Annotated in this window: 111 protein-coding genes (2 of these 111 running past the window's edge); 49 read left to right on the top strand and 62 right to left on the bottom strand. The window is 72.5% G+C overall.

All coding sequences use genetic code 11. From position 1 onward, the window contains the following. Positions 1-1,544: the 5' end (the start) of a caspase family protein gene (locus ACMXN5_RS02105; protein ID WP_439673730.1), read on the bottom strand. The gene continues 3,073 nt to the left of window position 1, outside the view; the window shows 1,544 of its 4,617 coding nt (coding positions 1-1,544); its start codon is at positions 1,542-1,544; the stop codon falls past the left edge of the window. After that, complete coding sequence (locus tag ACMXN5_RS02100) at positions 1,541-2,491, bottom strand: antibiotic ABC transporter ATP-binding protein (RefSeq protein ID WP_439673729.1); 951 nt, start codon at positions 2,489-2,491, stop codon at positions 1,541-1,543. Before ACMXN5_RS02100 ends, ACMXN5_RS02105 begins: the two co-directional genes overlap by 4 nt. 82 nt (positions 2,492-2,573) lie before the next feature. On the opposite strand from ACMXN5_RS02100, the gene ACMXN5_RS02095 reads away from it, so the two are divergent. After that, positions 2,574-3,377, top strand: coding sequence for a hypothetical protein (locus tag ACMXN5_RS02095; RefSeq protein WP_439673728.1), 804 nt, complete (start codon positions 2,574-2,576; stop codon positions 3,375-3,377). A gap of 114 nt (positions 3,378-3,491) precedes the next feature. On the opposite strand, the gene ACMXN5_RS02090 is transcribed toward ACMXN5_RS02095, so the two are convergent. Continuing rightward, entirely contained in the window at positions 3,492-3,947 is a 456-nt protein-coding gene (locus tag ACMXN5_RS02090) for a hypothetical protein (RefSeq protein WP_439673727.1), read from the bottom strand. Between the two features lie 121 nt (positions 3,948-4,068). Between ACMXN5_RS02090 and ACMXN5_RS02085 the strand changes: the two genes are divergently transcribed. After that, positions 4,069-4,413: a S26 family signal peptidase gene (locus ACMXN5_RS02085; protein WP_439673726.1), complete on the top strand. Its 345-nt coding sequence runs from the start codon at positions 4,069-4,071 to the stop codon at positions 4,411-4,413. Positions 4,414-4,630: 217 nt separating this feature from the next. After that, positions 4,631-6,322, top strand: a complete 1,692-nt coding sequence (locus ACMXN5_RS02080; protein WP_439673725.1) for a dihydroxyacetone kinase family protein — start codon at positions 4,631-4,633, stop codon at positions 6,320-6,322. Between the two features lie 74 nt (positions 6,323-6,396). On the opposite strand, the gene ACMXN5_RS02075 is transcribed toward ACMXN5_RS02080, so the two are convergent. From ACMXN5_RS02075 to ACMXN5_RS02055, 5 genes are all read right to left on the bottom strand, one after another. After that, positions 6,397-7,407: a serine hydrolase domain-containing protein gene (locus ACMXN5_RS02075; protein ID WP_439673724.1), complete on the bottom strand. Its 1,011-nt coding sequence runs from the start codon at positions 7,405-7,407 to the stop codon at positions 6,397-6,399. Beyond that, the gene (locus ACMXN5_RS02070; protein ID WP_395786948.1) at positions 7,404-8,333 is read right to left on the bottom strand and encodes a DUF6895 family protein; all 930 of its coding nucleotides are present in this window, start codon (positions 8,331-8,333) and stop codon (positions 7,404-7,406) included. The genes ACMXN5_RS02075 and ACMXN5_RS02070 overlap by 4 nt, the downstream gene beginning before the upstream one ends. After that, a complete protein-coding gene (locus ACMXN5_RS02065) occupies positions 8,330-9,079 on the bottom strand; it encodes a hypothetical protein (RefSeq protein WP_395786949.1) in 750 nt (249 codons plus the stop codon). The genes ACMXN5_RS02070 and ACMXN5_RS02065 overlap by 4 nt, the downstream gene beginning before the upstream one ends. Before the next feature lie 42 nt (positions 9,080-9,121). Then, entirely contained in the window at positions 9,122-9,304 is a 183-nt protein-coding gene (locus tag ACMXN5_RS02060) for a hypothetical protein (RefSeq protein WP_439673723.1), read from the bottom strand. A gap of 236 nt (positions 9,305-9,540) precedes the next feature. Next, the gene (locus ACMXN5_RS02055; protein WP_439673721.1) at positions 9,541-10,434 is read right to left on the bottom strand and encodes a Vgb family protein; all 894 of its coding nucleotides are present in this window, start codon (positions 10,432-10,434) and stop codon (positions 9,541-9,543) included. A 134-nt stretch (positions 10,435-10,568) separates the two neighbouring features. Here ACMXN5_RS02055 and ACMXN5_RS02050 point away from each other — a divergent pair, with 134 nt between their 5' ends. After that, on the top strand, positions 10,569-11,201 hold the full coding sequence (locus ACMXN5_RS02050) for a TetR/AcrR family transcriptional regulator (RefSeq protein WP_439673719.1): 633 nt from the start codon (positions 10,569-10,571) through the stop codon (positions 11,199-11,201). Positions 11,202-11,280: 79 nt separating this feature from the next. Further along, positions 11,281-11,595: a DUF4240 domain-containing protein gene (locus ACMXN5_RS02045; RefSeq protein WP_439677931.1), complete on the top strand. Its 315-nt coding sequence runs from the start codon at positions 11,281-11,283 to the stop codon at positions 11,593-11,595. A 46-nt stretch (positions 11,596-11,641) separates the two neighbouring features. Here the strand turns inward: ACMXN5_RS02045 and ACMXN5_RS02040 are convergent, their stop codons facing one another. After that, positions 11,642-12,643, bottom strand: coding sequence for an acyltransferase domain-containing protein (locus ACMXN5_RS02040; RefSeq protein ID WP_439673718.1), 1,002 nt, complete (start codon positions 12,641-12,643; stop codon positions 11,642-11,644). Positions 12,644-12,729: 86 nt separating this feature from the next. Next, the gene (locus tag ACMXN5_RS02035; protein ID WP_439677930.1) at positions 12,730-13,245 is read right to left on the bottom strand and encodes a GNAT family N-acetyltransferase; all 516 of its coding nucleotides are present in this window, start codon (positions 13,243-13,245) and stop codon (positions 12,730-12,732) included. Positions 13,246-13,386: 141 nt separating this feature from the next. Between ACMXN5_RS02035 and ACMXN5_RS02030 the strand changes: the two genes are divergently transcribed. Further along, a complete protein-coding gene (locus tag ACMXN5_RS02030) occupies positions 13,387-14,130 on the top strand; it encodes an SDR family NAD(P)-dependent oxidoreductase (protein ID WP_439673717.1) in 744 nt (247 codons plus the stop codon). A 6-nt stretch (positions 14,131-14,136) separates the two neighbouring features. Here the strand turns inward: ACMXN5_RS02030 and ACMXN5_RS02025 are convergent, their stop codons facing one another. Continuing rightward, positions 14,137-14,655 (bottom strand): HD domain-containing protein, encoded by a 519-nt coding sequence (locus tag ACMXN5_RS02025; RefSeq protein ID WP_439673716.1) that lies wholly within the window; start codon positions 14,653-14,655, stop codon positions 14,137-14,139. A gap of 29 nt (positions 14,656-14,684) precedes the next feature. Beyond that, positions 14,685-15,425 carry a L,D-transpeptidase family protein gene (locus tag ACMXN5_RS02020; RefSeq protein ID WP_439673714.1) on the bottom strand — a complete coding sequence of 247 codons (741 nt, stop codon included), beginning with the start codon at positions 15,423-15,425 and terminating at the stop codon, positions 14,685-14,687. A gap of 200 nt (positions 15,426-15,625) precedes the next feature. On the opposite strand from ACMXN5_RS02020, the gene ACMXN5_RS02015 reads away from it, so the two are divergent. Next, positions 15,626-16,555 carry a Gfo/Idh/MocA family protein gene (locus ACMXN5_RS02015; protein ID WP_439673713.1) on the top strand — a complete coding sequence of 310 codons (930 nt, stop codon included), beginning with the start codon at positions 15,626-15,628 and terminating at the stop codon, positions 16,553-16,555. Positions 16,556-16,610: 55 nt separating this feature from the next. Here the strand turns inward: ACMXN5_RS02015 and map are convergent, their stop codons facing one another. Further along, positions 16,611-17,378, bottom strand: a complete 768-nt coding sequence (gene map, locus ACMXN5_RS02010; protein ID WP_395786958.1) for a type I methionyl aminopeptidase — start codon at positions 17,376-17,378, stop codon at positions 16,611-16,613. A gap of 47 nt (positions 17,379-17,425) precedes the next feature. Here map and ACMXN5_RS02005 point away from each other — a divergent pair, with 47 nt between their 5' ends. After that, positions 17,426-17,692: a helix-turn-helix domain-containing protein gene (locus tag ACMXN5_RS02005; protein WP_380000608.1), complete on the top strand. Its 267-nt coding sequence runs from the start codon at positions 17,426-17,428 to the stop codon at positions 17,690-17,692. Between the two features lie 18 nt (positions 17,693-17,710). Here the strand turns inward: ACMXN5_RS02005 and ACMXN5_RS02000 are convergent, their stop codons facing one another. Next, positions 17,711-18,661: a hypothetical protein gene (locus ACMXN5_RS02000; protein ID WP_439673712.1), complete on the bottom strand. Its 951-nt coding sequence runs from the start codon at positions 18,659-18,661 to the stop codon at positions 17,711-17,713. A gap of 177 nt (positions 18,662-18,838) precedes the next feature. On the opposite strand from ACMXN5_RS02000, the gene ACMXN5_RS01995 reads away from it, so the two are divergent. Next, complete coding sequence (locus ACMXN5_RS01995; RefSeq protein ID WP_439673711.1) at positions 18,839-19,714, top strand: phosphotransferase family protein; 876 nt, start codon at positions 18,839-18,841, stop codon at positions 19,712-19,714. 528 nt (positions 19,715-20,242) lie between these two features. On the opposite strand, the gene ACMXN5_RS01990 is transcribed toward ACMXN5_RS01995, so the two are convergent. Next, positions 20,243-21,850 (bottom strand): MFS transporter, encoded by a 1,608-nt coding sequence (locus tag ACMXN5_RS01990; RefSeq protein WP_439673710.1) that lies wholly within the window; start codon positions 21,848-21,850, stop codon positions 20,243-20,245. A 200-nt stretch (positions 21,851-22,050) separates the two neighbouring features. Between ACMXN5_RS01990 and ACMXN5_RS01985 the strand changes: the two genes are divergently transcribed. Then, complete coding sequence (locus ACMXN5_RS01985; protein ID WP_439673709.1) at positions 22,051-22,743, top strand: TetR/AcrR family transcriptional regulator; 693 nt, start codon at positions 22,051-22,053, stop codon at positions 22,741-22,743. A gap of 70 nt (positions 22,744-22,813) precedes the next feature. Here the strand turns inward: ACMXN5_RS01985 and ACMXN5_RS01980 are convergent, their stop codons facing one another. Both ACMXN5_RS01980 and ACMXN5_RS01975 read right to left on the bottom strand, forming a co-directional pair. Next, positions 22,814-23,476, bottom strand: coding sequence for an HAD family hydrolase (locus ACMXN5_RS01980; protein WP_439673708.1), 663 nt, complete (start codon positions 23,474-23,476; stop codon positions 22,814-22,816). Positions 23,477-23,561: 85 nt separating this feature from the next. Continuing rightward, positions 23,562-25,184 (bottom strand): acyl-CoA dehydrogenase family protein, encoded by a 1,623-nt coding sequence (locus tag ACMXN5_RS01975; protein WP_439673707.1) that lies wholly within the window; start codon positions 25,182-25,184, stop codon positions 23,562-23,564. Between the two features lie 87 nt (positions 25,185-25,271). Between ACMXN5_RS01975 and ACMXN5_RS01970 the strand changes: the two genes are divergently transcribed. Further along, complete coding sequence (locus ACMXN5_RS01970; protein ID WP_439673706.1) at positions 25,272-26,099, top strand: MOSC domain-containing protein; 828 nt, start codon at positions 25,272-25,274, stop codon at positions 26,097-26,099. Between the two features lie 46 nt (positions 26,100-26,145). On the opposite strand, the gene ACMXN5_RS01965 is transcribed toward ACMXN5_RS01970, so the two are convergent. The 7 genes from ACMXN5_RS01965 to ACMXN5_RS01935 all read right to left on the bottom strand — a co-directional run bounded on the left by ACMXN5_RS01965 (position 26,146) and on the right by ACMXN5_RS01935 (position 32,824). Beyond that, entirely contained in the window at positions 26,146-26,571 is a 426-nt protein-coding gene (locus tag ACMXN5_RS01965) for a YchJ family protein (protein ID WP_439673705.1), read from the bottom strand. 69 nt (positions 26,572-26,640) lie between these two features. After that, a complete protein-coding gene (locus ACMXN5_RS01960) occupies positions 26,641-27,132 on the bottom strand; it encodes a TetR/AcrR family transcriptional regulator (RefSeq protein WP_439673704.1) in 492 nt (163 codons plus the stop codon). Positions 27,133-27,206: 74 nt separating this feature from the next. Then, positions 27,207-28,466, bottom strand: coding sequence for an MFS transporter (locus ACMXN5_RS01955; RefSeq protein ID WP_439673703.1), 1,260 nt, complete (start codon positions 28,464-28,466; stop codon positions 27,207-27,209). A gap of 169 nt (positions 28,467-28,635) precedes the next feature. Then, positions 28,636-30,096: a M1 family metallopeptidase gene (locus tag ACMXN5_RS01950; RefSeq protein WP_439673702.1), complete on the bottom strand. Its 1,461-nt coding sequence runs from the start codon at positions 30,094-30,096 to the stop codon at positions 28,636-28,638. Between the two features lie 227 nt (positions 30,097-30,323). After that, the gene (locus tag ACMXN5_RS01945) at positions 30,324-31,169 is read right to left on the bottom strand and encodes a siderophore-interacting protein (protein WP_439673701.1); all 846 of its coding nucleotides are present in this window, start codon (positions 31,167-31,169) and stop codon (positions 30,324-30,326) included. A gap of 122 nt (positions 31,170-31,291) precedes the next feature. Next, on the bottom strand, positions 31,292-32,068 hold the full coding sequence (locus tag ACMXN5_RS01940) for an SGNH/GDSL hydrolase family protein (protein ID WP_439673700.1): 777 nt from the start codon (positions 32,066-32,068) through the stop codon (positions 31,292-31,294). A gap of 123 nt (positions 32,069-32,191) precedes the next feature. Beyond that, complete coding sequence (locus ACMXN5_RS01935) at positions 32,192-32,824, bottom strand: class I SAM-dependent methyltransferase (protein WP_439673699.1); 633 nt, start codon at positions 32,822-32,824, stop codon at positions 32,192-32,194. Between the two features lie 253 nt (positions 32,825-33,077). Here ACMXN5_RS01935 and ACMXN5_RS01930 point away from each other — a divergent pair, with 253 nt between their 5' ends. Then, positions 33,078-33,506, top strand: a complete 429-nt coding sequence (locus ACMXN5_RS01930; protein WP_439673698.1) for a response regulator — start codon at positions 33,078-33,080, stop codon at positions 33,504-33,506. Positions 33,507-33,540: 34 nt separating this feature from the next. On the opposite strand, the gene ACMXN5_RS01925 is transcribed toward ACMXN5_RS01930, so the two are convergent. Further along, complete coding sequence (locus tag ACMXN5_RS01925; RefSeq protein ID WP_439673697.1) at positions 33,541-34,482, bottom strand: TetR/AcrR family transcriptional regulator C-terminal domain-containing protein; 942 nt, start codon at positions 34,480-34,482, stop codon at positions 33,541-33,543. 244 nt (positions 34,483-34,726) lie between these two features. Between ACMXN5_RS01925 and ACMXN5_RS01920 the strand changes: the two genes are divergently transcribed. After that, positions 34,727-36,310, top strand: coding sequence for an MFS transporter (locus tag ACMXN5_RS01920; protein ID WP_439677929.1), 1,584 nt, complete (start codon positions 34,727-34,729; stop codon positions 36,308-36,310). A 21-nt stretch (positions 36,311-36,331) separates the two neighbouring features. On the opposite strand, the gene ACMXN5_RS01915 is transcribed toward ACMXN5_RS01920, so the two are convergent. Further along, the gene (locus ACMXN5_RS01915; protein ID WP_439673696.1) at positions 36,332-37,216 is read right to left on the bottom strand and encodes a class I SAM-dependent methyltransferase; all 885 of its coding nucleotides are present in this window, start codon (positions 37,214-37,216) and stop codon (positions 36,332-36,334) included. Between the two features lie 222 nt (positions 37,217-37,438). Between ACMXN5_RS01915 and ACMXN5_RS01910 the strand changes: the two genes are divergently transcribed. Further along, on the top strand, positions 37,439-37,816 hold the full coding sequence (locus ACMXN5_RS01910) for a DUF952 domain-containing protein (RefSeq protein WP_439673695.1): 378 nt from the start codon (positions 37,439-37,441) through the stop codon (positions 37,814-37,816). 52 nt (positions 37,817-37,868) lie between these two features. Here the strand turns inward: ACMXN5_RS01910 and ACMXN5_RS01905 are convergent, their stop codons facing one another. Beyond that, complete coding sequence (locus ACMXN5_RS01905) at positions 37,869-39,026, bottom strand: hypothetical protein (RefSeq protein WP_439673694.1); 1,158 nt, start codon at positions 39,024-39,026, stop codon at positions 37,869-37,871. A gap of 291 nt (positions 39,027-39,317) precedes the next feature. Continuing rightward, on the bottom strand, positions 39,318-40,115 hold the full coding sequence (locus ACMXN5_RS01900; RefSeq protein WP_439673693.1) for an arylamine N-acetyltransferase family protein: 798 nt from the start codon (positions 40,113-40,115) through the stop codon (positions 39,318-39,320). Between the two features lie 220 nt (positions 40,116-40,335). Here ACMXN5_RS01900 and ACMXN5_RS01895 point away from each other — a divergent pair, with 220 nt between their 5' ends. The 6 genes from ACMXN5_RS01895 (at position 40,336) to ACMXN5_RS01870 (ending at position 48,614) form a co-directional block, all read left to right on the top strand. Further along, a complete protein-coding gene (locus ACMXN5_RS01895) occupies positions 40,336-41,397 on the top strand; it encodes an ATP-binding protein (protein WP_439673692.1) in 1,062 nt (353 codons plus the stop codon). An 11-nt stretch (positions 41,398-41,408) separates the two neighbouring features. Next, positions 41,409-43,307: a vWA domain-containing protein gene (locus ACMXN5_RS01890; protein ID WP_439673691.1), complete on the top strand. Its 1,899-nt coding sequence runs from the start codon at positions 41,409-41,411 to the stop codon at positions 43,305-43,307. Between the two features lie 148 nt (positions 43,308-43,455). Further along, positions 43,456-45,669, top strand: a complete 2,214-nt coding sequence (locus ACMXN5_RS01885) for an MMPL family transporter (RefSeq protein ID WP_439673690.1) — start codon at positions 43,456-43,458, stop codon at positions 45,667-45,669. A gap of 109 nt (positions 45,670-45,778) precedes the next feature. After that, positions 45,779-47,008 (top strand): sensor histidine kinase, encoded by a 1,230-nt coding sequence (locus ACMXN5_RS01880; RefSeq protein ID WP_439673689.1) that lies wholly within the window; start codon positions 45,779-45,781, stop codon positions 47,006-47,008. After that, a complete protein-coding gene (locus ACMXN5_RS01875; RefSeq protein ID WP_439673688.1) occupies positions 47,005-47,685 on the top strand; it encodes a response regulator transcription factor in 681 nt (226 codons plus the stop codon). Before ACMXN5_RS01880 ends, ACMXN5_RS01875 begins: the two co-directional genes overlap by 4 nt. A 128-nt stretch (positions 47,686-47,813) precedes the next feature. After that, the gene (locus ACMXN5_RS01870) at positions 47,814-48,614 is read left to right on the top strand and encodes a glutamate racemase (RefSeq protein WP_439673687.1); all 801 of its coding nucleotides are present in this window, start codon (positions 47,814-47,816) and stop codon (positions 48,612-48,614) included. A gap of 12 nt (positions 48,615-48,626) precedes the next feature. On the opposite strand, the gene ACMXN5_RS01865 is transcribed toward ACMXN5_RS01870, so the two are convergent. The 3 genes from ACMXN5_RS01865 to ACMXN5_RS01855 form a co-directional block, all read right to left on the bottom strand. Then, positions 48,627-49,028, bottom strand: a complete 402-nt coding sequence (locus ACMXN5_RS01865) for a VOC family protein (protein ID WP_395786983.1) — start codon at positions 49,026-49,028, stop codon at positions 48,627-48,629. Continuing rightward, complete coding sequence (locus ACMXN5_RS01860) at positions 49,025-49,732, bottom strand: SDR family oxidoreductase (RefSeq protein WP_439673686.1); 708 nt, start codon at positions 49,730-49,732, stop codon at positions 49,025-49,027. Before ACMXN5_RS01860 ends, ACMXN5_RS01865 begins: the two co-directional genes overlap by 4 nt. 107 nt (positions 49,733-49,839) lie before the next feature. Beyond that, a complete protein-coding gene (locus ACMXN5_RS01855) occupies positions 49,840-50,334 on the bottom strand; it encodes an FBP domain-containing protein (protein ID WP_439673685.1) in 495 nt (164 codons plus the stop codon). A gap of 108 nt (positions 50,335-50,442) precedes the next feature. Here ACMXN5_RS01855 and ACMXN5_RS01850 point away from each other — a divergent pair, with 108 nt between their 5' ends. From ACMXN5_RS01850 to ACMXN5_RS01790, 13 genes are all read left to right on the top strand, one after another. Continuing rightward, entirely contained in the window at positions 50,443-51,009 is a 567-nt protein-coding gene (locus ACMXN5_RS01850; RefSeq protein ID WP_439673684.1) for a TetR/AcrR family transcriptional regulator, read from the top strand. 91 nt (positions 51,010-51,100) lie between these two features. Beyond that, a complete protein-coding gene (locus ACMXN5_RS01845; RefSeq protein ID WP_439673683.1) occupies positions 51,101-51,637 on the top strand; it encodes a DUF1697 domain-containing protein in 537 nt (178 codons plus the stop codon). Between the two features lie 109 nt (positions 51,638-51,746). Beyond that, the gene (locus tag ACMXN5_RS01840; protein WP_439673682.1) at positions 51,747-52,418 is read left to right on the top strand and encodes an ArsR/SmtB family transcription factor; all 672 of its coding nucleotides are present in this window, start codon (positions 51,747-51,749) and stop codon (positions 52,416-52,418) included. Beyond that, positions 52,415-53,167 (top strand): ABC transporter ATP-binding protein, encoded by a 753-nt coding sequence (locus ACMXN5_RS01835; protein WP_439673681.1) that lies wholly within the window; start codon positions 52,415-52,417, stop codon positions 53,165-53,167. The genes ACMXN5_RS01840 and ACMXN5_RS01835 overlap by 4 nt, the downstream gene beginning before the upstream one ends. After that, positions 53,167-55,704, top strand: a complete 2,538-nt coding sequence (locus ACMXN5_RS01830) for an ABC transporter permease (RefSeq protein ID WP_439677928.1) — start codon at positions 53,167-53,169, stop codon at positions 55,702-55,704. Before ACMXN5_RS01835 ends, ACMXN5_RS01830 begins: the two co-directional genes overlap by 1 nt. 274 nt (positions 55,705-55,978) lie before the next feature. After that, complete coding sequence (locus ACMXN5_RS01825; RefSeq protein ID WP_439673680.1) at positions 55,979-56,335, top strand: arsenate reductase family protein; 357 nt, start codon at positions 55,979-55,981, stop codon at positions 56,333-56,335. 89 nt (positions 56,336-56,424) lie between these two features. After that, positions 56,425-59,298, top strand: a complete 2,874-nt coding sequence (locus ACMXN5_RS01820; RefSeq protein ID WP_439673679.1) for a Na+/H+ antiporter subunit A — start codon at positions 56,425-56,427, stop codon at positions 59,296-59,298. Further along, positions 59,295-60,119: a Na(+)/H(+) antiporter subunit C gene (locus ACMXN5_RS01815; protein ID WP_395786992.1), complete on the top strand. Its 825-nt coding sequence runs from the start codon at positions 59,295-59,297 to the stop codon at positions 60,117-60,119. Before ACMXN5_RS01820 ends, ACMXN5_RS01815 begins: the two co-directional genes overlap by 4 nt. Further along, complete coding sequence (locus ACMXN5_RS01810; RefSeq protein ID WP_439673678.1) at positions 60,116-61,687, top strand: Na+/H+ antiporter subunit D; 1,572 nt, start codon at positions 60,116-60,118, stop codon at positions 61,685-61,687. Before ACMXN5_RS01815 ends, ACMXN5_RS01810 begins: the two co-directional genes overlap by 4 nt. Then, positions 61,684-62,271: a Na+/H+ antiporter subunit E gene (locus ACMXN5_RS01805; RefSeq protein ID WP_439673677.1), complete on the top strand. Its 588-nt coding sequence runs from the start codon at positions 61,684-61,686 to the stop codon at positions 62,269-62,271. The genes ACMXN5_RS01810 and ACMXN5_RS01805 overlap by 4 nt, the downstream gene beginning before the upstream one ends. After that, the gene (locus tag ACMXN5_RS01800) at positions 62,268-62,546 is read left to right on the top strand and encodes a monovalent cation/H+ antiporter complex subunit F (RefSeq protein WP_439673676.1); all 279 of its coding nucleotides are present in this window, start codon (positions 62,268-62,270) and stop codon (positions 62,544-62,546) included. Before ACMXN5_RS01805 ends, ACMXN5_RS01800 begins: the two co-directional genes overlap by 4 nt. Beyond that, complete coding sequence (locus tag ACMXN5_RS01795) at positions 62,533-62,883, top strand: cation:proton antiporter (RefSeq protein ID WP_395786995.1); 351 nt, start codon at positions 62,533-62,535, stop codon at positions 62,881-62,883. The genes ACMXN5_RS01800 and ACMXN5_RS01795 overlap by 14 nt, the downstream gene beginning before the upstream one ends. 212 nt (positions 62,884-63,095) lie before the next feature. Continuing rightward, positions 63,096-63,758, top strand: coding sequence for a sirohydrochlorin chelatase (locus ACMXN5_RS01790; protein ID WP_439673675.1), 663 nt, complete (start codon positions 63,096-63,098; stop codon positions 63,756-63,758). Positions 63,759-63,810: 52 nt separating this feature from the next. Here ACMXN5_RS01790 and ACMXN5_RS01785 read toward each other — a convergent pair whose 3' ends face one another. The 7 genes from ACMXN5_RS01785 to ACMXN5_RS01755 all read right to left on the bottom strand — a co-directional run bounded on the left by ACMXN5_RS01785 (position 63,811) and on the right by ACMXN5_RS01755 (position 73,966). Then, positions 63,811-64,305 carry an NUDIX domain-containing protein gene (locus ACMXN5_RS01785; RefSeq protein WP_395786997.1) on the bottom strand — a complete coding sequence of 165 codons (495 nt, stop codon included), beginning with the start codon at positions 64,303-64,305 and terminating at the stop codon, positions 63,811-63,813. Then, entirely contained in the window at positions 64,305-65,009 is a 705-nt protein-coding gene (locus ACMXN5_RS01780; protein ID WP_439673674.1) for an HAD family hydrolase, read from the bottom strand. Before ACMXN5_RS01780 ends, ACMXN5_RS01785 begins: the two co-directional genes overlap by 1 nt. Before the next feature lie 76 nt (positions 65,010-65,085). After that, positions 65,086-65,910 (bottom strand): SWIM zinc finger family protein, encoded by an 825-nt coding sequence (locus ACMXN5_RS01775; RefSeq protein ID WP_439673673.1) that lies wholly within the window; start codon positions 65,908-65,910, stop codon positions 65,086-65,088. Further along, a complete protein-coding gene (locus ACMXN5_RS01770; protein ID WP_439677927.1) occupies positions 65,907-68,678 on the bottom strand; it encodes a DEAD/DEAH box helicase in 2,772 nt (923 codons plus the stop codon). The genes ACMXN5_RS01775 and ACMXN5_RS01770 overlap by 4 nt, the downstream gene beginning before the upstream one ends. Before the next feature lie 5 nt (positions 68,679-68,683). Beyond that, on the bottom strand, positions 68,684-69,466 hold the full coding sequence (locus ACMXN5_RS01765) for a TetR/AcrR family transcriptional regulator (protein ID WP_439673672.1): 783 nt from the start codon (positions 69,464-69,466) through the stop codon (positions 68,684-68,686). Between the two features lie 158 nt (positions 69,467-69,624). Further along, positions 69,625-71,604, bottom strand: a complete 1,980-nt coding sequence (locus ACMXN5_RS01760) for a hypothetical protein (RefSeq protein ID WP_439673671.1) — start codon at positions 71,602-71,604, stop codon at positions 69,625-69,627. Between the two features lie 79 nt (positions 71,605-71,683). Continuing rightward, complete coding sequence (locus ACMXN5_RS01755; RefSeq protein ID WP_439673670.1) at positions 71,684-73,966, bottom strand: ATP-binding cassette domain-containing protein; 2,283 nt, start codon at positions 73,964-73,966, stop codon at positions 71,684-71,686. A gap of 135 nt (positions 73,967-74,101) precedes the next feature. On the opposite strand from ACMXN5_RS01755, the gene tsaD reads away from it, so the two are divergent. After that, entirely contained in the window at positions 74,102-75,178 is a 1,077-nt protein-coding gene (gene tsaD / locus ACMXN5_RS01750; RefSeq protein WP_439673669.1) for a tRNA (adenosine(37)-N6)-threonylcarbamoyltransferase complex transferase subunit TsaD, read from the top strand. A 26-nt stretch (positions 75,179-75,204) separates the two neighbouring features. On the opposite strand, the gene ACMXN5_RS01745 is transcribed toward tsaD, so the two are convergent. Then, a complete protein-coding gene (locus ACMXN5_RS01745) occupies positions 75,205-75,498 on the bottom strand; it encodes a hypothetical protein (protein WP_439673668.1) in 294 nt (97 codons plus the stop codon). A 77-nt stretch (positions 75,499-75,575) separates the two neighbouring features. On the opposite strand from ACMXN5_RS01745, the gene ACMXN5_RS01740 reads away from it, so the two are divergent. Further along, positions 75,576-76,262, top strand: a complete 687-nt coding sequence (locus tag ACMXN5_RS01740; RefSeq protein ID WP_439673667.1) for a helix-turn-helix domain-containing protein — start codon at positions 75,576-75,578, stop codon at positions 76,260-76,262. A gap of 19 nt (positions 76,263-76,281) precedes the next feature. Here ACMXN5_RS01740 and ACMXN5_RS01735 read toward each other — a convergent pair whose 3' ends face one another. Together ACMXN5_RS01735 and ACMXN5_RS01730 are read right to left on the bottom strand one after the other, a co-directional pair. Beyond that, complete coding sequence (locus ACMXN5_RS01735) at positions 76,282-76,692, bottom strand: VOC family protein (protein WP_439673666.1); 411 nt, start codon at positions 76,690-76,692, stop codon at positions 76,282-76,284. Between the two features lie 77 nt (positions 76,693-76,769). Then, a complete protein-coding gene (locus tag ACMXN5_RS01730) occupies positions 76,770-78,002 on the bottom strand; it encodes an MFS transporter (protein ID WP_439673665.1) in 1,233 nt (410 codons plus the stop codon). Between the two features lie 155 nt (positions 78,003-78,157). Between ACMXN5_RS01730 and ACMXN5_RS01725 the strand changes: the two genes are divergently transcribed. The 3 genes from ACMXN5_RS01725 (at position 78,158) to ACMXN5_RS01715 (ending at position 80,092) form a co-directional block, all read left to right on the top strand. After that, positions 78,158-79,051 carry a LysR substrate-binding domain-containing protein gene (locus ACMXN5_RS01725; RefSeq protein WP_439673664.1) on the top strand — a complete coding sequence of 298 codons (894 nt, stop codon included), beginning with the start codon at positions 78,158-78,160 and terminating at the stop codon, positions 79,049-79,051. Between the two features lie 88 nt (positions 79,052-79,139). Then, positions 79,140-79,772 (top strand): YigZ family protein, encoded by a 633-nt coding sequence (locus ACMXN5_RS01720; protein WP_395787010.1) that lies wholly within the window; start codon positions 79,140-79,142, stop codon positions 79,770-79,772. A gap of 107 nt (positions 79,773-79,879) precedes the next feature. Then, complete coding sequence (locus ACMXN5_RS01715; RefSeq protein ID WP_439673663.1) at positions 79,880-80,092, top strand: hypothetical protein; 213 nt, start codon at positions 79,880-79,882, stop codon at positions 80,090-80,092. Between the two features lie 79 nt (positions 80,093-80,171). Here the strand turns inward: ACMXN5_RS01715 and ACMXN5_RS01710 are convergent, their stop codons facing one another. The 9 genes from ACMXN5_RS01710 to ACMXN5_RS01670 all read right to left on the bottom strand — a co-directional run bounded on the left by ACMXN5_RS01710 (position 80,172) and on the right by ACMXN5_RS01670 (position 87,640). Continuing rightward, positions 80,172-80,765 carry a DUF1349 domain-containing protein gene (locus ACMXN5_RS01710; RefSeq protein WP_439673662.1) on the bottom strand — a complete coding sequence of 198 codons (594 nt, stop codon included), beginning with the start codon at positions 80,763-80,765 and terminating at the stop codon, positions 80,172-80,174. 9 nt (positions 80,766-80,774) lie between these two features. Continuing rightward, positions 80,775-81,560 (bottom strand): nucleotidyltransferase domain-containing protein, encoded by a 786-nt coding sequence (locus tag ACMXN5_RS01705; RefSeq protein ID WP_439673661.1) that lies wholly within the window; start codon positions 81,558-81,560, stop codon positions 80,775-80,777. A 93-nt stretch (positions 81,561-81,653) separates the two neighbouring features. Next, positions 81,654-82,271, bottom strand: a complete 618-nt coding sequence (locus ACMXN5_RS01700; protein WP_439673660.1) for an HD domain-containing protein — start codon at positions 82,269-82,271, stop codon at positions 81,654-81,656. 24 nt (positions 82,272-82,295) lie between these two features. Next, positions 82,296-83,690, bottom strand: coding sequence for a GMC family oxidoreductase (locus tag ACMXN5_RS01695; RefSeq protein WP_439673659.1), 1,395 nt, complete (start codon positions 83,688-83,690; stop codon positions 82,296-82,298). 248 nt (positions 83,691-83,938) lie between these two features. Next, on the bottom strand, positions 83,939-84,697 hold the full coding sequence (locus ACMXN5_RS01690) for a TetR family transcriptional regulator (protein ID WP_439673658.1): 759 nt from the start codon (positions 84,695-84,697) through the stop codon (positions 83,939-83,941). Between the two features lie 11 nt (positions 84,698-84,708). Continuing rightward, positions 84,709-85,224, bottom strand: coding sequence for a thiol-disulfide oxidoreductase DCC family protein (locus ACMXN5_RS01685; protein ID WP_439673657.1), 516 nt, complete (start codon positions 85,222-85,224; stop codon positions 84,709-84,711). Between the two features lie 5 nt (positions 85,225-85,229). Then, positions 85,230-85,688 (bottom strand): hypothetical protein, encoded by a 459-nt coding sequence (locus tag ACMXN5_RS01680; protein WP_439673656.1) that lies wholly within the window; start codon positions 85,686-85,688, stop codon positions 85,230-85,232. Between the two features lie 200 nt (positions 85,689-85,888). Further along, a complete protein-coding gene (locus tag ACMXN5_RS01675; RefSeq protein ID WP_439673655.1) occupies positions 85,889-87,112 on the bottom strand; it encodes an FAD-dependent monooxygenase in 1,224 nt (407 codons plus the stop codon). 72 nt (positions 87,113-87,184) lie between these two features. After that, the gene (locus ACMXN5_RS01670) at positions 87,185-87,640 is read right to left on the bottom strand and encodes a hypothetical protein (RefSeq protein WP_439673654.1); all 456 of its coding nucleotides are present in this window, start codon (positions 87,638-87,640) and stop codon (positions 87,185-87,187) included. 125 nt (positions 87,641-87,765) lie between these two features. Between ACMXN5_RS01670 and ACMXN5_RS01665 the strand changes: the two genes are divergently transcribed. The 6 genes from ACMXN5_RS01665 (at position 87,766) to ACMXN5_RS01640 (ending at position 93,460) form a co-directional block, all read left to right on the top strand. Next, positions 87,766-88,374 carry a PadR family transcriptional regulator gene (locus ACMXN5_RS01665; protein WP_439673653.1) on the top strand — a complete coding sequence of 203 codons (609 nt, stop codon included), beginning with the start codon at positions 87,766-87,768 and terminating at the stop codon, positions 88,372-88,374. Positions 88,375-88,559: 185 nt separating this feature from the next. Next, positions 88,560-88,877 carry a peptidylprolyl isomerase gene (locus ACMXN5_RS01660; protein WP_380031239.1) on the top strand — a complete coding sequence of 106 codons (318 nt, stop codon included), beginning with the start codon at positions 88,560-88,562 and terminating at the stop codon, positions 88,875-88,877. A gap of 159 nt (positions 88,878-89,036) precedes the next feature. Further along, entirely contained in the window at positions 89,037-89,828 is a 792-nt protein-coding gene (locus ACMXN5_RS01655; protein WP_439673652.1) for a S1 family peptidase, read from the top strand. A gap of 109 nt (positions 89,829-89,937) precedes the next feature. Beyond that, the gene (locus tag ACMXN5_RS01650; protein ID WP_380000465.1) at positions 89,938-90,462 is read left to right on the top strand and encodes a PadR family transcriptional regulator; all 525 of its coding nucleotides are present in this window, start codon (positions 89,938-89,940) and stop codon (positions 90,460-90,462) included. Further along, the gene (locus ACMXN5_RS01645; RefSeq protein WP_439673651.1) at positions 90,459-91,139 is read left to right on the top strand and encodes an ABC transporter ATP-binding protein; all 681 of its coding nucleotides are present in this window, start codon (positions 90,459-90,461) and stop codon (positions 91,137-91,139) included. The genes ACMXN5_RS01650 and ACMXN5_RS01645 overlap by 4 nt, the downstream gene beginning before the upstream one ends. Before the next feature lie 20 nt (positions 91,140-91,159). After that, positions 91,160-93,460, top strand: coding sequence for an FtsX-like permease family protein (locus ACMXN5_RS01640; RefSeq protein ID WP_439677926.1), 2,301 nt, complete (start codon positions 91,160-91,162; stop codon positions 93,458-93,460). Between the two features lie 104 nt (positions 93,461-93,564). Here ACMXN5_RS01640 and ACMXN5_RS01635 read toward each other — a convergent pair whose 3' ends face one another. After that, complete coding sequence (locus ACMXN5_RS01635) at positions 93,565-94,377, bottom strand: SAM-dependent methyltransferase (RefSeq protein WP_439673650.1); 813 nt, start codon at positions 94,375-94,377, stop codon at positions 93,565-93,567. A gap of 1,087 nt (positions 94,378-95,464) precedes the next feature. On the opposite strand from ACMXN5_RS01635, the gene ACMXN5_RS01630 reads away from it, so the two are divergent. The 4 genes from ACMXN5_RS01630 (at position 95,465) to ACMXN5_RS01615 (ending at position 99,999) form a co-directional block, all read left to right on the top strand. After that, a complete protein-coding gene (locus ACMXN5_RS01630; protein ID WP_439673649.1) occupies positions 95,465-96,265 on the top strand; it encodes a sigma-70 family RNA polymerase sigma factor in 801 nt (266 codons plus the stop codon). A gap of 111 nt (positions 96,266-96,376) precedes the next feature. Beyond that, entirely contained in the window at positions 96,377-96,742 is a 366-nt protein-coding gene (locus tag ACMXN5_RS01625; protein WP_439673648.1) for a hypothetical protein, read from the top strand. A gap of 440 nt (positions 96,743-97,182) precedes the next feature. Further along, positions 97,183-98,349 (top strand): helix-turn-helix domain-containing protein, encoded by a 1,167-nt coding sequence (locus ACMXN5_RS01620; protein ID WP_439673647.1) that lies wholly within the window; start codon positions 97,183-97,185, stop codon positions 98,347-98,349. 588 nt (positions 98,350-98,937) lie between these two features. Next, positions 98,938-99,999, top strand: coding sequence for an outer membrane protein assembly factor BamB family protein (locus ACMXN5_RS01615; protein ID WP_439673646.1), 1,062 nt, complete (start codon positions 98,938-98,940; stop codon positions 99,997-99,999). Between the two features lie 730 nt (positions 100,000-100,729). Here ACMXN5_RS01615 and ACMXN5_RS01610 read toward each other — a convergent pair. From ACMXN5_RS01610 to ACMXN5_RS01560, 11 genes are all read right to left on the bottom strand, one after another. Beyond that, positions 100,730-101,455, bottom strand: a complete 726-nt coding sequence (locus ACMXN5_RS01610) for a hypothetical protein (protein ID WP_439673645.1) — start codon at positions 101,453-101,455, stop codon at positions 100,730-100,732. 65 nt (positions 101,456-101,520) lie between these two features. Continuing rightward, positions 101,521-101,907: a hypothetical protein gene (locus ACMXN5_RS01605; protein WP_439673644.1), complete on the bottom strand. Its 387-nt coding sequence runs from the start codon at positions 101,905-101,907 to the stop codon at positions 101,521-101,523. Positions 101,908-101,960: 53 nt separating this feature from the next. Further along, complete coding sequence (locus tag ACMXN5_RS01600; RefSeq protein WP_439673643.1) at positions 101,961-103,685, bottom strand: hypothetical protein; 1,725 nt, start codon at positions 103,683-103,685, stop codon at positions 101,961-101,963. A 354-nt stretch (positions 103,686-104,039) separates the two neighbouring features. Further along, positions 104,040-104,306, bottom strand: a complete 267-nt coding sequence (locus ACMXN5_RS01595) for a metal-sensitive transcriptional regulator (RefSeq protein ID WP_369478443.1) — start codon at positions 104,304-104,306, stop codon at positions 104,040-104,042. 49 nt (positions 104,307-104,355) lie between these two features. After that, the gene (locus tag ACMXN5_RS01590) at positions 104,356-104,943 is read right to left on the bottom strand and encodes a rhodanese-like domain-containing protein (protein WP_439673642.1); all 588 of its coding nucleotides are present in this window, start codon (positions 104,941-104,943) and stop codon (positions 104,356-104,358) included. 98 nt (positions 104,944-105,041) lie between these two features. Beyond that, positions 105,042-105,788: a sulfite exporter TauE/SafE family protein gene (locus ACMXN5_RS01585; protein ID WP_439673641.1), complete on the bottom strand. Its 747-nt coding sequence runs from the start codon at positions 105,786-105,788 to the stop codon at positions 105,042-105,044. Beyond that, entirely contained in the window at positions 105,785-106,144 is a 360-nt protein-coding gene (locus tag ACMXN5_RS01580; protein WP_439673640.1) for a rhodanese-like domain-containing protein, read from the bottom strand. Before ACMXN5_RS01580 ends, ACMXN5_RS01585 begins: the two co-directional genes overlap by 4 nt. 41 nt (positions 106,145-106,185) lie before the next feature. Continuing rightward, positions 106,186-107,559 (bottom strand): MBL fold metallo-hydrolase, encoded by a 1,374-nt coding sequence (locus ACMXN5_RS01575; RefSeq protein ID WP_439673639.1) that lies wholly within the window; start codon positions 107,557-107,559, stop codon positions 106,186-106,188. Positions 107,560-108,195: 636 nt separating this feature from the next. Then, positions 108,196-109,599: a diacylglycerol/lipid kinase family protein gene (locus ACMXN5_RS01570; RefSeq protein ID WP_439673638.1), complete on the bottom strand. Its 1,404-nt coding sequence runs from the start codon at positions 109,597-109,599 to the stop codon at positions 108,196-108,198. A gap of 193 nt (positions 109,600-109,792) precedes the next feature. Next, positions 109,793-110,209 (bottom strand): DUF7144 family membrane protein, encoded by a 417-nt coding sequence (locus tag ACMXN5_RS01565; RefSeq protein WP_439673637.1) that lies wholly within the window; start codon positions 110,207-110,209, stop codon positions 109,793-109,795. A 186-nt stretch (positions 110,210-110,395) separates the two neighbouring features. Beyond that, positions 110,396-111,061: a GAP family protein gene (locus tag ACMXN5_RS01560; RefSeq protein WP_439673636.1), complete on the bottom strand. Its 666-nt coding sequence runs from the start codon at positions 111,059-111,061 to the stop codon at positions 110,396-110,398. Between the two features lie 160 nt (positions 111,062-111,221). Here ACMXN5_RS01560 and ACMXN5_RS01555 point away from each other — a divergent pair, with 160 nt between their 5' ends. Beyond that, on the top strand, positions 111,222-112,090 hold the 5' portion of the coding sequence (locus ACMXN5_RS01555) for an MFS transporter (RefSeq protein WP_439673635.1). The gene runs 748 nt beyond the window's last position; the window shows 869 of its 1,617 coding nt (coding positions 1-869); its start codon is at positions 111,222-111,224; its stop codon lies off the right edge, out of view.

Raw genomic sequence — 112,090 nt, 5'->3', positions numbered from 1 at the left:
TCGACGTCGGAGGGGAGTGCGTCGGCCCAGCCTGACGCCGCTACATTCACCGGCTCCTGCCGCAGCAGGGCGCTTGCCGTCATCCGGGCGACCAGGAAGCAGCGTCCCGCCCGTCGGGCCACCGCCCCCGCGATGACGCGCGCCGTGTCCGGGGCGTCCGTGTACGGCGACCGCACGTCGGTGAGGATGCGCTCGACGTAGTCGGCGACGCTCGTGTCGTCCGCGTAGGTGTCGGCGTCCAGGTCCACGATCGGGGCGTGCTTGCACCAGTCGCTCAGCAGTTCGCGCCGCGACCCCACCACCAACCGCACAGACGGCACGTCGCCCAGTGGCCGTAGCAGTTCCCACGCGATCCGGCGCGCCTCGACGATGTCGTGGCCCGGGCCCGCTTCGTCCAGCGAGTCCACCACCACGCGATACGGCGCCTGCCGGCCCGCCAGCGCGGCCAACAACGCGTCCACGCTCGACGCGCGCACGTCCGCCGCGCCGGCCAGGCGGCCGATCAGCGCGTCGATGGTCTGATGCCGGGCGTTGATCGACACGTCGATCGGAGATGCGCCGCCGGAGGTGTCGCCTTCGAGCACGATCCGGCCGAGCAGCGCCGATTTGCCCGAGCCGGGCGCGCCGGTGACGGCCAGCGGTCCGCGTCCGCCCGGGCCGGCCAGGCGGGTGCGGACCACGTCGAGGGCGTGTGCGCGGCCGGTGAAGTACGAGCCCGGGTCGTGCACGTGTTCCACGCCGCGTCCGCGCGGCTCGAAGTGCGCGGTCACGTCCCCGACTTCGCCCTCAGCCCGGCCGTCCGGACCGATCTCGGCCGCCGGGTCGAAGGCCGGGTTCGGGAAGAACGGGGGCTGGATCGACTGGTCGGTGACGGAGCATACGGCGCGTTGAGTGTGCCCGGCGGTGACGAAGGCCCGGTTGATCCGGTCGGCGAGCAGCGCGGGGGACAGCCGGCGCTGCGAGGCTCCGTCGCCCGCCGCGTGGGCGCGGGCGAGTTCGGTCACGAAGTGGCCCTCATCGCACGCGAGTTCCCGACGCCGGGCCGACGCCAGCACCCACGTCCCCGAACCGGGCTCCTCACCACGCGCCCGGGTCGCCGCGAACGCCGCCGTCACCGCGCCGAGTTCGTCCGCACCGAGACCGGCATGGCACGCGTCGACGATGAACAGCACGTCACGGACCGGCGATTCGGCCAGGATCGCCGCCAGGTTCTCCAAGGACAACCACGTGCGCGGTCGGGTCGCCACCGAGCCCGCGCAGGCCAGCCGATACGGGCCGGCGATCGGCGGGTCGCCGTGGCCGGCGTAGTACACGACCACGACATCACCCGCCGTCAACCCGCCACCCGCGCACCAGTCCGCCAGCGCATTCTCGAACTCGTCGGCGTCCGGGTCGCGTGACACCTCGGCCAGCACCCGCTCGTAGCCCATCGCCCCGAACAGGTCCACGATCCGCCCGACATCCCGGTGCGCGCCGCGCAGTTCGCCGAGTTCGCAATAGTGCCGCGTCCCGGCCGCAACCAGATATCGGCGCGGTTCGCTCACTCGCCCGACCCGGTGCCGCCCGCCGCCCACCGCAGCGCCTCGGCCCGTGCGTCGAACCGGTCCGACTCGTCCGCGCGCAACCCGGCCACGATCGCCGTCCCCGTCTCCACCGCCGTCAGGTAGCGCGTCGCGTCGTGCATGTGGCTGCCGTTGTCGACCACCACGTCCCGCACCCGCTCGCCGAAGGTGTGCCGCAACTCGCGCACCACGGCGACGACATCGCCCGAGTCGGCGATGTTGGTCCAGGCCCGCAGACCCTGCGGCCACCACCCCATGCCCTCGATCGGGGCCGGACGCAGCCGGTCGTGCACCAACGCGCGCATCCCCAGCGGCGAGCCCAGGGTGACCAGGGTGTCCACCCGGTGCGAGGTGTTGCACAACGTCTCGTAGGCCACCACCGACCCGAGCGAATGGGCCACCACCACCCGGGTCTTTGGGGTGATCCGCGCCGCGACCCGGGCCCGGGCCCGGGCCCGGATGTCCTCGTCGGTGAGATAGCGGACCATCTGCTTCAGGTCGCCGATCAGCGCCCGGTCCAGCACGCCGGTCAGGAAGCGCGCGCCGGTCAGCGCGTCCAGGGCCGCCCGCACCGCCTTCAGCCGTACCGCCCGCGAGCCGACCGCGCCGGCCGTGCCGCGCGTACCGCCGGAGTCCGGACCCGGCACACCCGGATCGACCCGCGCGGCCTCCGCCCACCACGCCATCAGCAGGTCGAACTCGTCGTCGTCCACCACGTCGGCCGCGTCGAAGGGCTCATCCCCCGCCGACCGGGTCCCCGCCGGCCGGAACAGGTCGCCGTAGAAGGCCACCCCGACCTCCTCGGCCGCCGGCACCGGCCCCTCGGCCAGGCGGGTCCCGCCCCGCAGTTCGGGCACCATGTCACGAGCGAGCGAGTCCTCGCTCAGGTACTGCTTACCGACGCCGTGTACAAAAACGACCTTGGTCACGGACCCCTCCCCCTGATGTCTGCGGCAAGCCTAGCCGGCGGCGCGCGGCCGGTGGCCCGAAAGCCGGGGCTACGCTGGGCGGATGATCCGCACCGACCCTCCCGAGGAAGGCTTCGTCTTCGTACGCGAGGCGCGCCCCGGGCCGATGGCCGGTGCGGCCGTCGGACGCCGGATCGCCAAGGCGGACTTCGAGCCGCCGTGCATCGTGGTCGACCGGGAATTGACGAGCGTGATCGTCGGCGGGTGGCCGGGCCGGCTGTACCGGGTCGCGGTGACCCCGCCCGGGACGGACGCCGAGCGCGCGGCGCTGACGCAGGCCAACGAGGCGCTGCGCCAACCCGCCAAGTACATCCGGGCGTTCACGGTGGACGTGCTCGCCGAACTGCCCGCGTCCGCGCTGTTCGGCCCGCACGGCGCGGCGGTGGTGGACGTGCTCGACGCGGCCCGCGCGCTCACCCCGCAGGCCGCCGCCCGGCTCGCCGCGGCCTCGATCCCGGGCGCCGCCGCCCACTACGGCGCGGCCTGGATTCGCTGGCTCGCCGGTGAGCCGAACGCCGCGCTTTACCTCGACCGCGACCACTCCGCCACTCTGGCCATCCCCGGCGCGGGCCCGGCCGATTCCCCGATCGGCAGGGGGTTCCTGGCGGTGTCCGCCACCGTGCGGGCCGCGGCGCGCGAACGCGGTGGTCCGACGGCGTTCGAGACGGTGTACGACGAGGAGGACGGGGAGAGCGAGGAGGTGATGGCCGAGCCGTGGTCGGACGCCCTGGCCCCCCTGCTGCACGCCGCGATGGCGCTCGGCGCGCCCCACCTGATGTCCGCCGCGGACCGGGACGCACTGACCGCCCCCTGGCGCGCGACCACCGCCGACCGCCCGGCCCGCTGACCCGCGCGAGGGCGAACCCGGGCGGCCAAGCCAACCGCCCTACGCCGACCGCCCCGATGCCAAAGACCGCCCCAACGCCCACCGCCCTACCCCACCCGCGCCAAGCCCACCGCCCTACCCCACCCGCGCCGCGACCGCCGCCACGAAGGCGTCCGCCTCCGCGACCGGGCCCGGCCCGAGATTGAGATGGGTGTCCGCGTTCCAGGCGCCGAGCACCGTGACCCGCGCACGGGTGAACATGTCGAGACTCTCCTCCAGGACGAAGTAGCGCGGCTCGCCCACCACATCCGGCCCCAGGAGCAGCGCGTAGTGCGCCTCCGGCGGATGCAGCGCGGGCGGGAAGCGCACCAGCAGGGCGGTCCCTGTGCCCAGCGGCACGTGCGACAGGGCCAGTCCGTCGGCGGGCAGCCGCTGCTCCTCGGGCAGTTCGCCGCCGACGCCGACCCATAGGTCCGCGGTGCGCGCGTTCAGTTCGTCGAGCGGTGCGGCCAGCAGCCCGGCGGCGTTGCGCAGCGCGATCGAGCGGAAGACCACGTGGGCGAATCGGTAGTGGTGCGGTCGGGAGCTCATCCGTGGCCTTTCGGGTGGATCGTCGAGGGTTGGTTCGTCGGGCCGGCCGGCGGGCGAAAAAACCCGTGGCCGGTTCGGCGTTCATCCGTCATCCTGTTCCGCGATGGGAATGATGGACAGCATGGCCGCCAAGGTGGCGCGCGGCGCCACCGTCGAGTTTCGCCCGCGCGGGACCTCCATGGCCCCGCTTATCCGCAGTCGCCAACTCGTGACCGTCGCGCCGGTGGACCCGGCCCGTCTCGCTCTCGGGGACATCGTCTTGGCCAGGGTCGCGGGAAAGATGTACCTGCACCTGGTCTCCGCACTGGATGTCACCCGTTCGCGCGTCCAGATCAGCAACAATCGTGGCCGGACCAACGGCTGGACCTCGTACGCCCGCGTCTACGGGATCTGTGTGTCCGTGGACGGCGTACCCCGTCCGGGCGCCGGCCGCAAGATCCGCGAATCGGTGCCCGCGGACCAGTGAGTGCCGCCGCACCGACCGGAGTCCGGCTCGTGGCGGAAGTCCTGGGGAGGAACCACTCCCGCCACGGGCCGGGCGGCACGACCGCCGGACGGCGATCCACCGCGCCCCGGGACCTTCGGTCCCGATGATCGACACGCGTACGCCGTCCGTCCGGTTGCCCGTGATTCGGGACGACCCGGTGGATTCGTCCGCGGCGCTGCCAGGTAGAGATGCAGCCATGAAGAAGCTGATCAATTCCGCCCGCGACGTCGTCCCCGAGATGTTGGAGGGGCTGGCGCTGGCCAACCCCGGCATCGCCCTGCTCGACGGCGCGAACGTCGCGTTGCGCGCGGACGCGCGGGCGTACGCGCAGAGCGGCCGGGTCGCGGTGATCTCCGGCGGCGGCGCCGGCCACGAGCCCGCGCACGCGGGATATGTCGGGCCCGGGATGTTGACCGCCGCCGTGTCGGGGGACGTGTTCACCTCCCCGGCCACCGACACGATCCTGGCCGCGATCCGCACCGTCGCCGGCCCCGCCGGGGTGCTGCTCGTGGTCAAGTCGTACACCGGCGACCGGCTCAACTTCGGCCTCGCCGCCGAGTTGGCCCGCGCCGAGGGGATCGCGGTCGAGGTGGTGGTGGTCGCCGACGACGTGGCGCTGGCCGCGGGGGAGGGCACCGCCGGCCGGCGAGGGATCGCGGGCACCGTGTTCGTGCACAAGGTCGCGGGAGCGGCGGCGGAGGCGGGCGCGACGCTGGCCGAGGTCCGGGCGGAGGCGGAGGCGGCGGTCCGCGCGATCGGCACGATGGGCGTCGCGCTCAGCCCGTGCACGGTGCCGGCCGCCGGGCAGCCGGGCTTCGAACTCGGCGAGGACGAGGTCGAGTTGGGCCTGGGCATTCACGGCGAGGCGGGGGTACGCCGGGACAAGATCGCGCCCGCCGACACGTTCGTGGCCGAACTCCTGGACCGGATCGTGACGGAGACCGGCCTCGAAGCCGGCGACCGGGTCGCGCTGCTGGTCAACAACCTCGGCGGCACCCCGACCATGGAACTGGACATCGTGCTGCGCGGCGCCGTGCGTGACCTGGCCGGCCGGGGTCTGGTCCTGGAGCGGGCCTGGCGCGGATCGTTTCTGACCGCCCTGGAAATGGCCGGCGTCTCGCTGTCCCTGCTCCGGGTCGACGACGCCCGGCTCACCCGCCTCGACGCGGCGACCTCCGCGCCGGCGTGGCCGACGCCGGTGGTGGGCCGGGTGGGCGAGGTCACCGTGCTGCCGGCGGCCCCCGCTCCCGGCACCGCCGACGCCGGCACCGCGCTGACCGAGCCGACTCCGCTCACCCGCGCCGTCGAGGCGGCGTGCGCGGCGCTGACCGAGGCCGAGCCGCACCTGACCGAGCTGGACCGGATCGTCGGCGACGGCGACCTGGGCATCAGCCTGGCCCGCGGCGCCGAGGCCGTCCGGCGGGAGCTGCCCGGCTATGGCGGCGGCGACCCGGCCGCCGTGCTGCGCGGGCTCGCCGACACCGTACGACGCGCCCTCGGCGGCACCTCCGGGCCGCTGTACTCGGTGCTCCTGCTGCGCGCGGCGAGCGCGGTGGAGGCCGACCCGTCACCGCACGGGTGGCGCGAGGCGCTGGCCGCGGGCGCCCGGGCGGTCGGCGAACTCGGCGGGGCCCGGGTCGGCGACCGCACCATGCTGGACGCCCTCGTGCCCGCCGGCGAGGCCCTGGTCGGCGGCGCGAGCCTGGCCGAGGCGATCGACGCGGCCGCCGCCGGCACCGAGGAGACGGCGACCCACAGCGCCCGCCGGGGCCGCAGCAGCTACCTCGGCGACCGGGCGATCGGCACGGTCGACCCGGGCGCGGAGGCCGTGGTGATCTGGCTGCGCGCGGTCGCCGACGCCCTGGACGCGGAGGACGAGGGGGCATAGCGCACGACCGCCGCGGCCCGGATCCGGGCCGCGGCGGTCGAGGTATCGGCTCGCCCCGATGTGCGGGGGAGGACTCAGCCCGGCCCGGCGTCGTCCGCGAGCGCCCGCAACGTGTCGTACGCGACCTGGATGAAGGGTCCCCGATCCCCCGTCGCCCGGTTCACCAGTGCGGCGAGCCCGACCCCCCTCTGCGGGCTGAAGCCCACGAACGTGGTGAACCCGCGCGTCGCGCCGCCATGGAAGATCAGATCGTGCCCCCGACGCACCCGCAGATTCCACACCAGACACAGTCGATCACCGCTGTCGGGGCAGATCAGCCGAGGCCGCCGCACCTCGATCAACGCGCGGGCGAGCGAGGCGGGTCGCACCCCGGACGGATCCAGGTGCGCGGCCAGATACCGGGTCAGGTCCGTGCCGCTGCTGCGCAGCGCGCCCGCCGCGGGCAACCCCGGCATGTCCCACGGCGGCCGGGGTCGACCGCGCAGATACCCCGTCACCTGCGGCCCGTTCGGGTCGCACGTGGTCATCGTCAGCCCCAGTGGCACTCCGAGCCGGGCCACCACCAGGTCCGGATAGGGCATGCCTGCGGCACGGGCGAGCGCGTGTCCGAGCAGCGCCACGGCCAGGTTGGAGTACAACACCCGGGTGCCCGGACGCGCGTGCGGCCGGGTCCGGCCGAGCAACGCGAACAGGCGCTGCTCGGTATAGCCCGCGTACGGGTTCGAGTACCAGGCGGGCAACGCCGTGCGCAGCGTGCCCGGCGGCAGCCGGGGCAATCCGGAGGTGTGCGTGGCCAGATGCAGCAGGGTCACGTCCGAGGACCAGCGCGGCCGGGCGCCGAGCGGCAGGTAGGTGATCAGCGGATCGTCGAGGCGGGCCTCACCGCGCGCCACCGCGTCGGCCAACAGCAGCGCGGTGAACGTTTTGGTCACCGAGCCCAGTTCGAACCGGGCGTCGGCGTCCACCGCGGGCCCTCGGCACACCACCGACGACTCGCCCGCCCGGACCGTGCCCACGACCAGCGCGCCGGCCGAGGGCACGGTCCGCAACAGCGGTGCCAACAACCGTGCGGACGACTCGCTCACGCGGGAACGGGGGCCGTTGCGGTACCCAGGGAGCGCGCCAGCGTGATGGTGCCGGCGACGATCGCGACCACGGCGGTGTGCTCGTGGTCCTTGAACGCCTGCTTCGGGTCCTCGTCGATCGGATCCGCGTCACGCGGCAGCAGCCCGTCCTCGTGCTGTGCCGCCGCGAGCCGCTCCCAGCCCTGCGCGTCGCAGACCGGCTCGGTCAGACACGCGTCGACCGCCAACAACTCGCCGACCAGGTCGAACTGCGACACCTCGGCCCAGATGTCCACCCACACCGGCAACCAGAGCCGCAGATAGTCCTGGATCTCGGCGGGCAACAGTTCCGGATGCGCCCCCCAGTCGGTGACGTGGAACACCGTGTGGGTCATGCAGTACGCGGTCATCCAGTCGATCAGCCACGGCTCGGGAGTCAGCCCCAACCAGGTGTCGGCGGCGAGCGCCGCCCAGTCGAATCGGCGGTTCGATCCGGCGACCCGGCTCGCGTTGGCCACCGCGAGCCGCCGGTTGGGCATCAGTTCGATCCCCTGCACCGAGCGCAACTCGGCCAGGTGCTCCTGCAGGCGATCCATCGGCTCGTGCCGCAGGCCCGCCCGGGCGAAGTGCGCGTACGTCTCCAGCGGATCGGTGATCAGCGGGTGCCGGAGCTGGCGCTCGTAGAGGAAGTTGCCGCACTGGAACTGCTCCCAGGCGAAGCCGATCAGGTTGCGCGCGGTGGCCAGGTCGCCCGGCCCGGCGACCCCCTCGCGCAACATCAGGGAGGTGGCCAGCGCGGTCTCGCCGAGCGGCTTGTACGCGCCGTCGCGGTCGTTGAAGTCGACGATGGTGTGCGTGGGCAGGGTGCCGAACCCGGCGTTGTCGTGCAGCCAGCGCAACGCCCGCGAGCCGATGGTGTGCGCGGTCTTGAGCACCTCGGCGTTCATGAGCCCTCCAGCCCGGTCACGTGTTGGGCGATACGGGTGTCGAGCACGGTACGGGTGCTGCCGCCGCCGAACAGCCGGACGTGGCGCAGCAGCGGCGCGAGGTCCAGCGGCGGGGCGACGCCGTCGGCGGCCACCCACGCGAGCCAGCGGGCGATCCGGGCGGCCGTGCGGTAGTCGCGGCGCAACATCGCCCGTACCAGCCCCCGGGACAGGGCCTCGGCGCCCTCGCGGGCGGCGGTGTGGATGGGGCCGTCCAAGCCGGGCAGGGCCAGGGAGGACAGTTGGGCCATGCGCACCGACCAGGTCTGCCAGGACGACGCGTCCGCGACCTGGGCGCCGTCCCCGGGGACGGGCACGTCCACGGTCAGGCCGAAGCGGGTCAGGGTGCGGGCGGTCGCCCAGTCGCGCCAGGTGACGATCCACGCGGTGTCGGGCGAGGCGCCCACCGCGTCGGGCGGGAAGACGGCGAACGCCCTGGCGGCGGCCTCGGCTCGATCGGTCGGTACGGGCGTGCCGCGCAGGACGTGGGGGGCGAGCGCGTCCGAGCCCAGGACCCGCAGGCCGGGCAAGTCGGCGTCGGGGTCGCGGGTTTGTGCTGTGTGCAGGTCGTCGGCGGCGAATCCGGCGGGCACGACCGCGCCCCCGGCGTCCATGAGGACGCCGAGGGCCTGGCCTGCCACTCGCTCGACCGCCGCCGTGTAGTCCTCGTGTGGCGAGGTGCCGGCGAAGGGCATGGTGGTGTTCAACTTTCCGTCGGAACCGGTGGTGTCACGGACGATTCGTCCGGGTCACCGCTCCTTCGGGGGCTTCGGGGACAGGAGCAGGCCGGCCAGCAGCAGGCCGACGCCGCCGCCGAAGTCTTCCGGCACGCACAGCGGAGCGTCGCTGATGGTCGTCTCCTGCTCGATCATGAGCGTCGCGACGGTACCGGCGTGGACCGGTGTGGACTGACGAACGTGCTGAGTAAGCATCGTGTGCTCCCTCGTGGTAACCACATCGCCGGGCTCGGCGACGCCCCGTGTCTTCGACCATAGGCACTTTTTGTCATGCTTTGCACCATTTCGTGATTGGTGTCGCCTGCGGTTCGTTTCGCGTGCGCGGGCGCGTACAGGGGCGCACGGGGGGCGTGTTCGGCGTCGGGCCGGATCCGGGAAGGGGCGGCGGACCGGGGCGGTGAATCGGCGTTCACCAGCGGTTTTCGGGTGATTCAGGGCTCGACGCGGGCCAGGCTGCCGGCCTCCAGGGCGACCCAGATCGCGCCGTCGGGGCCCTGGGTGAGGCCGTGCGGTTCGGCGGCGACGCCGGGCAAGTCGTACTCCGTCAGAGTGCCCTCCCGGGTGAGTCGGCCGACCCGGTTCGCGGCCCATTCGGTGAACCAGCAGTGGCCGGCCGCGTCCAGCGCCACCGCGTGCGGGCGAGACTCCCGGTCCGGCAGCGGGAATTCGGTGAACTCGCCGGCCGCCGTGCGGCGACCGATCGCGCCCGCGCCGATCTCGGTGAACCACACCGAGCCGTCGGGGTCGGCCGCGATCCCGACCGGGGCCGCGCCCGGGGTGGGCAGCGGGTACACGGTCACCGCGCCGGTCGTGGTGATCCGGCCGAGCGCGTTGGCGGCGTTGAGGGTGAACCACAGCGCACCGTCGGCGCCGGTGGTGATCGCCGACGGGAACGCGGCCGGGATCGGCAGGTCGAACGTGGTGACCGCGCCGGTCGTGGTGATCCGGCCGATGCGGTTCGCGGTGGTCTCGGTGAACCACAGCGCGCCGTCGGGGCCGCGGGTGATCCCGTACGGCCCGGAATCGGCGGTGGGCAGGTCGAAGTGGGTCACCGTGCCGGTCGGGGCGATCCGGCCGATGCGGTGGGCCTCGTACTCGGTGAACCACAGCGCGTCGTCGGGGCCCGCGACCAGCACGGTCGGGCCGCAGGTCGGGTCGCCGAGATCGTGGATCGTGGTCTGCCCGTCGGCGGGGTCCAGTCGGCCGACGCGACCGGCGTGCACCAGGGTAAACCACAGGGCGCCGTCCGGGCCGACGGCGATCGAGTACGGGCCGGACTCGCGGTCGGCGACCGGGAGTCCGGTGATCGCGGCGGGGGTGGTCATCCGAGCCTTCTCTCGTGCGGTGCGACGCGGGCGGGTGCTTACGGGCGAGCGGATCTAATGCAACCTAGTTGCGTTAGAATGAGTATGACGGATGGAGCTTTGCTAATGCAACCGGGTTGCTTTTGGGGTGTCGGGTGAGTGGTGTGGGTGAGGCGCGGCCCGGGGGGCGCACCGCGCGGACCCGGGACGCGGTGCGGCGGGCGACGCTGGCCGAATTGGCGGACAAGGGCTTCGACGGGTTGACCGTGGAGGCGGTCGCCGTGCGCTCGGGGGTGCACAAGACGACGGTGTACCGGCGCTGGCGCAACGCGGCCGGGCTGGCCGCCGACGCGCTCGACCTCGCGGCGGAGGAGCCGTGGCCGCTGCCCGACACCGGTGTGCTTCGCGACGATCTGCGGGCGATCACCGCGATGGTGGTGTCGGGTTTCGAGGACCCCGGGCACGGGCCGATCGCACGGGCCCTCGTGGGAGCGGCGGTGCGGGATCCGACCACGGGCGCGGCACTGCACGGCTTTCTGGTCGGTCGACTCGCCCAGGCCGAGGTGGTGGTGCAACGAGCGGTCGAGCGCGGGGAGTTGCCGGCGGGCACCGACGCGGGCGAGGTGGTGCGCACGGCCGTCGGCGCGCTGTACTACCGCCTGTTCATCACCCGCGAACCGGTCGACACCGACCAGGCCCGCCGCGCAGCCGACGCAGCCGAGGCAGCGGCCCGCGCCGGCGTCTTCGTCCGAGCCACCCCAGCCGCCGAACCCACCGACCGGCCGTGATGTCGGCGCCGACGGCCATGATCGGTTTCACGAGGCGTGTGACGCGCTCTACCGATGGGATCCGTGGGCCGCGGCCTACCTGATCGGGGGCGGCTGCTCCGACGACGCCTTCATGGACTTCCGTGCGGGGCTGATCGCCCAGGGGCGGGAGGCGTACGAGGCCGCGCTGCTCGATCCGGATGGCCTGGCCGGGTTGCCCGTAGTGCTCGCCGAGGCGCGTGCCGGGGGCGACGAGGAGGCGTTCTGGCGGGCGAGTGCGCTGCGGGCCTCGACCTGCCCCGACGATGTCGGGACGGCTCTGGTGGGGGAGGGCTTCGACGTCGACGACGATGCGGAAATGTACCGGCGCCTGCCGTGCCTGGCGGCGCTGTTCCTGGGTGCTTCCGAGGGCTGAGCCGGCGTGGCGGGGGCTGCCTGGATGGTCCTGGGTCGGGGTGGGGTTACAGCTCGAACCAGCCGGTGCGGACGTGCCAGTGGTGGCCGGTGTGTAGGTGGGTGGTGATGGCGCGTTGTAGGGATGTGTCTTGGGGGAGGGATGTGGTGGGTAGGTCGGGGTTGCCGAAGATGAAGCCGATGGGGGCGGTGTCGTCCGGTTTCGGTCCGGTCGGGTCTGTGTACAGGTGGAAGCGGCTTTGGAAGCGGATGATGTTGGACTCGGCCGGCAGGTACTCGCGTAGCTGCGGGTCGAGCAGCCATGAACCGCACACCGCGACCCTGTAGCGCTCGCCCGGGTAGTGGCGCGGGAAGAACTCGCGGGCGAGGTTCAACGACTCGTCGCACGCCGCCGGGGACATCGGGCCGAGGAAATCCGGGATGTGCAGCTCCAGCGCGGGGTCCTCGGGGCCGTGGTCGAGCCCGAACGCCGTGGCGCTCGCCGCTGCCGTCTCGCGCATCGTCGAACGTTGGAACTGGAGCCGGCCGAGCTGGTACAGCTCGCCGCGGAAGTGGTAGCCGGGCCAGTGCCGCGCGCTCAGTCCGCCCGAGCCGTGCCTGCGCCGATGCAGTGCCATGTGCCGGCCCAGGTCGGCGAGGGTGCGGCGGGACACCTCGGGTGGGATGCCGAGCCCGTGGTGGTGGGCCAGTACGTGCGGGAGCGCGGCGACGTACACGTACACGTGGAACCACCGGGCCCCCGCGCCCGCCGCGGCCGGCAGCGGCGGGAAGGGGCGGCGCCGCGTGGGCGTGCCCATGTCGGCCACCAGCACCCGGACGGCCCGTTCGAACAGCTCGCGCAGCACCGGGTCGGCGAGCAGCGCGGACCGGGCGGAGAGCAGTTCGTTGACGTCCTCGTGCGGGACGGACAGGTCCAGGAGCACCGCGGCGAGCCGGTCGCCGGCGGGCAGCTCGACCTCGATCCGGCTGTCGACCTCGGCCTCGGTCAATGCCGCGGCCCAGGCCGCCGCCGGCGCGTCCGCGCGCAGCAGCGCCGCGGTGCCCGGCACGGTCGGGGGCGTGGCCGGTGGTGGTTGCGGATGCGGGCGACCCGGCTCCGCGCCGGCCTCGGCCCGGCGGCCCCGGCGGCGGCCGATCACGCGACGGAGGCGCGCAGGTCGATCGAGTAGAAGTACTTGTCGTAGCGGCGCGCGCCGACCGCGACGAAGTCGTGCAGCCGCCCGTACTCGACGAAGCCGAGTGAGCGGTACAGCCGCAGTGCGCCGACGTTGTCGCCCCGGGCGTCGAGGGTGAGGATCTCGACCGCCGCGGCCCGCGCGTCGTCGAGCAACGCCTCGGTGAGCCGCCGGCCGATGCCGCGACCGTGCGCGGGCAGCGCCACCGCGAGCTTCTCCAGGTCGGCGTTGGGCCGATGGGTCGGCCGGGTGTAGCGCCGCCAGTAGCCGAACCCGAGCAGCTCCTCGCCCGCGTACGCGAACCGCAGCGCGGCGTCGCCCGACCGCTGTGCCTCGGCGAGGCCGGTGAGCAGGTCGCCCACCTCGGCGAGGTCCGGCGGATCCACCCAGCCGAGTGCGGCGCCGTCGTGGATCAGCTCGGCCAGGATCGCCCGCAGCGGTTCGGCCGCGGACGCGGCGGCCTCGGCTCCGCGCAGTACGACGGGTCGGGGGTCCGGGGCCGGGTCGGTGCGCGCGGCCTGGTTCGGATTCGGGTTCGGCGTCACGCGGACAAGGCTATTGAGTCGGCGCCGAGTACGGGGAGCGGGCCCGGGCCGGGAATCCGGCAGACTGTGCCCGTGAGTGGAACCGTTTTGGTCCTCGGAGGCCGCAGTGAGATCGGGATGGCGGTCGCGGAGCGGCTGATCGCCCGCGGTGCGCGCACCGTCGTGCTGGCGGCGCGGCGCAGTCACGACCTCGACGACGAGGAGGCGCGGCTGCTCGAAGCCGGCGCCCGGCGGGTGGATCGGGTCGAGTTCGACGCGGACGATCTGGCCACGCATCGGCCGATGCTGGACGACGTGATCGCCAGGCACGGGGCGCTGGACGTCGTGGTCACCGCGTTCGGCATCCTGGGCGATCAGCGCCGGGCCGAGGTCGACGCGGCGCACGCGGTCGCGGTGGTGCACACCGATTACACCGCGCATGTGAGCGTGCTGACCCATCTCGCCGCCGTGTTGCGCGCGCAGGGGCACGGCCGGCTGGTGGTCTTCTCGTCGGTGGCCGGGGTCCGGGTACGGCGGGCGAACTACGTGTACGGCTCGGCCAAGGCCGGTCTGGACGGCTTCGCGAGTGGTCTGGCCGACGCGCTCGCGGGCAGCGGGGTACGGCTGTTGCTGGTCCGGCCCGGGTTCGTGGTGGGACGGATGACCCGAGGCATGTCGCCGGCGCCGTTGTCCAGCACGCCGGAGCAGGTGGCGGACGCGACCGTGCGGGCGCTGGTGCGGGGCCGGGGCGAGGTGTGGGTGCCGGGCACGCTGCGGCCGGTGTTCGCCGGGATGCGGGTGCTGCCGCGGGGGCTGTGGCGGCGGTTGCCGCGCTGAGTGGGGTCAGAACAGGAGCGAGTCGGTTTCGATCGTGGTCACGAAGTCGTCGAGGGCTTGGAAGATTTCCCACTCCGGGCGGCCCGAGGCGGTCGCGAGGAGCGTGATCAGGTCCTGTTCCAGGGCGGCCACCCGCTTCCCCTTCCAGACCTTGTCGGACAGGCTGACCAGGAGTTCGTCCGGGTCGGTCGGGTTCCAGGCCGCATGGGTGCGGGCGAAGCGGGCTCGGGACGGGGACACCCCCTGGGCGGTGAGCAGGTCGTAGCCGGCCTGCTCGTGACACGAACCCGGCCCGGACAACTCCTCCGGGTGCAGGGTCTTCCCGATGTCGTGGGTGGCGGCGCCGAACAGCACCGCGTCGCGGTCGAAGGCCAGTTCCGGGAAGGTCGCCGCGACCCAGTCGCACAGCCGGCACGCGACGTCGTGCACGATGCGCAGATGTTCGACCAGGCGGGGGCAGGGGGTGAGTTGATCCAGCAGGGTGATCACTTCGGCGGGCAGCGGACGGAGCTTGGCGGAGGTCACCCGGACAGGGTAAGAGCCCTGCCGCGAGGTCAGGAAGCGGGGCCGTCCTGGGCCAGCGCCGGGCCGTCGCCGAGCACCACGACCGGGTGCGCGGCCGGGTCCAGGACGCGCAGCAGCGACACCAGCGCCTCGGGCGGCAGGGTGACGCAGCCGTGGGTGGCGCCGCCGTGGTCGATGTGCAGCCAGATGTCGCCGCCGAACTCGTCGCCGCGCGGGCGGACCGGGTCCAGCGGCGAGGTCCCGGGTACCCGGTTGTAGTCGATCGCGATCACGTGGTCGAAGGTGCCGGCCAGGGGTTCGCCGGCGAAGCCGGTGCCGTCGATCGCGAAATCGTCGGAGCGGTCGTAGGACAGCCGGGCGCCGGGATCGGGGCGCAGGCCGCCGGCGTCGGTCAGGGTGTACACGCCGATCGGCGTGCGCAGGTCGTTCTCGTGGTGGTCGAACGTCCAGCCTTCCCGGCCGTTGTGCGCGGGCCACGCGTCGCGGGGCCGCCAGCCGTCGGACTCGCGGGTCCAGAACGAGGCGGTGCCGGAGTCCGCGTCCCGGTCGTCGCCGACGACCAGCAACAACTGGGCGGTCTCGGGCGGGATGTGCCCCGCCAGGCGGGCGCCGATGGGCGCGGGAAGGGGAACGCCGGGTCGGGCGGGCGCGGGCGGGAGCGTCGCGGCGAAATCCGGGGCGCCGGCGGCCGAGTTCCGGGCCGAGGGCAGGCCGGAGAGGGCCAGTGCGGCCGGGACGGTCAGGAACAGCGAGCGGCGGGGGATGGTCATTCCTCCACGACTACCCCCATCGGGCGAGTCATTCCGGCAGCGCGGGCGGTGTGTTCGCCGGTGCCACTCGGTCGGTGGTGTTCGGGGTCACTCGATGGTGGGCGTGGTGCGGGTGGACGGGGCTCGGGGCGTGGGTGCGGGTGTGGTTGGGTTTCGGTGGTCCGGTTGGCCCGGGTGGTGTGGGTGTGCAAGGGGGCGGTATGCGGGTCGGAGTGATCGGGGTCGGGCGGATCGGGGGGTTTCACGCCCGGGCGTTGAGCGGGATCGCGGCGGTCGAGCGGGTTGTCGTCGCGGATGTGGATCGGGGGCGGGCCGAGGAGTTCGCCCGGGCGGCCGGCGTCGCGGCGGTCGGGCTCGACGAGGTGTTCGCGGCGGTGGACGCCGTGGTGGTCGCCGCGCCGACCTCGGCGCACGTCGGGCTGCTGCGGGCGGCGGCGGACGCGAAGTTGCCGATCCTGTGCGAGAAGCCGATCGCGCTCGACCCGATCGTCGCGCGCGAGGCGGTGGCGTATGTGGAGGCGCGCGGGGCCGGCCTTCAGGTGGGTTTCCAGCGCCGATTCGACCCGATGTACGTCGCGGCGAGGGCGGCGGTCGAGGCCGGCGTGCTCGGCACGGTGACCCGGGTGCACGCGGTGAGCGTGGATCGCCGGCCGCCGCCGGCCGCGTTCGTGCCGACCTCGGGCGGCATCTATCGGGACACGCACATCCACGACTTCGACATCGTGCCGTGGGTGACCGGTGTGCCGATCGTCGAGGTGACCGCGATCGGGGCGAACCGGGGCGCGGCGGTGTTCCGGGAGCACGACGACGTCGACGTGTCGGCGGTGCTGTTCCGGCTCGCCGACGGCACGCTCGGCACCGCGCACGCGGGCCGGCGGCACGAGCCGGGCTACGACGTGCGGCTGGAACTGGCCGGCACCGCCGGGACCCATGCCTGCGGCGGCGTCACCGAGGGCGACTTCCTGACCCGATTCGGCGACGCCTACCGTGCGGAGCTGGCCGCGTTCGTGGCGATGGCCGCCGGTCGCATCGCCAGCCCCTGTCCGGGCGTCGACGCGCTCGCGGCGCAGGCCGTGGCCGAGGCGTGTGTGGTGTCCCGGCGCGAGGGGCGCACGGTTCGGGTGGGGTAGGCCCCGGCTCGCGCGGGAGCCCCCGGGCGGGGCCGAGGGCTCCGGGGGCGTGGGTTCAGGGCAGGGTCAGGATCTGCGGGCCGTCCTCGGTGATCGCGATGGTGTGTTCGATGTGCGCGGCGCGGGAGCCGTCGGAGGTGTGGAACGTCCAGCCGTCCCGGGCGGTGTAGCACGCGTCCTTGCCGCCGGCGAGCAACATCGGCTCCAGGGCCAGGGTCAGGCCGGGGCGCAGCGCCATGCCGCGTCCGGGACGGCCCTCGTTTTGTACGTGCGGGTCCTCGTGCATCGTGCGGCCGATCCCGTGGCCGCCCCAGTCGCGCGGCATGCCGTAGCCGGCCCCGCGGGCGACCGCGCCGATCGCGGCGGAGATGTCGCTCAACCGGCCGCCGGGTACGGCCGCCGCGATGCCCGCTTCGAGTGCGCGCCGGGTGTCGGCGATCAGCGTCAGGTCCTTCGGGCGCGGCGTGCCGACGGTGAAGGTGATCGCGGCGTCGCCGGTCCAACCGCGCAGGGTCGCGCCGCAGTCGATGCTGACCAGGTCGCCGTCGCGCAGCCGGTAGTCGGTCGGGATGCCGTGCACCACGGCGTCGTTGACCGACGCGCAGATCACGCCCGGGAACGGGACGGGCGCGAACGACGGCTGGTAGCCCAGGAACGGGGACGTCGCCCCCGCCTCGCGCAGGATCGTGTGCGCGACCTCGTCCAGTTCCTTCAGCGACACGCCGATGGCGGCGACCTTGCGGGTCGCCTCCAGGGCCTGTCCCACGACTCTCCCGGCCTCGCGCATCGCGGCTATTTCGGCTCGGGTCTTGATTTCGACCATGGGTCCCCTCCTCGACCAATTCTTATACCGGTATTAGTATCACGGTCATGGTGCGAACCCCGCTGACCCCACTGGAACGAGCGCGCGGCCTGCAACTGGGCGCGCTGCTGCGCGGCGCGCGCGGCGAACGCAGCATCGGCCACGTCGCCGTCGCGGCCGGACTGTCGCCGGAGACGCTGCGCAAGATCGAGACCGGCCGGGCGCCGACCCCGGCGTTCTTCACGATCGCGGCGCTGGCCCTGGAGCTGGGACTGTCGCTGGACGAGGTCGCGGCGGTGTGCGCGATCCCCGATCCGGACGCGCTTTCCGCCTAGATCTGCGCCTGGATCTGCTCAGTGCGCTGGGCGGAGCAGCGTTTCGATGTTCTGTACGAGCAGGTCGATCGTGAAGGCGAACTGTTCGTCGACCGAGTCCACCGGGGCCGTCGCGGCGATGCGGGCGGTGGTGGGTAGATCGCTGGGCGGGTCGGCGGGCGGGTCCGTCGGGAGCCAGGCGGCGGGGGCGGCGTCCCAGGTCGGCGGGTCGAGGCCGGCCGGCGGTGCGTCGTGCCACGCGTCGTTGAGCCGGACGAAGGCCGAGACGCGCAGGACCAGTTCGCGGAAGATCCGGTTCGCGGTCGCCGGATCCAGGCCGATGCCCTCGCGGGTGAGGGTGGGCCGCCCGCCGCGATGGGTGGGGCGCTTGCGGGTGGGGCCGGTGGACATGGGGTCAGGATAGGCGGCCGCGCTCGTTTGCCCCGGGGCTGTCCCTCGTCGTCGGCGAGGTGCAGATCGTGCTGCCGGATCAGGGCCGGGGCGAGGGCGACGCTCGACATCACCGGACTCGACGCGATGCCACCGCCGACGCCCCAGACGAACAGGCCCGGCAGCAGCGCCGGCCAGGACGCGTCGGGGGCGAACGCCAGGCCCATCAGCAGCACGCCGAGCGCGAGGCAAGCCCGCCGCGATGATGTGCGCCGCCGCGAAGCGCCCCTGCAACCGGCCCGCGACCAGGCCCAGGCACAACTGCGGGACGAAGATCGGCAGCAGGAGGAGCCCGGACTCCAGCGGCGACAGGTCCAACACGCCCTGGAAGTAGAGCAGGAAGTACACCGACGAGCCGACCGTCACGAAGCGGGACAGGAACGAGATCGACAACGCGCCGACGAAGGTCGGGATCCGGAACAGGGTCGGGTCCAACATCGGGGCCGCCGCCCGCCGTTCGACCAGGACGAAGTCGGCGTCGGTCGTGTCGGTCGGATGCGTGGTGCCGGCGGCGGGATCCGTATGTGCGTCCTTGGGCATGCGGCCCCCCGGGATCGTGGCGAAGTAAGGCTTGCCCAAGTCATCTTGGCGAGGGGCCTTGAAGTCAACATGTGTGAAGTTCATGGAGGGAGGCAGTACCTGGCAGGCTTGTCGTCGGGCGGCGCCGCGCCGGTGACCGCCGGCGAGTGAATCCGTCGCCGAACAGGAGCCCGATCCGTGTCCGTGGCCGTGTCCGAACCGATGCCGAATGCCGAAACGCTTGCGTGGTTGCGGGAGATCGTCGGCGATCTGCCGGTCGAGCCCATGGGAGTCGGCGCCAACCGGCTCTACACGGTGGGCGATCTGGTTCTGCGGGTCTTCCACGATACGGAGCGGCTCGCCCGCGACCCGTGGTACCGGCCCGAGCAGGAGGCCCGCACACTGCGTCTGCTCGCCGAAACGCCAGTGCCCGCGCCGGAGTTGGTCGCGGCGCGGTTGGTGGGGGCGGAGCCGGCGCTGTTGACCACGCGGGTGCCGGGTGCGGTGGACCCGCCGGCGGACCCGGCCGTGCTGCTGGGCCGGGCGGCCGAGGTGTTGGCGGCGATCCACGCGGTCGATGCGAGCGGGGCGGATTTGGTGGAATACGCCACCTATTACGATCCGGCGGTCGACGGAGCGCGGACGGTACCGGCGTGGACCACGCGGCCGCACGTGTGGCAGCGCATGTTCGCTGCGCTCGCCGAGGAAGCGCCGTCGGCCGAGCCGGGGTTCATCCACCGGGACTTCCATGGCGGGCAACTGCTGTGGCTGGGCGAGGAGATCGGCGGCGTGGTGGACTGGACCACGGGCTGTGTCGGTCCGCGCGGGGTGGACCTGGCCCGGATGCGGCTCAACCTGGCACTCAGCCACGGGGTGGCCGTGGCGGAGGAGTTTTTGCCCGCGTACGCGAAGGCGTCCGGTCGTGCGGCGGAGCACCATCCGTACTGGGACCTGCTCGATGCGGGCGACGCGCTGTTGGATTGGCCGGAGCCGCGCACAGGCGACGAATTGGTCGAATGGCAACGCTTCGAGGCGTGGGTGGGGCGGGCGGTCAGGATGGTGGGACGGACGTGAGCGGGACAGGGCGCGGCGCGGCGGTTTGGCCGGCCTGAGTCGGGTGCGGTTGTCGCCTTGGGCGCGCGGGGGGCCGGCCGGCCCCGACGTGGCCTTGTGCGGGCGGCTTCGCCGTCGGTCTCGACGCCGACCACCGCGCTCGCTGCGGTTGCGCTTTGGCCGAGTCCGGTCGGTGCACCCACCCGCTCCACCCGTTGCCTCGGGCGAACACGCTGGGGTTTCGAAGCATCGACGACGCCAACCCGGCCCCGCGACCAAGCACCCCCCGCCACCCCACGCGCGCCCCCACGGCGCGTCAGCGCCCCCGACTCGGGCCGCCCCTGGAGATCGACGCGCGCAGCGCCCAGGAAGAAGCAACGCCGCGAACACGACTCCGGTTTCCCGCCTCCCTCGCGTTGCGACTCCGGCTCTTCGCCCCGTTCGCGTTGCAACACCCGCTGTTCGCGCCGCTCGCGTCGCGACCTCGGGTCTCCGCGTCGGTCGCCATGCGTTCCGGCTCTCGGCCCCGGTCGCGTTGTGGTGTCGGGGTTAGGCGACCGGCTGTTTTGTGGGGTTGGGGGATTGGGTTTCTTGGGGGGCTTCCTGCTTTTGGGGTTGCTTGGTTCGGTTCGGGAGGATCAGGGCGACCAGGATTGTGCCTGTTGCCAGGATGATTCCGCCGATCAGGCTGGTGTGGGCCACCGCCTGGGTGAAGGCGTGGTCGGCGGCTTGGACCAGGGCTTGGGCCTGTTGGGGGCCGGCTACATGGCCTACCTGTTCGGCTGCGGCGAGCGCGCCGCCGATGGAGTCCTGGGCCGCGTTCATGGCCTCCGGGGGCAGCTTGCCGCCTACGGCCTTGGTCAGTTCCGACTCGTACGAGGTGGCCAGTACCGAGCCCAGGATCGCGATGCCGAGGGCGCCGCCGAGTTCCACCGCGGTGTCGTTGACGCCGCCTCCCGCGCCCAGTTCGTTCTCCGGGAACGAGCCCATGATCGCCTCGGTGCAGGGCGACACGCTCAGGCCGATCGCGAGGCCGAGCAGGAGCAGCGGGGCGAGGAAGTCGGTGTAGCCGGAGCCGTCCGAGACCCGGGTCATCAGCAGTACCCCGAGGGTGCCGAGGGCCATCCCGCCGGTCACCGTCACCCGCATGCCGAGTCGCGGGGTGAGCTGCCCGGTGGCGATCGCGCCCAGGCAGACCGCGCCGGCCAGCGGCAGCAGTCGGACGCCGGTCTCCAGCGGGCTGTAGCCGAGCACGAACTGGAGGTGCTGGGTGAGGAAGTAGATCGCGCCGAAGGTGCCCAGGAAGAACAGCAGTACGGCGAGCATCGACCCGGAGAAGACCCGCTCGCCGAACTTGCGCAGGTCGAAGATCGGGCGCGGGTGCCGCAGTTCCCAGCCGATGAACGAGCCGAGGCCCAGGACGAAGAGGACCAGCGCGGTCACCGGGCCGGTGCCCCAGCCGAAGTGCGGGCCCTCGATGATCGCGTACACCAGCGAGCCGAGCGTGACGATGGACAGCGCGCCGCCGACCAGGTCGAGCCGGCCGTAGTCGTGCGCCTTCGACGGCGGGACCACGAACAGCGCGGCGACCACGGCGATCAGCGCGACGGGCACGTTGATCAGGAAGGTCGAGCCCCACGCGTGGCGCTCCAGGAGCCAGCCGGCGATCAGCGGGCCGAGTGCGATCGCCAGGCCCGAGGTCGCGGTCCACGCGGTGATCGCCTTGGCCCGCTCGCTGCGCGGGAAGGAGGCGACCAGCAGGGACAGGGTCGCGGGCATGATCACCGCGGCGCCCAGGCCCATCACCGCGCGGGCGATGATCACGCCGCTGGTCGAGTGCACCAGGGAACCGGCGACGGAGCCCGCGGCGAACACCACCAGGCCGGTGATGAGCGCGCCGCGGCGGCTGTACTTGTCGCCGATCGCGCCGAGCACGAGCATCAGCGCCGCGTACGGGACGGTGTAGGCGTCGATCACCCATTGCAGGTCGCGGCTGGACAGGCCCAGGTCCCGGGTCATGTCGGGGGCCGCCACGATCAGCGAGGTGTTGGCCATGACGATGATCAGCAGGCTCAGGCAGAGCACGCCCAGGGCCCACCAGCGGCGGGTGTACGGCCGGTCCATGCGATCGACCGGCGTGGTGGCGAAGACGGACATCGAACGCCTTTCGGAGCAGGCGGCCGGCGCAGCCGCAGTAATTGCACAACGATGTGCAACTTAGTTGATTGCACACGGCTGTGCAAATATTGTGGAACGAGTCGGGTGAATCGGGCGATTCGCCGCGTCGGAGCGGAGTGTCGGTGCCGACGGGGCCGGATCTCTGGCAGGCTCCAGGTCACCCCAGGGAGGAACGCGCGATGGAGACGAAACCGGGCGCCGCACGGATTCCGGCCGGTGCCGCAGCGGTCGGCGACGCGCCCGCGGCGCCCGCCGCCGCGAGTACGCCGCCGCGTCGGCGCAACGCGCAGTCGAACCGGGAGCGGATCCTGGCGGTGGCCCGCGGCGAACTGATCCGCGACGCCGACGCGTCGATGGACGACATCGCACGCGCGGCGGGAGTGGTGCGGCGCACCGTGTACGGGCACTTCCCGAGCCGGGAGGCGCTGGTCGCCGGGCTCGCGGAGGAGGCGCGGCGGGACATCCTGGCCGCGGTCGAGGGTGCGCGGCGTGCGGGCGACTCGCCCGAGGAGGCGGTGGCGCGGTTCGATCTCGCCGCGTGGGAGGGCGGGGAGCGCTATCGGCTGCTGATCAGCTTTGCCCAGCGCAACCTGGAGGACGGCGGGATCCCGGCCATGCTGGCACCGGTCCGGGAGCGCTCGATCGAGCTGATCGCGACCGGCCAGCGCAGCGGCGTGTTCGCGGACCATCTGCCCGCGTCGGTGCTGGCGCTCGCGCTGGAGGGGATGTGCGTCGCGCTCCTCCAGGCAGCCGAGGCGGACATCGTGGTAACCGCCGAGGACCAAGCGGTGGCGGCGCTGGTGGCTCTCGGCGTACCGGCCGCCCGGGCGGTCGAGGTGGTCGCCCGAGTGGTCGCGACCAACCAGGCCTGACCCGGAGCGGGCAGCCGCCGCCACCGGCCGCCCCCACCGACCGCCCTCGGTGGGCCGCCCGTGTCGTGGGTCAGGGGGTGTCGGTGATCAGGGCCGGCAGGTCTCGCATCGACTTGAAGACCGTGGTGGTCGGGCCCTCCAGCAGGTGCGGGGGGATCAGGTCGCCCGCGTAGGCGAAGGAGCGCATGCCTGCCGCGCGGGCGGCGCGTAGGCCGTTGAGGCTGTCCTCGACCACGACGCAGTGTTCCGGGGCGACGCCCATCCGGGCCGCGGCGTGGAGGAAGACGTCGGGGGCGGGCTTGCCGTGAGCGACCTCGGTCGCGCTGAATATCCGGCCCGCGAAGCGGTCGTACAGGCCGGTTCGGCCGAGGGTGTGAGCCATCTTGTCGTGGCTGCCGCTGGAGGCCACGCACGTGGGCAGGCCCAGGTCGGCGAGGGTGTCCACGGCGTACTCGATGCCCTCGACCGGACTCAGGCCCGCCTCGACCTCGTCCCGGTGCCGCGCCTCGAAGCCCCGGGTCCACTCGGCGGCCACGTCCGGCCCGACCCGCTCGGCGATCTGCTCGGCGATCGCCGTAGACGAGCGGCCGACGAACCGCTCGATCACGTCGGCGGGGGTCAACGGCCAGCCGTGCTCGGCGCCGAGCGCCACGTGCACCCGGATGGCGATCGGCTCGCTGTCCACGAGGACGCCGTCGCAGTCGAAGATGACAAGTCCGACAGAGTTGATCATGAACGGGAGCATAGGGCGTGGGTTCCGTTCCGGTCACGGTTCCCGTCCCCGTCTCCGTCCCGTCGCTGTCCCCGTTCCCGTTGCGCTACGCGCCGGGGACCCGGGCCAGCAGCGGCGCCGTGTCGGTGCCGGCCGGGAGCGTGCCGAAGGCGTGGCCGCCCTCGCGGGCCAACCGCGTCGCGCAGAACGCGTCGGCCGCCGGGTTCGCGTACCGCACGAGCAGCGCGCCCTGGAGCAGTACCGCCATCGACTCGACGAGTCGCCGGGCCCGGAACTCCACCTCGCTCGGATCGGCCAACTCCTTGCGCAGCGCCGCGGCCGCCGCGTCGAGTCGGCGATCCGCCCCGGCGACCGCGTCGATCTCGGCGAAGTACGCGTCCACGCACGCCGGTTCGCGGGCCATCGCGCGCAACGCGTCGAGCGCGGCGACATTGCCGGAGCCCTCCCAGATGGACACCAGCGGCGCCTCCCGGTACAGCCTGGGCAGCCCCGACTCCTCGACGTAGCCGTTGCCGCCCAGACACTCCAACGCCTCGGCCGCGTGCATCGGACCGCGCTTGCACACCCAGTACTTCGACACCGCGACCGCGATCCGACGAAACGCCGCCTCGGCCGGATCCCCGCACAACGCCCGGTCGGCCGCGCCCGCGAGCCGCATCGCCACCGTGGTCGCCGCCTCCGACTCGATCACCAGGTCGGCCAGCACGTTGCGCATCAGCGGCTGGTGGATCAGCGCCGCGCCGAACGCCCACCGGTGCGCCGCGTGGTGCGCCGCGCGGACCGCGCCGACCCGCATCCCGACGGCCGCGCCGATCACGCAGTCGAGCCGGGTGGCGTTGACCATGGTGACGATGGTCCGCACCCCCTCGCCCTCGGCACCGACGAGGCGGGCGTACGCGCCCTCGTACTCGATCTCGGCCGACGCGTTCGAACGGTTGCCGAGCTTGTCCTTGAGCCGCATCAGCCGGAACGTGTTGCGCGTGCCGTCCGGGAGCACCCTGGGGACCAGGAAGCAGGACAACCCGCCGGGGGCCTGGGCCAGGGTCAGGAACAGGTCGGACATCGGGGCGGAGGTGAACCACTTGTGCCCGGTCAGCCGGTACGACCCGTCGGCCGTCGGAGCCGCGATCGTGGTGTTGGTCCGTACGTCGGAGCCGCCCTGCTTCTCGGTCATCGACATGCCGGCGAGCAGTCCGCGCTTGGCGGTCGGCTCGCGCAACCCGAAGTCGTACGTCCGCGCCGCCAGCAACGGCTCGTAGCGCTCGGCCAGTTCCGGCTCGACCCGGAGCACCGGCACCGACGCGTAGGTCATCGACAGCGGACACATGTGCCCCGCTTCGACCTGACCCCACGCGTACAACTTCGCCGCGCGCGCGACGTGTGCGCCGACCCGGTCGTCCTGCCACGGGCTCGCGTGCAGGCCGTGCTCGATCGCGACGGTCATCAACTCGTGCCAGGCCGGGTGGAACTCGACCTCGTCGATGCGGTGCCCGGTGCGGTCATGGCTGCGTAGGATCGGCTCGTGCTCGTTGGCCAACCGGCCCCACTCCTGTGCCGGTTCGTCCCACGCGCGCAGGCCCAGCTCGCGCACCTCGGCCTCGGCCCAACCCGCCCGCTCGCGGTGCAGCGCCTCGAACAGGGCCGGATCGGCGGCGGCCTCCCGCGCGGTCAAAGCCGGGACCTGATTGGTGACCTCGTGCGTCGACATGTCCGGTAGTCAAGCAGTGCTACGCGTCGGTAACAAGGTCGCGCGGCCGCTCGGCGCACGTGTCGCGGCCGTCGATAGGCTCGGGCGATGGTCTCCGTAGTCGAACTCATCCACTACCCCGTCAAGGGTTGCGCCGGCATCCCGGTGGAGCGCGCCTTGCTCACCCCCGCCGGGCTCGCCCACGACCGGACCTTCATGGTGACCGATCCGGACGGCGTCTTCCGCACCCAGCGACGGGATCCGCGCCTGGCGTCGATCCGACCGGAGATCGACGCCGACGGTACCCGGCTGATCCTGCATCGGCCGGACGCCGATCCGGTCGCGATCGAGGTGGACACCGACGGCCCGCGCCGCGACGTGGACCTGTTCGGCCATCCCTATCGGGGCATCGACCAGGGCGACGCGCCGGCCGCGTGGTTGTCGGCCGCGCTCGGCGTGCCGAGCCGCCTGGTCCGGGTGCCGCCGGAGCACGACCGGGTGACCGACGGGGCGATACCGGGAACCTGCGGCTACGCGGACAGCTCGCCCCTGCACGTGCTCTCCCGCGCCTCGCTCGCACTGCTGCACGCACGCCTGGCCGAGCGCGGGGAGGCGCCGCTGCCGATGGACCGCTTCCGGCCGAACGTCGTGGTGGACGGCTGGGCCGAACCGCACACCGAGGACCGGATCCGCCGATTCACGCTCGGCGAGGCCGAACTGGGCTACGCCAAGCTTGCGATCCGATGTGCGGTCACCCTGGTCGACCAGCGCACCGGGGCCAAGGCCGGCCCGGAACCGCTGCGCACCTTCGCCGGATACCGCCGCGCGCCGCAGGGCGGGGTGGCCTTCGGCGGCAAGTTCGCCGTGCTGCGCCCCGGCAAGGTGGCGGTGGGCGACGAACTCACGGTCACGGAGTGGGGCGAGCCGGAGCTGTAGCCGGACCCGGGCGGTGCGCGAACCGCTCGGGGCCCTGACTACGCAACTACGCCGACGGAGGCAGCGGGCCGACGTACACCCACGCGCCCTCGTGTCGGACGAAGCGGCTGTGCTCGTGCACCTCGCCCCGGTTGCCGCGTTCGAGGTAGGTCGCGGTGAACTCGACCGTGCCCTCCTGGTGGAACGAGCCGCCGTCGGTGCTCCCGTGCACCTCCAGGCCCAGCCAGCGGGTGCGGTCGTCGAGGCCGACCCGGTCCGGCCGGGTGTCCGGGTGCCAGGTGCGCAGCAGGTACGGCTCGTCGCCGACGACGAAGGCGCTGTAGCGCGAGCGCATCAGCGACTCGGCGGTGGGCGCGGGGGACCCGGCGTGGCGGGCGCCGCAGCACGCGCCATAGGTCGCGGACAGGCCGCAGGGGCAGGGCGAGGCGGTGGTGACGGCGTCCGGTCGGGGCCGCGAGGTGCGTCGGGACATGACCCGATTCTGGCCCATGCGGAGGGCGGGGTAGCCGGCGACCGCACCACGCGCCGATCGCGCGGGGCGTCAGGCGGGCCCCAGGCAGGGGCCCGGCAGCAGGTCGCGGATCATCGCCTCCCACTCGTCGGTGCTCGGCGGCGCGTCGGTGAGCAGGGCCTGGATGAGCAGCCCGTCCAGCGCGCCGACGAAGACCCGGACCCGGACCGGATCGCCGCTGAAGCGCAGCGCGAAGTCGGTGACGGCGGCCGTCCAGTGGTCGGTCGACTCGCGCAACTCCGGACGGCGGGCGGCGAGCAGGAACAACTCGTACTCGGCGACAAGTCGGCCGGGGGCGGTGCAGATGTGCCGCAGGTGCTCGGCCAGCGCGCGCCGGGGGTCGCCCGGGGTGTCGACGAGCCCCCGGATGTGCACCGCGTCCTCGGTCATACACGTGGTGAGCGCGGCGGTGAGCAGGTCGTCGACGCCGGCGAAGTAGTACGTGGACGCGCTGGTGGGCAGGCCCGCCTCGCGCGAGACGGAACGGTGGCTGACCCCCGCGGCGCCGTCCCGCTCGACCACCCGCAGGGTGGCCTCGATCAGCGCGCGGCGCCGGCGTTCGCCCTTGGCCCGCCGGCCGTCGACGGCTTCCTCGGTCAGTGGGACTCACCTTCTCGTACGGGTGTGGCCTGGGGCAGCGAGCCGCCGTGCGCGACGGTCGTGCCGACCACGCGCGGGGCGGTCCGCCGCAACACACGGTATCCACCGAGCGCCATCACGACCGCGACGAGGGCCGCGCCGACCGCGACGCCGAAGCCGGCCCGGGCGCCGAAGTGGTCCACGACCAGACCGGACAGCGAGGAGCCGGCGGCCACGCCGATGCCGATGCCGGTGGTGGTCCAGGTCATGCCCTCGGTCAGCCGCGCGGGCGGGACCAGGCGCTCGACGAGGCTGACCGTGAGGATCATGGTGGGCGAGATGGACATGCCCGCGACGAACACGGTCGCCGCGAGTGCGGGCAGGTTGCCCACGAGCAGCAGCGGCAGGATGGTGACGGCGGTGCAGCCCACGCTGATCAGCAACATCCGGGGCAGCGGGGCGGCGAACTTGAACGCGCCGAACGCGACCCCGGCGATGCAGGAGCCGGCCGCGTAGGTGGCCAACACGAAGCTGGCGTTGCTGCGTTGGCCGTGCTCCTCGGCGAAGGCGATGGTGACCACGTCGACGGTGCCGAAGATGGCGCCGATCGCGATCAGGGTGACCACGAGCACCTGGAGCCCCCGGATCCGCATGACCGACCTGGTCGGGCCGGCGGTGCGCGGGTGCGGCGGGGGCTCGGTGCCGCGCTGCACGGTGAACAGCAGTACGCCGACGGTGAAGAAGACGATCGCGGCCAGCGGCCCCGCCTCGGGGAAGACGGACACCGAGAGCTGGACGGCGATGATCGGGCCCAGGATGAAGCACAGTTCGTCGACCACGGACTCGAACGAGAACGCCGTGTGCAGGTGCGCGGAGCCGCGGTACAGGACCAGCCAGCGGGCGCGGACCATGGCCCCCATGCTGGGCATGCAGCCGGCCGGCACCGCGCACACGAACAGGGTCCACGCGGGAGCCTCGTAGCGGGCGCACAGCAGGAGGGCGCCCATCGCGAAGACGCTGACGGCGGTGGCAGGCGGAAGTATTCGGCCCTGCCCGTAGCGGTCCACGATCCGCGACACCTGCGGCGCGATCAGCGCGGTGGCCAGTGCGAAGGTGGCCGCCACCGCGCCGGCCAGGCCGTATTCGCCGCGCAACTCGGAGAGCATGGTGACGATGCCGATGCCGGTCATCGAGATGGGCATGCGGGCGATGAAGCCGGCCGCCGAGAATCCCTTGGCGCCGGGCGCGGTGAAGATGTCTCGGTAGGGGTTACGCACGGGAGTTCCCGTCGATAGAAAATAAAGTGGGACGTTCGTTCCGGTTTCTATCACGGGAGAGGCGGTCGGCAAAGTTGCTTTCCCGGGGTTGTTTCGCGCGGGAGCACGCCGAACCGGCCCGGGCGCGGCGGTGGTCGGCCGCCGCGCCCGGGATGTCGGGATCGCGCGGTCAGGCCGGGTCGACGGTCCAGTCCGGGTGGCCCGGCATCGGCGGTGTCTTGGCGCCGTACAGCCACGGGTTCAGGAACGGGGCGAGGTCGCGGTGGGCGACCTGGGAGGCCAGCTTCACGTAGTCGGCGGTGCTTGCGGCGCGGCCCCGGAAGCGGGTGGTCCAGGCCCGTTCGATCCGGGCGAAGGTGTCCGCGCCGACCTCGGTACGCAGCGCGTAGAAGACCAGCGCCGAGCCGTCGTAGCGCATGCGCTTGAACAGGTTCGGCTCGGTGGGCTCGGCCGGCGCGCCGGTGTCCCGGCGCCAGATGTCGTGTTGCCGGTACGCCTCGCGCATCAGCGCCTCCATGTCGGCGCCGCCGTTCTCCTCGCTGTAGACGCGCTCGTAGTAGCGGGCGTGGCCCTCGCTCAGCCACAGGTCGGACCAGCGTTCGATGGCCACGCTGTCGCCGGTCCACTGGTGCACCAGCTCGTGCACCATGTTGCGCTCGGCGTTGATCTTGTCGCCGAGCAGGTCGCCCTTGGGGAGCAGGGACAACCCCTGGGTCTCCAGCGCGACGCCGAGGTCGGTGTGCGCGACGAGCAGGCCGTAGCTGTCGAACGGGTACGGGCCGAGCCTGTCCGTCACCCAGGCCAGGTGTCGCGGGGTCAGCGAGCGGTACTGCTCGACCTGGTCGACCAGGTCCGGCGGGATCGCGTCGCGCAGCCGGGTGCCGTCGGCGGCTTTGCCATCGATCAGGGTGTACTTGCCGACGGCGAGTTGGAAGAGCTGGCCGGCCACCGGTTGCCGGCTGTCGTAGGTCCAGCGGGTGCGGCCGGGGGCGGCCGGGCGCTTGTGGACGAGGGTGCCGTTGGAGAGCGCGGTGAGGTCGTCGGCCGCGGTGATCTCGACCGTGGTGCGGGTGCGCAGGCTCGGGTGGTCGTTGCTCGGGAAGATCATCTTGGCGCCGTCGGGCTGCGGGTAGATCACCGTGCCGTCCGGGGTGGGGATCCAGCCGAACGTATCGATGGCGTCGTCGCGGTGGCGCTGCTGGGTGGGGTCGGCGGTGTACTCGACCCGGACGGTGAACGGGCGGCCCTTGCGCAGCGGGCGGGCCGGGGTGATCACCAACTCGTCGCCGTCGCGGCGGGTTTCGGCCGGGCGGCCGTCGACGGTGACCCGGCCGAGGGTGTTGCCCGCGAAGTCGAGGTCGAACCGGGACAGCGCCTGGGTGGCGGTGGCCTCCATGGTGGTGACGGCCGGGAACGCGGCGCCGGGCGCCTGCCAGTCGAAGGCGAGCGTGTAGTGGTCGGCGCGGTAGCCGCCGTTGCCGCTCAGCGGGAACAGCGGATCGCCGATCCCGGGTGCGCCCGGGGTGGGCCGGGCGTCGTCGGCGTGGGCCACTGGGGCGACGGCCGCGGTGAGGGTGAGGGCGGTCGCGAGGGCGATCAGGGATGTGACGGTGTGGGGTGGACGTCTCATGGGCACCACCCTGTGCCGGCTCGATCGCCCGCGGTAGTGCCCCACGCGTGGTTTCACCCGGCCGGCCCGGCAGTTCGCCCGAGCGGCACGCGCCCGCGGTCGGGCCGGGGTCGGCCCGACCGCCGTGCGGCCGTTGCCGGCCCGGGAGTTCGATCCGGGTGTCGGCGGGGCGCGGCGGCGGTCCGGGGGTGGGTGCGGGCCCGGACCGCCCGGGGGGTGGGACGGGTTCAGGCGCGCTGTTCGGTGGCGCGTTCGGCGGCCTTTTCGGCGGCCTTGTCCGCCTGGAAGCCGTCCTCGTCGCGGCCCTTGCGCCAGTAGCCGGAGAAGGAGATGTCGGCGCGGTCGACGCCGCGCTCGTCGACCAGGTGTCGGCGCAGTTCCTTGACCACGCCGGCCTCGCCGTGCACGAACGCGTGCACCCGGCCGGTCGGGAACTCCAGCGCGCGCAGCGCGTCGAGCAGGCCGGGGCCGGCGTCGCGGGTGATCCAGGTGAGGTCGAGGTCCAGGTCGGGGTGGGTCGCGGGCAGGATGCCGGTGGGCGCCTCGGCCGCGGTGCCCACCTCCAGGAGCGCGATCGCCCGGGCGGCGGCGGGCAGCCGCTCCATCGACGCGGCGATCGCCGGGTAGGCGCTCTCGTCGCCGACGAACAGGTGCCAGTCCGCCTCGGGGTCGGGCGCGTAGGCGCCGCCGGGGCCGAGCAGGCGCAGCGTGTCACCCGGCTTGGCGCGCGCCGCCCAGGGGCCGGCCAGGCCCTCGTCGCCGTGGTGCACGAATTCGATGGTCAGCTCGCCGGCCGCCGGGTCGTTCGCGCGCACCGTGTAGGTACGGGTGCGCGGCCAGTCCTCGCGCGGGAGTTCGGCGCGGATGACCTCCATGTCGAACGGCTCCGGGTAGGTCACCCCGGGCAGCGGGAAGAGCACCTTGACGTAGGCGTCGGTGTAGCCGTTGTCGGTGAAGTTCCGGTGGCCCTCGCCGCCGGCGACGATCCGGATGAGGTGCGGGCCGACCTGTTCGGTGCTGCGTACCTCGAGTTCGATCAGCTTGCGGGGCTTGCGTGCCGGGCTGTCCGCCATGGGGGTTCTCCTCGCCTGCACTGTGCGACTCGGCGTGTGTTTGTTAGGTAACCCTAACCTGACGTGCGCGCCGTCGGTCGCCCGGGGCCGGAAAGGTTCGCGGCGGGGCTTGAAGACACGCGCTATCGCCACGGGGTGAGTTCGGCGCGCTTGGGGGCGCGGCCGTCGCCGGAGGAGCGACCGGTGGCGCGGCGGGCCAGCCAGGGGCCGAGGTGGGTACGGGCCCAGCGGGCGTCGGCGCGCCTGCGGTCGCCCCACGTGCGCGGCGCGGCGGCGGGCAGCGGCGCGCGCCAGTCGTCGTCGCCGGGCAGGCCGAGCGCCTGCGCGGTGGCCTCGGCGACCCGGCGGTGCCCCTCGGTGGACAGGTGCAGCCGGTCGTCCGCCCACATCCGGGGATCGTCGAAGACGCGCGCGGTGAACAGGTCGACCACGGTGGCGTCGTGGCGGGCGCCGACGGTGTCCACGAACTCCACCAGGCGTTCGATCCGGGGCATCAGCCGGGCGGAGGAGCGCAGTCGGCGGGTGGGGTCGGTGCTGCGGAACAGCACCAGGTGTCCACCGCCGGCGGCGAGCTTGGCCGCGGCCTGCTCGAACACCGCGCAGACCGCGCCGACGTCGCAGCGCGGGCGCAGCACGTCGTTGAGGCCGCCGGCGAGGCTGATCAGCGCGCCGTCGAGCGCGACGGCGGTGTCGACCTGCTCGTCCGCGATCTGCCGGATCAGCTTTCCGCGCACGGCCAGGTTGGCGTAGCGCAGCGTCGGCGTGTCGACGGCGAGCCGGTCGGCGAGGAGGTCGGCCCAGCCGCGGTAGTTGCCGTGGGCGTCCGGGTCGGACATGCCCTCGGTGAAGGAGTCGCCTACCGCGACGAAGGTTTCGAAGGTGGGGTGTGTGTTGAGCATCGCCTGACGAGCCTAGTGCGGGTTGCGGTTGCGCTTTGGTCGGGTTGGGTTGGTGTACCCGCCCGCTTCGCCCGTTGCGTTGCGTCCATGCGCTGGGGTTTCGATGCGTCGGGCCGGGCCCGGTCAGGCCTGTCGGCCTTGGGGCCTTTCTGGGCGGCGTTGGGCCACTCCGAAGAAGTAGTCGCCGAGGAGGGATTTGCTGCCGATGACGTCGAGGCCGTGTCGGGGGAGCTCGGTGAGGAAGTCGTGGGCGTCGAAGCGGTCCTCGGTGGGGTGGTCGAACAGGCGGGCCAGGGTGGGGCGGGCCAGTGCGCGGGCGGTCATCTCGGAGAAGTAGAACCGGCCGCCCGGGCGCAGCACCCGGCCCACCTCGGCCAGGCAGGCGCGCCAGTCCGGGATGTGGTGCACGATCGCGAAGTCGAAGACCGCGTCGTAGCTCGCGTCCGCCGCGTCGACCGCGGTGCGCAGGTCGGTGGCCGAACCCTGGACGATGGCGACCCGGCTGTTGCCGTGCCAGCGCCGCCGGGCCCGGGCGAGCGAGTCGGGGTCGACGTCGATGCCGTCTACCCGCGCGGCGCCGAAGCGGTTCAGGATCAGCTCGATGCCCCGGCCGGTGCCGCAGCCGATCTCCAGCGCGTGTGCGCCCGGGTCGAGCCGGCCGCCCAGGCGCAGCAGCAGGGGTGTCTCGTACCAGATCTGCGGGCCCCGGCGCAGTGGACTGGCCACGACCATCTTCTCGACCGTGTTCATCCGCATGGCGGTTCCCCCTGGTTCGCAGAGCACCGGTTCGCGCCTCCGCCCGGTTGCCGAGTGTGACCGACGCCCCACGATGGGCCATCGCGTGATATGCGTCAAGGACCGGGACGGGCGGTACCGGTGTGCTCTCCGTATCGGTGGACCGGAGGCGTTAGCCTTCGGAGGCGGGTCGGTGGTGCGTGCGCGCCGAGTTCGATGGATGGGTGTCGGTCCGGTCGAGGGTCGGCCGTGGCCGTGATCCGAAGGTGGTGCGATGAGCCAGACCGCGATGACACGAACGCCGACGGTGTTGCTGGTGGAGGACGATCCGGGCGACGCGTTGATGATCGAGGAGGCGTTGCTGGACCGGGAACGAGGGCACACCCTGTGTCGGGTCGCGGACGGTATGGAGGCGCTGGAGTGGCTGCGTACGCATGAGCGGCCGGATCTGGTGATCCTGGATCTGAACATGCCGCGGATGGACGGTCGTGAGGTGTTGTCGGCGATGAAGGCCGACGAGCGGTGGCGGACGATCCCGGTGGTGGTGCTGTCCACCTCGGCCGCGCCGGACGATGTGCGGCGCAGCTACGACCTGCACGCGAACGCGTTCGTGACCAAGCCGGTCGAGCTGGAGTCGTTCCTGGAGGCGGTGCGCGGGATCGACGAGTTCTTCCTGAGCCTGGTGACGCTGCCGCGCGGGTGAGCGCGGGCGCGCCCGCCGTGCCGGCGCGGCGCGCTCACCCGCTCGCGGGAATGACGCAGGCGATGCCGTCCAGGAGGCGGTCCAGCCCGAAGGTGAACAACGTTTCGAGGCTCAGTTCCAGGTCGGGGTCGGTCAACGCGGCGGAGTACATTGGGAAGTCGCCGCCGGCCAGGATCAGGTCCAGGGTCTCGTCCTGGGCCTGCATCCATTCCTCGCTGGACACGCCCGTGGCGCGTTCGGCCTCGGATTCGCCGGCGAGATTGATCGCGGTGCCGCGTACGTAGTTGAGCATCGTCACCGCGATGTGGATCATCACGCCCGTCGGCAGCCCCTCGAACTCGGCCATCGCCCACTCCACATGCCGCATGCCGCGCACCGTCGGCAGCGGGCGGGTCATCGACATGACCTGGGCCAGCCACGGGTGGCGGCGGTACATCGCCCACTGCATCCGGCACGAGGTCTCCAGGCGGGCCCGCCAGCCGATGCTTTCCCCGGCGGGGAGCGGCGCCCCGGCGAACACGGTGTCGGCCATCGCGGTGAGCAGGTCCTCCTTGCCGGGCACGTGCCGGTACAGGCTCATCGGAGCCACCCCCACCTCGGCGGCGATCTGCCGCATCGACACCGCCGCCAGGCCGCGTTCGTCGGCGATGGCGATCGCGGCCGCGACCACCCGCTCCCGGGTGAGTTCGGCGTCGGTGCGCGGCGGGTGTGTGGGCGGGACGGCGATCGCCCGGACCCGGGCGCGCGGCGCATCGGGGTGGTCGGCGACCACGGTGCCGACCCCGCGCACCGCCCGGACCAGTCCCGCCTCGCGCAGCACGGTCAGCGCCTTGGTGGCGGTGGCCATGGCCACACCCCACTCCGCGGTGATCGCCCGGGTGGAGGGCACCCGATCGCCGGGACGCAGCTCGCCCGTCTCGATCCGCCGCCGCAGCTCGTCGGCGATCCGGATCGAGGGCGTGACGTCGCGGGGCATCGGGGCCTCCCGGGCTGTCGGTACTCCCTGTCCTGGTCAGTGCACTATAGGGCACCCTTGCCGCCGGATTGGTGCACTAGTTTCGGTGCACTACTTGATGAAGCCTTTATTTCCACTGAATATCCGGCTGTTGTCGTGCTGCGTACGGTGTGTTTACTCTGTACGCGGCGGAGCGTACGCCGTACGGATGCAGTGCGGCGCGACAGTGCGAACAAGTGCGAACAATGGGGGAGATCCAGTGGCGATCGACGAGACGACCAAAGAGCCGGGGGCGGCGCCGTCGGCGGGGCGGCGGGAGTGGGTCGGGCTGGCCGTCCTGCTGGTGCCGCTGCTGCTGGTGAGCATGGACGTGTCGGTGCTCTACTTCGCGGTGCCGTTCATCGGCCGGGCGCTGGAGCCCACCGGCACGCAGCAGTTGTGGATCCTGGACATGTACGGGTTCGTGCTCTCCGGCCTGCTGATCGTGATGGGCGCGCTCGGCGACCGGATCGGTCGGCGGCGGCTGCTCCTGGTGGGAGCGGGGCTGTTCGCCGGGGCGTCGCTGCTCGCGGCGTACGCGCACGACGCGCAGACGCTGATCGCCGCACGGGCCCTGCTCGGGGTGGGCGGGGCGGCGCTGATGCCGTCCACGCTGGCGCTGATCCGCACCATGTTCGTGGACCCCAAACAGCGCGGGACGGCGATCGCGATCTGGACCGCGGTGATGACCGGCGGCATCTCCCTCGGGCCGATCCTGTCCGGTGTGCTCGTCGAGCACTTCTGGTGGGGTTCGATCTTCCTGATCAACGTGCCTGCGATGGCGATCCTGCTGATCCTGGTCCCGGTCTTCGTCCCGCGTCATCGCGGCGTCGCACACGGGTCGTTCGACCTGATCGGCGCGGTCCTCTCGCTCGGCACGCTGCTGCCGGTGGTGTACGGGATCAAGGAGATCGCCCGGTCCGGGGCACAGACGTTGCCGATCGCGAGCATCGGTTTCGGGCTGATCGTCGGCGCGCTCTTCGTACGGCGCCAACTCACCGCCGAGCATCCGCTGTTGGACCTGGAACTGTTGCGGATGCGGGCGTTCGGCGGGGCGGTGTTCGCCAATGTGATGTCGATGTTCGCGATCGTCGGATTCGCCATCTTCACCACGCAGTACCTCCAGTCGGTGCTCGGGATGAGCCCGCTGCGCGCCGCGCTGTGGAGCCTGGTGCCGTCGCTGGCGGTCGCGGTGGCCACGCCCGTGGCCACCGTGCTGGCCCGGCGGATCGATCGGGCCTGGGTGATGAGCGGCGGTTTCACGGTGGCCATCGGCGGGTTCGCGGTGCTGGCGACCGCTCGACCCGACTCCTCGCTCGCACTGCTGCTCGGCGGTGCGGCGGTGTACGCGGCCGGCGTGGTCGCGGTGATGACGCAGGTGACCGAGATGGCGATGGGCGTCGCGCCGGCTGATCGGGCCGCCTCCGCCTCCGCCGTGTTGGAGTCGGGCAGCGAACTCGGCGGCGCGCTCGGCATGGCGCTGCTCGGCACGATCGGCGACGCGGTCTACCACCGGGCGATGGCCGACACCGGTCCCGCCGGCCCGGCGCGGGAGACCCTGGGTGGGGCGCAGGCGACCGCCGCCCGGTTGTCGGGGGACGCGGGGCGGACCCTGCTGGACACGGCCCGGGACGCGTTCTGCGACGGGATGAACGCCGCGGCGATCGGCGCGGCGGTGGTCATGGTGATCGGGGCCGGCTACTGCGCGCGGTTCCTGCGCGGGGTGCCGGTGGCCGACGCCGGGGCGGGGGAGGCGACTTCGGCGCTCGCCGACGCGCCCGCGGTCGACGTGCCGGTCGACGCCCGCTGACCCCGGCGCTCGGTCGTCGGCTCAGCGGCGCGGGCAGGCGCGCGCGGTGTGGATCGTGGTCGCGGCGAGGTAGAAGGCGTCCGGGCGCCACAGGATGCCGGTGTCCGTGTCGGGATCGAGCAGGGCGTCGAGGGTGGCCAGGTCCTCCGCGTCCAGGCGGTCGGCCAACAAGGCGCGGCGGTGCGTGAGTTCGGCGTGCAGGTGCTCGCGCGGCAGGGCGTCCAGCGGTGAGGGCAGGTCGATCAGGAACGAGTGGGTGCCGGTCGGGACCAGGCCCGCGCGGGCGAGCATGGCCGGCCGGTCCTCGACCGCCGCCCGGGCGCCGGGCAGGCTCGCCCGCAGCTCGGCGAACCAGTCCTCGTATGCGGCGTCGAGCCGGGCCTGGAGGCCGGGGCGGCCGATGCCGATGTCGCGGGGCAGGAAGCGGGTGCACAGGCCGCGCTCGGCGATCGCGATCATCCCGCCGGGACGAAGGACCCGGGCCAGGGCGTCCAGCGCGGCCTGCTGGTCGCCGAGGTGGTGGACCACGTCGCCCGCCCAGATCAGGTCGGCGCTGCCCAGGGTGTCCAGGTCGGCGGGCAGCTCGACGTGGTGGGTGTGTACCCGGTGGCCCAGGCCCTCCCGGTGTGCGCGGGCGCCGGCGCGGGCCAGCAGGGCGGGGTTCGGCGCGACGGCGATCACGTCGGCGTTGGGGAAGTAGCGGGCCAGCAGGCAGGACGCGACCCCGGGGCCGCCGCCCAGATCGAGGATCCGGTCCACCCGGGTCAGCGTGCGGTCGCCGTACAGCGCCAGATCGCGCAGCCGTGCGGCGGCCTCCTCCAGGAAGGGGGCGTGCAGCTCGGCCTCACGTTCGAGGAGCGGGCCCGCGTCCGGCCCCGGGGGGTCGGTGCGGGGGTCGGTGGTCATCAGGTGCGTCTCCCGAGTTCTGGGCTACCGTCGCCGCGGTTGGCCGGGTCCGTCGTCTGCCGTGTCCTGCGTGTGAGGGACACAACGTCGGCGAAGGGCCGCGGTAATCCACGATCGGCGAGCGTTCCCGGCGGCGCGCCGGATCGGTGACCCGCGCCGCGTGCGCCGGCGGGCCGGGGCCGGGTGACCGGCCGCCCGGCGGCGCGGCGTTAGGGTCGGGGCATGAGCGAGGAGATCGTCTACAAGCTGGTCGGCGCCGACGAGTGGGCCGAGGCGGTGCGGGCCGGCCGGTTCGCGGGGTCCGGGATCGACCTGGTGGACGGCTACGTGCACCTGTCCACGGGCGCGCAGGTGGCCGAGACCGCCCGGCGGCACTTCGCCGGCCGCGACGATCTGGTCCTGGTGGCACTGGACCCGGCCGTCCTGGGTGCGGCGCTGCGCTGGGAACCCTCGCGCGGCGGCGCGCTGTTCCCGCACGTGTACGGCGTGGTGGACCCGGCCGCGGCGCTCTGGAGCGCTCCCCTGGACCTGCCGGCGACCCCCGACGGCGACCACGTGGCCGAGGGGGTCCTCGCGGCACTGGCCGGCCACGGGCACTGACCGCCGGACGGCCTGTGCCGGGAGGCGCGGAGGCCGCGGGGCTCGGTTGCCGTCATCGGGTCGGCGTGCGCAGCAGGTTGCCGGAGGTCGTGTCGTCGACGAAGGTGCGGATTCCCGGGCCGGTGAGTTCGCGGGGGGCGAAGTTGTCGAAGTAGGCCAGCGGTACGTGGACGCACAGCAGTGCCGCGGCCACCAGTGTCCGGTGGCGTGAGCGCACCCGGGACGGCGCCGCATCGGGCCGCTCCCGCCCCAGCCACCACCACGCCACCACGGCCGTGTTGGCCAGGAGCAGGAACGCCCAGCGGTGGGTGTCCCATCCGGCGAACGCGGCCACCAGCGGTGCGCCGGCCGCCGCGATCGCCAGCAGTCGGCGCGGCCCCACCACGGTGCCCCCGGCGAACGCCAGGGCCAGCGCCGCGGTGAGAATCACCGCGAGCGGGACCAGGAACCACAACACCTCGAACGGCTCGTACATCCGCAGGCTCTGCGCCTGCGTCCGGCCGAAGATCTCGAACACGTCGGCCCGGGCCGGGAATCCGCCCTCGCGCAGCCGAGCCTGCAAACCGGGCGCCGCCCCGTCCGCGGCCGGCGAGACGAACAGCACCGTGCCGCCGACGAGCACCGCGGGCAGCAGTACGGCCGCCGCCCTGCGGATCGGCAGCCGGTCCACCACCAGCAGGGTGAACAGCGGGATCACGGTCAGCATCGCGATCTCGTGCACGCACACCGCGACCGCCATCACCAGCGCGGCGGCGATCACGCGACCCCGGACGAGCAGCCACCACGCGCCGAACAGGGCCAGGAACAGCAGCTGTTCGAAGTAGCCGACCTCGTGGAAGAGGTAGCCGCCGGTGGGCAGCACCAGCCACCCGGCCACCAGGGCCCGCCGGGCCGGCAGCCGGGTGCGCGCCGCCGCGACCACGACGACCGCGAGCAGCGCGGCCAGGATCACAAACGACGTGCCGGCGAACAGCGCGTACGGGTAGTCCGTCGCCTCCGCGACCGGATGCAGCACCGTGCCGACCACGAACCGCCGGTGGAAGCCGTCCTGGAGCGAGATCGACTGCAATGTCGCGGTCCACGCGCTCGGTGCCCGGATCCCGGTGTACGCGGCCAGCGCGACGCACGCCACGAGGAGCGGCACCCGGCGCGCGGGCGCGGACAGGCGCGGTCGGCGGGGCGCGGTCGGCGTGGGGATGCCCGTGGGCATCGCTCGCACGACCGGATGAACAACCGGTTCGTAGCTCGTTTCGGGCATGGCTGACCTCACCGTCGGCGCCCCGACGGAGGAGGAGCGCGAAGGAAATCGGGGCGAACGAGGGCTCGGGGCCGGAGGGACCGGCGGGTTGGCTCGGCGCGCGGGTGCGGCGGCCGAACCCACTGGTGACTAGACGCGTCGAGCGGGAGGCGATCTAACGGGTGAGCCCCCGGGATTTCCTGTGGTGCCGATCACAGGGACCGGTCGGCCGCGCCCCCCGCGGAGCGCGCGGCCGACCGGTGGTCAGGGGGTGGCGGCGGGGATCGGCGGGTTCGTCGGCCGGCCCGGAACGCGGTCCAGGGTGATGCCGAAGTGCTCGCGGTAGGCGGCCAGGAGGGCGGCGTCGTCGACGAGTGGCTCCTCGTGGCGGTCGGTGCCGGTGGTCCGGATCAGGGTGCGGTCGGAGATGGTGATCCGTCCGTCCGGGAGCGCGAGCGAGCACACCGGGGCGCGGGTGAAGCGCGACGTCGGCGCGGTCTGGTGCCACCAGCACCCGGTGACGAAGTCGCCCGACACGCGCGGGCGGGGCTCCAGGCGGTACGCGGGCTTGCCGTCGTGCAGGATGTCGACCTCGCCGTACTCGCCGTCGACGATCCGGAACACCCCACCCGGGTCCACCTGGTCCGTCCGCAGGTCCAGCCGTATCGGGTGGTGGGTGAAGCGCCCGAAACCGACGTCGACCAGCCACGGATACTCCAGGTCGACGCGCAGCGCGAGGTGGTCGAACGGGATCCCCACCCGCCCCGAGTCGCCGTAGGTGTACGCGGACAACAGGGTGACGCGGTAGCCGAGTTCGCGCAGCAACACGGCGAACGCACCGCAGAGTTCGTAGCACAGGCCGCCACGCCGCCGATCCAGGATCTTCGCGAGCAGCGTGTCCTCGTCGAGCGAGAGCGGGCGACCCAGGTGGATGTCCAGGTTCTCGAACGGGACGGTCAGCAGGTGCCGCCACTGCAACTCGGCCAACGTCCGCGAATTCGGGGACGCCGGGCGAGGGACGCCGAGCAGGGCCAGGTAGCTGTCGATGCGGTTCGGGTTCACCGTGCCTCCGGGCTGTGTGCGGGGTACCGGCCGACTGCGGCCGAGCCTCAGCATGCCCGGCGGGGATCGGCCCCGCCGGCCCGGGTCGGCCTTCCCCCGCAGCGGCGCGAGCGGCCGTGCGGGGCACGGAAATTCGCACGACAGGCCCGGCCCCGCGGCGGCATCATGCGAGGGCCGCAGCCCGACTCCGGCACCCCCCATCCCTCGCCGAAAGGTCGCCGTGCAGGCCGCACACACGATCACCCCCGCAGCACTGCCCGACGTGCTGCTGCACACCGCGCTGGTGCGACCGGTCTTCGTGTGGGGCGCTCCCGGGATCGGGAAGTCGTCGCTCGTACGCGACTTCGCCGCCTCGATCGGCCTGGAGTGCGTGTCGCTCCTCGGCACTCAGCTCGCCCCCGAGGACCTGATCGGCGTGCCGCAGATCGTGGCCGGCCGCAGCCGGTTCTGCCCGTTCGAGCAGATCGCCCGGGACGAGCCGTACTGCCTGTTCCTGGACGAACTCAACGCCGCCTCCCCGGACGTACAGAAGGCGTTCTACTCGCTGATCCTGGACCGACGGATCGGCTCGTACACGCTGCCCGCCGGGTCGGTGGTGATCGGCGCGGGCAACCGGGCGAGCGACAACGCGCTGGCCCGACCGATGTCCTCGGCGCTGATCAACCGCCTGGTGCACGTACACCTGCGCGCCTCGGTCGACGACTGGCTCGGCTGGGCCGGCGTCAACGGCATCCACCCCTGGATCCTGGAGCACATCCGGGCCCGACCCGACCACCTGTGGAGCGCTCCGCCCAAGACCGAGGAGGCGTTCTCCACGCCGCGCGCGTGGCACATGCTCTCCGACGGGCTGTACTCCTTCGGCCCCGACGTCGGCGACGAACACGTGCGACTGCTCGCGCACGGCACGCTCACCCCCACCCACGCCGCCGCGTTCCTCGGCTTCCTCAAGACCGTGCGCAACGCCTACGGCCTGGACGCCATCCTCAAGGGCGACGCGCGTTGGCCGGCCGCGCCCGCCGACCGGGACCTGCTCTACTTCCTGGTCGAGAGCTTCCGCGCGCGACTGGCCAAGGACCTCCCGGCCGACCGCCGGCACGTCTCGCCCGCGCTGCGCGACTTCGCCTTCCGGGCCAAGAGGCTCCTGGCCGAACTCGCCGAGATCTCCCTGGAGATGGCCCAACTCGTGATCGCCGACGACCGGGAGGGCGCCGAGCCGCTGCCCGCGTGGTTCCTGCTCGAAGCCGCCCGCGACCTGCCGCGCCTGGTCGGCGCGCGGCGCTGAACGGGCCGCCGATGGCCGCCCGTCGGGCCGGTGGGAAGAAGCCGGCCGTCAACCACGCGGACAAGGTCGTGGCGGCGCGCGAAGCCGGCTGGTCGGCGACCGACGTGGCGCCGATCGCCTACCTCGCCCACCTGGTCCGGCACGACTACGACACCCTCGGCCCGGGCGCGCTCGGCCACATCGGCGAGCGCGGCACGCTGACCGTGGACCGGCACCGCTACGTGCCACCACTGCTGTGGGAACGGACCTACACCCATCTGCTGCTGCACCTGGCGCTCGGCCACCTCGACGGGCACACCCTCGCCGAGGCCGGCCTCGGCCATCCCGCCGCCGTGATCGACGACGCGTACAACACCGCGTGCTGCGTCGCGGTGCACCGCTTCGCCGACGGCCTGGGCATCGGCACCCCCCTGACGGAGTTGCCCCGGCTGCCCGACGGCGACGAACGCGAACTCACCCAACGCTGGCGCCTGGAGGGTGTGCCCGAGGCGCTGCGCCGGCTCGGGACCAACGGCACCTCGCCCTGTCTGCGCCGCGAACCACCGCCGACCCGCGACGCCCCGGCGCCGCGCGACTGGCCCACGGTGATGGCGCGCGGCCTGGTCGAGATGGTCGCCGCCTCGTTGGAATCCGCGATGGCCGAACCCGGCGAGCAGGTCGGCGTCGCGGGTCGGGCCCGCACCGAGGGCCCCTGGGACCGCGCGTTGTCCTGGTTCGTCTCCTCCTACCCGCTCCTGGGCGCCCTCGCCGCCGGCCTCACCGTGGTCGCCGACGCCGAACTGGCCCGCTCCTGGGGCATCTCGATTGCCGCAGTCAGTGCCGAGCACGGCGAGATCTACGTCAACCCGCACGTGCAACTCTCGGTGGAGGAATGGCAGTTCGTGCTCGCGCACGAGATGTTGCACGCCGCGCTGCGGCACGACCGGCGGCGCGAGCACCGCGACGCGCACCTGTTCAACGTGGCCTGCGACTACGTGATCAACGGGTGGCTGGTCGAGATGGGCGTGGGGGTGATGCCCGACGGGCTGCTCTACGACGCGCGACTGACGGGACTGTCCGCGGAATCCGTGTACGACACGCTGACCACCGACCTGCGCCGGGCCCGCAAACTGCGCACCCCCGGCTCCCGCGAGCACGGCGACATGCTGGGCGAATGGCTCTCCGAACCGGCCGCGGCGACGCGACGGTCCAGTCGGCGCGGCACCCCCGGACCGCTGCCCGCGCGGCCCGGGCCCCGGGTCTCCTCGGTCGACCTGGACGCGTTCTATCGCCGAGCGCTGACCGCCGGTCTCGCCTACCACGACGTCGGGCGCGGCCTGTTGCCCGCCGGGCTGGTCGAGGAGATCCGCACGCTGGAACAGCCGCCGCCGGCCTGGGACGTGCGGCTGGCCCGCTGGTTCGACGAACACGTACGCCGGCCCGAGACCGTGCGCACCTACGCCCGGGCGGGCCGCCGCCAGGCCGCCACCCCCGACATCCCCCGGCCCGGCCGGGTACGGCCGGAGGACGTCGACCGGCTGTGTACGTTCGGCGTGGTCCTGGACACCTCCGGATCGATGGACACCACCCTGCTCGGCAAGGCCCTGGGCGCGATCGCCTCCTACGCGAGCGCCCGGGATGTACCGGCCGCGCGGGTCGTGTACTGCGACGCCGCCGCCTACGACGCCGGCTACCTGCCGGTCGAGGACATCGCGCAGCGGGCCAAGGTGCGCGGGCGCGGCGGCACGGTCCTACAGCCGGGGATCCGACTCCTGGAGGGCGCCGCCGACTTCCCGCCCGACGGGCCGATCCTGGTGATCACCGACGGGGACTGCGACGTGTTGCGGATCCGGCGCGAACACGCCTTCCTTGTCCCGGCCGGCGCCCGGCTTCCGTTCTCCCCGCGCGGGCCGGTGTTCCGGGTCGGCTGAGGGGCCGCCGACCTGGGCGACTACTGCGATCCCGGTAGGCCGTCGTGCGGATTCGGTAGGTCGTGGTGTCCGTAGCGGCATGACGACGGGAGGGGTCGTCCCGAACGACGCTCGAAGGGTCATCGCTCGTGGATAGGGAGACCCTGACGTGGCGACTTTTCTGTATCGGCTCGGCCTCGCGGCCTTTCGGCGGCGCGGTCGGGTGCTCTTGGTGTGGCTGGGGGTGCTGGTCGTGGTCGCGGTGGGCGCCGCGCAGGCGTCGGGGCCCTCGGACGAGGAGTTCTCGATGCCGGGGATCGAGTCGCAAAAGGCGTTCGATCTGATGGAGCAGCGTTTTCCCGGAACCGCCGCGGACGGTGCCACCGCCCGGATCGTCTTCGTCGCCCCGGGCGGACGCACGGTGGCCGAGGGCGACTTGCGCAAGGCCGTCGAACAGGCGGTGACGGTGCTGGGCGAAGGCCCGCAGGTGGCCGGTGTCGCGGACCCGTTCGCATCGAAGGCGGTGAGCAGGGACGGTACGACCGCGTATGCGACCGTCACCTACAAGGTGGAGTCCAACGACGTCACCGACGCCGCCCGTACGGCGGTGAACAAGGCGGCGGACCGGGCGCGTTCGGCGGGTCTGACGGTGGAGACCGGCGGATCGGCGATGGACGCCGGCGGCGGCCCCGGCGGGAGCGCGGAGCTGGTCGGTCTCTCGGCGGCGGCGATCGTACTGCTGTTCACCTTCGGGTCGTTGGCCGCCGCGGGCCTGCCGCTGCTGACCGCGATCGTGGGGGTCGCCGTGAGCCTGTTCGCGATCCTGCTCCTCGCCGGCCCGTTGGGCCTGTCCTCGGACACGCTCACCCTCGGGATGATGCTGGGCCTGGCGGTGGGCATCGACTACGCGCTGTTCGTGGTCTCCCGTTATCGGGAGGAGCGCGGGCGCGGGCGGGCGCCGCACGAGGCGGCCGGGGTGGCGGTGGGTACGGCCGGATCGGCGGTCGTGTTCGCCGGGGTCACCGTGATCATCGCGCTGGCCGGCCTGTCGGTGGTCGGGATTCCGACGCTGACGAAGATGGGCCTGGCCGCCGCCGGAGCCGTCGCGGTCGCCGTGCTGGTCGCGTTGACCGTCGTGCCCGCGCTGCTCGGCTTCTGGCCGAACGCGGTGCTCGCCCGCCGGGTACGCAAGGGCCGCGCGCGCGGCGGCCCGGCCGCCGGGCGGGACAACCTCGGCACCCGCTGGGCGCGTTTCGTGTTGCGCCGTCCCGTGGCGGTACTGGTGCTGGGTGTGGTGGGCCTGATCGCGCTCGCCGTGCCGACGACGTCGCTGCGCCTCGGCATGCCGGGCGACGAGGCCAAGTCCACCGCCACCACCGAGCGGCGTGCCTACGACGCGCTCGCCGAGGGCTTCGGCCCGGGCTTCAACGGCCCGCTGACCATCGTCGTGGACGCGAAGGGAGCGCCCGACCCGCAGGCCGCGGTGCGCGCCGTCGGCGACCGGATCGCCCGTACCGATGGCATCGTGTCGGTCGCGCCGGCCCGCTTCAACGAGGCCGGCGACACGGCGGTCTTCCGGGCCACCCCGTCGACCAGCCCCACGGACGAGAAGACCAGGGACCTGGTGGAGAGGATCCGCCGCGATCGGCCCGCCGTGGAGCGGCAGGCATCGGCGACGTTCGAGGTCACCGGTACGACCGCGCTGAACATCGACGTCGCGGCCAAGGTGCAGTCCGCGCTGGTGCCGTACCTCGCGGTGGTGGGCGGCCTGGCGGTGGTCCTGCTGCTCGTGGTCTTCCGGTCCGTGCCGGTGCCGGTCAAGGCGGCCCTGGGCTTCGTGTTGTCGGTGTTGGCGGCGCTGGGTGTACTGGTGCTGGTCTTCCAGGAGGGGCATGCCGCGGACCTGTTCGGCGTGGAGCAGACCGGGCCGATCATGAGCCTGATGCCGATCTTCATGATGGGCATCGTCTTCGGACTGGCCATGGACTACGAGGTGTTCCTGGTCTCGCGGATGCGGGAGGCGTACACCCACGGGGAGGACGCCCGTCAAGCCGTCGTGTCCGGGTTCCGGCACAGCTCCCGGGTGGTGACCGCCGCCGCGCTGATCATGGTCGCGGTCTTCTCCGGGTTCATCGGGGAGGACGGGTCGCTGATCAAGATGCTCGGGTTCGGCCTGGCCGCCGCGGTGCTCTTCGACGCCTTCGTGGTCCGGATGGCCATCGTGCCCGCGGTGTTGGCCCTGCTCGGCGACCGGGCCTGGTGGTTGCCGACGTGGCTGGGTCGGGTCCTGCCCCGCGTCGACGTGGAGGGCGCGGCGCTCGGCCACGCGCGCTCGCACGACCCGCGCCCGGATCCGGACGGGCCGGTCCGGGCACAGGTGTGACGACGCCCGCGGATTCCGCCCGAGCACGCCCTCTCGGGCGGTCCGCGGGCCCCGCCCGCGCCGTCATCGGCGACCATGGACCTCGGCACGCCCCCTCACGGAGAGCACGATGACCGGCAACCTCGAACGGTACGCGGAGCGTCACGCCCGGGTCGTGGACGTGCTGACGGCGGTGGCGTCCTGCGTGTGCACGGTCTTCGGGGCCCGGATCGGCACATCCGAGTCCGCGCCGCCGCATGCCCTGTGGCCCGCCTGGATCCTGGTCCTGTCCGGGATCGCCGTGGCGGGCTCCCGGAGCCGGCCGCGGGCCGCCCTCGTGGTCACCGCCGCCGCGGCCGCCGTGCTGACCGCGCTGGGCTACCTGCCCAGCCCCCTGCTGCTGGCCCCCGTGATGACCGCCCTGTACTGGCTCGCCGCGCTCACCGATGCGCGGACCGTCGGCGGCTACGGCTCGGCGACCATGACCGTGCTCCTGGCCACCTCGCTGGCCGGCGCGCCGATCGGCGACGACTTCACCCTGCGGACCGTGGGCACGGTCCTGTGGCTGCTGCTGCCGGTGTCCCTGGGCAGTTGGAGCCGGTTGCGGCGCGCCTACGTCGAGTCGGCGCAGGCCCGCGCCGCGCATGCCGAACGCACCCGCGAGGAGGAGGCCCGGCTTCGCGTCGCCGAGGAACGGATGCGCATCGCCCGCGAACTCCACGACGCCGTCGCCCACCACATGGCCGTCGCGCACGCCCAGGCCGGCACCGCCGCCCACCTCGCCGACACGCACCCGGAGCAGACCCGGCGGATCCTGACCGACCTGGTCGGCACCACCACCGCCGCGCTCCTGGAACTGCGCGCCACGGTGGGCGTATTGCGCCGAACCGCCGATCCGGACGCCGATCCGCTGGAGCCCGCCCCGGGCCTGGACCGCCTCCCGACGCTGGTCGCGGCCTGCGCTTCGGCCGGTCTGACGGTCACCGTCGACACCGAAGGACAGGCCCGACCGTTGTCCCCGGGCGTGGACCTGACCGCCTACCGGATCATCCAGGAGGCCCTGACCAATGCCACGAAACACGCGTCGGACCACGCGGCCCGGGTCCGGCTCCGCTACGACGACGCGCGCCTGTTCATCACCGTCACCAACGACGGCACGACCGACGGCGGGCCCGTGCCGCCGGTGCCCGGCGGCGGATACGGACTGATGGGCATGCGCGAACGCGCCCACTCCGTCGGCGGCGACCTGCGCGCTGGCCCCCGACCCGAGGGAGGCTTCGAGGTCGCGGCCGCCCTCCCGTTCCAGCCCCGCACCCCGGCGGACGCCCCGGCCGGACGACGACACGAGGAAACCCGTTGACCATCCGTGTCCTGCTCGCCGACGACCAGGCCCTGCTGCGCGGCACCTTCCGGCTCCTGATCGACTCCTGCGCCGACATGGAGGTGGTCGGCGAGGCCGCCGACGGCGGGCAGGCGGTGGCGGCGGCCCGCGCCCACCGGCCCGACGTCGTCCTGATGGACATCCGCATGCCCGGCACCGACGGCCTCGCCGCCACCGCCGCGATCTGCGAGGACCCCGATCTCGCCGGCACGCGCGTGCTGATCCTGACCATGTTCGAGACCGAGGAATACGTCGCGCAGGCGCTACGGGTCGGGGCCAGCGGTTTCCTCGGCAAATACGTCACCACGGACGCGCTCCTCGACGGCATCCGAACCGTCGCCGGGGGCGAGGCGCTGCTGTCCCCGGGCGCCACGCGGGCGCTGATCACCCGCTTCCTCACCACCCCCGCCTCCGGACCGCCCCTGGCCCCGGCCGAACGCCTCGCCGACCTGACACCCCGCGAACAGGAGGTCACCGTCCTGGCGGCGCACGGCAAGTCCAACGACCGGATCGCCGCGGAGCTGGTGCTGAGCGTGTTGACCGTCCGCACCCACATCCAACGCGCCATGACCAAACTCGGCGCGCGCGACCGCGCCCAACTCGTCGTCATCGCCTACCAGAGCGGCCTGGTACGCCCCGAACCCCCCGGCCTGTGAGGACGGTGGCGTCGTGTCCCCGATGCGCATCGGTACGCCCGCGGGCCCTGCCGGACGGCGGCGCACACCACGCCCACGGATGTGCCCCTCGTGGGCGTGGGCGGACGCGGGAGGCTAGGTTGGAGCGCATGCGTGTGGCGTTGATCGATTCCGGGACGGGGTTGCTGCCGACAGCCGGGTGGTTGCGGCGGTTGCGGCCCGATCTGGACCTGTTGATGTGCATGGACCCCGATCACATGCCCTGGGGCGACCGGAGCGAGGCGGTGATCACCGAACGGGTGCTGGCCGCCGGTGAACTGGCCGTCGCGCGCGGCGTCGACGGCATGGTGGTGCCGTGCAACACGGCCACCGTCACCGCGCTCGACACGCTGCGCGCCCGACACGAACCCGCCCTGCCGGTGGTGGGCACGGTGCCCGCGATCAAGCCGGCCGCCGCGGCCGGCGCGCCGTTCGCGGTCTGGGCCACCGCGGCGACCACCGCGAGCGCCTATCAGGCCCGGCTGATCGAGGAGTTCGCCGCCGGACACACCGTGGTCCGGATCGCCTGCCCGGGCCTGGCCGAGGCGATCGACCGGGCCGACGAGCCGGCCATCGAGGTGGCGCTCGCCGACGCGGCGCGCCGCACGCCCGCGCACTGCGCGGGCGTGGTCCTGGGCTGTACGCACTACCCGCTGGTCGCCGAGCGGATCGCCGCCGCGCTGCCCGCCGAGGTGGTGCTGTACGACAGCGCCGAGGCGGTCGCGCGGCAGACGTTGCGCCGGCTGGGCCTGAGCGAGGACGCCGGGGCGACGCCGGGTGGCATCGAGGTGCTGCTCAGCGGGCGCCCCGGCGCGCTCCCGCCGAACGCGCTGGCATACCCGCTCGGCCGGGCCCTCGCCGGTCGCCGCCCGCTGGAGGCGTCCACGGGGATCGGCGCCGGATCCGCCTGAGCCGGCCGCCGCTCAGGCGTTCCAGGAGCGGGTGCACAGCACCAGCGGGTAGCCGTCCGGGTCGGTGACGGTGACGCCGAACCTGTCCCAGTAGGGGTTGTGTGCGGCGGTGCGGGTGCCGCCCGTCGCGATCAGCCGGTCCACCAGCTCGGGGTCGATCGGGCCGCCCAGGTAGAGCACGAACAGGTCGTCGACGGTCGGTGTCGGCGGCAGCGGGTTTTCCGGGTCCCGGGTGAGTTCGAAGTGCCAGTGGCCCCCGGGCAGTCCGACCATCACCAGGTCGTGCTCGCCGGGGACCTGCTCGGTGGTGCGCCACAGGACGCTCAGGCCCAACCCCTCGACGTAGAACCGCTCGGCGGCGGCGAGGTCGAGGGAGGGGCGGGCGATACGGACGTGCGTGTCGATGTCGATCATGGCGGTGAGGCTAGCGGGCACCCGCCGGCCGGGAGCGGACGGGCGCCCGGCGGGACCGGCTCGAACCGCAGCGGACGGCCGATCGCGGCGCCGATCATGGCCACCTGGTCGGCCCGCGCGAGCACGTCCGGGCCGGTCAGTACGTAGCCGGCGCCGGCGTGGCCGTCCTCGGTCAGCACCCGGACCGCCACCGCGGCGATGTCCCCCGGGTGCACCATCGGATTGGCGGGCAGGTCGGGCCCGTGCACGACGCCCGTCTCGCGGATCTGCCCCGCCCAGCGGAGCGTGTTGCTCGCGATCGTCTCGGCGCGCAGGAAGGTCCACGCCGCACCGGACTCGGTGATCGTGCGCTCCGGATCGGCATGCAGCGCCCCGATCGGGTCGTCCCGCCCGGCGAGCGCGTCGGGCACCCGCGACGAGGAGAGGTAGACGACCCGGTCGGTGTGCTCGGTGACCGCCGCCGGCACCTCCGGCGCGCCCTCGGCGGTGAGGAAGGGCCAGACCGGGAACACCGATTCGACCCCGATCAGCGCCGCGGCGAGGCCGGCCGGATCGGCCGGATCGCCGGCGACCACCTCGACGCCGGGGGGCAGGTCGGCGGTTTCGGGACGCCGGACCAGCGCCCGTACCTCGGTTCCCGCGGCGAGCAGTTCGGCCACCACATGGCGGCCGACGTTGCCGGTCGCCCCCGTCACCAGAATCATCCATCGTCCCTTTCGTGCCGTCGGGCGGAGGGGGATGTGCCGCCCTCCGCCGTCGGACGCTCGCGCGAGCGACGCGGACGAGAGGTCGAGCCCGGGTGCGGCGCGGCTTATTCCAGGACCTTGGCCAAGAACGCGGACAGGTTGCCCTTCGTGCGCTCGATCTGCTCGGCCAAGGTCAGCGATTCCTCGAACCGGCCGCCGGGGGCCGGCTTCTTCAAGCCTCGGATGTAGAGCGAGCAGGCCAGGTCGGTGCACATGTACACGCCGACCGAGTTGCCGTCGCGGCCCGCTCGGCCGGTGCGGCGCGCGGTCATCAGCGAGACGCCGCTGCCCGGGTGTGTGGTCAGACACAACGAGCACATGCTGCGGTGCAGGTAGCCGCGCCGCTGGGCGGGGAAGCGCAGGGTGACGCCGACGAGGTCGCCTGCGTGCTCGGTCACCAGGTAGGTGCGATCCGGTGCGCCCGGATCGCCCCAGCCCAGGAAGTCCAGCTCGGCCCAGGGGCGTTCGGCCAGGTCACGGGGCATCGGCAGGCGTTGCGCCTCGCCCTTGGAACAGTTGACGAACGACGTGCGGATGTCCTGCTCGGTCAGTGGGTTCATGCGGCGGAAACTAACAGTGCCTGTGTACTCTAGGCAACAACCTAGAGGGACTAGGAAGTGGGAAAAACACCGGGGTGCGATGATCGGCGCCTCGACGGAGGGGGCGGGTTGGCGCGCAAGGGACTGACCGCGGAACGGGTGACCAGGGCAGCCGCGGATCTGGCCGACGAGGTCGGCTTCGAGAACATCACCCTGACCGCGCTGGCGCGCGGCTTCGGAGTGAAGGACGCGAGCCTGTACTCACATGTCCGCAACCTTCAGGAGTTGCGGGTGGGCATCGCCCTGCTGGCCGCCGCCGAACTGGCCGACCGCATCGCGGCGGCGGTGGCGGGCCGGGCGGGCCGGGACGCGCTGACGGCGTTCGCGCGGGCGTACCGCGACTTCGCGCTGGAGCACCCCGGTCGCTACGCGGCCACCCAGGCGCGGATCGATCCGGCCCTGCTCGCCTGCTCGGACGGCCACCGACGCAACGTCGACTACACCTACGCGATGTTGCGCGCCTACGGCCTGGAGGAACCGGATCTGACCGACGCGGGGCGGCTGTTGCGCAGCACGTTCCACGGTTTCGCGGTCCTGGAGGCCAACGGCGGGTTCGGCCACGTGCGCCCGCCGGGGGAGTCCTTCGAGCGGGCCGTGCAGGCGCTGCACGCCGCGCTGGAGCGGTGGCCCGACTGAGCGCTTGCCGCAGCGCCCGGCGCGCGGTTCGATCATGGTGCCCGGCGGCGGGTCGCCGGTCGGGCGGCACCGGGTTCGAGGGAGGCGTGTGGTGACGAAATACGTGGCGCTGTTGCGCGGGATCAACGTGGGCGGACACCGCAGGGTGCCGATGGCGGATCTGCGCCGAGTGCTGACCGAACTCGGCTTCACCGAGGTGCGCACGCTGCTGCAGAGCGGGAACGCGGTCTTCGCGGCCGCCGAGCGGCCGACCGATGAACTCGTGGCGACGATCGAGGCGGGACTGGCCGCCGAGTTCGGGTTCGCGGTGGACGTGATGGTGCGCAGCGACGCGGAGTGGCGGGCGGTGGTGGCGGCCAATCCGCTGGAGGTGCGCGATCCGGCGAAGCTCGCGGTGGCGTTCCTGCGCGCGCCGTTCGACCCGGCGGTGCTGGCCGGGGTCGATCCGGCCGACTACGCGCCGGAGGAGTTCAGCGCCGGCGAGCGCGAGTTGTACATGTACTTCCCGGACGGCCTCGGCAAGGCGCGGCTGACCCCGATCCTGTCCCGCCGGCTCGGCGACGGGGCGACCGTGCGCAACTGGAACACGGTGATCAAACTGCTCGCGCTGCTGGAACCGGCGACCTGAGCCGCCCGCCCCCGGTGTCGGGGCAGCCGGAAAACGCGGTGTCGTCCGAAAGGCGCGGAGGAGCCCGAAAGCATTGCACAATTGCTTGTGCACAGATTAATGTGCACACATGGGAGAGACGCCGGAACCCCGCGAGGTCACCGAACTCGAAGCGCTGAAGGCACTCGCCCATCCCCGGCGGCAACGGATCATGCGGCATCTGGAGGCGGACGGTCCGGCCACCTCCGCGACGCTGGCCCGCTCGCTGGACCTGAACACCGGCGCGACCAGCTACCACCTCCGGGAACTGGCCCGACACGGCTTCGTGGAGGACTTCGACGACCCCGACGCGCACGGCCGGGAGCGGTGGTGGCGCGCCGTGCGTCGGGACCTGCGGTTCCCGCCGCGCAGCGAGCAGAGCGCCGAGGTCCGCCCGGTGGTCGACGAGATGACCCGCCTGGTCTTCGCGGCCGACCTCCAGGACTTCCTCGACGCGAGCACCGCACCCGAGGCCGGGGAGGAGATGGACATGCCGTATTCGCGCGGCACCATCCATGTCACCCAGGCCGAACTGGGCGAGTTCTTCGAGGAGTACATCGCCCTCCTGAACCGATACAAGCGCACCGGCCCGCTGCCCGACGGCGCACGGGCGGTGCAGACCCGGTTCTTCACGTACCGCTCCCCGGCGACCGGGGCGGGGACGAACCTGCCCGGGACTGACGCGCCCGGGACCGGCGAGCCCGAGACGGCGCGCACCACCACGACCCCCGACACCCGAGACAAGGGCGACGCCGCACCATGAGTTCCCACGACCAGATACCCGAAGCCGTGTCCCTGATCGGAGTCGGACGCGTGCACGGCAAGGGCACCGCCGCCGTCACCGCGCTGAGCGACGTCACCGTCGGCATCCCCCGCGGTAGCTTCACCGCGGTCATGGGGCCCTCCGGCTCCGGGAAGAGCACGTTCCTGCAATGTGCGGCCGGTCTGGACCGGCCGACCAGCGGCACGGTGCGGCTCGGCGAGACCGACCTGACCGGGCTCAACGAGACCGGCCTGACCGAACTGCGCCGCGAGCGCGTCGGCTTCGTCTTCCAGGCGTTCAACCTGATGCCCTCGCTGACCGTGCTGGAGAACATCACGCTGCCGCTGCGCCTGGCCGGCCGCAAGGCGGACCGCGAGTGGCTCGCCGAGATCGTCCGGCGGGTGGGCCTGACCGGGCGTACCGTACACCGCCCGGCCGAGTTGTCCGGCGGCCAGCAGCAGCGCGTCGCGATCGCCCGCGCGCTGGTCACCCGGCCCGAGGTGGTCTTCGCCGACGAACCCACCGGCGCCCTGGACACGGTCACCGCGAAGGAGGTGCTGGTCCTGCTCCGCGACACGGTGGACACGATGGGGCAGACCGTGGTGATGGTCACCCACGACCCGGTCGCCGCCTCCTACGCCGACGACGTGCTGTTCCTCGCCGACGGCCGGATCACCGACCGGCTCGCCGGGGCGAGCGCCGAGCAGATCGCGGACCGGATGACCCACCTGGGCGCGTGGGCCGCCTGATGCTCTTCCTCGCCCTGCGTACGCTGCGCGCCCGAAAAGGCGGCTTCGTCGGCGCGTTCGTCGCGCTGATCTGCGCCGCCGCCCTGGTCACCGCGTGCGGCGCGCTGCTGGAGACCGGCCTGCGCGGCGACATCCGCGTCGAACGCTACGCCGCCACCGACACCGTGGTCACCGCCGACCAGAACCTGCACTGGACCAAGCACAAGAAGGGCAAGACCAAGGTCAAGTCCAAGCCGTTGACCGAGCACGCCTGGCTGGACGCCGCCGCCGTGGACCGGCTGCGCACGATCCCCGGCGTGGAGGTGGTGCCCGAACTGACCTTCTCCGCCCACGTGCTCACCGCCGGCGGCCGGGCCCTGGACACCGACGACAACGCGTGGGGGCACGCGTGGGAGTCGGCGCGGCTGACCCCCTTCGGGCTGCGTGCGGGACGGGCCCCGGCGGCGGCCGGCGAGATCGTGCTGGACGCGGACCTGGCCCGGCGGGCCCGGGTCGAGGTCGGCGGCACGGTCACCGTGCAGGCCGGATCGGCCCCCGGCGCCTACCGTGTGGTGGGCGTCGCGACGCCGCCCGGTCGGGATGCACTGGCCCGGCAGGCCACCGTGTTCTTCGGCGCCGACGACGCCAGGCGGCTGGCCGGACACCCCGGACAGGTCGCGGCGGTGGGCCTGTTCCCCGCCCCCGGCGCGGACCCGGGTACCGTGCGCAAGGCCGCGAAGACGGCCCTTGCGGGGACCGGCGCGCAGGTACGGACCGGCACCGATCGTGGCCCCGCGGAGTTCCCGGCGGCGGCCAAGGCCCGGGTCACCCTGATCAGCCTCGGCGGCGCGCTCGGCGGCACCTCGCTCCTGGTGGCCGTCCTGGTCGTGGTGGGCACGTTCGCGCTGTCCATCCAGCAGCGTCGGCGCGAGATCGCGCTGCTGCGCGCGATCGGGGCGACGCCCCGGCAGATCCGGCGCATGGTGGGTCGCGAGGCACTGGTGGTGGGCCTGCTCGCGGGCGCGCTCGGCGCGTTCGCCGGACTCGGCCTGGCTCGTTGGCTGCACGGGCGGTTCGTGGCGTTCGGCGCGATGCCGGACACGCTGGAATTGAGGCTCAGCCCCTTCCCGCTGATCGGCGCGGCACTGCTGACCCTGGTCGCGGCCTGGACCGCGGCGCGCGTGTCGGTCCGGCGCGCGGCGCGGGTGCGGCCCACCGAGGCCCTGGCCGACGCGGCGATCGAACGACCCCGGGTGGGCGTCGGGCGACTGATCGGCGGGCTGATCGCGGCGGCGGGCTACGCCGTGCTGTTGCTGGTGCTCACCGGGTTGGACACCGAGCCCAAGTCCACCCCCGTCACGTTCCTCACGGTGATCCTGGCCGCCGTCGCGATCGCGCTGCTCGGTCCGATCGTGGCCCGCGCGGCGACCGCCGTGTTCGGCGCGCTGGTCGGGCGCCTGTCGCCGGTGAGCGGCTTCCTGGCCGCGCGCAACGCCCGGGCCGCGGCCGAGCGGGTGGCCGCCGTGGTCACCCCGCTGAGCCTGGCGGTGGCGATGGCCTCGACCATCCTGTTCACCCAGACCACCGCGAGCCACGCCGCGCAGGAGCAGGCGAAGGCGGGCACGTTGGCGTCGTACACGCTGGCCGCCGGCCCCGGTGTACCCGGCCGGGCGGCCGAGGCGGCGCGCGCGGTGCCCGGGGTCGAGGTGGTCACCGAGGTGCTCCACACGCTCGTCCGGGCCGGCCAGGACAAGTTCGCCGCCCAGGGGGTCACGCCCCAGGGCTTGGAGCGCACGCTCGACCTGAAGACGAAGTCCGGCTCGTCGGCGGCGATGACCGACACCACGGTCGCGGTGAGCGACCTGGCCGCCAAGACCAAGGGGGTCGGGGTCGGCGACGACCTGAAGGTCACCATGGGCGACGGCGTGGTGGTCACGCTCAAGGTGGTCGCGGTCTACGAACGCGGCCTCGGCTTCGGCGACCTGACCCTGCCGTACGCGGTGACGGCGGCGCACGTCGACCGGCCGGCTGCCGCGGCGGTGCTGATCTCCGGGACACCCGCGTTGTCCCGGGAGCCGCTGCGGCGTGCGATGGCCGACTTCCCCGGGGTCCGGGTGCTCGACCGCGGCGAGGTCGAACAGGCCCGGCGGGACCAGGCCGGCACCCAGGCCCAGGTCAACTATGTCGCGATGGGGCTGATCATCGCGTTCACCGGGATCGCCGTGGTGAACACGCTGGTGATGGCCACCTCGGCCCGGCGGCGCGAATTCGCGCTGCTGCAACTGGTGGGCACCACGCGCCGACAGGTGATGCGGATGTTGCGCTGGGAGACCGGGGCGGTGGTGCTGCTCGCCGCCGGGCTGGGCTCGCTGGTCGCCTACGCGACGCTGACCGCGTACAGCATGGGCATGACCAAGAGCGCGTCGCCCTACGCGCCGCCGGCGACCTACGCGACCGTGGTGGTCGTGGCGGCGCTGTTGGCACTGGTGTCGACGGTGGTGCCGGCGCGGGTCGCCTTGCGCGCAAACCCGGCGGACACGATGGGGCTGCGCGACTGATCACCGCAGGAACGGGGGAACGCCGGCCGGGCCTTGGGTGGGCCCGGCCGGCCCGCCCCTCGATCCAGAGCGCGTCGGGGTCGGCGAGGTCGTGGTCGACTCGTACCGGTGCACGCCCCCGACCGCGCGTCAACAAGCTGGATGGATGTCGAATGGGGCTCTCGTGGCCGACGGGGGGCCGGACTTGCCTGCGGGCGAGGCGCGGCGGTTGGCTCGCGAGGATCGGGGTGGGGTTGAATGGCGGGTCTTGTCGGTCGGGTCGGGAGGCGGCGGCGTGGAGATTTGGCTCAATCCGGCGTGTTCGAAGTGTCGGGCCGCCGTGGATCTGTTGGACGCGGAAGGCGCCGCCTACACCGTGCGGCGGTATCTGGAGGAGCCGCCGTCCGCGGCGGAGATCGAGGCGGTGCTCGGGCGCCTGGGCTTGGAGCCCTGGGACATCACCCGCCTCGGGGAGGCGGTCGCCGCGGAACTCGGCATCGCCGACTGGGGGCGGGATGCCGGGGATCGGGCACGCTGGGTCGCGGCGCTGGCGGCGCATCCGGTGTTGATCCAGCGGCCGATCATCACGGCCGACGACGGTCACGCGGTGGTGGGACGCAGCCCCGAGGCGGTGCGCTCGGTTCTCGGGTGAGGGCGGGCGCTGGTCGGGGTGAAGGGAAAATCGGGAGACATCTGTCCGATTTGAGGTAATTTATAGCAATCGCGCCCTAACGTAGCGTCATGATCCTCTCGGTGGCCTCGTACTTCGTGGTCGCGGCGATCGCTCCGTGGCTGGTTCGCCGCCTCGGGCGCAACGCCTTCCTGGTGCTCGCCGCGCTGCCGGTCGCGACCACCGGCTGGGCGCTCGCCCAGGCCGGCTCGGTGTTCGACGGCCACGCCCTGGTCGAGTCGCGGGCGTGGATTCCTGAGCAGGGCGTTTCGCTGGCCTTCCGGTGTGATGCCCTGGCGCTGCTGATGGTGTTCCTCGCGGCGGGCGTGGGCGTACTCGTCCTCGTCTATTGCGCGCGCTACTTCGACGACGACGAACCCGGACTCGGTGCCTTCGCCGGGGTCCTGATCGCCTTCGCCGGCGCGATGATCGGGCTGGTCACCACCGACGACCTGATCCTGCTGTACGTGTTCTGGGAGTCGACCACGGTCTTCTCCTACCTCCTGATCGGCCATCGCAGCGAGCACCGGGGCTCGCGCCGGGCCGCGATGCAGGCGCTGACCATCACCACCTTCGGCGGCCTGGCGATGCTGGTCGGGCTGATCCTGCTCGGCGAACGGGCCGGCACCTACCGGCTCTCCGAGATCCTGGCCGATCCGCCCGGCGGCACGCTCGTGACCACCTCGATCGTGCTGATCCTGGTCGGCGCGCTGGCCAAGTCGGCGATCGTGCCGTTCGGATCCTGGCTGCCCGCCGCCATGGCGGCGCCCACCCCGGTCAGCGCCTACCTGCACGCCGCCGCGATGGTCAAGGCCGGCGTATACCTGATCGCCCGGCTCGCCCCCGGCTTCGCCGAACTCGCGCCCTGGCGGCCGATCGTCCTGATCACCGGCTGCGCCACACTGCTCCTGGCCGGGTGGCGCGCGCTGCGCGAGAACGACCTGAAACGTGTCCTCGCCTACGGCACGGTCAGCCAACTCGGCCTGCTCACCGTGGTCACCGGCGCGGGCAACCGGGACGCGGCGCTTGCCGGCATCGCGATACTGGTCGCGCACGCACTGTTCAAGGCCACGCTGTTCCTCGTGGTCGGCATCATCGACCACGGCGCCGGCACCCGCGACCTGCGCCGACTGTCCGGCCTGGCCCGCGCCATGCCGGTCACCTGCCTGGTCGCGGTGGTCGCCGCGCTGTCCATGGCCGGACTGCCGCCGACGGCCGGGTTCGTCGCCAAGGAGGCGGTGTACGAGGCGTTCCTGCACCGAGGCCGGGCCGACACCGTCGTGCTCGGCGTCCTGGTCGCCGGATCGGCGCTGACCGCCGGCTACAGCCTGCGCTTCGTGTGGGGCGCCTTTGCCCGCAAGCACGGCGTGCCCACCACCACGTGCGCGCCCCAGAGCGGACTGCTCCTCGCCCCGGCCCTGGTGCTCGGCGCGAGCTGCCTCGGACTCGGCCTGGCCGCGCGCTCGCTCGACCACTGGATCTCCTCGTACGCCGACCTGTTCCCGGCCGGCGGCACCGACTACCACCTGGCCCTGTGGCACGGCCCCGGCATCGCGCTGAACCTGTCCACCGCCGCCGTCTGCCTGGGCATCGTGCTGTTCCTGGCCCGCGAGCCGGTGGTGCGGGTACAACTGGCCACCGCGCGGGTCGAGCCCTCGCGGCTGTACGACCTGCTCGTGCGCGGCGTCGATCGGGGCGCGTTGCAGCTGACCGGCACCACCCAGCGCGGGTCGATGCCGGTGTACGTCGGGGTGATCCTGCTCAGCCTGATCGCGATCACCGCCGCCGCCGCGCTCGGCCGACTCCCGCTGCCCTTCCCGGACACACCACGCTGGTGGGACTCCGCCGCCCAGGTCGTGGTCGCCCTCCTGGTCGTGGCCGCCGCGCTGATCGCCGCCGGTACCCGGGGCAGGCTGCCCACCGTGCTGCTCGTCGGCGTCACCGGCTACGGCTGCGCGACGTTGTTCGTCCTCCAGGGCGCCCCCGACCTCGCGCTCACCCAGGGCCTGGTGGAGACCGTCAGTCTGGTGGTGTTCCTGCTGGTGCTGCGCCGACTGCCCGGCCGCTTCCGCGACACCACCCGACCCGTGCGCCGCGCCGTGCACATCGTGATCGCGGTGCTGACCGGCGGCGTGCTCGCGAGCGTCGCGGTATCGGCGTTCGCCGCGCGGACCCGGCCCCCGGTGTCGGAGGCGTTCGCCGCCGCGGCCGAGGAGGCCGGGGGCAAGGAGATCGTCAGCGTGCTGCTCGTGGACATCCGGGCCTGGGACACGATGGGCGAGATCGCGGTGCTCGCGGTCGCCGCGATCGGGGTGACCAGCCTGATCTTCGTGCGTCGGACCCGGGAGTTGCCCCGACTCGCCGACCGCGCGCCCGACGCTCCGCCGCCGCCCGCCGGCGGTGACGACGCGCATCCGGGCCACGAACCCGAGCCGGCCGGCCGCCTGGTCGCCGCCCGCACGCTCGCCCCCGGGCGGCGCACGGTGCTCTTCGAGGTGGTCGCCAGGGTGGCCTTCCCGACCGTGCTCGTCCTGTCCCTCTACTTCCTGTTCAGCGGCCATTCCACGCCGGGCGGCGGCTTCGCGGGCGGGATCACCGCCGGACTCGCGCTCCTGGTGCGCTACCTCGCGGGCGGCCGGTACGAACTGGCCGAAGCCGCGCCACTGCCCGCCGGGCGGCTGCTCGGCACCGGCCTGGTGGTCGCCGCCGGCGCCGCCCTGGTCGGCCTGATCGTCGGCGGCGCCCCGCTGCGCAGCACCGTGCTCGACGCCGATCTGCCGGTGTTCGGCGGCGTGCACATCGCGACGTCGGTGTTCTTCGACATCGGCGTCTACCTCCTCGTGGTCGGCCTCGTGCAGGACGTGCTGAGCGCGTTGGGCGCGGAGTTGGATCGGCGCATCGAACAGACCCGCGACCCCGATGCCGAACGGACCGTGATCGTATGAAAAGCCCCACCCTGATCCTGGTGCTCACGGCGGCGGTCCTGGTGGGTGTCGGGGTGTACCTGATCCTCGAACGCAGCCTCACCCGCGTGCTCCTGGGCGTGGTGCTGATCGGCAACGGAGCCAACCTGATCGTGCTCTCCGGCGGCGGGCGGGCGGGCGGCGCGCCGGTGCTCGGCGTGACGCTCCCGGGCCGGATGAACGACCCGCTGCCCCAGGCGATGGTGCTGACCGCGATCGTGATCACCCTCGCGGTGACCGCGTTCGTGTTGTCGATGGTGCACCGGCACTGGGAGTTGACCGGGACCGACGAGATCCAGGACGACGCCGAGGACCTGCGCGTGGTGCGCCGCGCCGAACGCGGCGACCTTCGGGCCGAACACCGGCGGCTGCGGCGTGAGTTGCGCGAGCAGACCAGGGCCAGGCGGGCGGTGGTGCGCAGGCTCGCGGTCGAGGCGCGGGCCAACTACGCGGCCGAGTGCCGGCGGCTCGGCGTGGACGAGCGCGGGCACGGCGGGCGGCCCGAGGAACAGCGGATCGCCCGCGAGCGGCGCGCCGAGCTGCGCCTGCGGCTGCGCGGGATCAAGTCCGAACACCGGGTCCAGCAGCGCGAGCTGCGCGCCCGTTTCCGGGCCGCGCGGCGCGAGTTGAACCGGCAGGCGCGGGCCGAGCGCGCGGCCGTGGCGCGGGCGGACGGCGTGGTGGACGCGGTGCCGGACACCGAGTTTCCGCGCGAGACGACCACGATCGGGTCCGGCCACGGCGCGACGGCGTTCCGGGCGGGCCGGGGCGGCGACCACGTCGGGAACGAGCCGCGCCGATGAATCACCTGGTCCCGCTGCCGGTGCTGCTGCCGCTGTTCGGCGCGGGCCTGAAGCTGGCCATCGGCGCCCGGCTGCCACGGGGCCAGCGGGTGATCAGCGTCGGCGTGTTGACCGCCGTACTCGGCGTGGCCGTCGCGCTGCTCGTGTCGGCCGACCGGGACGGTCCGGTGGTGGCGCGGATGGCGGGCTGGCCCGCGCCGACCGGCATCGTGCTCGTGGCGGACCGGCTCTCCGCGCTGATGCTGGTGGTCTCCTGCGCGGTCACCCTGGGCGTGCTGATCTACTCGATCGGGCAGGGACGCGCGGACGAGGACGAGGCAACGCCGCTGTCGGTGTTCCACCCCACCTACCTGATCCTGGTCGCCGGCGTGGCCGACGCGTTCCTGGCGGGTGACCTGTTCAACCTGTACGTGGGCTTCGAGGTGCTGCTCGCGGCCAGCTACGTGTTGTTGACCGTCGGCGGCACCGCCGCGCGGGTGCGCGCGGGCGCGGGCTACGTGGTGGTGGGCCTGCTGTCCTCGCTGGTGTTCCTGGCCGCGATCGCGATGGTGTACGCGGCCACCGGCACGGTCAATCTGGCCCAACTCGCGGTGCGGTTGCCCGAGGTGGATCCCGGGGTGCGGTTGATCCTGGAGTCGATGCTGCTGATCGGATTCGGGGTCAAGGCGGCGGTGTTCCCGCTGTCCGCGTGGTTGCCCGACGCGTACCCGACCGCGCCCGCGCCGGTGACCGCGGTGTTCGCCGGGCTGCTGACCAAGGTCGGGGTGTACGCGATCATCCGGGTGCAGACGCTGCTGTTCCCGGAGGGGCAGGTGCGCGAACTGCTGCTCGTGGTCGCCGCGGCGACGATGATCGTGGGCATCCTGGGCGCGATCGTGCAGAGCGACCTGAACCGGTTGTTGTCGTTCACGCTGATCAGCCACATCGGCTACATGGTGTTCGGCATCGCCCTGGCAAGCGCGGCGGGTCTGGCCGGGGCGGTGTTCTACGCGGTCCACCACATCACCGTGCAGACCTCGCTGTTCCTGGTCGCCGGGCTGATCGAGCGGCGCGGCGGAAGTACCGACCTGGGCCGGCTCGGCGGTCTGGCCCGGATGTCGCCGGTGCTCGCGGTGTTGTTCTTCGTGCCCGCGATGAATCTGGGCGGGATTCCGCCGCTGTCCGGATTCCTGGGCAAATGGCTGCTGTTGCGGGCCGGCGCGGAGTTCGGCACGGTCACCTCGTACGTGCTGATCGGCGCGGCGGTGGCGACCAGTCTGCTCACGCTGTACGCGATGGCCCGGGTGTGGGGGCAGGTGTTCGGCGGTACGGCCGACCACTCGGGGGCGACCGCCTACTCCTCGGGCGCGAGCCTGAGCGGGCGCGACGTCGCGGCGACCACCAGTGTGCTGCCGCGCGCGATGACGCTGGCGACCTGCGCGCTGGTCGCGGTGGGCGTGGCCTTCACCGTGTGGGCGGGCCCGCTGGTCGCGCTGGCCGATCGTACGGGGGCCGAACTGGTGGGCCGCTCCGCCTATGTCGACGCCGTCCCGCTGCCCGGCGGGGTGCATCGCAGCGGAGGCCGATGAACGCCACCCGGGTCGACACGGCGCGCCGCCGGCGGCGCATCTCGCCGCTGCTCGTGGTGTGGCTGACCGCCGTGTGGGTAGCGCTGTGGGGCACGTTGACCGTGGCCAACGTGCTCACCGGGGTGGTGTCCGCGGTGCTCATGCTCGTCCTGTTGCCGCTGTCGCCTGCGCGGGATCGGCTCGCCTTCCGGCCCTGGGGGCTGGTGCGCTTCGTGCTGCGCTTCGGGCTCGACCTGGTGGTGTCCTCGCTGCGCGTCGCGTGGCAGGCACTGTGGCCGGGCAGGTTGCCGCGCAACTCGGTGCTCGCGGTGGAACTTACGCCCCGCTCCGACCTGTTGCTCACCCTCACCGTGCTGGCCCTGAACGTACTGCCCGGCAGCATCGTGATCGAGATCGATCGGGGCCGGTCGACCACGCTTTTCATCCACGCGCTCGGCGCCGACACACCGGCGGCGGTGGCGGCGGCCCGCCGGGCGGTGCTGCGGTTGGCCGCCCGCGCGGTCGGCGCGTTCGGGACCCGCGCGGACCGCGCCGGCCCTGAGGATCCGTCCCTGTCCGCTCGAACTCCCGGGGAGCACCCATGAATCCACTCGTCGGCGGCGCCGTGATCGTGCTGCTCGGCTCGGCCGCGCTGATGGCGCTGATCCGGCTGGTGCGCGGGCCGTCCACGCTGGACCGGGCGGTGGCGGTGGACATGCTGCTCGCGGTGATGTTGGCCGCGATCGCGGCCGAGGCGACGCTGAACCGGCACACCACCACCGTTCCGGTGCTGCTCGCGCTCGGCCTGGTCGGTTTCCTGGGCTCGGTGTCGATCGTGCGCTTCTCTGCCCGGGAGGGGAGCCGACGTGCGCGCGGGTGAGTTCGCCGACGGCGCGGCGGTGGGCTGCCTGCTCGCGGGCTGCGCGCTCGCCTTCGTCGCGGGGGTGGGCCTGTTGCGGTTCCAGGACACCCTGTCGCGGATGCACACCGTGGCCAAGCCGCAGGTGCTCGGGCTGCTCCTGGTCACCCTCGGCCTCGGGCTGCGGCTGCGCAGCGGGATCGACGTCGGGATGCTGGTGATGGTGGCGTTCTTCCAAGTGACCACGGTCCCGGTGGCCACCCACCTGGTGGGCCACGCGGTGTACCGCCTGCCGCACCTGCCGACCGGCGACCTCGTCGTCGACGAACTCGCGGAGCGGCCCGACCCGGCGGGTTGATGCGGATCCGGACGGTGCTCGTGGCGCCGCGCGGGCGGATGGTCGGATTTCACTCCGATGGCCGGGGTTGGTGAGTCGGTTCGGCGGATACCCGGGACGAGACAACCATCCCGGGCGCGGCCATCCGAGAGAAGGAATCCACGATGAATCCCGAACCCCGCGAGGCAGCCCGCCGGCCCGGGTGCGATCGTGCCCCGAACGGCGGTTGAGTCGTGGCGGAGCGGGTGGCGGTGGTGGCGGTCGGCGGGCACGAGAGCGCGCACGGCGCGGCGCTGCCGGGACTGCTCGGCCCCGAGGTGACCGCGGTGGCCGCCGGCCGGCAGACGCACCGGGCGGTGGCCGCGCTGCTGGGCCGCGGGGCGGACCGGGTGTGCGTGGTGCCGATGACGCTGGGTCGGGACGCCGGGCTGCTCGCGGAGACCACGCGGACCCTGCGCGCGCTGCCGGCGGCGGAGCGCTCGCGGGTGGTGCTCGCCCGGCCGTTCGGCGCCGCCGGGCAGTTGATCGGGTGGTTGCGCGCGGCGGCGGCGCGGGTGCCGGCGCGGGCCGCGATCCTGGTCACCGCGCCGGCGGCGGGACCGGACGAGGACGCGGAACTGTACCGGCTGGCCCGGCTGGTCTGGCAGTACGGCACCCACCGGATCGTCGAGGTCGCGCTGATCGGCGGCGACCCGGACCTGGGCCGGGCCCTGGAGCGCTGCCGCGTGCTCGGCGCGGCCCGTACCGTCGCGATCCCCGCCTCGTTCGTGCTGCCGGCGGTGCCGGGCGTGGCCCCGCTGTTGTCCAAGGCCACCGCCGCCGGCATCCTCGCCGCCCGGGTCGGCCTGGCCGTGGACGGCTTTCGCCCCCAGGCCCGCACGACCGAGCCCGCCTGATCCGGGCGAGCCCGGCGCCCGAGGCGCCGGCCCGGTCGCCGGCGGCGTGGGGTCAGGCGCCGATCGTTCGCGCGGTCCATGCCCTCGCGTTCGGCGGAGCGGGCGGTTGGCCGTCCGAGGGGGAGTGGGTGCGGAAGAGGTCGAGGGTGGCCGGGCATTGCGAGTGCAGTGGTGCGGGCGGGGCGTCGGGGGTGAACCAGTCCAGCGCGTCGAACTTGTGGGGTTCGCCGATGACTGCCCGCGCCGGGTCGACGCGGACCGCGAAGACGACCGCGACCCAGTGCGACGCGATCGGGTCGCCGCGCAGGACGTTGCGGGCGCCGAGGGGCTCGATGGACAGCGGCTCGGTGCCGTACTCCTCGCGCACCTCGCGTGTGACCGCCTCCTCGAACGTCTCGCCCCACTCCAGCGCGCCGGCGCCGGTGTCCCACGTGCCGGGCTCGTCCCGGGCAGCGGCCGCGCGGCGGGCCAGCAGCACCCGCCCGGCGCCGTCGTGGCAGACGAAGACGCAGGACACCGAGGGCCCGGCGGGCCGGTCGGCGGCCATCAGAAGTGCCGGAGGAGGTCGGGGAACGCGGTCAGGGTGAGCACCCGTTCGTCGTGCGGGTCCAACTCGCTCTGCTCCAGGACCCAGGTGTGCGCGTTCGGGATGAACACCGCGCCCAGGCCCGCGCCGCGTGCCGGCAGGATGTCCGACTTGGGGGAGTTGCCGATCATCCAGGTCGACTCCGGCGCCAGCTCGTGCGCGCGTATCAGGTCGACGTACACGTCGACGCCCTTCTCCGGCACGATGTGCGTGCTGCGGAAGTGGTGGGCCAGCGCGGAGGCGTCGATCTTGCGCTGCTGCTCCTCGGCGTCGCCCTTGGTGAGCAACATCAGATCGTGCCGGGCGCCGAGCGCGGTCAGCGTCTCCACCACGCCGGGCACCAGCTCCACCCGGTTCTCCAGGAGCGCGACCGCCAACGTCTCGATGTGCCGCAGCTCCGCCTCGGTGGCCGGGCGGGCGTACAGCCGCTCCAGCGTCTCGCCCAGGCTGCGCAGGAACATCTTGCTGCCGTAGCCGTGGGTGATCGCGTTCGCGGCCTCCACGTCGTTGAGCATCGCCCGGATCCGGGTGCGGTCCAGGGTGGCGTGGTCGAGCCAGTCGAGCCAGTCGTCGATGACCCGCTCGAACAGGATGTTGTTCTCCCACAGAGTGTCGTCCGCATCGAAGATCAGGACCTGACGAGGGGAGTCCGCTGTGGTGTGCATGGTTCGATTCATCTCTGTCCGGTCGGCGATACGGCGATACGGCGCCGATCATCCTAGAGCCGGACCGCCCGCACGATCATCGGGTTATCTCTTCCGCCGGCGGATTGTGGACGGTGCTCCCGTCCCGCTCCGCGAGCAGTTCCCGGGCCCGCCGCGCCGCCGCCGCGGCCAGGCGTTCCAGCTCGCCGGCCGGGATGCCCGGGGCGGGGGCGACGCGCAACGGCGCGGCGGGTTCGTGCACCGGCGGCGGGTCGGCCGGCAGGGCGTCGACGGCGCGGTACGCCGCGCGCGCGTCGATCCCGGCCGCGTCGTCCGGTTTCGTGGTGGGACGCGGCTGCCGCGCGCGCAACCGCTCCAGCACGGCCGGCTCGTCCCGGCCGCGCATCAGCAACAGCACGAACGGGTCCGCGTCCAACAGCCAGGCCGTCTGATAGCCCAGTGCGGCGCCGTGCCGACACGGCAACTCCCAGTCGGGGCAGTCGCATTCGTGATCCAGCTCGTCCATGCCCGGCAGCAGGGAAACGTCCGCGTCCGCGGCGGCGGCCACCAGCTCGTGTGGCAACTCCCGCTCCAGGAGCGCGGCCAGGTGTCCAGCCTCGGCGGCCACCTGGTCGAGCAGACGCTCCCAGCGCGCGTCGTCCAGCGGCTCGATCCGCACCTCGGAGCGGTACGACGTGCCGTCGGCGTCGGACACGCGTGCGGTGATCCGGCCCGGTGCGATCGTGATCGGCCCGACCCGGCCGGAGGCGGCGAACGCGCGGCCCTCGCGCAGCGGCCGGCCGTCCAGCGCGGCGTGTTCGAGGGCTTCCGTCCAGGCGCGGCCCCACCAGGTCCGGCCCGCGAGGCCGTGGGCGCGGCGCGGGGCGAAGGCGGGGAACGCGCGGGCCGAGGCGGCGGTCATCGGGCACTCCTCAACTGGACCAGGTCGGCGAGTTCGGTGTCGGAGAGTTCGGTCAGCGCGGTCTCGCCGTGGGCGAGCACGGAGTCGGCGAGGGCGCGCTTGTCCCGCAACATCTCGGCGATCCGGTCCTCGATGGTGCCCTCGGCGATGAACCGGTGCACCTGCACGGGTCGGGTCTGCCCGATCCGGTACGCCCGGTCGGTGGCCTGCTCCTCCACGGCGGGGTTCCACCAGCGGTCGTAGTGCACCACGTGGTCGGCGCGGGTGAGGTTGAGCCCGGTGCCGGCGGCCTTGAGCGAGAGCAGGAAGACCGGGACCGCGCCCTCCTGGAAGCGGCTGACCAGCGCGTCGCGGCGGGCCACCGAGGTGCCGCCGTGCAGGAGTTGATTGCCGATGCCGCGGGCGGTCAGGTGGGTGCGCAGCAGTCGGGCCATGGCCACGTACTGGGTGAACACCAGCACCGAGCCGTCCTCGGCCAGGATGGTGTCCAGCAACTCGTCGAGCAGTTCGAGTTTGCCGGAGCGGCCCGCGAGGCGGGGTTCGGGCTCCTTCAGATATTGCGCCGGGTGGTTGCAGATCTGCTTGAGGCCGGTGAGCAGCTTGACGATGCGCCCGCGTCGGGCCATGTCGGAGCCGGCCGCGTCGAGTTCGGCCATCGCCTCGCGCACCGCCGCCTCGTACAGTCCGACCTGCTCGCGGGTGAGCGCCACCGGTTGGTCGGTCTCGGTCTTGGCGGGCAGCTCCGGCGCGATGCCCGGGTCGGACTTGCGGCGGCGGAGCAGGAACGGCGCGACCAGCCTGGCCAGTCGCTCGGCGGTCGGCCCGTCGCGGTCCGCCTCCACCGGCTTGGTCCAGCGTCGGCGGAACGTGCTCGCGGTGCCGAGCAGGCCCGGGGTGGTCCAGTCCAGGATCGCCCACAGTTCGGTCAGCCGGTTCTCCACGGGCGTGCCGGTGAGCGCGATCCTGGCCCGCGCCGGGATGCGGCGCAGTGCCTTGGCGGTGGCGGAGGTGTGGTTCTTGACGTGTTGCGCCTCGTCGGCGACCACCAGGCCCCACGGCACGGCGGCCAGGCGGGCCGCGTCCAGGCGCATCGTGCCGTAGGTGGTGAGCACGAATCCGGTGGTGAGGTCGTCGAGGCTGCGGGCGCCGCCGTGGAAGCGGCGCACCGGGGTGCCCGGCGCGAAACGGGTGATCTCCCGCTCCCAGTTGCCGAGCAGCGACGCCGGGCAGACCACCAGGGTGGGCGCGGCGCCGTTCGGGTCCTCGGTGCCGGCCGCGCGGTGCAGGTGCAGTGCGATCAGGGTGATCGTCTTGCCCAGGCCCATGTCGTCGGCGAGGCAACCGCCCAGGCCCAGCGAGGTCATCCGGTCCAGCCAGCGCAGTCCGCGCAGCTGGTAGTCGCGCAGCGTCGCGGCGAGCGCGGCGGGCGCGCCGATCGGCTCGCCGCCGCCGTCCGGGTCGGCGATCCGGGCGCGCAGTTCGTCCAGCCATGCCGAGGTGCCCACCTCGATGCGTTTGCCGGCCACCTCGATGCCGCCGGTCAGCGCGCCGGTCAGGGCCTCGATCGGGGTGAGCGGCTTGATCGAACGATTGCGGGCCTTGGCCATCAGGGCGGGATCGACCAGCACCCAGCGGTCGCGCAGGCGCACCACCGGGCGGTGCGACTCGGCCAGCGCGTCCAGTTCGGCGGCGGTCAACGTGTCGCCGCCGAGCGCGAGTTGCCAGTCGAAGCCGAGCGGGGTGTCGCCGCCGAGGAAGGCGCGCAGGTCCCGGGGCGCGTGGTCGTGGGCGCCGATCACGGCCCGGGCGGTGAGGTCGCGGACGAGGTCGCGGGGCCAGTGCACCTCGACGCCGGCGGCGGCGAGTCGGGCGGTGGCGGCGCCGAGCAGGGTGCCCAGGTCGTCGTCGGCGACCACCACGCGGTCCGGGACGCTCGCGGTCAGCAGTGGTTCCAGGGCGGGCCAGATCCGGGCCGCCCGGCGCAGCGCGACCAGCACGTCGGGCCGGGCCCGTTCGCCGAAGCGCGCGTCGGTGCCGGTCCACAGCGTGTCGGCGTCGACCACGGCGGTCGGATCGGCGAGCGAGTGCGCCTGGACGATCGCCACGAACGGCGCGCGCTCGACGTCGTTGCTCTCCAGCCGCAGCGAGATCCGTACCCCCCGGTCGTGCCCGGCCGCCACCCGGTCCGACCACGGGCGCAGCGCGGGCAACTTCCGCGCGGCGGGAGCGGCGAATGCGCCGCCACCCGCGTGCGGACCGGCGGCGGTGCGCGGCATGGTGTCGGCGACCGCGTCCAGGAAGGCCCGGACCAGCGGGGTCGCCGCCGGGAGCAGGGTGCCGCCGCCGGTCGGTATCGCCCGCGCCTCGCCGGGCATCGCGTCGGCCAGCGCCCGCACCCGCTCGACGTCGGCGGCATCCAGCGGACCGGCCCGCCACGCGTCGTGGTCGGCGGCGGAGAGACCGGGCAACATGCGCCCGCGCGCCACCAGTTGCAGGGCGAGCACGGTGGCCGCGCCCCAGAACGCGGCGGCCGGATGCGCCTCGGGGGCGCGCCGGGCCCGGGAGAGCACCCGGACCGCGTCGGTGACGGGCAGTCGTACGGCGGGATGGGTCTGGGCCACGCCGTCGGCGTCGAGCACGGTGATCGTGTCCGGGCCGTCCTCGTGCGGCCAGAACGCGACGGTGCCGGCGCGTGGCGGATCGGCGGGCGCGAAGGTGGCCGCGTGGCGGGTCAGGTCGAGCGGGGGGTGCGGGGCGCGGGTGGCGATGTCCGTTACTCCTGGGGTGCCGGGGGCGCGGCGGCGGGTCGCCGCGAGCGGATCAGGTTCTCGATGCCGTCCAGGACCAGACACAGGCCGAACTCGAAGCCCGCGTCGGGGGCCTGCTCGTAGACGCCGCCCTCCCAGACCCGGGTGAGGGTGGGGAAGCGGGTGGGCCGGATCAGTTGCTCCAGGTAGGGGGTGCTCTCCGCCCACCAGTCGTCGTAGCCGGCGCCGCCGGCGAGCGCGTCCCGACCGACGTCGACGGTCACCTGGGCGACGCCTCGCACGTAGCCGTCGACGAGGCCGACGACATGCGCCATCTCGGCGTCGGACAACCCGAGGTCGGCGACCGTGCGCAGCCCCGCCTCGGCCCGGGCGGTCAGTCGCGGGCCCATCAGCAGCAGTCCGGGTCCCCACAGGCGCACCACCCACGGATGCCGGCGGGCCAACTCCCGGTCGGCGCGGGCGCGTTGTTCGAGCGCCGCGCGCCAGCCGCTCCCGGTCGGGTCGGGCAGGGCGGACTCGCCGAGCACGGTGTCGAACATGACGTGCAGCAGCTCCGCCTTGCCCGGCACGTAGGTGTAGAGCGACATGGTGCCGACGCCGAGGCGCTCGGCGACCGCGCGCATCGACAACGCGTCGAGCCCGTCGGCGTCGGCCAGCTCGATCGCGGCGCGGACGACACGGTCCACGGTCAGCCCCTGCTTCGGCCCCCGGGTGGGCCCGTCGCCCGTACGCCACAACAGCGCGAGCGTCCGCGCGGGATCCGCGCGCCCACCCCGTTCCCGTGCCACTCGTACGCCCTTCGTCGGAAACTCCGTATGGCGTACCGTACGCCATGCGGAGTGGTTCCGTACAGCGTACCGAGTTCCCTTTTTCGGTCGGCGGGGCGGCGGGTCGGCGGGGTCGGCGGCGTCGGCGGTCGGCGAGGTCCGGCGGTCGCCCGACCCGGTCAGGCCGGGCCGTCGCCCCGCTCGACGACGTCCCAGGCGTGGGCGAACAGTTCGGGCAGGGTCGATCGCCAGGTGTGCCGCTCCCAGACCCGGTCGCCGATCACCTGCACGCCGAGCAGCTCCGCCTTCCACACCTCCATCGGCCACAACCACTTGTGCGTCGCCCTGGCCCAGTCGCCCGGCAGGAAGATGCCGCGCCCGGCCCGTGCGCGCTTGTCCGCGACCACCACGCCGGCGGCCTCCAGCGCGCTGGCCGCCCGCTTGTGGCGTGCGGTGTTCCAGCCGTTCCAGCGGCGCACCCGGCGATCGCTCGGGCGTTCGAGGACGAGAATTTGCAGGTACAGGGCCGCCGCGTCGGTGTCCACCGACAGCGCCTTGGCGACCCGGGCCACCGTCTCGGGCGCGGCGACGGCCGGGTCGCACTCGTACCCGCCGACCGGCAGCGCGCCGCTCGTGATGCGCTCCGCCACCCGCCTGCTCCAGTCGCCCCGGATCAGGTCGACCACGTCGCGGGCATACGCGCCGCTCGAGGCCACCTCGCGGAGCAGCGTCGAACGTTCGTCGTCGGCGTAGTACGCGGGCCGGAAGTACAGGCGAGCCCTCGGGTCCGGGTGGCGCTCGGTGGGCTCGGCGACCGAGGCGATGGTCAGGCCGTCGTCGAAGGTCGTCGTGGTGAGCGGGATCGGGCCGACGTAGGGGCGATCGCCGAACAACTCGCGCAGCCGGTCGGCGGAGTCGCACGTCCGCGCCGCGTAGCCGGCGCCGAGGAGCAGGCCCGGATGATCGAAGCGGGCACGCAACTCGGCCAGCAGGGCGGGCAGTCCGGCCCGGACCGGGTCCCCGGCGGGCAACTCGGCGTAGATCACGGGCAGCGCGCCGGCGAGCGACTTCAGGAACTCCTCGAACCAGCGCACCCCCTGCTCCTCGCTGGTGCAGTACACCCCGCCGACGCCCTCGGCCAGCCAGGGATCGTGGTCCACGCTGCTCAGCGGGTGGGTGGCCGGGGCCAGGAACGCGGCGCAGATCTGGGCGGCCGGGGTGTGCAGCGTGACGTGGTCGAGTTCGGCCAACACCGCCAGCGTCTCCTCCGGAACCGGGATCGTGCGCCCGAACCGGGCCACCCACGCGGCACCGATGCGCTCGGCGAGTGCGTCGGCGCCGGTCGGCTCCCACAGGTCGGCCGGATCGTCCGGGAGCACGCCCGCGAACACCTCCAGGCGGTCGGTCTCGGTGAGGCGGCGCAACTCGTCGAAACCAGCTTCGAGTTCGGCTGGCCCGAGACCCAACTCCCGGCGCTGGTCCGGCTCCATCCGGGGCAGGGTGTTGATGCCCCCGGCGTTGCCGGTCAGGAGCAACGCCGACGCCGCGCGGGAGACCCCGGTCGCCTCGGCCAGTCGGCCGCCCGCGTCGGCGTGCCACGGCATCGGCCCGCGGGCGCGCACCGTCTCGACCAACCGGCGCAACTGCCCCGCGTCGCCCCAGCCGCGCGGCGCGTCGACCCACTCGGCCGGCCCCCCGAACTCGGGCGGCGCGGCGTCCCCGGTCCACACCTGGAGCACGTCGCAGCGGCCCTCCCGGGGCCACGAGGTCGCGATGGTGGCCCCCCGGTCGTCGCGCACTGCCGTCGCCTCGGCGCGGGCGTTGCCGATGCGGATCCGCGCGGCGGGGTCGGCGAACACCGTCTCCGCCCACAGGTCGAGCAGCGCGAGCAGCGCCTCGCGGTGCTCGGGCCGGGTCGACGGTGCCGCCGCGCGCAGCGCGACCGCCTCGATCCGGCCGATCAGCGCCGGCCAGGACCCGTCGCCGACACGGCCCGGCCCGTCGGATTCGACGGGCGGGGACCAGGTGCCGCCGAGGTAGCCGGCGACCCGGGTGAAGCCCGCCAGGATCTCGCGGTACCACATGCCCGAGCCGGTGACGAGGCCGCCGAGCGCGGAGGAGAACCACTGGTCACGGGGGTCGACAGTCGTATGTGCCATCCGACATGCCTATCGTGTCGCCCCGACGCCGCCCCCGGCGGCCTGCGACCCCCGCGACCCTCGCGTCCCCGGTGGCGGGTCAGCCCACCCGCGCCCGCTCGGCGGACGCGAGCGCGGCGCGCAGGAACTCGCCCGTCGCCGAGTGCTCCGCCTCGACCAACTCGGCCGGGGTGCCCTCGAACACGACCGTGCCGCCGTGCTTGCCGCCGCCCGGACCCAGGTCGAGTACATGGTCGGCGCGCCGGATCACGTCCAGGTTGTGCTCGACCACCACGACCGTGTTGCCCGCGTCCACGAGCCGGTCGAGCAACCCGACCAGGGTGTCCACGTCGGACATGTGCAGGCCGGTGGTCGGCTCGTCGAGGATGTACACGCTGCCCGTCTTGTGCAGCTCGCTCGCCAGCTTGAGTCGCTGCGCCTCGCCCCCGGACAACGAGGACAGGGGTTGGCCCAGCGTCAGGTAGCCCAGTCCCACCTCGACCAGCGTGGTCACCCGGGCGCGCAACTCCGGTTCGACGAACCAGTGCACCGCCTCGTCCGCGGTCAGCGCCAGCACGTCCACGATCGACTTGCCGCGCAGGGTGTAGGCCAACACCTCGTTGCGGAACCGCCGTCCCTCGCACACCTCGCAGCGGGTGGTCACCGGATCCATGAACGCCATGTCGGTGCGGACCACGCCGCGTCCCTCGCACTCGGGGCACGCGCCGGTCGAGTTGAAGGTGAACCACCCCGGGTCCACGTCGTTGGCCTTGGCGAACAACCGGCGCAGCCGGTCGAGGACACCCACGTAGGTGATCGGTGTCGAGCGCGAGGTGGTGCCCACGCCCGACTGGTCGACCACCACCGCCTCCGGATACGCGGCGACCAGGACGTCCGAGATCAGCGTGCTCTTGCCGGAGCCCGCGACGCCGGTGACCACGGTGAGCACGCCGGTGGGGATGTCCGCGTCGACGTCGCGCAGGTTGTGCAGGTTCGCGCCGCGGATGGGCAGCACGCCGGTCGCGGTGCGCACGATCGGCTTGAGCGCGGCCGGCCGGCGCAGCGCCCGCCCGGTCGGCGAGTCGGCGGTGCGCAGGTCGGCGAACGGGCCCTCGAACACCACGGTGCCGCCGTGTACGCCCGCGCCGGGGCCGACGTCGACCACGTGGTCCGCGATCGCGATCACGTCCGGGTCGTGCTCGACCACGAGCACGGTGTTGCCCTTGTCCCGCAACCGGGTGAGCAGGTCGCCCAGCCGGACCACGTCGCGCGGATGCAGGCCCACGCTCGGCTCGTCGAAGATGTACGTCATCCCGGTCAGGCTCGATCCGAGGTGGCGCACCATCTTCAGGCGTTGGCCCTCGCCGCCGGACACCGTCGAGGTGGGCCGGTCCAGGTGCAGGTAGCCGAGCCCGATCGCGACGATCCGCTCCAACGCGACGGCGGCCGGCTCGGCCACCCGACGGGCGACCGGATCGCTCAGCCCGGTGAGCACCGGCACCAGGTCGGCGATCTCCATCGCCGCGTAGTCCGGCAACGAGCGCCCCTCGATCAGCGACGCCCGCGTCGCCGCGTTCAATCTGGCCCCCGCGCAGTCCGGACACGGGCCCTCGGTGACGAACCGGGCCAGCGTCTCGCGACTCTTGTCGGCCAGCGCCGAGGTGTCCCGCTTGAGATAGAGCCGATTGAACCGGTCGACCAGACCCTCGTAGTCGATGTGGTGCCGGCCGTTGCTGTTGACGATCTCCACCTTGGCGCCGGTGCCGTACAGGAACAACCGCCACTGCTCGTCGGTGAACTCGCGCACGGGGACGTCGGTGGGGTACAGGTCGTGGTGCGAGTACAGCTGCCACTGCCAGCCGCCGACGGGGAACGCGGGGTGGCGGATCGCGCCCTCCCGGATCGACCGCGACGGGTCGATCAGTGCGTCCAGGTCCAGTCGTACGGTCCGGCCGAGCCCCTCGCAGGTCGGACACATGCCGCCGGGCGCGTTGAACGAATAGTGGTTGGCCGGCCCCGCCGAGGGGGTGCCGTGCCGGGAGAACAACACCCGAAGCAGCGGATGGATGTCGGTCATGGTGCCCACCGTCGACCGGGAGTTGCCGCCGATCGGCCGCTGGTCGACGACGATCGCCGTGGACAGGTGCTCGATCGAATCGGCCCGGGGCCGCTCGTGCTTGGGCAGCCGGTTGCGGACGAACGCCGGGAACGTCTCGGCGAGTTGCCGCTGCGACTCGATGGCGATGGTGTCGAACACGATCGACGACTTGCCCGATCCGGAGACCCCGGTGAACACCACGATCCGATTCTTGGGGATGCGGAGCGAGACGTTTTTGAGGTTGTGTTCCCGGGCGCCGGTGATAACGATGTCGTCGTAGTTCATGCCGCCACGGTATGAAGGGGTCCCTGACAGGTGCTGTCAAGGATTCGCGGGCGACCCCGGACCGGCCCGGGAGGACGCCGCCGGGTTGTTGCAGGGGATATGCAAATACCCCTTCATGGCAACTAGGCTCGGCGCATGAGCACCTCACCCATCGTCCTCGGCATCGAATCGTCCTGCGACGAGACCGGGGTCGGCTTGGTCCGGGACGGCCGGCTGCTCGGCCACGCCGTGTCCACGAGCATCGCCGAACACGTGCGCTTCGGCGGCGTGGTGCCGGAGATCGCGGCCCGCGCGCACGTGCACGCGGTGACCCCGACGGTACGGGCCGCGCTGGAGTCGGCGGGGCTGCGGCGCGGTGACATCGGCGCGGTGGCGGTGACCACCGGGCCGGGTCTGGCCACCGCGCTCCAAGTCGGCGTGGCCGCCGCCAAGGGCTTCGCGCTCGCCTTGGACGTGCCGCTGTACGGGGTGCACCACCTGGCCGGACATGTTGCCGCCGACACCCTCGAACACGGGCCGCTGCCCGACCCGAGCGTGGTGTTGATCGTCTCCGGCGGACACACCTCGTTGCTCCTGGTGCGCGACCTCGCGCGCGACCCGATCGTGCACCTCGGCGACACCCTCGACGACGCGGCGGGGGAGTGCTTCGACAAGGTGGCCCGGGTGTTCGGCCTGCCCTATCCGGGCGGCCCGGCCATCGACCGGGCGGCGCGCGACGGGGACCCCGCCTCGGTGGCCTTCCCCCGTGGGCTGACCGGCCCGCGCGACGACCCGTACGCGTTCTCCTTCTCCGGCCTGAAGTCCGCCGCCGCCCGCTGGGCCGAGCGCATGCGCGCACAGGGCGCCGAACTCCCCGTCGCGGACGGCGCCGCCGCGCTCCAGGAGGCGGTGGCCGACGTGCTGACCCGCAAGGCGGTCGCGGCCTGCCGCGCCCACGAGGTGCGCACCCTTGTCGTGGTCGGCGGCGTCGCGGCCAACTCCCGGGTGCGTTCGCTCGCGGCGGAGCGCTGCGCCGCGGCGGGCATCGAACTGCGGGTGCCGCCGCCGCGTCTGTGCACCGACAACGGCGCGATGATCGCGGCCGTCGGCGACCTGCTGATCCGCGCCGGCGTCGCCCCGGCCCCCCTCGACGTCTCGATCGACCCGTCGGCGCCGCTGGAATACGCGTCGCTGCACCCGACGGTGCCGGCGGCGCGGCGGGCGGCCGGGTAGTCCCCGACCGCCCGGCGCTCGGTCCGTCAGGGGGTGTAGCGCAGGAGCCAGTCGCGGTCGGGGTCGCGGCCGAAGTCGGGGTCGTTGGGCGGATCGGCCGGCTTTTCCTCGACCAGGTCGTCCGCTGCCACCCGCTCGGGCAGGTGGCCCCAACGCGCGGCGCGGGCGGCCTGATCGGCGTCCGGGTCGGCCGCCGTGCGTGCCGTGGTCGGCGGCTGGGGGTGGTCGTGGCCTCGCTCGGCGTCGGGCCGCTGTCCGGTGTCGGGTCGTGCTTCGTCGTTCGGCTGTGGTTCGAGATCGGACCGTCGTTCGTTGCCCATGACTACCCCTGCCCTGTTCAGGCCGTGCCCGCTTGACGGCTCAACCGTACCTCCGCCGGCGCGGGGATAATGGGGTCGTGTACGTCGAACGTCGTTCCCACCTGGCTCCGCTGATCGTCTGGACCCGAACCGTCGAGGCGGACGGATCCGCGCGGGTGCTCCCGGACGGCTGCATCGACCTGATCTGGTCCGGGGACGAGCTGGTCGTGGCCGGTCCCGACACGCTGGCCCACGTGGTGGAGGACCGGGTCGGGGCGCGCTACGCGGCGGTGCGCTGCGCCCCGGGGGTCGGGCCCGCGCTGCTCGGGACGCCCGCCGACGCGCTGCGCGATCGACGGATACCGCTGGCCGACGTGTGGGGCGAGCGCGACGTGCGGATCCTGAGCGAACGCCTCGCCGCCGCCCCCGACCCGGCGGCGTTCCTGGAGGAACTGGCCGCCGCGCGGCTGCGCGACCGCGACCCCGAGGCGGCCCGCTTCGCCGGCACCGTGGTCGGCGAGTTGCGGGCCGGCGCCGACGTCGCGACGGTCGCCGCCGGCGTGCGACTGAGCGAGCGGCAACTGCACCGCCGCTCGCTGGCCGCCTTCGGCTACGGGCCCAAGACGCTGGCCCGGGTGTTGCGCCTGGAACGGGCGCTCGACCTGGCCCGCACCGGGGTGCCGCCGGCCCGGGTCGCGGCGGGCACCGGCTATGCCGACCAGGCCCACTTCGCCCGCGACGTCAAGGCACTGGCGGGCGTGCCGCTGCGCACCCTGCTGGGCTGAGCGCACGGGCCCGCACCGGCTACGCGGCCTGCGACTGCGGGGCGAGCAGGTCCACGCCGTTGCCGTCCGGGTCGTGCAGGACGGCGTACCGCTGTCCCCAAAAGGCGTCCCACGGCGCCCGGTATCCGGTGAACCCGGCCGCGACCAGCTCGGCGTACTTCTTGTCGACCTCCGCCGGATCGGCGAACGCGAAGGCCAGCGAGGCCCGGTGGCCGCCCGTGGGCGGGGTCCAGTCCGGGGCGAACGAGCGGACCGTCGCGATCGTGTCGAGGACCAGCAACGGGCCGTCCGGCAGCGGCACTTCGACATGCGGCTCGGTGTCCGCGTCGGCTGGGACGGCCAGGCCCAGAGCCCGGTAGAACGCGAGCGAGGCGGCCATGTCGGCGACCACGAGCCCGATGAAGTGGAAGCGGGGTGTAGGAGAAGTCATGCCCGCACGCTAGCCGGCGGCGGCGCTCGTGGTCTTGAACGAATCGGACGTGTCGCCGGGACGGTCCCGGGTCCACCTCAGCGCCCGGCACGCCGGCCCCACACCAGTGCGAGCAGCGTGGTCGCCGCAGCGAGGGCTGCGCCGAACCACAACACGCTCGACGTGGCCACCGCGTCCACCGCCACCCCGCCGAGCAGCGAACCCAGCGAGATGGCCAGCTGGAACCCGGTGACGAAGACCGCCGAGCCCGCCTCGGGTGCGTCCGGCGCCGCCCGCAACATCCACCCCTGCAACGCGACCGGCACCGCGCCGTACGCCAACCCCCACACGAGCATCGCCGCAGCGGTCCCCGGGGTCCATGTCCCCGACACCGCGAGCACCACGACCGCCGCGGTGAGCAGTCCGGCCGCGAGGGCGAGCGTGCGGTGCGGCGGGCGGCCGGCGTACGCCCCGGCCAGTACGTTCCCGACCACCCCGGCGACGCCGTAGCCCAGCAGCAGCGCGCCGATCGGCCCCGGCCCCAGGCCGCCCGACTCCTCCAGGATCGGTCGTACGTAGGTGTACGCGCCGAAGTGCCCGGCGATCACCAGGACCAGCGCCGACACACCGGCCACCACCCCGCCGCGCCGCAGCAGCGCCGGGATCTCGCGCAGCCGCACCGCCCGCTCGGCGGGCAGCGGTGGGAGCAGGACGAGCAGGGCGACCAGCACCGCCGCGCTGAGGCCGGCCATCGCGGCGAAGGCGGCCCGCCAGCCCGCCCACTCGCCGATCATCGTGCCCACCGGCACGCCGACCACCGAGGCCACCGACACGCCGCCGAAGATCATCGCCGAGGCCCGACCGACCGAACCGGCCGGCACCAGTCGTACCGGCAGGCTCGCGCCGATCGCCCAGAAGCCGCCGATGCTGATGCCCACCAGGACGCGGGCCACCAGGAGCGTGGCGAAGTTCTGCGCGAGGGCGGCGATCGTGTTGGCGGCGAGCAGCACGATCATCATCGCGGCCAGCACGATCCGCCGATCCACCCGCCCGGCGGCCACCAGCACCGTCGGCGCGGCGAATCCGGCGACCACGGCGGCCAGGGTCATGGCCAGGCCCGTGGTGCCGTCGGAGACGTGCAGCCCGTACGAGATCGGGGTGAGCAGGCCGACCGGCAACATCTCGGTGCTGACCACCGCGAAGGTGCCGACGGCGATCGCCGCCACGGCGAGCCAGGAGCGCAACGACGCGGTCCCGGGCGCCGGATCGGCGGGGGTGGGTCGGTCAGGGGCGGTCAGGGGAGCGTCGGTGTCGACGATCGGTTCGGACATGCCCTCCACCCTGGGCACGGCCCCGATTCCGAACAACGGCGAAGATCGCATGCGAGCATAGGGGTCGCTTATGCTCGCAGGTCGGAACGTGGGAGACGGCCCACCCGGGGCCCGGCGCCCGGTGCCCCGGGGCCGAGCGCGGGAGGGGAAACGGGATGAGTGTGGAGTTCCGGGAGCTGGAGTGCTTCGTCGTGCTGAGCGAGGAACTGCACTTCACCCGTACCGCCGCCAGGCTCTACACCTCACAGGCCCGGGTCAGCCAGCTGCTGCGGCAACTGGAGGACCGGATCGGCGCACGACTGTTCGAGCGCAGCAGTCGCCGGGTTCGGCTCACCCCGCAGGGCGAGCTGTTCCTGGCCGAGGTACGACCCGCCTACGTCACTCTCACCGGCGCGGTCGACCGGGCCAAGGCCCGCGCCCGGGGCATCGAGGGCGTGCTGCGGATCGGCTTCGTCGGCACCCCGTACGGCGCCCTACTCGACCTGGTCGGCGACTTCCGCGCCCGGCATCCGCAGGCTCGCGCCGACCTGGTCGAGACGCCGCTGTCGGACCCGTTCGGCCCGGTGCTGCGCGGCGAGATCGACGCCGCCTTCGTGACCCTGCCCGTGGGTGATCCCACGCTGCGCACCGGCCCGGTGATCGCCGCCGACCCGCTGGTGCTCGGCGTCTCGACGCGGCACCCGTTCGCGCGGCGGGCGCGGGTGGACGCGGAGGAGTTGGCCGACTGCGTGTTCGTGGAGATCGCCGGACCCGCGCCCGTGCCCTGGCGAGAGCTGCAGTCGCCGACGGTGACCCCGGGCGGGCGGCCGATCCCGCGTGGGCCGGGCGCCGGCACCCTCCAAGAGGTGCTGTCGCTGATCGCGGGCGACCACGGCGTGCTGTTGTTCTGCGCCCAGTTCGCCGCGTACAACGGCCGCCCCGACGTGGCCTTCGTGCCGGTGACCGGGCTGAGCGAGTCGGCGGTGACGCTCACCTGGCGGCGCGGGGACGAGACCGCCCTGCTGCGCGCGTTCGTGGCCGCCTCGGGGCGGCAGGTCGTACCGGCGTAGCCGCGCACGGTGAGCCCGGACCCGGGTCGGGCGCCGTCGGGCCCTACCGTGGGGGGCGTCCGTCGATCCCGTACCGAAGGCCCCGGTCATGCCGCTGCTCACGATCAAGTCCGAAGGTGAGGTCGAGGTCGAGGTTCGGCGTTCCCGCTTCGTGTGCGCCCTCGCCCGGGTGTCCGACGACGCGCAGGCGCAGGCGTTCCTGGCCCGCCGCCGGGCGCTGCACGCGTCCGCGCGGCACAACTGCTCGGCCTGGATCGCGGGCGGGCAGGAGAAGGCGTACGACGACGGCGAACCGTCGGGCACGGCCGGCGCGCCGATGCTCCAGGTGTTGCGGCGCCGTGAGCTGACCGAGACGGTCGCGGTGGTGACCCGGTACTTCGGCGGCATCATGCTCGGCGCCGGCGGCCTGATCCGCGCCTACGGCTCGGCGGTGACCGAGGCGGTGGACGCGGTCGGCGTGGTCGAGCTGCGCCCGATGCTGGTGCTGACCGTGGATGTCGACCACGCGCACGCCGGGCGGCTGGAAAACGACCTGCGCGGGCTCGGTCACGAGGTGCGCGACATCCGCTACGGCGCCGAGGTGGCGATCGACGTATGCGTCCCGGAGCCGGACCGGGACCGTTTCGTGGCGCGGTTGACCGACCTGACCGGCGGCCGGGCGAGCGCCCGCGAGACCGGGCGCACGTTCGTCGAGGTGGACGCCTCCCCAAACAATTCCTGACGCACTTCTCGCGCCCGTACGCACCATGCCGGTTGAAACCCGCCTCAGGTCGGAACACCAATGGGTGTACGGGTACTCGCGCGGGGGCTGCGGGAAATGAGGAAGTGATGACGGCTGGATACGACGAGAAGTCGGCCATCGACCAGGCCGAGGTCGTCCGGGCGGTGCGCGAGCGGGTGATCCGGGCCCGTTCCGTGCTGACGGAGGCGAGTGACGCGCACGACACGAACGCCTTGCCGCCGGCGCTCGACGAACTGGAGGACGCGCTGCACGAGGCGCGGGAATACGGCGTGAGCGTTCCACCGGCGGGCGAGGCCTGAGCGGCGGTCGCCGACCCGTTTCGAGGGTGCTTGTTCAGGGGCGCTTTTTTCGAGGGCGCCTGTTTCGAGGGTGCCGATTTCAGGGGTTTTCGTGCAGGCCCGCGTCGGCGGGGCCGAGGACGAAGCGGGTGAAACGCACCCGTAGGCCCGCGCGCTCCGGTGAGCAGCAGAACGGCCCGGCGGTGGCCGACGCGTCCGGGGACAGCGGGGCGAGTCGGATGGTCCGCCACGGCTCGTCGGTGTGCCGGGCCCGAATGGTGAGCGCGTCGCCGGCCCGGCTGACCCGGACGGTGATCGGCCCGCCCGCCCACTCGGGTACCGGGGCGATCGACCAGTCGGAGACACCGCGCGTGACCACGGCTCCGACGTGCAGCGCGCCGTCGGTGACCTCGACGCCCGCCTTGACCCAGGTTTGCTCGTCCACCCGGACGAACACCCCGGCCTGGTCGTAGAGCGTGTCGAAGTCCGCCTCGAAGGTGACCTCCACCGCCGTGCCCGGTGGCAGGTCGGTGAGCAGCGCACTCCCGGTGTCGCGGGTGAAGCCGTAGGACGTCTGTCGCCAGAAGTCGGCACCCGGCACCGGGGTGACCACCAGCGCGTCGCCGTCGCGCTCGGCGCCGGCCGGCGGGTTGAGCCAGTGCGCGTCGTCCCAGTCCACCGCCACGGAATGCATCCGCCGAGCCTATCCGGGCGCCGGTCCGGACCCGTCCGGGCGGCTCGCCGTCAGGGCCTTGTCGAGCAGTTCGCGCGTGTCGGCGATCGCGGTGGACAGGGTGGACGCGGTGAGTCGGCCGGCGATCTCGTCGACGTCGCGCAGGCCCGTACGGTCGAGCAGGGTCTTCTCGTTGGTCACCCACTCGCCGCGACCGGCCGCCACCGCGTGTGCCGCCTCGCAGGCCGCGCGGCCGATCGCCCCCGCGACGTCGGTGACATGTCCGTGTGCGGCGTGCGCCTGGTCCGCGTAGGTCAGGGTCAGGCGCGCGTCGTCGCTCCACCGGGCGTGCGCGGCGCGGCGCAGCGCCGACGGGTAGGACGGTCGCGGCAGGTCGCCGAACAGCACCCGGTTGACCGCGAGTTCGGCGACCAGGAGGTAGGTGGGCACGCCGGCGAGGTGGAACATCAACCGCTCGACCTCGAAGCGGCCCTCCCGTGCCTCGGCCAACCTCCGCTCCACGTCCGTGAGTTCGCGATAGTGGAGGTCGATGGCCCGATCCTCCACGGTGAGCCGGGCGCCGCCGTTGAAGACCCCGCCGCCCCAGGCGCCGAACTCCGACACCTCGCCCGGCCAGCCCAGTCCCCGGACCGCGTCGGGGGTGAAGCCGTCGCGGTAGTAGACCGCGAAGTCCCAGTCGCTGTCGGGTCGGTGGGTGCCCTGGGCACGAGACCCGCCGAGCACCACGGCGGCCACTCCGGGCAGCGCGGCGAGACGTTGGGTGACGTGTGTGGTGAAGGATGCGTCACTGGTCATGTTCGGCAGCGTATCCCGGCGCCGGCGGAACGGTTGGCCGGGGCGCGTGGGTCGGGGTTCGTCGGTCAGGGGCTTGTTGGCCGGGCACGTCGGTCAGGGCTTGAGGTAGCCGCGCCGCACCGCTTCGTCGATCAGTTCCAGGGTGTATGCCCACAACGACGGGGAGCCGTCCTCGATCGTGCTGCCCTGCTTGGCCAGCACCTCGGTGCGGGTGAGGTCGTACTCGCGCCAGGTGCCGCCCTCGGTGTGGAAGTTGAGCAGGCACGGCTGGAACCGGTCGATCGCCTTCGCGAAGCGCGCGTCGGGCGTCTCGCGGGCCTCGAACTCCTCCCACAACACCCGGAGTTCGTCGCCCTGCGGAGCCGGAAGCAGGCCGAATATGCGGTCCGCGCCGCGCTGTTCGCGCTCGACCTGGTCGACCTCGGCGACGCTGTCGTAGTAGAAGGTGTCGCCCGCGTCGATCTCGACCAGGTCGTGGATCAACAACATCCGGGTCACCCGGGCTACGTCGACATCGGTCGCGGCGTGCTCGGCCAGCGTGCCGGCCAGCATGGCCAGGTGCCACGAGTGCTCGGCGGTGTTCTCGCGCCGGGAGGCGTCCGCGATCAGGTTGCGCCGCACCACGCCCTTGAGCCGGTCGATTTCCAGGATGAAGCCGACCTGCGCGGCCAGGTGCGGGTCGGTGGGCGGGAACAGGGGAACACCGGACAAGACGACTCCTAGCTAGGCGAACGATCACGCGGTGTCCAGATCGCACCACCGTTCCGCGAGCGCGGTCACCAGCAGGTGGGTATTGGTACGCGGCACGGTCGGGATCACGGACGCGTCCACGATATGCAATGCGCGCAACCCGAATACCGCCCCGGTCGGGTCGACCACGCCGGCGGCCGGGTCCTCGGCCATCCGGCAGGTGCCGACGCCGTGGTAGAAGGCGTAGTGGGTGCGCCGGATCAGTTCGTCGGACTCGGCGTCGCCGAGCGCGGCCGCGCGGTCGGCCTCCCCGTTGTCGAGGAGGATCCCGCTCTCGCGCGCGATGCGTGCGGCGAGGCGGCGGCCCTGGCCCAGCCGGGCCAGGTTGTCGGGGTGGGCCGGGAACGGCCAGTCGATTCGGGCGGGCGCGGCGGGATCGGCGGAGGTGGGGGTCACCGTCCCGGCGCCGGCGGGGAGTTGCAGGCTCACGCTGATGTCCAGCTCGCACGTGCCGTCCGGGTTGCGCCGGGCGACGGGGGTCAGCTGGAGGTCGTGGCGCCGGCGGGCGGTCGCCTTGGCGATCACCTGGAGGGTGGGCGCGTCGGCCGGGACCGCGTCGGGGTCGACCCGGGCGGCGAAGGAGACCACCGGGTGGTCGGTCAGATGCCGGCCCACGTGCGGGTTCGTGTCGGCGATCCCGGAGCGGGCGAGCAGCAGCGGGCTCTGCACCACGCCGGCCGCGAGGATCACTCGGCCCGCGTGCACCGTGGCGCCGTCGGCGAGTTCGACGCCGACCGCACGGCCGTGTTCGACCAGCACCCGTGCCACGTGCGTGTCGGCGCGTACGGTGACCCGGTCGGCCGCGCCGGCCAGGTAGGCGGCGGCGTTGGAGACCCGGGTGCGGTCCCGGCGGTTCATCGGGATCGGGCCGACGCCGGTGCCGGTGGGCGCGTTGTGGTCGGCGCAGTCCGGCATGCCGACGGCCGCGCAACCGGCGGCGAACGCGGTCTGGAGCGGGGCCCAGTCGGCGCGGGGGTGCCGGATGATCGGGATCGGCCCGCCGGTGCCGTGGTAGGGCCGGTCACCGAAGTCGAGATCGTGCTCGATCCGGTTCAGGCACGGCAACATGTCGGCCCAGGCCCAGCCCTCGGGCCAGGTGTCGAAGTCCTCGGGTTCGGGACGCATGGCCACCGCGCCGTTGGTGGCGGACGAGCCGCCGACCACCCGGCCGCGTGCGTACCGCAGGTCCCGATCACCGGAGACGACCGTGTCGCCCCAGTCGTAGGGCGCCCGGATCGGGCGGGACAGCCGCCGCAACTCCTCGGGCAGCGCGGCGGGTCCGGCCTCCAGCAGGAGCACGTCGTAGCGCTCCGACAACCGCGCGGCGACCACACACCCGGCCGACCCGCCCCCGACCACGACAACCTCGAAACCCCGCATTTTGCCCACTTCCGCGCGAACTGACGACCTGTCATAGCTATCATGACCATGATGGCCACACAAGGGCCACGCACGCCCGCAGGGTTACGGGGTACGCCATCGGCCGCCCCCGGCGCGGGCTCGGCGTGAGCGGGCGGCGATCACAGTCGTTCCGGCGGGGAGCCGATGCCACCGAGCAGCGCCGGCAACATCGCGACCACGATCGGTGATCGGCCGCGCCGCGCCGCGCCTCCCGATCGCATGCGGTGCTATCGGTGTTGCTCGGGGGGTGTGACGTCCTCTGGGACGATGTAGTCGCGGATCAGGCGTTCGGCGTCGCGGACCAGCGGGCGGAAGACCTTGTAGCGGGACAGGGTGATCAGCCGTTCCACCATCGGAGTGGTACGGGCCACGAAGGCGCGGGACTTGGCGCGCTCGGGGGAGCGGTCGTACACCCAGAAGAGCACGATGCCCATCAGGTGCAGCCACAACAACTCCGGGAGCAGTTCGGCGAGTTCGTCGTCGATGCGGAGCGAGGAGCCGCGCAGCACGTCGGCGAACAGCTCGGTGACCTGTTCGCGGATCGGGTACGACTCTGCGGAGAACGGGCTGAGCGGGCTCTCCGGGTCGGCGGCGTTGCGGAAGAACTGGACCGCGAACGCGTGATACGGCTCGGCCACCTCCAGCCATACCGACAACACCACCTGGAGCCGGTCGCCGAAGTCGCGGACACCGCGCAGCTCCTGCCGGCAGCGGGTGATGTGCTCGTGGGTGAGGCGGTCGTAGAAGCCGTGGATCAGGTGCTCTTTGGAGCCGAAGTAGTAGTAGGCGTTGCCGACCGAGACGCCGGACTCCTGGGCGATGGCCCGCATGGTCGTCTTGTCGTAGCCGCGTTCGCGGAAGAGCCGCAGCGCGGTCTCCAGGATCAGGGACCGCGTCTGCTCGCTCTTGCCGGGGCGCCCGCCCGGGTCCGGCCTGTCGCCGCCGTCGGTCGGGTTCGCTGCGTCGGTGCCTGCCACGTGCTCCACGAGAGGCAAGGTTAGTGGGCGAGCTCGCAGGCATCGTCACACTCGACGACCGTCCAGGGTTCCCGGTAGGGGTTCCCGTCCGGGTCGGGCGGCAGTGGGCCCCGGTGTGTGGCCGAGCGGATCCGGGCCGCGCCCAGGACGGCGGCCCGAGCCATCGGCATCCCGAGCGGCGTGCCGAGCCGGAAGGACAGGCCGCGGTACGCGCGCAGCGCCCACAACACGGTGACCCACGCGGCGGCGCCGGACCACACCTCGCCGGAGCCGCCCACCACGGTGAGTTCGCGCAGCGTGGCTTCGTGGTCCAGGTCGGGATAGCGGTTGCGGGCGCGCGGCGAGGCGGCCGGCACCAGATCGACCGCGATCAGGGTCGGCTGCCGGGCGATCCAGCCGGACAGCGCGACGCACAGCGGGCAGTCGGCGTCGAAGAGGATGGTGATCCGGCGGACCCGGGGAGGCGGGGCGGGGGTACCGCGCCGGGCCGTCCCCTCCGATCGGCCCGGCGCGGTGTTCCCCTGGGAGATGGTCATCGGGATCAGACCCCGGGAGCGGGGCGGGTGGAGCCCTGGGGTGCGATCGGCGGACCGTAGGCCCGGCCGGACAACTTCCGGGCTCGCTGGGGCGCGTGCGTGCCCGGATCGGTCGCCTCGTCCAGGCCGCGCCGCCGGATCCGACTCAGCACGTAGACGTTGAGCAGGTGCAGCCCACCGAGGACCAGCGACACGGTGCCGAGCTTGACGGACAGCGCCTCGACCGAGCCGCGTGCGTCGTCGACGGTGTCGCCGACCTTGAGGTAGAGCGCGACGAAGCCGAGGTTGACGAGGTAGAAGCCGACCACCAGGAGGTGGTTGACGGCGGCCGCGAGTTCTTCGCGGCCGCGCAGGACGTCCTGCAGGAAGATCTGTCCGTTGCGGCTCAGCGTGCGCGCCACCCACACGGTGAGCCCGATGCTGATGCCCAGGTAGATGGCATAGGTCAGGACGGTCATGTCCATGGACCGGCTCCTTTTTGAACGTGTTCAAACTGGCCGACATCGGTGACTCTAGACCTGTTTTTGAACACGTTCAAGTTGTCGGGTGGGGTGGATGTGCGAGACGGGGCGGAACGCGCGAAACCCGTCGATCACCCCGCAAAGGCGAGGTGATCGACGGGTGTTGGGGAGCGGGTGGGGGCGGGGGTGGAGGTGGGTATCGGTCAGGCGGCGGCCGGTGCGGACCAGTCGATGTGGTGGCGCTGCGCCTCGCCGAACATCCGTTCCGGGGTCAGCACGGTGCGGGTCATGATCGGCATCAGCAGGGCCATGACGGCCTTGGTGAGCGGCCCCGCGGCCTTGCTGTTGTTGGTCTTGGCGGCAGCGGCGGCGATCTTCTCGACCCGGGGTCGGCGCATCGCCTCGTACGCGGCGAACGCGGCGGTCGGGTCGGGGAAGTCGCGCAGGCAGCGGGCCAGTTGAATGCCGCTCTCCATTGCGAGTGAGGCGCCCTGGCCGGAACTGGCCGAGGGGGCGTGCGCGGAGTCGCCGACCAGGACCAGTCGATCGCGGTGCCAGTGCGGCAGCGGGGGCATCAGTTCGAGCGGACCGGCGACCAGGAGGTCGTCGGCGGAGGCCGCGCGCAGCACCGCCTCGGCGGGGACGTCGCCCGCGTGTGCCTCGCGCAGCAGGCCGAGCCACCGCTCGGCGGGGACCGCGCGGGCCTCCGCGGTGGTCATCGGCGGATGCGGCAGATTGCTGAACAGGGCCACGCTGCCGTCGGATTGGGTCCAGTAGCCGAAGAAGGCGCGCTTGCCGAAGGCGAAGTGCATGGTGCCGGGGGCGGGCCGGGCGTCGCCGTCGCGGTCGCCTTCCTCCGGGATGTGGGCGCCGACGCCGAAGCCGAGCAGGCCGACGTATTCCGGGGCGGGCGCGGCGGGGTCGATCAGGGCGCGGACCGTGGAGCGGATGCCGTCCGCGCCGATCAGGATGTCGGCGGTCGCGGTGCTCCCGTCGGCGAACTCGGCGGTGACGCCGTCGGGTTCCTCCCGCACCCCGACGAGCCGGCGGCCGTGTTCGGTGCGGATGTCGTGATCGAGGGCGTGCTCGCGCAACACCCGGTGCAGGTCGGCGCGCAGCACGGTGCGGCTCGGGGGCAGGCCGGGCAGACCGGCGGCGGCGCCGAGACGTCGGCCGCGACCGTTCTCGAAGACCATGTCGGAGGTCGGCTCACCGACCGCGGACACCGCCTCCTCGGCGCCGATCACCCGCAGCGCGTCGAGCCCGTTGGGTGCGATGCTCAGCGCGCCGCCCGGCGCGTCGCCGGGCGCGATGTCGGCATACGCCTCGTACACGGTGGCCTCGATGCCGGCCTTGCGCAGCGCGCATGCCGTCACCGGTCCGGCGATGCCGCCGCCGATGATCATCGCGGTCCTGACGCGGTTCATGTCTGTACTCCGAGGTGAGGGTGGCGCGGGACGGGTGCGGCCCGGCCCGGGCGGATGTCGGGAATTACCTGGTCAGGGGGTGTGCGCGGGGTCGGCCACGGTGGGCGTGGTGCCGTCGCGGCGGGCGCGTCGTACGTCCTCGACGAACTCGCGGCTGAACATCGCGGACAACACCGCGACGCCGCTGCGGTGGATCCGGACCTCGCCGTGGTCGATCGCACCGACCAGGCGGATCACCCGGCCCTTGGCGGCGGCCGGCGCGGCGGAGTCCTTGACCCGGCCGCGACCGGTCCAGCGCAACCCGCTCTGCTCGATCACCGCGTCGTCGGGGACCAGGAGCTTGAGCATCGCGTGGTCCAGGTCGACCCGGATCTCGATGTCGCCCTCCCCGATCCGCGGCGAGCGCAGGTCGAGCACGGCGGCGGCCCGCCGTTCGCGGACCTCGAAGGTGGTCGCGGTGGTCCAGTGGCCCAGGTGCTTGGTGGTGGCGTGGTCGGCGTGGATGCGGACCGGGGTGGTGGTGGTCATCGGGAGGCTCCTTGGGATCGGTGTGGGGCTTCGGGCTTCGGTGAATCGATAGTTGCATGGAGACTAGTGTTTTGGCAACTAGTTCTCCTGATGCTAGTTGCCGGAAATCCAGTAGGGTTGGCCGTATGACGACGACTTTCCGCAGGTCACCGCTGGCGCTGGCGCTGCTGGGCCTGCTCTACCGCGACCCGATGCACCCGTATGCGATCCAGCAGCGGATCAAGCAGTGGGGCAAGGACAAGGTCGTCAACGTGGGCCAGCGCGCGTCGCTGTACAAGACGATCAATCGGCTGCGCGAGGCCGGGTTGATCGCGGTGCGCGAGACCGAGCGCGATCAGCAGTACCCGGAGCGGACCGTCTACGAGATCACCGAGGCGGGCCGCGTCGCGTGCCACGCCTGGATGGCGGAGATGGTGGGTACGCCGCGCAACGAGTTCCCCGAATTCCCGGCGGCGCTGTCCTTCCTGGCGCTGGTCACCCCGGAGACGGCACGCGAGTTGTTGACCCGGCGTCGGGAGGCGCTGGTCGCCCGGCTCGCCGATCTGGATGCGGAGGCGGCGCAGACCACGCGGATGAACCTGCCGCGGGTGGTGGTGTTGGAAGACGAATACCTGCGCGCGATGACCGACGCGGAACTGCGCTGGGTGGACGCGGTGTCGGCCGATCTGACGGCGGGCCGGCTGGCCTGGGACCAGGCGTCGCTGGCCGCCTTCGTCGACGCGACGGCGGACTAAGACTTGTCCGGCGAACCTTGGCGCGGCCTGATCCACCAAGATCCGCCGGACAGGACCTGGCCACCGCACACACCGTCGGCGCCTCCCCGGGGTGCTCGTGCGGCGGCCGTATCATCCACCTGATCGACAACTCGGTGACCGCGCTCGGCCCGGGCGCGCCGGGTGGCGACGACCCGGGAGCGACCTTGTCCGACGCACTGGAATACCACGTCCTGCACATCGCGGTGGAGACCGAGAGCGAGGGGCGCGCGATCCTCGACGAACTGGCCCGAGACCCCGGCCGGTTCGGCGAACTCGCGCGCAAACGCTCGAAGGACCCGCTGTCCGCGGCCAAGGGCGGCGACCTGGGCTGGGGGCAGGAGGACGACTACGCCGACGCGTTCGCCGAGGCCCTGGTGGCGCTGCGCCCCGGGCAGGTGAGCGACCTGGTTCCGGCCCAGTACGGCTTCCACATCATCAAGCTGGTGAACACCCGACCGGCCCGCTACGTCGACGAGGACTGAGCCGGCGCCTGGCCGGTGCGGCTCCGGTGTGGGAGCGGGTGACGGATCCCGGCGGGAATGCATCCGGGCGGCGGTGGTGTGCGTCCAAGGGGCAGGAGCGTCGTCGTGCGGCGGGAACCCCCGTGGCGCGGGCGTGCGATCGAAAGGGATGGCCGCGATATGACTCGTACTCGGCACACGTCGGACACCCGCCGGCCCGGCGCGGCGAAGGTGTTCGGCGCGGCGGTCGTCGCCCTGGCCGCGGTCGGACTCTGCGCGCAGTCCGCCTCGGCGGTGCGCAACGGTACCGACGCGCCGGTCGGAGCCGCGCCGTACACCGTCGCGCTGTACACCGCCGACGGCGAACTGCTGTGCGGCGGAACGTTGGTGGCCCCGACCAAGGTGCTCACCGCGGCGCACTGCGCCACGGCGGTGGACGACCCGACCGGCATCACCGTGGTCGCCGGCAAGGTGGAGTTGACCGCGCCCGGCGGTCGGACCCGGAAGGTGACCGGCGCGCGCGTGCACTCGAAGTACACCCCGGGCACGCTCACCTACGACGCCGCCGTACTGACGCTCGACCGGTCGCTCAAGGACCCGACGCTGCCGATCGCCGGCGCCAAGGACGGCGCGCTCTACACCCTCGGCAAGTCCGCGACCGTCTACGGCTGGGGCAAGCGCGACGGCGGAGTGCCCACCACGCGGCAGCAGCGGACCACGCTGGTGTTGTCGCCGGTGGCGTCCTGCGACCCGTACACCTTCCCCGGCGACACCACGGCCACCAAGGTGTGCGGCCTGCCGCCGGCCGCCAACCCCGGAACCAGCGTCTGTCGGGGCGACTCGGGCGGCCCGCTGGTGGCCGGCGGCAAGCTGATCGGCATCGTGTCGTCGGGCAACAAGTACTGCGACGGCGCCCAGCCCCGCTCGGTCTTCACCCGCGCGAGCGCGGTCACCAAGGACCTGGGCCTCTAGGGCGTGTCTTAGCGCTTTCTCCGACCGTAGGCCCGTCACCGCACGCGGTGACGGGCCTACGGCACCCTGCTATACACACGAGGTATACCTGGTGCGTATAGTGCTCGGCATGTCAATCGGTCACACCCTGCTCGGGCTCCTGGAGTCCGGACCCTGCCACGGCTACGACCTCAAGCGCAGCTTCGACGAGCGCTTCGGACGCGACCGTACCCTCGCCTACGGCCAGGTCTACTCGACCATGTCGCGGCTGTTGAAGAACGGCCTCGTCGAGATAGACGGGCTCGAATCGGGCGGTGGTCCCGAGCGCAAGCGCTATGCGATCACCGACGCCGGTGTCACCGACGTCGAACAGTGGCTCGGCCGGCCGGAGACGCCGGAGCCCTATCTCCAGTCGACGCTCTACACCAAGGTCGTCCTCGCGCTGCTGACCGGCCGCGACGCCGCGGACATCCTCGACACCCAGCGGGCCGAACACCTGACGATGATGCGCGAGCTGACCCGGCGCAAGATCGACGGCGATCTCAGCGACCGACTGATCTGCGACCACGCGCTGTTCCACCTCGAGGCGGACCTGCGCTGGCTCGAACTCACCGCCGCCCGGCTCGGCGAACTCACCCTGGAGATCCGCAAGTGACCGACTCCCTGCTCAGCGGCCACGACCTGCACAAGACCTACGGATCGACGCCCGCCCTCGCCGGCGCGGAGTTCACCATCCGCTCGGGCGAGGTGGTGGCCATCATGGGCCCGTCCGGATCGGGCAAGTCGACGCTGCTGCACTGCCTGGCCGGCATCGTGCGCCCCGACTCCGGCACCATCCGCTACGACGGCCGCGACCTGACCGCCATGTCGGACGGCGGGCGCAGCGCGCTGCGCCGCAGCGACTTCGGCTTCGTTTTCCAGTTCGGCCAACTCGTACCCGAACTGACCTGTCTGGAGAACGTCGCGCTGCCGCTGCGGCTGAACGCGGTCAAGCGCAAGGAGGCCGAGGCCCGGGCGCGGGAGTGGATGGAGCGCCTGGAGGTGGCCGACCTCGCGCGCAAGCGGCCCGGCGAGATCTCCGGCGGTCAGGGCCAGCGCATCGCAGTGGCCCGCGCGCTGGTGATCCGTCCCCGGGTGGTCTTCGCGGACGAGCCGACCGGCGCGCTGGACTCGCTCAACGGCGAACGGGTCATGCACCTGCTGATCGGGGCGGCCCGATCCACCGACGCCGCGATCGTCCTGGTCACCCACGAGTCGCGGATCGCCGCGTACTCCGACCGGGAGATCGTCGTGCGCGACGGCCGGTCCCGGGACATGGCGCGCGCCGCGTGAACGTGTTCCGTGATCTCAGGATGGGCGCCGGATTCGCGGTCACCGGCGGCCGGGAAGGCTGGATCCGCACACTGCTGACCGCGATCGGCGTGGGCCTCGGGGTGGCGCTGCTCCTGCTGACCACCGCGATTCCGAGCGCGCTGTCCGCGCGGGACGAGCGGGGCCGCGATCGCAACGAACAGCGCGGGCAGGCGGCGCAGGCCGGTGACCACACGCTGCTGATCGCCAACGCCGACACCAGCTACAAGGGCGACGAGATCCGGGGCCGGCTCCTGCGGGCGGAGGGCCCGAAGGCGCCGATCCCGCCGGGGCTGGCCAAGGTGCCGGGGCCGGGCGAGATGGTCGTCTCGCCCGCGCTGGCCGACCTGCTCGATTCGAGCCGGGGGCGGCTGCTCCGGGAACGGTTCCCGTACCGCACGGTCGGCACGATCGGCGACAAGGGCCTGATCGGCCCGGACGAACTGGCCTTCTACGCCGGGAACGACACCGTGACCGCGGGCGACCGATGGAGTTCGGTGCAGCGGATCACCGCGTTCGGCAGCTCGTTTCCCGCCGACCCGATGGATCCCCGGCTGGTGTTGCTGGTCGTGGTGATGTTCGTGGTGCTGCTGATGCCGGTCGCGGTGCTGATCGCCACGGCCGTGCGGTTCGGCGGCGAGCGGCGGGACCGGCGGCTCGCGGCGCTGCGGCTGGTCGGCGCCGACGCGCGCACGACCCGGTGGATCGCGGCGGGGGAGGCGCTCGCGGGATCACTGTTCGGTCTGCTGTTCGGGCTCGGCTTCTTTTTGATCGGGCGGCAACTGGCCGGCGTGGCCTCCGCGTTCGACCTGAGCATCTTCCCGTCCGACCTGGACCCGAGCGTGCCGCTCGCGGTGCTCGTGGCGCTGGCGGTGCCGTTCTCGGCGGTCGCGGTGACGCTGTTCGCGCTGCGTGCCGTGGTGATCGAACCGCTGGGCGTGGTCCGGACCGCCACGCCCCCTCGGCGCCGGGTGTGGTGGCGCCTGCTGCTGCCGCTCGCGGGACTGGCCGCGCTGTACCCGCTGATCCGCCGGGGATCGGAGAGCGGGGAGTTCAACCGGGGACAGGTCGTGCTCGGCGTGGTGCTGCTCCTGCTCGGGGTCACCGCGATGTTGCCCTGGCTCGTGGATGCGGTGGTGACCCGGCTCGGTGCCGGTGGGGTGCCGTGGCAACTGGCGGTCCGGCGGCTCCAGGTGGGCAGTACGTCGGCGGCCCGAGCGGTCAACGGCATCGCGGTCGCGGTGGCGGGGGCGATCGCGCTCCAGATGCTCTTCCTGGGGATCGAGAACGACTACACCAAGAAGACCGGCGCGGATACCACACGGGCACAACTCGCGGTGAGCTCCGACGCGCCGCTGGGCACCGAGGGGATCGAGCGCATCGCCGGGCAGATCCGGGAGGCGACGGGGGTGCGCAGCGCATTCTGGCGATCCGGCACCCGCCTGGCCGAGCCGGGCGACGACCCCGGCCCGGGCGCGTCGTTGACGATCGGGACGTGTGACACGTTGCGCGAGTTGGCCCGGATCGAGGGATGTGCGGACGGGGACACGTTCGTCGTCGACCCGCGCACGTCGAGTTCCGTCGGGAGCATGCGGCCGGTGGCCGGGAAGAACGTGGTCATCGACATGGGCCGCGGCCCGCGTACGACGCCCGTGCTCACGCCGTGGGTGATCCCCGCGGCCGCGCGCACGGTCCCGGGTCGCGCGGACGGGAGCGGGATCGCCCCCGACGGGGTGTTGGCGACGCCGGGTGCGGTGCCGGCGGCAGTGAGCCGGCAGCTGACGTACTCGATGACCCTGGCGCTCGACCCGGCGGTGCGGGACGCGAGCGACCTGGCGCGCAACGCCATGGCCCGGGTGGATCCGTTGGCGCAGGTGTACACGCTGAGCGAGACCCAGGAATCCCGGCGGTTCGCGAACGTGCGCACCGCGCTGTTCGTCGGCTCGACGGTGGTGCTGCTGATGATCGGCGCGAGCCTGCTGGTGACCATGCTGGAACAGCTGCGCGAGCGGCGGAAGTTGTTGTCGGTCCTGGTCGCGTTCGGCACCAGGCGCAGCACGTTGAGCTGGTCGATCCTGTACCAGACGGCGATTCCGGTCGTGCTCGGCCTGTTCCTCGCGGCGGGCACCGGGGTGGCGTTGGGCGCGGCGCTGCTCGGCATGGCGCAACGCCCGTTCGGGGTGGACTGGGCCGGGCTGGCGTCGATGACCGGTATCGGCGCGGGTGTGGTGCTGTTGGTCACGGCGCTGAGTCTGCCGCCGCTGTGGCGGATGATGCGGCCGGATGGGTTGCGGACGGAGTAGCCGGACGGGGTTGCGCACGGTAAGGCCGGCGCGGCGGCGTCGGGCCCGGAGACTTCGGGCCCGACGCCGCCGTAGTGTGCTCGTCGGACCTGCGCGCGACGGGGTCAGGGCTTGCGGGCGACCGCGCCGAACTGCGGGACGATCGGCGGGAGTTCGCCGTCGACGGGGGCGGCTCGCCAGCGGGCGCAGGAGACGATGCCCGGGTCGAGCAGGTCCAGGCCGGCGAAGAAGCGGGTGAACTCGGCGAGGCTGCGGGCGGTGATCGGCGGGGTGGCGTTCTCGTTCCAGAACCGCATGGCCTCGACGTTGCCCTCACCGCCGAGTTCGGTGGTCGGATGGGTGATCACCAGGTGGCTGCCGGACGGCACGGCGGCCATCAACCGGCCGACGATGTCCACGGCGGTGTCGGTGTCGAGAATGAAGTTGAGGCTGCCGAGCAGCATCACCGCCACCGGGCGGTCGAAGTCCAGCGTCGCCTTCGCGTCCGCGACGATGGCGTCGGGGTGGTGCGCGTCGGCGTGGATGTAGTCGGTGGCGCCCTCGGGGGTGCTGGTGAGCAACGCGCGGGCGTGCGCCAGGACGAGCGGGTCGTTGTCCACGTAGACGATCCGCGCGGTGGGGTTCACCCGCTGGGCGACCTCGTGCGTGTTGTCGGCGGTGGGCAGCCCGGTGCCGATGTCGAGGAACTGGTCCATCCCGGCCTCGCCGGCCAGGAAGCGCACCGCGCGCCCCAGGAACTCCCGGTCCGCGCGGGCGACTTCGCCGATGCTCGGGAACATGCTCGTGACGTGGTCGCCGACCTTGCGGTCGATCGGGTAGTTGTCCTTGCCACCCAGCCAGTGATTCCAGACCCGGGCGTTGTGCGCGACGTCGGGCCCCGAGATCGGCTGGCCCTCGGACGGTCGATTCTCGCTCACGGCGGTGGTCCCTTTTCCTGTCCGCCGTTCACCCGGTGCATCCCGAACGAAAGGCTGCGCGCCCAAGCGCCTTCGAACCCGTTCCCACCCCATTGTGCCACCCACCCACCAATCGGTTCACCGCCCCACCGGGCGTGTCGCCCCGCGTGTCGAGCCCGCACCGCGCTCGTGTCGGTCGAGGCTGCGGCGGTGAACCGTGACGCCATCCCGCGAACCGAGAGCCCGCCCCGTGCGAAGCAGAAGCATGGGGCCGTTCTCGGGGGCCTACTGCGCGTGGAGCAATACGTACGCCCGGGAGGCGTACGTCAAATGGGCCCGACGCCGGTCTCCTCGCACGGTCCGAGTCGTGGCCTCGCTGGGATGCAACCGCGAGGCCGGGACTCGGCGGTGACCGGAGAGCACTCCCTTCCCGGGGCTCTCCGCTGGGTCCCACGACACGGATGTCCTCGAGGGTCGGGCGATGGGGTGGTTCACCCAAACGATGTAGACGGCGTGTCCCGGGTTTCGAGAGCGCCGGCGGTGTCCTCGTGGCCGCGGATCTCCATGCGGGGTCCGGTGCTCGCGATCACGACGAACCGAAGGGATGGCCGAGGTCGGTACTTTCGGCGTCGATGTGGAGTTCGCCGTGGGTGCCGACGGCGTTCCAGGTGAAGGGGAAAGCGGTGCCGGCGGCGGGCAGTCGTGGAGACGGAACTCGACGTCGCCCGAACCCGGCAGATTCATGTGGCCACGGGGACGTCCATCCCGGCCTCACCGACTGTGCCGAGCGGAGGCCATCATGGTCAGGCACCGCCGTGTCACCGAGAAGTAGTGGTTCGGATGTGTTTCTCTGGAATCGTCCCCTGTGTGCATTGGTTCGGCGAATGGCGTGACATGGCGGCCCTGCGACGGCGCCCCGTGTAATGGGCCGCGCCCTCACCGGACACGTGGCACCGGGCGTCGGCCGCCCATCCTCCTGTTCGTTTCGGGGTGTGGGCGGGCCGTGGGGTGGAAGGGATCGAAGTCGGCCCCGCCCCGGGCCGCATCGCCCGCTCCCGCCCGCGGTTCCCCGGCGTCCGACACGTTTCGTTCGAAGGCTCCTCCCACGATGACCGACCACCCCGGCCGCCCCGACGCCCTGGCCGCACTGCGCTCCGCCACCGACCGCAACCTGGCACTCCTGGCCACTCTGGAACCCGGCGCCCACGCCCACGCCCGACTGCGCAACGAGGTCGTCGAAGACAACCTCAACCTTGTCACACACGCCTGCGCTCGCTACACCCATCGCGCCGACCTGCGCGAGGACCTGCGCCAGGTTGCCGCGATCGGGCTCATCAAGGCCGTCGACGGCTACTGCCCCGACCGCGGTTCAGGCTTCCTCGCCTACGCGATGCCCACCATCGCGGGCGAGCTGAAGCGCTATTTCCGCGACCACACCTGGGCCGTCCATGCCCGCCGCGGTGAACAGGAGCAGTACCTGCGCCTGGTCCGCGCCCGCGACGACCTCTCCGCCCGCCTCGGACGCGAACCGGACCACGCCGAACTCGCGGCACACCTCGACACCGACGAGGCCACGGTCCGCACGGGCCTGGAACTGGGCGCGGCTCTGCGCGCCGACTCCCTCGACGCCCCGGCCCCCACCACCGGTCGCGGCGACGATGGCGCCTCCCGAGGCGATCGACACGGCGCCCCCGACCCCGCCCTGGACCTGGTCGTCGACCGCGAATCGTTGCGCCCGTTGATCGCCGAACTCGGCGAACGCGACCGCCGCATCCTCAAGCTCCGCTTCTGGGACGACCTCAGCCAGGCCGAGATCGGCGAACGACTCGGACTGTCCCAGATGCACATCTCCCGACTACTCACCCGCACCTTCACCACCCTGCGTACGGGCATGCTCGCCACCACCTGACCAGCCTCGACCCCTCTGCCACCGCCTGCTCTCGCCTGGTGTCCGCGCGGGCGGGCACGCGCCTCGTGAACGATCCGGACGACCCGATGTGTACCGAAAGGACTGTGCCCGATGGACGATCCGCTCGCCCCGCCATTCGTCGACGAGGCCGAGGACGACGAACTCGACCCGAACCAGGCACCGTTGGGTGCGACCGTGCGGGTCCCGGCCTACGTCGGCATGGCCGCCGGAGACGTGATCACGGTGCGCTGGGAGGGGCCCGACGGATGCGTGTTCGTCGAATCCGCGCCCGTCCCCGGCAAGGGCGTCGGACAGGCCATGGTCTTCCGAATCCCCTCCGGCGAGATCCTGCCCCACGTCGGCACACGCATCAGGTTGACCTACGACGTCGACGGCACCACCCCCGGAGTGCGCCGCACCTCCGGCCCCGCGTTCGTGAACATCACCACGCGCGAACGCCTCTTCCCCGCCACCTGACCTCAATCGGCGCCGGGTCCCCGCCGTCGTGCGGGGGTAGGCGTATGGGTGCACCGTCTGCGCCCCCGCGATCGGTGTCGACGCGGTCCGGCGTCGGGCCCCCTCAACCGGTCGCTGGAGCGCGTTCGCGAAGGGAGCGCCGGCAGCCGACGGGGAACGGGGAACGGGAGCTTCGCGACGGCCGCCGGCCACCTTGCCCGATTATGGGCTCGCGACCCTGCGGTGCCTGCTGTTCTGTGGGAGCTCGGCGGGGGAGCACGGTCTTCGGGTTCGGCTGGACAGGGACTCGCTCGTGCGCAAGAGAGCGCGGCCGTTCCGACCGGTGCGGCGAAACCGGCGTGGTTCGCGGGGACGTCTGTCCGTGGGGCGGCTGCCCGCCGCATCGGGATCGGGAGACCGGGTAGAGCGGTGAGCTCGGGTCGGTCACGAAGGCGCCTTCGATGTGTGCCGCAGCCCCTCGATCGAAGACGAGCCTTTGGAAGGCGACTCGGACGGCGAGAGTCGCTAGCGTGAGTCCGCCCGCCGCGGCGCTGGGCCCACAGCGCCGACGGTGGTGGGTGATGAAACACGACGTACGGGGTCTACGACCGCCGGCGTCCGAGTCCGACCGAGGCGACACAGGTCGCCTGTCCCGCGGAGGCGAGAGCGTGGAGAAGGTTTTCGACAGTACCGACTTCGCCGCGCGTGATGCCCTCGACGCATGGGCCGACTTCACCCGCGGCGCCGTGATGCCGACGGCGTTTCGGCTGGTGGACATCGAGGTCTTCAGCGGTTGGTTCGCGACCATGCAGGTGGGAGCGACGCAGCTCTCGGGCATGTCGTACTCCTCGTTTCGGACCATGCGGTCACCGGCGTTGATTCGCGCCTCGGATCCGGAATGCCTCCAGATCGTGCTGGTCGGATCGGGCCCGCATGTGATCGAGCAGAACGGGCGGACCTCCTCGGCGCAGCCGGGAGAGCTGTTGCTGTTCGACAGTTCGCGCCCGTTCGACGCCTATGCCGACGGCGAGTCGCTTCTCATCCAGATCCCGCGGGCGCTGCTACCCATGCGAGATCGACATCTCGACGGGGCGCTCGCTCGAACCTTTCCCGCCGGCGACGGCGTCGCGGGGCTGCTCGCGCATTTCCTGGTGCGTCTCGCGGCAGGCGATGCTCACTTCACACCGCAGGACACGGCGCGACTGGGCACGGTCGCTCTCGACCTGTGTACGACGTTCCTGGCCCACCATCTCGATCGGGAGACGGATGTGCCGGATGAAGCACGGCATCGTGCGGCATTTCTCCGTGTCACCGCGTTCATCGGACAGCACCTGGGCAATCCGGGGCTCAGCCCCGGTGATGTGGCGGCGGCCCACCACATGTCGGTGCGCGCGTTGCATCGATTGTTCCGCCGGCACGGTACGAGCGTGCGCGCGTGGATCCGTGCGCGGCGGTTGGAGGGCAGCGGACACGACCTGGCCGATCCCGCCCATCGTCACCTCCCCATCCACGCCGTCGCGGCGCGTTGGGGCTTTCCCCGTCACGCCGACTTCACCCGCGCCTTTCGCGCCCACTACGGCACGACCCCCAGTGACTACCGGAATCACGCACTGCGCCGCCACACATAGCCGGCGCGCGGTGCCAAGCTCCTGGCGCGTCATGCGAAGGCGCCGCGTTCGAGACTGCGATGGAATGGGGTCGTCGTCGCGCGTTCGGTCGGCGGGTCGGTCGTGAGGCCGGCTGTGCCCGGCCGGGCCGTTCGGATGCCTCGTCCCGGACAGCGGTCGACGACGTAATTTCCGATGCACGAGGGCCGGCCACCCGGAAGAGACATCGGCAACGGAATGCGAAGGCACACTCGAAAGGCGGGAAAGGAACTCGTGAGAGGGCAGGGCTTGTTTCCCGAGTTCATCCGAGGTGTTCCGGCGGGTACCCGCGCCGCCGGCCGGCGTGCGGGTACCCGATCGAGGACAGGACATGTGTCGGGCCGGGGCGTGTGGTCGAGGCGATGTGTGGTGCCACTTGCGATCGGTGTGGTGTCGAGCCTGGCGGTCGCGGGATGCACGGGCTCCGGTGACGACGGTCCGAAGTACCGGCCGCATCCCGGGGGTTCCGCAGGAGCGGAGGTCGTTCCGGGCGGCACGGGGCGGCCGTCCGCAGCGATCGCGTTCCCCGGTGCACCACCGGCGGGTGTGCACGGCGCGGCGTTGTGGTCGGTGCCCCTGATCGGCCGCGGCGCGGTCGCCGAACCCGTCGGCGCGAGCGTCGCGTTGATCACACCCCGGGCGGGTGATCAGGAGAGTCGGACCGTCGAGTTCCGCGACGCGGCGACCGGCGCGCGGCACGCGATCGTGGAAGTGCCGAGCAAGCCGGTACCGACGACCTGGCACGGCCGTCCCGCGCTGATGACCGAAACGATGAGAACGACGCCATCGGACGGTATCTCGCCGGGGAAGGAGGCTTGGGAGATCGACGTCCTCGACGAGAAGGGGCGGCGCATCGCCCACAAGCAACACCCCGGCCGGAACAAGCCGTTCATCGTGGACGGTCGGCGCATCGTCACCGAGCACGGCAAGGGAGGCGGCCCCGGCGCGTTGGTGATCAGCGACGCCGGCAGTGACGCCCCCGGCTGGCGGATCCCCTGCGGGGAATGGTCCTGCATCAAGGACAGCGCCACCGTCGCCTCCGGAGTGGTCGTCCATCACCGCGACATCGCGGGATCGGACCTTCGCACGATGCAGGCTCTGACGGGCTTCGACGCCGCCACCGGAACCCTCCTGTGGGCGCCGCAGGACCTCGCCCGGCCGGTCGGAGCAGCCGCCACCTCGCAGCCCGACCTCGTCAAGCAGGACAGCGGCAGGTTGGTCATCGGCTGGTACGACCTCGACGCGTCGCCCACCACCGTCACCTACGGCGTGAACGCACCCGCCACCGGCAGATTGCTGGCGACAGGCCCGACGCTTTCGGGTACGCCCGAGTCCGGGCTCTCCGACGCCGACGGAGTCGTCGTCGTGGTCACGACGACGAGGACCGTCGCCGCCTGGCGCATCGACACGGGCACGCTGCTGTGGCAACAGGCCGAGAACGAGATCCGCCTGGAACCGGTCGCCGTCGTGGGCTCGGTCCTGTACTCCGGCGAGCGCCCCTCGATGGCGGTCGACCTGCGCACGAAGGCGGTCCTCCAACGCGTCGTCTCGGACAGGCCACGGCCGGTGGGCACCGATCACGCCGTGGTCTTCACTGGCACCGCTTACGTCTTCGCCATCCGACGGGACTGAACCGGAGTCGGTGTCATGCGTCCCCACGTCGGAACGCCGGTCGAACGCGTGCCAAGCCACCATCCGACACGCCCGACCAACTCTTCGGTCGACTTCCCGGAGGGTATGCCCTGAGCGTCACCGAAGAGCAGGTCGCCGAAGCCTTCGAATCCGGTCCCCCGATCGTCCTGGCGCCCGGGCCACGGGCGACCGACCGCAAAGCGCCTGCGGCCGACGAGATCTGGGAACTGCCGTACGGCACCGACTGGGTCTACCGCGGCGAGCAACAGCCCGGCCGCCCAGGAACTGCTTCCGCAGCACATCGCGGCCTGGGACGACAAGCCCGCCCCCAGCGGGAAGCGCCGAGACTTCCTGCGCGCCCTGGAGGAAGTCGCCAACCGGCCCCGGGCGAGGCGGATTCGGCTGATCGCCATCGCCAACGGTCCGCACACCGGCGCGGGAAACGGCGTCCGCCCCGGGGTCGAGGCCCTCACCGGCGAGCTAGCCACCGTCGTCGGTACGAAACTGCGCACCCAGTCCGAAGGGGAGAGCCAACTCGTCGCCAATCTCCGGGTCCTCCCCAATCGCGAGGTCCGCACGACCCACGCCGCCACGGTCGCCCATTGCAGCCGAGATCCGCGACGGCATGCCGGCCCTTCGCCGCCACGCCGACCCGGACCTGTCGGCAGCGTGAACCCGCCGACTGGAACTCCCGTACTCCACCGTCTAGTTCGTCCTGGTCGGCGCGGGTTCACGGGGGTGTGGTGCCGGTTGCGCGCAGGGTGCCCTTGGTGATGGTGCCGTTTCGTATGGTGTACGACCCCGCGTACAGGCGGACGCTGCCGTCGGTGCGCTGTGCGGCGACTCGTACCTGCACGGTGTCGCCGCTGACGGAGTCGATGGTCAGCCTGTCGCTCACGGTGTCCGAGAAGCCGGCGACGAACGTGGCGTAGGTCGATCCGAGGTTGGTGCCGCCGAGGGTCCAGGCCGTCGCGTAGTCGCCTCGGTTGATCGCGTCGTAGTAGCGGGCGACGACGGTGGCCGGGTTCGATGCCGGAGTGCTCGTCGGGGCGAGGGCGGTTGTGCCGGCCGGGGCCGGGCGCGTTGGTGGGAACGACGCGCCCGGGGACGGGCCGGTCGAGAACGAGCCGGCTGCCGTCCTTGGCACGAACACCGGGGTCGGCGGGAGCGGCGTGCGAGTTGCGGGGGCGATGGCGGCTTCGGTGGTCGTGGTTGCCGCGGTGGTGGTGTCGGAGCCGGAGTCGCTCTCTCGGAGAAGAAGAATCGTGACCGCGATTGTGGCCACGCCGAGGGTGGTCAGGATTGCCATGAGGACGCGCCGACTCCCCATGTCCGCGGGGGCGCTCGCGGGCGCGATCGTTTCGGCGTTCCAGGGGCCTACCTCACCGCCGCACGTGGTGCAAAAGCGCAGTGCCGCCGCCGAGAGGACGGCCCCGCAGTGGGCGCACGTGATCATGATGGCTCGCCTCTCGGGGAGTCGATTCCGCGCCGTGGAAGCGGAGTTCGCCCCTCGGCGGTCGGTCAGGACGCGAACAGGGCGTTGATCGCCTGGATGACGAGTGCGATTGCCCCGCTCAACGCGGTGGCGCCGCCCACGGCGTCGCGCAAGGACGTGGCGGTTCGCTTCAGGCGTACGCGACTCGGTGGGGTCAGGGTGAGTTCGTGGCGCAGTTCCTCGGCGTCGGCGAGGGCCTGTTCGCGGTCGGTCAGTGTGGTTTCGGTCGCCCGGATCCGGACGATGAGTTCGTCGACCGCGGCCAGCAGTTCGTCCGGGGTTCGCGGTGCCGACGGGGTGGCCGATCCGGTGGCCGTGGTCTGTTCCGCCCGGGCCTTGTGGCCGACGGCGATCGCGGACTCGCTGACGCTCGCGTTCTCGCCGATGTCGACCTTGTTTGTTTCCTTGCTCATGTCGATTCCGTTCGTTTCGTGTCGGATTTGGTTCCGACTCGGGGGGGCGGTTTCTAGGGTTTTCCGTTCGAGGTGGCCGAGGCTCCTCGGCCGACGCTGAATGCCGAACCGGTGACGGTGGCTCCGGCGCCCACCGTGAGGCTGTTGTTGACGATCGTCTCGGCGCGCCGCTTGAGTTCCGCGGGGTCGATGTTCTTTTCTTCGAGGAAGTCGACGAGGGAGTCGAAAATCCTCTTTTCCACGACCTTCGTATACATTTCCTGATCAAGTTTCTGGAAATATCGGTGATAGCCGATCAGGAGGCCGTTCGAGTCGAGGCCGAGCCGGAGGATTGTTCGAATGACCGGGCTCAGCATCGGGTCGAGGACGGGGCCCAGCGAGGGAAAACGGTCCGGGACACGGGAGCGCAGGTCGCTGGCTTCCTGCCGGATGCTCAGCAGGGCACCGTGGTTGAAGGTGAAGCGCCTGGCGACCATCCGCCGTTGGCGCGCCTGCTTCCAACGCCGTCGAGGGCCCGCGAAGACCCGCTTGAGGGTGCGCGGGATACAGCGGAACACCAGGCCGAACCAGCGGAATCCACTGGCCACGACGAGCCGCGCGAACTCTCCGAACGTGGGATGCAGCAGCAGGTCGTCGATCTCGTAGTAGCGCCAGTGCAGAGGTGGCAGCAGGGAGTGGTTCACCTCGACGAACAGATGCGAGGAACCGACGGTCACCCGCAGGAAGAGCGTGTACACGAGCTGCCCGCCCCAGCCGACGATCTCCACCACCAGATAGGGGCGGGCCCGGTCCTCGGGATGCTCGGTGAGGTACGCGACGACCGCTTCGGAGACTCGGTCGACCGGGCGCGGGTTCCGACCGGTCAGGAATCGGCTGTCGTGGTGGATGTCGGCACCGTTGATGAACAGCCGGTCATGGACGCTCAGCCCGGGAAGGTCGAGAAGCGCGATCCTGGAGGTGAGCCTTTCGCGCAGTTCGGAGGCCGTGAAGGAGACGACGGGTTCGTCGTCGCACGCCACCGTCGTGTCCAGGGCGAACGACCAGCTGTCCAGCGTCCATCCGTGGCCGAGGAACGGGTCGAATCCGCTGTAGGTGCTTACGTTGCCTGCCGCGTAGACGGCGACCAGGTCGATCTGGTCCCGCGTCACCTGGAGTTGTGGATTGGGCGCTCGGGAAGCGTCGAACGTTCCGCGCCGCAGCGTTTGCGCAAGCGCTCCCCAGCGCGCGACGTACGCCTCGGCGACGACCACGACCCAGGACGCCATGACCACGAGGGTGCCTGGGAGCGCTCCGACGCTCACGAAATTCACGATGGCCAGGATCAGCAATACGGCCAGGGCCGCGTCCCGGGTCAGATGCCGGGCGCGAGCGGCGATGGCGTGCTTCATGACCGCGACGAGGTCGACGCCCGGGGAACGCACCACCGCGCGGAGCGGTTCCTCGAGGACATCCTCGACGAGTTTCTCGGCCAGCTTGCTGTCCAGATGAACGGCCGCGCACAGGTAGCGCGTCGCCTCGTCCGCCGTTGGACTCGGTGCGTTCGGTGCACCTACCGGTCCTCGGGGTCGGTGGTGGACCACCCGCGCCGACGGCGGCGGGGCCGCCGGCTGTGCGGATATCTCGAGGGACGGAGTCATGATCGCGGTGTCGCTTCGGGCCGACGGCCCTGGTGGCACGGGGTTCGCACGCTTTACCTGTGCACCGCAGCCACCGCAGAAATCTGCTGCTTCGGGATTCTCGTGACCACACGAATTACAGCGCACCCCATTGCCCCCCATGCTCCGGATCCGGAGAATGCCCCTGGGCGCGACATTACTCGCATGGAGCGCGCGAGGACGGAATAGTCGGGATGTTCGTCGAAGCGATGAGAATCGTCATCAGGAGACAGAATCCGACCTTCCGGTTCGCTATCGTTCGATCGCTCCTGGCTCCTCGCAAAGGGGCTGCACAAAAAATGGAAGAGCAACGAGAATGCAGACCCCGTCGGCCGGTTGTCGTGGCCGAGCAGCTTTTGTGCCGGCAAGTCGAGGGGAGTTCGACGAGTCGGAACCCGTCGAGGCGGAGACCACGGATGCGCCGACGGCCCGGCCCGCTGGTGTGGGGCCGGGACGTTCGGGTGGCGGTGCCGGTTGTCAGGCGAGGGCGAGGAAGAGCTTCTCGAGTTCTTCCTCGGTCATGGGGGCCTGGTTCTCGTCGGCGTTGTTCATGCACTGGCGCATGCCGCTGGCGACGATTTTGAAGCCGGCGCGGTCCAGGGCCTTGGAGACGGCGGCGAGCTGGGTGACGACGTCCTTGCAGTCGCGGCCGGCTTCGATCATGGCGATGACGCCGGCGAGTTGTCCCTGGGCGCGCCGCAGGCGGTTGAGGACTGCGTTGACTGCGTCGTCGTCGACTTTCACCGGTGCCTCCTGGCCTTGTGTGCTCTGCTTCATGGTACCCCAGGGGGTATCAGTGTTCGGAGGGCCGGTGGTCGCGGAGGGCGGCGAGGGTGCGGTCGAGGTCGCCCTGGTGGGGGCGGTTGTGGGGGAGTTTGGCGAGGATGGCGGCCATGCCGCAGGTGTCGGTGAGGGCGGAGAAGACCAGGCCGCCGGCGATACCGGCGGAGGCGAGGCGGAAGGTGGGTCGCAGGCGGCCGAGCGCGAGGCCGGTCAGGACGACGGCGCCGGCGGTGAAGCGGACTTGTCGTTCCATGCTCCACGTGGTGCGGCGCGTGCCTTCGGGGTGTTGCAGGGCGTTGCCGCGTTCGACCCAGGCTCCGGTACCGCCGGCGAGGGTGGCGGTGGTGATGCCGTGGGCGGCGAGAGTGTGGCAGGCGTGCTCGGAGCGGGCGCCGGAGGCGCAGACGATGAGGATGTCGCCGTGCCGGGCAGCGTCGCGGATGTCCGGTAGGGCCCGGTCCAGGTGGTCGAGCGGGATGTTGAGGGCGCCGGGGAGGTGGCCGGTGGCGTATTCGCCGGGCGTGCGGACGTCGAGGACGACGAGTTCGTGCAGGCGGCTGCCGGCCTGGTCGGTTTCCAGGGTGCGGGGGTTGGTCATGATGCGGGATCCGTCCTTCTTTTCGGATGGTGCCTGGATATGGGCAGCGCGGTGCCCCGGGGTTGCTTGTGGTCGTGGTCGTGGTCGTGGCCGTGGTGTCAGTGGAGGGCGTCGGCGAGCATGAGGGCGGCGACGGCCAGGAGCACGACGGCGAAGGTGCGCTGGAGCGTGGGGCCGGAGACTTTCCCGGCGAGGCGCTTGCCGTCCCAGGCGCCGAGGATCGCGGCGCCGGTGAAGGGAGCGATGACCGCCCAGTGCAGGGATGCGGGGGTGCCGACGCGGGCGGTCAGCGCGGCGAGGGAGTTGACGGTGATGACCAGGAGGCTGGTGCCCACGGCGGCCCGCATCCGCAGTCCCAGGACGGAGACGAGTGCCGGGACGGCGAGGAAGCCGCCGCCGACGCCGAGGAAGCCGGTGACCGTGCCGAGCCCGACCCCGGCTCCGGCCGCCCGGGCGGGGCGGACGGGTTGCGACGGCGGGTCGGTGGCGGGGGATTTGAGCATGGCCGCGGCGGCGAGGGCTGCTATCGCGGCGAAGGCCGCGGTCAGGGCGGCTTCCGGCAGGCGGGCGGCGAGGAGACCGGCGGCGATGGCGGGCCCGATGCCGGCGGCCGCGAACAGGATGCCGGTCTTCCAACGGACGTTGCCGCAGGTCGCGTGGGTGTAGAGGGCGGTCGCGGAGGTGGCGGTGACGATGATCAGCGAGGCGGTCGTGGCCGCGGCCGGGGTGAAGCCGAGGAGGTAGATCAGGGCGGGGACGGCCAGGACGCTGCCGCCGCCTCCGAGCGCCCCGAGGGCCAGGCCGACGACGGCCCCGGCGGCGAGGGCGAGGAGGAGGGCGCTCACGCTATTCGGCCGCGGCTTCCGTGCCCGTCCCCGACCGGCAGCGCGGCCGACGCCCAGGCGTTCATTCCGCCCTTGACGTCGACGGCGTCGGCCCCGCGCCGGGAGAGGAGCTTGGCGGCCTGCCGGGAGCGGTGACCCGACCGGCAGATCACCACCAACGGGCGGCCCTTCGCGGCCGGGGGCAGGTCCTGGCCGGCGAGGAGGTGGGAGAGCGCGACGTGGACGGCGCCGGGGGCGTGCCCGGCGTTCCATTCGGCCCGCTCGCGTACGTCCACGAGCACGGCGTCGCCGGACGTGATGCGCTCGTGGGCCTTGGTGGCAGTGACGCGGGCCGTGCCGCGACGGAAGAGGAACATCCCGTCGTCCTTCCGGTCTCGGGGGTGGGGCTGTGGGCGGTTCAGCGACCGGTGTCGGTGCCGGTGGTGAGGGGGAGGCCGGCTTCGGTGGCGGCGTCGAAGGTGTCGTCGACGGCGACGACGTCGCGTCCGGCGGCGTCCAGGAGGGAGGCCGCGATGGCCGCGCGCATCCCGCCGGCGCAGTGCACCCACACCGTGCCGGACGGGACCTCGTCCAGGCGCCGGTGGAGCTGGTGGATGGGGATGTGCGCGGAGCCCGTGATCCAGCCCTTGGCGCGTTCGGAGTCGCGGCGCACGTCGAGGACGACGTCGGGGCGCGGATCGTGGGCGGCGAGGTCGGCGAAGGTGGCGCGGGGGAAGGAACGCGGGCTCGCGCCGTCGGATATCCAGTCGCGGGGGCCACCGGTGGCGGCGGCGGCCGGGCGATCGATGCCGACGCGGACCAGTTCGCGCTGGGCCGCGGCGAGCTGTGCGGGGGATTCGGCGAGGAGGGTGACGGGCTTGCCCCAGGGGATCATCCAGGCGAGGTAGGTGGCGATCTTCCCGTCGGCCTCGAAGTTGACGGATCCCGCGAGGTGGCCCTCGGCGAACGTGATCCGGTTGCGCAGATCCACCACCCATTCCCCGGCTGCCAGCCGTGCGGCGATGTCGGAGGGATCGGCCACCGGCGGCGCGGTCAGGTCCACCGGCGCGGGGCCCTCGGCGTTGGCCGGCCCCATGCGGGTGTAGTAGGCGGGCACGTCCTCCAGGCCGACGAGCAGTTCGGCGACGAAGGAGTCGACGTCCTTGACCAGGGCGTCGTTGCCGCTCTTCTCCTTGCCGATGGTGGTGGCGTCGCCCTCGGACTGGGAGGAGGAGCAGAAACTGCCGAAGCCGTGCGTGGGCAGGATCGGCGTCTCGTCGGGGAGTTCGGCCGCCAGCCGGTGGGCGGAAGCGTGCTGGGCGCGCGCCAGCGCTTCGGTCAGTCGAGGCTCGACCAGGTCGGGGCGGCCCACCGAGCCGATCAGCAGCGACCCTCCCGTGAACACGGCCGCCACCGCGCCCCGCTCCTCGAGGACGTAGGACGTGTGATGGGGGGTGTGGCCGGGCGTGGCCATCGCCCGCAAGGTGACGTCCTCGTCGACCTCGACGGTGTCACCGTCGGCGACGGGAGTACGGGCGAACGCGACCCGGGCGTCGGCGGGCACGAGGTAGACGGCGCCGGTCAGGCGCGCGAGGTCCAGGCCGCCGCTCACGTAGTCGTTGTGGACGTGCGTCTCCGCCACGTGCGAGATCCGCACCCCCCGCGCCGCAGCCGCCGCCAGGACCCGGTCGACGTCGCGGGGCGGGTCCACCACCACCGCACTGCGCGCACCGCCTGCCAGGTAGCTGCGGTTGCCCAGGCCCTCGGTTTCGATGGTGTCGATGAAGAACACGCGTTTGCCCCTTTCGGCTGAGATTTACCCCCCGGGGTATATTTCGAGCGTAGCACGAGTACCCCCGGGGGTATTTTTGGACGCAGTAGAACTCGCTCTCGCGAGGGCGTGCGGCAACCCGCGCTTGGATATGGATGAGCCGTGTTCACGCGCGCGGCAGGCATCGTCGAATCGGTGGTCAGCGAGTCGGTGACCAACCCGCTACGCACACATGGTCGGGTACGACGACAACGAGGGCCGCGAGCGGCCGTGCCGCTGCGGAGCTGTTTCGTCACAACGCCGAGGACGAGGCTCGCCGCGCCCGACTCTTCGCGGAGGTGCTCGACCAACTACGTTGCCCGGGACGTCTCGCCGGTCGGGGGATCGAAGACCGTCGCGCCTGCGGTGGGGTGCCTCCGTCACCACTCGGTCGCCCCCGGTGCCGCCGCCACGGTATGCGGATAAAACCTCGCCATCGACACGAGTGCGAGCGGCTCGCCTGATCGTCACGGGGAGTGCTCGGCTGGACGCAACCAGAACGTCAGCGTCCTGATGAGCGGAGAGTGACAACGCGACGACGTATCGTCGTTTACGGGCTCGCGGTGATCGTCGGTGGATTGCGGCGCCCGCGGGCCGGTCCGCGGGCACGGCGCCGCTTCACGAAGCGGGCGGCCTGCTCGCTCGCTCTCGTGAACTGCGGGGGCCGACGGCGCGTGTGCGTCGGGCGGGGAGGGCCAAAGCGAGTACGCGACGCCAGTCCACGCGGCGGCTGGGTCGGGGAACGCCCGGGCGATCGCGCGGGACGAGAACGCGTAGCGCGACCGGACGCAGGGTGCACACGACCGGTGTACACATTCGGAGTGCCTCGCCGTCGACCGCGACGGGAATCTCGGTGGCCTCGGAGGTGACCTCGACGCGGTGGGCGCTCGTCACGGTCAACGCCTCGGAGCGCTCACCGCGTACGACCAGGTCGGCGGCCGGGACCGCGCCCCGAACGTGGATCCCCAGCACGCCGAGTTCGCCATCGTCCAGGCGCGGGCGTCGGCCGGTGCCGGCCATCTCACTGGGGGAGTTGTACCGATTGTTGCTGATCAGCAGGGCCTGTTGCGCGGTCAGGACGGTGTCGTCGACGCGCGCGTCGAGCCGTACGCCACCATCACCGACCAACAGGTCCGGCAGGAGGCCGAGCGCCGTCGCGGCCTTGTCGTCGCGATACTCGGGGCGCTGCACGACGTCGGCGTACGCACCGAAGGACACCGTGTTGACGAAGGCGCGGCCCGCGACGTCGCCCAGGTCGACGTGCAACTCCTCGCCATCGGTGAGCGCGTCCAGACACCGGCCCGGGTCGGCGCGGTCGAGCCCGAGGTCCATCGCGAAATGGTTGCGCGTCCCGGCCGCGATGACGAGGAAGGGCACGTCGTGTTCGGCGGCGACCGCTGCCACCAGCGCCTGGGTGCCGTCACCACCGGCCACGCCCAGCAGGTCCGCGCCGTCGACGACGGCTTCCTGGGCCAGTTCGGCGACGTCCGCGGGAGCGGAGGGGTCGAGGAGAACGACCCGCGCGCCGAGTTCCTCGGCCCGTTCGACGAGGCCGAAGCGGCCGACCTTGCCTCCCCCGGACTTCGGGTTCATGATCAGGAACGGCCTCGCGGGCCGGGCCGCAGGCGCGGCCGGTTGCACACGATCCGGGTCCGACGTGCGCAGGGCCGCCCGGGCGCACGCCACGGTACCGGCCCAACACGCGCCCAGGATCAGAGCGTCGAACCACAGGCCGTCGAAGGCGAAGAGCACGAGGACGGCCACCGGCGCGCCCACCGCGATCAGTGCGCCGACCAGCCGGACCGCGCCCCGGTGCGCGAGGAACCACCACAGACCGACGGCGCAGGCCGCCAAGCCGAGAAACGCCGCGCCCACGATCAGGAACCCGGCCTCGCGCAGTGCGATCACGAGGACGACCACCACGCCGACGACGGCGAGCAATGCCAGACGCGCCAAAAGACGTGCGGCCCTGCCTCCATCGACGCGCGCTCGCCGTGACGAGGCCGTTGCGTACCGGCCCATGGTGTGCCTCCCGGCTTGCTCCGCCCGACCGATGCCCACGGAAAAGTCGGCCGTGCGGTCGAACCGCGTCCGACCGGGTGACGGTGTCTTCCGACCGTGCCAAGGACGCTCGTCGCGGGTTTCGTGTGATGGAGAGGGCAGATGACCGGTGTCGAACCGCGGTCTCCTGCCACCTCGACGTTGCCACGAACGTTCAATACCGATTCTTGGCCGGTCCCGTGCACAGTGCCCAGATGACGGCGATGTCGATGGCGATGAGGATCGTCGACCACAGCGGATAGTGCGGCAGCCAGGTGAAGTTGGCGATCATGCTCAGCCCCGCCAGCAGTACGCCCAGCATGCGCGCCCAGAGCGCATTGGCGAACAACGCGAGGCCGGCGAGAGCGACCACGATCCCGAGGATCAGGTGGATCCAGCCCCAACCCGCGACGCTGAAGCCGAACGTGTAGTTGTGGGTCCTGAGGATGACGTCGTCTTTCGCGATGGCGGCGATCCCCTGGAATACCGCCAACACCCCGCCGACGATCATCATGACGGCTGCGAACACCGTCCATCCGCTTGCGGCAGTGGATGGTGAGGTGTGATGTCGCGTGCTTGTGTGATTGGTCATCGCTGATCATCCTTGGCTTTCGGCTTTCGAGGCGTCGGCCGCTGCCTGCGCCGTGGCGCCCTGAATCACGGCCGCATGCGTGTGTGCCGCGAATGCGGCCGTCACGTTTCCACCGTCTCTCTCGCGTACGAAAGGCGCCACCGGATCGTTGCCGCCACAGGCGGACAAGCGCCGACGCGGCGATCTCTACGAGAGTTTGACGAGTTCGTACGTGCTCTTGGCGGCCAACCACAGGCCCAGCAGCAGCGACAACACGACGATGGCCTGGTCCTGGTGGGTGGTGAGGGCCGTGCGTAGCCGATCGAGCTCGATGTGTGCCCGGGCCGGCGCGAACGTGGCGTACAACTCCATCGCGAACAAAGTGGCCGTGGCGAGCAGGAAGTAGCTCATCAAGGCCACGAACGTGGCGGCCGAGGACAGGTCCGCGTTCATCACGGTGGCCCCACCCGCGGCGACCATCGCCCACGGTTGGAGCAGGATGGCGAGGCCGGCCGCGGTCCATCCGGAAACGCGATCCAGCCGTGCCATCCACCTCGGATTTCCTCGGGAGCGGGTGGCGCCTCGGCGTCGCTTGCGCTCGCCGTAGACCACCAGCGCGATGCCCACGGTCAGCTTGACCACGAGACCCGCCGTCGAGGGTGCACTGTGTTTCGAAGGCGGAGTGCCCCCGGTCAACAGCAACACCGCGGCGACCACCACGACGAGTTCCACGAGCCAGGTCAGGGTGAACACAAGCCCTTTCAACAACCCTCTGTCCGCGGACAACAACAGGATGAACGCGGAGTTGTGCATCGGTCCCAGGGTGATGGCCGTTCCGATGAGGACGAGATCAAGGACCATGGCTGTCCCCATGTGGGTGAATGTGGATCGGGGTCGCGCGAGAGCGTGTCACCGCCCTCGGTACCACCCGTCGGGTCCCGCTACACAACATTTCGGAGCCGGTGCCCGCCATCCGGCTGACGCTGCGGCGCGGCGGATCCGGGCTCTTGTCGGGCGCTGGAACCATGTCGTCATGACAGCCGCGATGGGCAGGCCGGTGCGCTCCACAGGGACACGCCTGGTGCTGGTCCCGCTGGTCCTGGGGCAGTTTCTGATGGCCCTGGACAGTTCGGTCATGAACGTGTCGATCGCGACGGTGGCCGAGGACGTGGGCACGACGGTGACCGGGATCCAGGGCGCGATCACGGCCTACACGCTCGTGATGGCGATGCTCATGATTCCGGGGGGCAAGGTCGGCGGGCTCATCGGTCGTCGGCGTGCGTTCATGATCGGTTGTGGCATCTACGGGTGTGGTTCGTTGACCACCGCGCTGGCCCCGAATCTGCCGGTGTTGCTGCTCGGTTGGGCGGTGTTGGAAGGAGTCGGTGCGGCGCTCATCCTGCCCGCGATCGTGGCGTTGGTGGCGGGAAACTTCCCGGCGGAGCGTCGCCCTTCCGCATATGGGCTCGTTGCCGCCGCGGGGGCGGTGGCGATCGCGGCGGGTCCGCTGATCGGTGGCGTGGCGACTACGTACTTCTCCTGGCGCTGGGTCTTCGCCGGCGAAGTCCTGCTCGTGGCGGTGATCCTGGTACTCGCGGCCCGGGTCGCCGACGCGCCCGTCGCGGCGCGAGAGCGCCTGGACGTCGTCGGCGCCGTGTTGTCCGCCGGTGGGCTCGGGGTCTTCGTGTTCGGCGTGCTCAAGTCGGCCGAGTGGGGGTGGTTTCGACCGAAACCCGAAGCGCCCGCCTGGTTGGGGGTGTCGCTGGTCGTGTGGCTGATGTTGTCCGGAGTGGCCCTCGTAAGGCTCTTCCTCTCCTGGGAGACCCGCCTGTCGGCCCGGGGCGGGGATCCGCTCGTGGACCCGATGATGCTGCGCAATCGGCAACTCACCGGCGGCCTGAC

Source organism: Embleya australiensis, assembly GCF_051903075.1.
Classification (GTDB): Bacteria; Actinomycetota; Actinomycetes; order Streptomycetales; family Streptomycetaceae; genus Embleya.
The sequence above is the reverse complement of the archived record's forward strand: the minus strand, read 5'-3'. Positions and strand labels throughout refer to the sequence as shown.

Bases quoted from the DNA above. Each gene is read 5' to 3' on its own strand.
- ACMXN5_RS01725 (WP_439673664.1), top strand. From the start codon at position 78,158: ATGAGTGTGGAGTTCCGGGAGCTGGAGTGCTTCGTCGTGCTGAGCGAG.
- ACMXN5_RS01655 (WP_439673652.1), top strand. From the start codon at position 89,037: ATGACTCGTACTCGGCACACGTCGGACACCCGCCGGCCCGGCGCGGCG.
- ACMXN5_RS01745 (WP_439673668.1), bottom strand. From the start codon at position 75,498: ATGGGCAACGAACGACGGTCCGATCTCGAACCACAGCCGAACGACGAA.
- ACMXN5_RS01985 (WP_439673709.1), top strand. From the start codon at position 22,051: ATGGAGACGAAACCGGGCGCCGCACGGATTCCGGCCGGTGCCGCAGCG.
- ACMXN5_RS01590 (WP_439673642.1), bottom strand. From the start codon at position 104,943: ATGACCAACCCCCGCACCCTGGAAACCGACCAGGCCGGCAGCCGCCTG.
- ACMXN5_RS01785 (WP_395786997.1), bottom strand. From the start codon at position 64,305: ATGGCCGCCGACCGGCCCGCCGGGCCCTCGGTGTCCTGCGTCTTCGTC.
- ACMXN5_RS01685 (WP_439673657.1), bottom strand. From the start codon at position 85,224: ATGACCATCTCCCAGGGGAACACCGCGCCGGGCCGATCGGAGGGGACG.
- ACMXN5_RS02095 (WP_439673728.1), top strand. From the start codon at position 2,574: ATGATCCGCACCGACCCTCCCGAGGAAGGCTTCGTCTTCGTACGCGAG.
- ACMXN5_RS01710 (WP_439673662.1), bottom strand. From the start codon at position 80,765: ATGCATTCCGTGGCGGTGGACTGGGACGACGCGCACTGGCTCAACCCG.
- ACMXN5_RS01565 (WP_439673637.1), bottom strand. From the start codon at position 110,209: ATGACCAATCACACAAGCACGCGACATCACACCTCACCATCCACTGCC.
- ACMXN5_RS02080 (WP_439673725.1), top strand. From the start codon at position 4,631: ATGAAGAAGCTGATCAATTCCGCCCGCGACGTCGTCCCCGAGATGTTG.
- ACMXN5_RS01840 (WP_439673682.1), top strand. From the start codon at position 51,747: ATGGGAGAGACGCCGGAACCCCGCGAGGTCACCGAACTCGAAGCGCTG.
- ACMXN5_RS01815 (WP_395786992.1), top strand. From the start codon at position 59,295: ATGAAAAGCCCCACCCTGATCCTGGTGCTCACGGCGGCGGTCCTGGTG.
- map (WP_395786958.1), bottom strand. From the start codon at position 17,378: ATGGTCGAAATCAAGACCCGAGCCGAAATAGCCGCGATGCGCGAGGCC.
- ACMXN5_RS01870 (WP_439673687.1), top strand. From the start codon at position 47,814: ATGCGTGTGGCGTTGATCGATTCCGGGACGGGGTTGCTGCCGACAGCC.
- ACMXN5_RS02015 (WP_439673713.1), top strand. From the start codon at position 15,626: ATGCGGGTCGGAGTGATCGGGGTCGGGCGGATCGGGGGGTTTCACGCC.
- ACMXN5_RS01610 (WP_439673645.1), bottom strand. From the start codon at position 101,455: ATGATCACGTGCGCCCACTGCGGGGCCGTCCTCTCGGCGGCGGCACTG.
- ACMXN5_RS02085 (WP_439673726.1), top strand. From the start codon at position 4,069: ATGGCCGCCAAGGTGGCGCGCGGCGCCACCGTCGAGTTTCGCCCGCGC.
- ACMXN5_RS01670 (WP_439673654.1), bottom strand. From the start codon at position 87,640: ATGACCACCACCACCCCGGTCCGCATCCACGCCGACCACGCCACCACC.
- ACMXN5_RS01800 (WP_439673676.1), top strand. From the start codon at position 62,268: ATGAATCCACTCGTCGGCGGCGCCGTGATCGTGCTGCTCGGCTCGGCC.
- ACMXN5_RS01775 (WP_439673673.1), bottom strand. From the start codon at position 65,910: ATGACCGCCGCCTCGGCCCGCGCGTTCCCCGCCTTCGCCCCGCGCCGC.
- ACMXN5_RS02060 (WP_439673723.1), bottom strand. From the start codon at position 9,304: ATGCTTACTCAGCACGTTCGTCAGTCCACACCGGTCCACGCCGGTACC.
- ACMXN5_RS01970 (WP_439673706.1), top strand. From the start codon at position 25,272: ATGGTCTCCGTAGTCGAACTCATCCACTACCCCGTCAAGGGTTGCGCC.
- ACMXN5_RS01865 (WP_395786983.1), bottom strand. From the start codon at position 49,028: ATGATCGACATCGACACGCACGTCCGTATCGCCCGCCCCTCCCTCGAC.
- ACMXN5_RS01625 (WP_439673648.1), top strand. From the start codon at position 96,377: ATGGACGATCCGCTCGCCCCGCCATTCGTCGACGAGGCCGAGGACGAC.
- ACMXN5_RS01760 (WP_439673671.1), bottom strand. From the start codon at position 71,604: ATGGCACATACGACTGTCGACCCCCGTGACCAGTGGTTCTCCTCCGCG.
- ACMXN5_RS01755 (WP_439673670.1), bottom strand. From the start codon at position 73,966: ATGAACTACGACGACATCGTTATCACCGGCGCCCGGGAACACAACCTC.
- ACMXN5_RS01965 (WP_439673705.1), bottom strand. From the start codon at position 26,571: ATGTCCCGACGCACCTCGCGGCCCCGACCGGACGCCGTCACCACCGCC.
- ACMXN5_RS01855 (WP_439673685.1), bottom strand. From the start codon at position 50,334: ATGAACCCACTGACCGAGCAGGACATCCGCACGTCGTTCGTCAACTGT.
- ACMXN5_RS01695 (WP_439673659.1), bottom strand. From the start codon at position 83,690: ATGCGGGGTTTCGAGGTTGTCGTGGTCGGGGGCGGGTCGGCCGGGTGT.
- ACMXN5_RS01780 (WP_439673674.1), bottom strand. From the start codon at position 65,009: ATGCACACCACAGCGGACTCCCCTCGTCAGGTCCTGATCTTCGATGCG.
- ACMXN5_RS01605 (WP_439673644.1), bottom strand. From the start codon at position 101,907: ATGAGCAAGGAAACAAACAAGGTCGACATCGGCGAGAACGCGAGCGTC.
- ACMXN5_RS01890 (WP_439673691.1), top strand. From the start codon at position 41,409: ATGGCCGCCCGTCGGGCCGGTGGGAAGAAGCCGGCCGTCAACCACGCG.
- ACMXN5_RS01935 (WP_439673699.1), bottom strand. From the start codon at position 32,824: ATGCGGATGAACACGGTCGAGAAGATGGTCGTGGCCAGTCCACTGCGC.
- ACMXN5_RS01680 (WP_439673656.1), bottom strand. From the start codon at position 85,688: ATGGACATGACCGTCCTGACCTATGCCATCTACCTGGGCATCAGCATC.
- ACMXN5_RS01835 (WP_439673681.1), top strand. From the start codon at position 52,415: ATGAGTTCCCACGACCAGATACCCGAAGCCGTGTCCCTGATCGGAGTC.
- ACMXN5_RS01620 (WP_439673647.1), top strand. From the start codon at position 97,183: ATGTGTGCCGCAGCCCCTCGATCGAAGACGAGCCTTTGGAAGGCGACT.
- ACMXN5_RS01860 (WP_439673686.1), bottom strand. From the start codon at position 49,732: ATGATTCTGGTGACGGGGGCGACCGGCAACGTCGGCCGCCATGTGGTG.
- ACMXN5_RS01820 (WP_439673679.1), top strand. From the start codon at position 56,425: ATGATCCTCTCGGTGGCCTCGTACTTCGTGGTCGCGGCGATCGCTCCG.
- ACMXN5_RS01630 (WP_439673649.1), top strand. From the start codon at position 95,465: ATGACCGACCACCCCGGCCGCCCCGACGCCCTGGCCGCACTGCGCTCC.
- ACMXN5_RS01880 (WP_439673689.1), top strand. From the start codon at position 45,779: ATGACCGGCAACCTCGAACGGTACGCGGAGCGTCACGCCCGGGTCGTG.
- ACMXN5_RS01915 (WP_439673696.1), bottom strand. From the start codon at position 37,216: ATGACCACCGACCCCCGCACCGACCCCCCGGGGCCGGACGCGGGCCCG.
- ACMXN5_RS01930 (WP_439673698.1), top strand. From the start codon at position 33,078: ATGAGCCAGACCGCGATGACACGAACGCCGACGGTGTTGCTGGTGGAG.
- ACMXN5_RS01665 (WP_439673653.1), top strand. From the start codon at position 87,766: ATGACGACGACTTTCCGCAGGTCACCGCTGGCGCTGGCGCTGCTGGGC.
- ACMXN5_RS02055 (WP_439673721.1), bottom strand. From the start codon at position 10,434: ATGACCACCCCCGCCGCGATCACCGGACTCCCGGTCGCCGACCGCGAG.
- ACMXN5_RS02020 (WP_439673714.1), bottom strand. From the start codon at position 15,425: ATGACCATCCCCCGCCGCTCGCTGTTCCTGACCGTCCCGGCCGCACTG.
- ACMXN5_RS01925 (WP_439673697.1), bottom strand. From the start codon at position 34,482: ATGCCCCGCGACGTCACGCCCTCGATCCGGATCGCCGACGAGCTGCGG.
- ACMXN5_RS01720 (WP_395787010.1), top strand. From the start codon at position 79,140: ATGCCGCTGCTCACGATCAAGTCCGAAGGTGAGGTCGAGGTCGAGGTT.
- ACMXN5_RS01905 (WP_439673694.1), bottom strand. From the start codon at position 39,026: ATGCCCACGGGCATCCCCACGCCGACCGCGCCCCGCCGACCGCGCCTG.
- ACMXN5_RS01560 (WP_439673636.1), bottom strand. From the start codon at position 111,061: ATGGGGACAGCCATGGTCCTTGATCTCGTCCTCATCGGAACGGCCATC.
- ACMXN5_RS01580 (WP_439673640.1), bottom strand. From the start codon at position 106,144: ATGTTCCTCTTCCGTCGCGGCACGGCCCGCGTCACTGCCACCAAGGCC.
- ACMXN5_RS01975 (WP_439673707.1), bottom strand. From the start codon at position 25,184: ATGTCGACGCACGAGGTCACCAATCAGGTCCCGGCTTTGACCGCGCGG.
- ACMXN5_RS01735 (WP_439673666.1), bottom strand. From the start codon at position 76,692: ATGACTTCTCCTACACCCCGCTTCCACTTCATCGGGCTCGTGGTCGCC.
- ACMXN5_RS01650 (WP_380000465.1), top strand. From the start codon at position 89,938: ATGTCAATCGGTCACACCCTGCTCGGGCTCCTGGAGTCCGGACCCTGC.
- ACMXN5_RS01830 (WP_439677928.1), top strand. From the start codon at position 53,167: ATGCTCTTCCTCGCCCTGCGTACGCTGCGCGCCCGAAAAGGCGGCTTC.
- ACMXN5_RS01675 (WP_439673655.1), bottom strand. From the start codon at position 87,112: ATGAACCGCGTCAGGACCGCGATGATCATCGGCGGCGGCATCGCCGGA.
- ACMXN5_RS01600 (WP_439673643.1), bottom strand. From the start codon at position 103,685: ATGGGGGGCAATGGGGTGCGCTGTAATTCGTGTGGTCACGAGAATCCC.
- ACMXN5_RS01940 (WP_439673700.1), bottom strand. From the start codon at position 32,068: ATGCTCAACACACACCCCACCTTCGAAACCTTCGTCGCGGTAGGCGAC.
- ACMXN5_RS01980 (WP_439673708.1), bottom strand. From the start codon at position 23,476: ATGATCAACTCTGTCGGACTTGTCATCTTCGACTGCGACGGCGTCCTC.
- ACMXN5_RS01945 (WP_439673701.1), bottom strand. From the start codon at position 31,169: ATGGCGGACAGCCCGGCACGCAAGCCCCGCAAGCTGATCGAACTCGAG.
- ACMXN5_RS02000 (WP_439673712.1), bottom strand. From the start codon at position 18,661: ATGCCCAAGGACGCACATACGGATCCCGCCGCCGGCACCACGCATCCG.
- ACMXN5_RS01715 (WP_439673663.1), top strand. From the start codon at position 79,880: ATGACGGCTGGATACGACGAGAAGTCGGCCATCGACCAGGCCGAGGTC.
- ACMXN5_RS01950 (WP_439673702.1), bottom strand. From the start codon at position 30,096: ATGAGACGTCCACCCCACACCGTCACATCCCTGATCGCCCTCGCGACC.
- ACMXN5_RS01570 (WP_439673638.1), bottom strand. From the start codon at position 109,599: ATGGGCCGGTACGCAACGGCCTCGTCACGGCGAGCGCGCGTCGATGGA.
- ACMXN5_RS01640 (WP_439677926.1), top strand. From the start codon at position 91,160: ATGGGCGCCGGATTCGCGGTCACCGGCGGCCGGGAAGGCTGGATCCGC.
- tsaD (WP_439673669.1), top strand. From the start codon at position 74,102: ATGAGCACCTCACCCATCGTCCTCGGCATCGAATCGTCCTGCGACGAG.
- ACMXN5_RS01990 (WP_439673710.1), bottom strand. From the start codon at position 21,850: ATGTCCGTCTTCGCCACCACGCCGGTCGATCGCATGGACCGGCCGTAC.
- ACMXN5_RS01910 (WP_439673695.1), top strand. From the start codon at position 37,439: ATGAGCGAGGAGATCGTCTACAAGCTGGTCGGCGCCGACGAGTGGGCC.
- ACMXN5_RS02005 (WP_380000608.1), top strand. From the start codon at position 17,426: ATGGTGCGAACCCCGCTGACCCCACTGGAACGAGCGCGCGGCCTGCAA.
- ACMXN5_RS01805 (WP_439673677.1), top strand. From the start codon at position 61,684: ATGAACGCCACCCGGGTCGACACGGCGCGCCGCCGGCGGCGCATCTCG.
- ACMXN5_RS01705 (WP_439673661.1), bottom strand. From the start codon at position 81,560: ATGACCAGTGACGCATCCTTCACCACACACGTCACCCAACGTCTCGCC.
- ACMXN5_RS02070 (WP_395786948.1), bottom strand. From the start codon at position 8,333: ATGAACGCCGAGGTGCTCAAGACCGCGCACACCATCGGCTCGCGGGCG.
- ACMXN5_RS02090 (WP_439673727.1), bottom strand. From the start codon at position 3,947: ATGAGCTCCCGACCGCACCACTACCGATTCGCCCACGTGGTCTTCCGC.
- ACMXN5_RS01730 (WP_439673665.1), bottom strand. From the start codon at position 78,002: ATGTCCGAACCGATCGTCGACACCGACGCTCCCCTGACCGCCCCTGAC.
- ACMXN5_RS01810 (WP_439673678.1), top strand. From the start codon at position 60,116: ATGAATCACCTGGTCCCGCTGCCGGTGCTGCTGCCGCTGTTCGGCGCG.